Annotated in this window: 102 protein-coding genes, 1 tRNA gene and 1 riboswitch (2 of these 104 only partly in view); of the genes, 45 read left to right on the plus strand and 58 right to left on the minus strand. The window is 64.3% G+C overall.

What is annotated here, in order from left to right:
• Window positions 1-91: the 3' end of a 5-methyltetrahydropteroyltriglutamate--homocysteine S-methyltransferase gene (locus tag PSV26_RS13475; protein ID WP_300571415.1), read on the plus strand. The gene continues 1,022 nt to the left of window position 1, outside the view; the window shows 91 of its 1,113 coding nt (coding positions 1,023-1,113); its start codon lies off the left edge, out of view; it ends in the stop codon at window positions 89-91.
• 408 nt (window positions 92-499) lie between these two features.
• Here the strand turns inward: PSV26_RS13475 and PSV26_RS13480 are convergent, their stop codons facing one another.
• Both PSV26_RS13480 and PSV26_RS13485 read right to left on the minus strand, forming a co-directional pair.
• On the minus strand, window positions 500-976 hold the full coding sequence (locus PSV26_RS13480) for a hypothetical protein (protein ID WP_300571417.1): 477 nt from the start codon (window positions 974-976) through the stop codon (window positions 500-502).
• On the minus strand, window positions 969-1,622 hold the full coding sequence (locus PSV26_RS13485) for a hypothetical protein (protein WP_300518816.1): 654 nt from the start codon (window positions 1,620-1,622) through the stop codon (window positions 969-971). The genes PSV26_RS13480 and PSV26_RS13485 overlap by 8 nt, the downstream gene beginning before the upstream one ends.
• Window positions 1,623-1,860: 238 nt before the next feature.
• Between PSV26_RS13485 and PSV26_RS13490 the strand changes: the two genes are divergently transcribed.
• Window positions 1,861-2,415 (plus strand): redoxin domain-containing protein, encoded by a 555-nt coding sequence (locus tag PSV26_RS13490; protein WP_300571419.1) that lies wholly within the window; start codon window positions 1,861-1,863, stop codon window positions 2,413-2,415.
• Here the strand turns inward: PSV26_RS13490 and PSV26_RS13495 are convergent.
• The 4 genes from PSV26_RS13495 to PSV26_RS13510 form a co-directional block, all read right to left on the minus strand.
• The gene (locus PSV26_RS13495; protein ID WP_300518812.1) at window positions 2,402-2,860 is read right to left on the minus strand and encodes a PPC domain-containing DNA-binding protein; all 459 of its coding nucleotides are present in this window, start codon (window positions 2,858-2,860) and stop codon (window positions 2,402-2,404) included. The genes PSV26_RS13490 and PSV26_RS13495 overlap by 14 nt on opposite strands.
• Before the next feature lie 80 nt (window positions 2,861-2,940).
• Window positions 2,941-3,312 carry a nucleotide pyrophosphohydrolase gene (locus PSV26_RS13500; RefSeq protein ID WP_300571421.1) on the minus strand — a complete coding sequence of 124 codons (372 nt, stop codon included), beginning with the start codon at window positions 3,310-3,312 and terminating at the stop codon, window positions 2,941-2,943.
• A gap of 25 nt (window positions 3,313-3,337) precedes the next feature.
• Window positions 3,338-3,667 (minus strand): CcdB family protein, encoded by a 330-nt coding sequence (locus PSV26_RS13505; protein ID WP_300571423.1) that lies wholly within the window; start codon window positions 3,665-3,667, stop codon window positions 3,338-3,340.
• Window positions 3,667-3,927 (minus strand): type II toxin-antitoxin system CcdA family antitoxin, encoded by a 261-nt coding sequence (locus PSV26_RS13510; RefSeq protein ID WP_300571425.1) that lies wholly within the window; start codon window positions 3,925-3,927, stop codon window positions 3,667-3,669. Before PSV26_RS13510 ends, PSV26_RS13505 begins: the two co-directional genes overlap by 1 nt.
• A 371-nt stretch (window positions 3,928-4,298) precedes the next feature.
• On the opposite strand from PSV26_RS13510, the gene PSV26_RS13515 reads away from it, so the two are divergent.
• Complete coding sequence (locus tag PSV26_RS13515; RefSeq protein WP_300518804.1) at window positions 4,299-5,327, plus strand: prolyl oligopeptidase family serine peptidase; 1,029 nt, start codon at window positions 4,299-4,301, stop codon at window positions 5,325-5,327.
• Between the two features lie 141 nt (window positions 5,328-5,468).
• Here the strand turns inward: PSV26_RS13515 and PSV26_RS13520 are convergent, their stop codons facing one another.
• The 8 genes from PSV26_RS13520 to PSV26_RS13555 all read right to left on the minus strand — a co-directional run bounded on the left by PSV26_RS13520 (window position 5,469) and on the right by PSV26_RS13555 (window position 11,006).
• Complete coding sequence (locus PSV26_RS13520) at window positions 5,469-5,885, minus strand: DUF1801 domain-containing protein (protein ID WP_300571427.1); 417 nt, start codon at window positions 5,883-5,885, stop codon at window positions 5,469-5,471.
• Between the two features lie 87 nt (window positions 5,886-5,972).
• Window positions 5,973-6,422, minus strand: a complete 450-nt coding sequence (locus tag PSV26_RS13525) for a DNA-binding protein (protein WP_300571429.1) — start codon at window positions 6,420-6,422, stop codon at window positions 5,973-5,975.
• 2 nt (window positions 6,423-6,424) lie between these two features.
• Window positions 6,425-7,015, minus strand: a complete 591-nt coding sequence (locus tag PSV26_RS13530) for a MarR family transcriptional regulator (RefSeq protein WP_300518797.1) — start codon at window positions 7,013-7,015, stop codon at window positions 6,425-6,427.
• A gap of 56 nt (window positions 7,016-7,071) precedes the next feature.
• The gene (locus PSV26_RS13535; RefSeq protein ID WP_300518795.1) at window positions 7,072-7,740 is read right to left on the minus strand and encodes a hypothetical protein; all 669 of its coding nucleotides are present in this window, start codon (window positions 7,738-7,740) and stop codon (window positions 7,072-7,074) included.
• A complete protein-coding gene (locus tag PSV26_RS13540) occupies window positions 7,737-8,624 on the minus strand; it encodes a GIY-YIG nuclease family protein (protein WP_300571430.1) in 888 nt (295 codons plus the stop codon). Before PSV26_RS13540 ends, PSV26_RS13535 begins: the two co-directional genes overlap by 4 nt.
• A gap of 2 nt (window positions 8,625-8,626) precedes the next feature.
• Window positions 8,627-9,661 (minus strand): HNH endonuclease, encoded by a 1,035-nt coding sequence (locus tag PSV26_RS13545; protein WP_300571432.1) that lies wholly within the window; start codon window positions 9,659-9,661, stop codon window positions 8,627-8,629.
• Between the two features lie 290 nt (window positions 9,662-9,951).
• A complete protein-coding gene (locus tag PSV26_RS13550; RefSeq protein WP_300571434.1) occupies window positions 9,952-10,233 on the minus strand; it encodes a hypothetical protein in 282 nt (93 codons plus the stop codon).
• Window positions 10,234-10,367: 134 nt separating this feature from the next.
• A complete protein-coding gene (locus tag PSV26_RS13555; RefSeq protein ID WP_300571436.1) occupies window positions 10,368-11,006 on the minus strand; it encodes a glutathione binding-like protein in 639 nt (212 codons plus the stop codon).
• Between the two features lie 130 nt (window positions 11,007-11,136).
• Here PSV26_RS13555 and PSV26_RS13560 point away from each other — a divergent pair, with 130 nt between their 5' ends.
• Complete coding sequence (locus PSV26_RS13560; protein ID WP_300571438.1) at window positions 11,137-12,696, plus strand: glycine betaine ABC transporter substrate-binding protein; 1,560 nt, start codon at window positions 11,137-11,139, stop codon at window positions 12,694-12,696.
• Between the two features lie 209 nt (window positions 12,697-12,905).
• On the opposite strand, the gene PSV26_RS13565 is transcribed toward PSV26_RS13560, so the two are convergent.
• From PSV26_RS13565 to PSV26_RS13605, 9 genes are all read right to left on the minus strand, one after another.
• Window positions 12,906-13,883, minus strand: coding sequence for a tripartite tricarboxylate transporter substrate binding protein (locus PSV26_RS13565; protein ID WP_300571440.1), 978 nt, complete (start codon window positions 13,881-13,883; stop codon window positions 12,906-12,908).
• A gap of 39 nt (window positions 13,884-13,922) precedes the next feature.
• Window positions 13,923-14,819 carry a 2-hydroxy-3-oxopropionate reductase gene (gene glxR / locus PSV26_RS13570; protein ID WP_300571442.1) on the minus strand — a complete coding sequence of 299 codons (897 nt, stop codon included), beginning with the start codon at window positions 14,817-14,819 and terminating at the stop codon, window positions 13,923-13,925.
• Window positions 14,820-14,933: 114 nt separating this feature from the next.
• Window positions 14,934-15,716 (minus strand): 2-dehydro-3-deoxyglucarate aldolase, encoded by a 783-nt coding sequence (garL, locus tag PSV26_RS13575; protein ID WP_300571444.1) that lies wholly within the window; start codon window positions 15,714-15,716, stop codon window positions 14,934-14,936.
• Between the two features lie 52 nt (window positions 15,717-15,768).
• Window positions 15,769-17,367: a galactarate dehydratase gene (garD, locus tag PSV26_RS13580; RefSeq protein ID WP_300571446.1), complete on the minus strand. Its 1,599-nt coding sequence runs from the start codon at window positions 17,365-17,367 to the stop codon at window positions 15,769-15,771.
• The gene (locus tag PSV26_RS13585) at window positions 17,367-18,458 is read right to left on the minus strand and encodes a beta-propeller fold lactonase family protein (protein WP_300571448.1); all 1,092 of its coding nucleotides are present in this window, start codon (window positions 18,456-18,458) and stop codon (window positions 17,367-17,369) included. Before PSV26_RS13585 ends, garD begins: the two co-directional genes overlap by 1 nt.
• A gap of 105 nt (window positions 18,459-18,563) precedes the next feature.
• Complete coding sequence (locus PSV26_RS13590) at window positions 18,564-19,847, minus strand: TRAP transporter large permease (protein ID WP_300563831.1); 1,284 nt, start codon at window positions 19,845-19,847, stop codon at window positions 18,564-18,566.
• 2 nt (window positions 19,848-19,849) lie between these two features.
• Window positions 19,850-20,380, minus strand: a complete 531-nt coding sequence (locus PSV26_RS13595) for a TRAP transporter small permease (RefSeq protein WP_300571450.1) — start codon at window positions 20,378-20,380, stop codon at window positions 19,850-19,852.
• Between the two features lie 154 nt (window positions 20,381-20,534).
• Window positions 20,535-21,518 carry a TRAP transporter substrate-binding protein gene (locus PSV26_RS13600; protein ID WP_300571452.1) on the minus strand — a complete coding sequence of 328 codons (984 nt, stop codon included), beginning with the start codon at window positions 21,516-21,518 and terminating at the stop codon, window positions 20,535-20,537.
• A 125-nt stretch (window positions 21,519-21,643) separates the two neighbouring features.
• On the minus strand, window positions 21,644-22,453 hold the full coding sequence (locus PSV26_RS13605) for an NAD(P)-dependent oxidoreductase (protein ID WP_300571454.1): 810 nt from the start codon (window positions 22,451-22,453) through the stop codon (window positions 21,644-21,646).
• A gap of 209 nt (window positions 22,454-22,662) precedes the next feature.
• Here PSV26_RS13605 and PSV26_RS13610 point away from each other — a divergent pair, with 209 nt between their 5' ends.
• From PSV26_RS13610 to PSV26_RS13630, 5 genes are all read left to right on the plus strand, one after another.
• Window positions 22,663-23,436 (plus strand): FadR/GntR family transcriptional regulator, encoded by a 774-nt coding sequence (locus PSV26_RS13610; protein ID WP_300571456.1) that lies wholly within the window; start codon window positions 22,663-22,665, stop codon window positions 23,434-23,436.
• A gap of 119 nt (window positions 23,437-23,555) precedes the next feature.
• Window positions 23,556-24,914 carry an enolase C-terminal domain-like protein gene (locus PSV26_RS13615; protein ID WP_300571458.1) on the plus strand — a complete coding sequence of 453 codons (1,359 nt, stop codon included), beginning with the start codon at window positions 23,556-23,558 and terminating at the stop codon, window positions 24,912-24,914.
• A gap of 53 nt (window positions 24,915-24,967) precedes the next feature.
• The gene (locus PSV26_RS13620; RefSeq protein WP_300571459.1) at window positions 24,968-25,954 is read left to right on the plus strand and encodes a tripartite tricarboxylate transporter substrate binding protein; all 987 of its coding nucleotides are present in this window, start codon (window positions 24,968-24,970) and stop codon (window positions 25,952-25,954) included.
• Window positions 25,947-26,987, plus strand: coding sequence for a Gfo/Idh/MocA family oxidoreductase (locus PSV26_RS13625; protein WP_300571461.1), 1,041 nt, complete (start codon window positions 25,947-25,949; stop codon window positions 26,985-26,987). Before PSV26_RS13620 ends, PSV26_RS13625 begins: the two co-directional genes overlap by 8 nt.
• Window positions 26,988-27,016: 29 nt before the next feature.
• Window positions 27,017-27,652, plus strand: a complete 636-nt coding sequence (locus PSV26_RS13630) for a 2-hydroxychromene-2-carboxylate isomerase (RefSeq protein WP_300571463.1) — start codon at window positions 27,017-27,019, stop codon at window positions 27,650-27,652.
• Here PSV26_RS13630 and PSV26_RS13635 read toward each other — a convergent pair whose 3' ends face one another.
• Entirely contained in the window at window positions 27,653-29,494 is a 1,842-nt protein-coding gene (locus PSV26_RS13635) for an AMP-binding protein (RefSeq protein ID WP_300571465.1), read from the minus strand.
• Window positions 29,491-30,369: an amidohydrolase family protein gene (locus PSV26_RS13640; protein ID WP_300518777.1), complete on the minus strand. Its 879-nt coding sequence runs from the start codon at window positions 30,367-30,369 to the stop codon at window positions 29,491-29,493. Before PSV26_RS13640 ends, PSV26_RS13635 begins: the two co-directional genes overlap by 4 nt.
• A gap of 124 nt (window positions 30,370-30,493) precedes the next feature.
• Here PSV26_RS13640 and PSV26_RS13645 point away from each other — a divergent pair, with 124 nt between their 5' ends.
• From PSV26_RS13645 to PSV26_RS13745, 21 genes are all read left to right on the plus strand, one after another.
• Window positions 30,494-31,288, plus strand: coding sequence for a crotonase/enoyl-CoA hydratase family protein (locus PSV26_RS13645; protein ID WP_300571467.1), 795 nt, complete (start codon window positions 30,494-30,496; stop codon window positions 31,286-31,288).
• Between the two features lie 29 nt (window positions 31,289-31,317).
• Window positions 31,318-33,201: a feruloyl-CoA synthase gene (locus PSV26_RS13650; protein WP_300571469.1), complete on the plus strand. Its 1,884-nt coding sequence runs from the start codon at window positions 31,318-31,320 to the stop codon at window positions 33,199-33,201.
• Entirely contained in the window at window positions 33,198-33,962 is a 765-nt protein-coding gene (locus PSV26_RS13655) for an SDR family NAD(P)-dependent oxidoreductase (protein ID WP_300571471.1), read from the plus strand. The genes PSV26_RS13650 and PSV26_RS13655 overlap by 4 nt, the downstream gene beginning before the upstream one ends.
• Window positions 33,963-34,054: 92 nt before the next feature.
• On the plus strand, window positions 34,055-35,194 hold the full coding sequence (locus tag PSV26_RS13660; protein WP_300518767.1) for an ABC transporter substrate-binding protein: 1,140 nt from the start codon (window positions 34,055-34,057) through the stop codon (window positions 35,192-35,194).
• A gap of 90 nt (window positions 35,195-35,284) precedes the next feature.
• The gene (locus PSV26_RS13665; RefSeq protein WP_300571473.1) at window positions 35,285-36,325 is read left to right on the plus strand and encodes a branched-chain amino acid ABC transporter permease; all 1,041 of its coding nucleotides are present in this window, start codon (window positions 35,285-35,287) and stop codon (window positions 36,323-36,325) included.
• Window position 36,326: 1 nt separating this feature from the next.
• Window positions 36,327-38,093 carry a branched-chain amino acid ABC transporter ATP-binding protein/permease gene (locus PSV26_RS13670; RefSeq protein ID WP_300571475.1) on the plus strand — a complete coding sequence of 589 codons (1,767 nt, stop codon included), beginning with the start codon at window positions 36,327-36,329 and terminating at the stop codon, window positions 38,091-38,093.
• A gap of 5 nt (window positions 38,094-38,098) precedes the next feature.
• On the plus strand, window positions 38,099-38,842 hold the full coding sequence (locus PSV26_RS13675) for an ABC transporter ATP-binding protein (RefSeq protein WP_300571477.1): 744 nt from the start codon (window positions 38,099-38,101) through the stop codon (window positions 38,840-38,842).
• 4 nt (window positions 38,843-38,846) lie between these two features.
• Window positions 38,847-40,556, plus strand: coding sequence for an acyl-CoA dehydrogenase family protein (locus PSV26_RS13680; protein WP_300571479.1), 1,710 nt, complete (start codon window positions 38,847-38,849; stop codon window positions 40,554-40,556).
• 5 nt (window positions 40,557-40,561) lie between these two features.
• A complete protein-coding gene (locus PSV26_RS13685) occupies window positions 40,562-41,041 on the plus strand; it encodes a MarR family transcriptional regulator (RefSeq protein WP_300518754.1) in 480 nt (159 codons plus the stop codon).
• Between the two features lie 186 nt (window positions 41,042-41,227).
• The gene (locus tag PSV26_RS13690; RefSeq protein ID WP_300518751.1) at window positions 41,228-41,551 is read left to right on the plus strand and encodes a transcriptional regulator; all 324 of its coding nucleotides are present in this window, start codon (window positions 41,228-41,230) and stop codon (window positions 41,549-41,551) included.
• A 255-nt stretch (window positions 41,552-41,806) separates the two neighbouring features.
• A complete protein-coding gene (gene grpE / locus PSV26_RS13695; RefSeq protein WP_300518748.1) occupies window positions 41,807-42,367 on the plus strand; it encodes a nucleotide exchange factor GrpE in 561 nt (186 codons plus the stop codon).
• A gap of 143 nt (window positions 42,368-42,510) precedes the next feature.
• Entirely contained in the window at window positions 42,511-44,448 is a 1,938-nt protein-coding gene (dnaK, locus tag PSV26_RS13700) for a molecular chaperone DnaK (RefSeq protein ID WP_300518746.1), read from the plus strand.
• Between the two features lie 114 nt (window positions 44,449-44,562).
• On the plus strand, window positions 44,563-45,708 hold the full coding sequence (gene dnaJ, locus PSV26_RS13705; RefSeq protein ID WP_300518743.1) for a molecular chaperone DnaJ: 1,146 nt from the start codon (window positions 44,563-44,565) through the stop codon (window positions 45,706-45,708).
• Window positions 45,709-45,971: 263 nt separating this feature from the next.
• On the plus strand, window positions 45,972-47,078 hold the full coding sequence (locus tag PSV26_RS13710) for an S-(hydroxymethyl)glutathione dehydrogenase/class III alcohol dehydrogenase (protein ID WP_300518740.1): 1,107 nt from the start codon (window positions 45,972-45,974) through the stop codon (window positions 47,076-47,078).
• 19 nt (window positions 47,079-47,097) lie between these two features.
• The gene (locus PSV26_RS13715) at window positions 47,098-48,012 is read left to right on the plus strand and encodes an alpha/beta hydrolase (RefSeq protein WP_300571762.1); all 915 of its coding nucleotides are present in this window, start codon (window positions 47,098-47,100) and stop codon (window positions 48,010-48,012) included.
• On the plus strand, window positions 48,009-48,878 hold the full coding sequence (gene fghA, locus PSV26_RS13720; RefSeq protein WP_300571480.1) for an S-formylglutathione hydrolase: 870 nt from the start codon (window positions 48,009-48,011) through the stop codon (window positions 48,876-48,878). The genes PSV26_RS13715 and fghA overlap by 4 nt, the downstream gene beginning before the upstream one ends.
• Window positions 48,879-49,076: 198 nt before the next feature.
• Entirely contained in the window at window positions 49,077-49,589 is a 513-nt protein-coding gene (locus tag PSV26_RS13725; protein WP_300571481.1) for a spore coat protein U domain-containing protein, read from the plus strand.
• A gap of 10 nt (window positions 49,590-49,599) precedes the next feature.
• A complete protein-coding gene (locus tag PSV26_RS13730; protein WP_300571483.1) occupies window positions 49,600-50,355 on the plus strand; it encodes a fimbria/pilus periplasmic chaperone in 756 nt (251 codons plus the stop codon).
• Window positions 50,356-50,443: 88 nt separating this feature from the next.
• On the plus strand, window positions 50,444-50,881 hold the full coding sequence (locus PSV26_RS13735; RefSeq protein WP_300571485.1) for a spore coat U domain-containing protein: 438 nt from the start codon (window positions 50,444-50,446) through the stop codon (window positions 50,879-50,881).
• Between the two features lie 129 nt (window positions 50,882-51,010).
• Complete coding sequence (locus tag PSV26_RS13740; RefSeq protein ID WP_300571487.1) at window positions 51,011-53,335, plus strand: fimbria/pilus outer membrane usher protein; 2,325 nt, start codon at window positions 51,011-51,013, stop codon at window positions 53,333-53,335.
• Complete coding sequence (locus PSV26_RS13745) at window positions 53,332-54,174, plus strand: spore coat U domain-containing protein (RefSeq protein ID WP_300571489.1); 843 nt, start codon at window positions 53,332-53,334, stop codon at window positions 54,172-54,174. The genes PSV26_RS13740 and PSV26_RS13745 overlap by 4 nt, the downstream gene beginning before the upstream one ends.
• Window positions 54,175-54,232: 58 nt before the next feature.
• Here the strand turns inward: PSV26_RS13745 and PSV26_RS13750 are convergent, their stop codons facing one another.
• The 6 genes from PSV26_RS13750 to PSV26_RS13775 all read right to left on the minus strand — a co-directional run bounded on the left by PSV26_RS13750 (window position 54,233) and on the right by PSV26_RS13775 (window position 61,245).
• Window positions 54,233-55,321, minus strand: a complete 1,089-nt coding sequence (locus PSV26_RS13750; protein ID WP_300571491.1) for a PA0069 family radical SAM protein — start codon at window positions 55,319-55,321, stop codon at window positions 54,233-54,235.
• 158 nt (window positions 55,322-55,479) lie between these two features.
• Complete coding sequence (locus tag PSV26_RS13755; protein WP_300518732.1) at window positions 55,480-56,577, minus strand: acyltransferase family protein; 1,098 nt, start codon at window positions 56,575-56,577, stop codon at window positions 55,480-55,482.
• Between the two features lie 12 nt (window positions 56,578-56,589).
• A complete protein-coding gene (locus PSV26_RS13760) occupies window positions 56,590-57,543 on the minus strand; it encodes a nitronate monooxygenase family protein (protein ID WP_300571493.1) in 954 nt (317 codons plus the stop codon).
• Between the two features lie 114 nt (window positions 57,544-57,657).
• The gene (locus PSV26_RS13765; protein WP_300571495.1) at window positions 57,658-59,448 is read right to left on the minus strand and encodes an acyl-CoA dehydrogenase; all 1,791 of its coding nucleotides are present in this window, start codon (window positions 59,446-59,448) and stop codon (window positions 57,658-57,660) included.
• Window positions 59,449-59,542: 94 nt separating this feature from the next.
• Window positions 59,543-60,484: an FAD-binding protein gene (locus tag PSV26_RS13770; protein ID WP_300571497.1), complete on the minus strand. Its 942-nt coding sequence runs from the start codon at window positions 60,482-60,484 to the stop codon at window positions 59,543-59,545.
• Between the two features lie 11 nt (window positions 60,485-60,495).
• The gene (locus PSV26_RS13775) at window positions 60,496-61,245 is read right to left on the minus strand and encodes an electron transfer flavoprotein subunit beta/FixA family protein (RefSeq protein WP_293592422.1); all 750 of its coding nucleotides are present in this window, start codon (window positions 61,243-61,245) and stop codon (window positions 60,496-60,498) included.
• Between the two features lie 377 nt (window positions 61,246-61,622).
• On the opposite strand from PSV26_RS13775, the gene PSV26_RS13780 reads away from it, so the two are divergent.
• The 3 genes from PSV26_RS13780 (at window position 61,623) to PSV26_RS13790 (ending at window position 64,492) form a co-directional block, all read left to right on the plus strand.
• Window positions 61,623-62,633 carry a TRAP transporter substrate-binding protein gene (locus tag PSV26_RS13780; protein WP_300571499.1) on the plus strand — a complete coding sequence of 337 codons (1,011 nt, stop codon included), beginning with the start codon at window positions 61,623-61,625 and terminating at the stop codon, window positions 62,631-62,633.
• 84 nt (window positions 62,634-62,717) lie between these two features.
• Entirely contained in the window at window positions 62,718-63,203 is a 486-nt protein-coding gene (locus PSV26_RS13785) for a TRAP transporter small permease (protein WP_300518721.1), read from the plus strand.
• Window positions 63,200-64,492 carry a TRAP transporter large permease gene (locus tag PSV26_RS13790; RefSeq protein ID WP_300518720.1) on the plus strand — a complete coding sequence of 431 codons (1,293 nt, stop codon included), beginning with the start codon at window positions 63,200-63,202 and terminating at the stop codon, window positions 64,490-64,492. The genes PSV26_RS13785 and PSV26_RS13790 overlap by 4 nt, the downstream gene beginning before the upstream one ends.
• A 47-nt stretch (window positions 64,493-64,539) precedes the next feature.
• Here PSV26_RS13790 and PSV26_RS13795 read toward each other — a convergent pair whose 3' ends face one another.
• Genes PSV26_RS13795 through PSV26_RS13805 form a run of 3 tightly spaced genes read right to left on the minus strand, consistent with a single transcriptional unit; the run spans window position 64,540 to window position 67,597 of the window.
• Window positions 64,540-65,853: a mechanosensitive ion channel domain-containing protein gene (locus tag PSV26_RS13795; RefSeq protein ID WP_300518717.1), complete on the minus strand. Its 1,314-nt coding sequence runs from the start codon at window positions 65,851-65,853 to the stop codon at window positions 64,540-64,542.
• The gene (locus PSV26_RS13800) at window positions 65,838-66,626 is read right to left on the minus strand and encodes an enoyl-CoA hydratase (protein ID WP_300571501.1); all 789 of its coding nucleotides are present in this window, start codon (window positions 66,624-66,626) and stop codon (window positions 65,838-65,840) included. Before PSV26_RS13800 ends, PSV26_RS13795 begins: the two co-directional genes overlap by 16 nt.
• 17 nt (window positions 66,627-66,643) lie before the next feature.
• Window positions 66,644-67,597 (minus strand): histone deacetylase family protein, encoded by a 954-nt coding sequence (locus PSV26_RS13805; protein WP_300518711.1) that lies wholly within the window; start codon window positions 67,595-67,597, stop codon window positions 66,644-66,646.
• A gap of 29 nt (window positions 67,598-67,626) precedes the next feature.
• Here PSV26_RS13805 and PSV26_RS13810 point away from each other — a divergent pair, with 29 nt between their 5' ends.
• From PSV26_RS13810 to mltB, 4 genes are all read left to right on the plus strand, one after another.
• Window positions 67,627-68,547, plus strand: coding sequence for a MoxR family ATPase (locus tag PSV26_RS13810; protein WP_300571503.1), 921 nt, complete (start codon window positions 67,627-67,629; stop codon window positions 68,545-68,547).
• A 78-nt stretch (window positions 68,548-68,625) separates the two neighbouring features.
• Window positions 68,626-69,624, plus strand: coding sequence for a DUF58 domain-containing protein (locus PSV26_RS13815; protein WP_300571764.1), 999 nt, complete (start codon window positions 68,626-68,628; stop codon window positions 69,622-69,624).
• Window positions 69,625-70,300: 676 nt separating this feature from the next.
• The gene (locus tag PSV26_RS13820; protein WP_300571505.1) at window positions 70,301-72,343 is read left to right on the plus strand and encodes a DUF3488 and transglutaminase-like domain-containing protein; all 2,043 of its coding nucleotides are present in this window, start codon (window positions 70,301-70,303) and stop codon (window positions 72,341-72,343) included.
• 46 nt (window positions 72,344-72,389) lie between these two features.
• The gene (mltB, locus tag PSV26_RS13825) at window positions 72,390-73,508 is read left to right on the plus strand and encodes a lytic murein transglycosylase B (RefSeq protein WP_300571507.1); all 1,119 of its coding nucleotides are present in this window, start codon (window positions 72,390-72,392) and stop codon (window positions 73,506-73,508) included.
• Between the two features lie 211 nt (window positions 73,509-73,719).
• On the opposite strand, the gene PSV26_RS13830 is transcribed toward mltB, so the two are convergent.
• The 7 genes from PSV26_RS13830 to PSV26_RS13855 form a co-directional block, all read right to left on the minus strand.
• A complete protein-coding gene (locus tag PSV26_RS13830; RefSeq protein ID WP_300571509.1) occupies window positions 73,720-74,148 on the minus strand; it encodes a type II toxin-antitoxin system VapC family toxin in 429 nt (142 codons plus the stop codon).
• Window positions 74,145-74,450, minus strand: a complete 306-nt coding sequence (locus PSV26_RS13835; protein ID WP_300571511.1) for a type II toxin-antitoxin system prevent-host-death family antitoxin — start codon at window positions 74,448-74,450, stop codon at window positions 74,145-74,147. The genes PSV26_RS13830 and PSV26_RS13835 overlap by 4 nt, the downstream gene beginning before the upstream one ends.
• Window positions 74,451-74,541: 91 nt before the next feature.
• Window positions 74,542-75,363, minus strand: coding sequence for a transglutaminase family protein (locus PSV26_RS13840; protein ID WP_300571513.1), 822 nt, complete (start codon window positions 75,361-75,363; stop codon window positions 74,542-74,544).
• Between the two features lie 192 nt (window positions 75,364-75,555).
• Window positions 75,556-76,515: an alpha-E domain-containing protein gene (locus PSV26_RS13845; RefSeq protein ID WP_300518691.1), complete on the minus strand. Its 960-nt coding sequence runs from the start codon at window positions 76,513-76,515 to the stop codon at window positions 75,556-75,558.
• 3 nt (window positions 76,516-76,518) lie between these two features.
• The gene (locus PSV26_RS22685) at window positions 76,519-76,692 is read right to left on the minus strand and encodes an alpha-E domain-containing protein (protein WP_366946008.1); all 174 of its coding nucleotides are present in this window, start codon (window positions 76,690-76,692) and stop codon (window positions 76,519-76,521) included.
• Window positions 76,692-78,215 (minus strand): circularly permuted type 2 ATP-grasp protein, encoded by a 1,524-nt coding sequence (locus tag PSV26_RS13850; protein WP_300518688.1) that lies wholly within the window; start codon window positions 78,213-78,215, stop codon window positions 76,692-76,694. Before PSV26_RS13850 ends, PSV26_RS22685 begins: the two co-directional genes overlap by 1 nt.
• 104 nt (window positions 78,216-78,319) lie before the next feature.
• Complete coding sequence (locus PSV26_RS13855; RefSeq protein ID WP_300571515.1) at window positions 78,320-80,941, minus strand: DNA internalization-related competence protein ComEC/Rec2; 2,622 nt, start codon at window positions 80,939-80,941, stop codon at window positions 78,320-78,322.
• Window positions 80,942-81,165: 224 nt separating this feature from the next.
• On the opposite strand from PSV26_RS13855, the gene PSV26_RS13860 reads away from it, so the two are divergent.
• From PSV26_RS13860 to PSV26_RS13880, 5 genes are all read left to right on the plus strand, one after another.
• Window positions 81,166-84,768, plus strand: coding sequence for a DUF2126 domain-containing protein (locus PSV26_RS13860; RefSeq protein ID WP_300571517.1), 3,603 nt, complete (start codon window positions 81,166-81,168; stop codon window positions 84,766-84,768).
• Window positions 84,769-85,078: 310 nt separating this feature from the next.
• Complete coding sequence (locus PSV26_RS13865; protein ID WP_300571766.1) at window positions 85,079-87,703, plus strand: circularly permuted type 2 ATP-grasp protein; 2,625 nt, start codon at window positions 85,079-85,081, stop codon at window positions 87,701-87,703.
• A 39-nt stretch (window positions 87,704-87,742) separates the two neighbouring features.
• On the plus strand, window positions 87,743-88,687 hold the full coding sequence (locus PSV26_RS13870; protein WP_300518681.1) for a transglutaminase family protein: 945 nt from the start codon (window positions 87,743-87,745) through the stop codon (window positions 88,685-88,687).
• Window positions 88,688-88,862: 175 nt separating this feature from the next.
• Complete coding sequence (locus PSV26_RS13875; RefSeq protein ID WP_300571519.1) at window positions 88,863-89,333, plus strand: RidA family protein; 471 nt, start codon at window positions 88,863-88,865, stop codon at window positions 89,331-89,333.
• Window positions 89,334-89,578: 245 nt separating this feature from the next.
• Window positions 89,579-89,733: riboswitch (FMN riboswitch) on the plus strand.
• 101 nt (window positions 89,734-89,834) lie between these two features.
• The gene (locus PSV26_RS13880) at window positions 89,835-90,332 is read left to right on the plus strand and encodes a 6,7-dimethyl-8-ribityllumazine synthase (RefSeq protein WP_300571521.1); all 498 of its coding nucleotides are present in this window, start codon (window positions 89,835-89,837) and stop codon (window positions 90,330-90,332) included.
• 3 nt (window positions 90,333-90,335) lie between these two features.
• On the opposite strand, the gene PSV26_RS13885 is transcribed toward PSV26_RS13880, so the two are convergent.
• Both PSV26_RS13885 and alaS read right to left on the minus strand, forming a co-directional pair.
• On the minus strand, window positions 90,336-91,136 hold the full coding sequence (locus PSV26_RS13885; RefSeq protein ID WP_300571522.1) for a dienelactone hydrolase family protein: 801 nt from the start codon (window positions 91,134-91,136) through the stop codon (window positions 90,336-90,338).
• 86 nt (window positions 91,137-91,222) lie between these two features.
• On the minus strand, window positions 91,223-94,063 hold the full coding sequence (alaS, locus tag PSV26_RS13890) for an alanine--tRNA ligase (protein WP_300571524.1): 2,841 nt from the start codon (window positions 94,061-94,063) through the stop codon (window positions 91,223-91,225).
• A gap of 209 nt (window positions 94,064-94,272) precedes the next feature.
• Between alaS and PSV26_RS13895 the strand changes: the two genes are divergently transcribed.
• From PSV26_RS13895 to PSV26_RS13905, 3 genes are all read left to right on the plus strand, one after another.
• Window positions 94,273-95,745, plus strand: a complete 1,473-nt coding sequence (locus PSV26_RS13895) for an NAD-dependent succinate-semialdehyde dehydrogenase (RefSeq protein WP_300571526.1) — start codon at window positions 94,273-94,275, stop codon at window positions 95,743-95,745.
• A complete protein-coding gene (locus PSV26_RS13900) occupies window positions 95,742-96,182 on the plus strand; it encodes a DsrE family protein (protein WP_300571528.1) in 441 nt (146 codons plus the stop codon). Before PSV26_RS13895 ends, PSV26_RS13900 begins: the two co-directional genes overlap by 4 nt.
• A gap of 54 nt (window positions 96,183-96,236) precedes the next feature.
• A tRNA-Gly gene (locus tag PSV26_RS13905) sits at window positions 96,237-96,310 on the plus strand.
• Window positions 96,311-96,345: 35 nt separating this feature from the next.
• On the opposite strand, the gene PSV26_RS13910 is transcribed toward PSV26_RS13905, so the two are convergent.
• From PSV26_RS13910 to PSV26_RS13980, 15 genes are all read right to left on the minus strand, one after another.
• Complete coding sequence (locus PSV26_RS13910) at window positions 96,346-99,069, minus strand: ABC transporter substrate-binding protein (protein ID WP_300571530.1); 2,724 nt, start codon at window positions 99,067-99,069, stop codon at window positions 96,346-96,348.
• A 303-nt stretch (window positions 99,070-99,372) separates the two neighbouring features.
• Window positions 99,373-100,026: a type II secretion system protein gene (locus tag PSV26_RS13915; RefSeq protein WP_300571531.1), complete on the minus strand. Its 654-nt coding sequence runs from the start codon at window positions 100,024-100,026 to the stop codon at window positions 99,373-99,375.
• Window positions 100,027-100,102: 76 nt separating this feature from the next.
• The gene (locus tag PSV26_RS13920) at window positions 100,103-101,263 is read right to left on the minus strand and encodes an ATP-binding protein (protein ID WP_300571533.1); all 1,161 of its coding nucleotides are present in this window, start codon (window positions 101,261-101,263) and stop codon (window positions 100,103-100,105) included.
• The gene (locus PSV26_RS13925) at window positions 101,260-101,877 is read right to left on the minus strand and encodes a response regulator (RefSeq protein WP_300571535.1); all 618 of its coding nucleotides are present in this window, start codon (window positions 101,875-101,877) and stop codon (window positions 101,260-101,262) included. Before PSV26_RS13925 ends, PSV26_RS13920 begins: the two co-directional genes overlap by 4 nt.
• 4 nt (window positions 101,878-101,881) lie before the next feature.
• The gene (locus tag PSV26_RS13930) at window positions 101,882-102,817 is read right to left on the minus strand and encodes a type II secretion system protein (RefSeq protein WP_300571537.1); all 936 of its coding nucleotides are present in this window, start codon (window positions 102,815-102,817) and stop codon (window positions 101,882-101,884) included.
• The gene (locus PSV26_RS13935; protein WP_300571539.1) at window positions 102,814-103,398 is read right to left on the minus strand and encodes a hypothetical protein; all 585 of its coding nucleotides are present in this window, start codon (window positions 103,396-103,398) and stop codon (window positions 102,814-102,816) included. The genes PSV26_RS13930 and PSV26_RS13935 overlap by 4 nt, the downstream gene beginning before the upstream one ends.
• Window positions 103,395-104,027: a hypothetical protein gene (locus PSV26_RS13940; protein WP_300571541.1), complete on the minus strand. Its 633-nt coding sequence runs from the start codon at window positions 104,025-104,027 to the stop codon at window positions 103,395-103,397. Before PSV26_RS13940 ends, PSV26_RS13935 begins: the two co-directional genes overlap by 4 nt.
• Window positions 104,024-105,598, minus strand: a complete 1,575-nt coding sequence (locus PSV26_RS13945; protein WP_300571543.1) for a hypothetical protein — start codon at window positions 105,596-105,598, stop codon at window positions 104,024-104,026. Before PSV26_RS13945 ends, PSV26_RS13940 begins: the two co-directional genes overlap by 4 nt.
• Before the next feature lie 2 nt (window positions 105,599-105,600).
• Window positions 105,601-106,803, minus strand: coding sequence for a type II secretion system F family protein (locus PSV26_RS13950; RefSeq protein WP_300571544.1), 1,203 nt, complete (start codon window positions 106,801-106,803; stop codon window positions 105,601-105,603).
• The gene (locus PSV26_RS13955; protein WP_300571546.1) at window positions 106,803-108,518 is read right to left on the minus strand and encodes a GspE/PulE family protein; all 1,716 of its coding nucleotides are present in this window, start codon (window positions 108,516-108,518) and stop codon (window positions 106,803-106,805) included. Before PSV26_RS13955 ends, PSV26_RS13950 begins: the two co-directional genes overlap by 1 nt.
• Complete coding sequence (locus PSV26_RS13960) at window positions 108,515-110,230, minus strand: tetratricopeptide repeat protein (RefSeq protein ID WP_300571548.1); 1,716 nt, start codon at window positions 110,228-110,230, stop codon at window positions 108,515-108,517. The genes PSV26_RS13955 and PSV26_RS13960 overlap by 4 nt, the downstream gene beginning before the upstream one ends.
• Window positions 110,227-112,005 (minus strand): pilus (MSHA type) biogenesis protein MshL, encoded by a 1,779-nt coding sequence (mshL, locus tag PSV26_RS13965; protein ID WP_300571550.1) that lies wholly within the window; start codon window positions 112,003-112,005, stop codon window positions 110,227-110,229. Before mshL ends, PSV26_RS13960 begins: the two co-directional genes overlap by 4 nt.
• Window positions 112,002-113,579 carry an AAA family ATPase gene (locus tag PSV26_RS13970; protein ID WP_300571552.1) on the minus strand — a complete coding sequence of 526 codons (1,578 nt, stop codon included), beginning with the start codon at window positions 113,577-113,579 and terminating at the stop codon, window positions 112,002-112,004. The genes mshL and PSV26_RS13970 overlap by 4 nt, the downstream gene beginning before the upstream one ends.
• Window positions 113,580-114,004: 425 nt before the next feature.
• Window positions 114,005-114,643: a CoA transferase subunit B gene (locus PSV26_RS13975; RefSeq protein WP_300518625.1), complete on the minus strand. Its 639-nt coding sequence runs from the start codon at window positions 114,641-114,643 to the stop codon at window positions 114,005-114,007.
• Window positions 114,644-114,654: 11 nt separating this feature from the next.
• Window positions 114,655-115,343: the 3' portion of a CoA transferase subunit A gene (locus PSV26_RS13980; RefSeq protein ID WP_300518622.1), read on the minus strand. The gene runs 16 nt beyond the window's last position; the window shows 689 of its 705 coding nt (coding positions 17-705); the start codon falls outside the window, past its right edge; its stop codon occupies window positions 114,655-114,657.

The following is a 115,343-nucleotide window of genomic DNA, read 5'->3' on the forward strand; positions in this document are numbered from 1 at the left end:
CGTGCACGGCAACGACATCGCGGTGGAAGCACAGCGCGCCAAGCTGCGCCTGGTGATCGAGACGGCGCAGGAGGTGTGGGGTTCGGTCTGATCACCTCGCCGACTGCTCAATAAAGAAAGGCCGCCGGCGACTGCCGGCGGCTTTTTTTATGCCTAAATCTGGCGCAAGCCCTCAACAAAAAAGCGCAAGCAGCTATATTTTTAGTAGCGTTGAGGCTTGACCCTATGGTTTATTCCGAGCCCACGCTACGGCATCTGCCACATCTGAATCCTTAAGGCCAAGTCCAGCCAGCTTGGTTCGTCCCCCAAATTGTTCGAGCCTGGCACGCACCAACGGCTCCCTGTCGGGTTGACTGAGCAAGCCGGCCAACGCGTTGTTGAAATCGGGGTTGGCAAGCAGTTCGGCCACGCACTCCACCACATGCTGGCGTACATCCGTTGAGGCCTTGGACAGCTCTTGCACCAGCTCTGCACGCCCTTCAACCACGATGAGTATGTCTTACAGGTCGTGGCTGGTGTACACATCATTGCGGCCCCTGTCATAAAACGCCTCAAATTTGGTTGCCAGTAAGTAAGGCGCAGACAAATGACGCAGCACCAGCCCCGGAGCCACCTCGGTTTGCACTGCAGCGTCAAACCCTGCGCGGTACCAGCGGTTGGCAAAGCCAAGCCCCTTTTCATCCAGCGGCACCAGATCCAACTGCATGCGCTGCCAGAACCAGCGAAATGGCGGCGTGTTGTCTTCCATCGTCTGCTTGAAGCCCCGCTGCAACAGTTCGTCGGCCAATGCGTGGTAACCCGCCAGCGTGGCCACTTCCACAATGCCATCGACATGTTCTGTAGGCCGCACGTCCAGCAGATTGGGGCCAGGCAGTAAAAGACCGGTGGCACATCCACCCACAAAAACCACCCGATCGCACAGCGGCCCCAGTGCTTGGGCCATGCCTATCAACAAGGCAAGGTTGGGATTAGCCACGCACAGGCCTTTCCAACGGCTTGGGCGCAGACGGGTCAATCAGCGCCTGCAAACGCTCCATGGCCATGCCCCGCTCTCTCGCGCGCCCCACGCGCAGAGCGTCAAACAGAGCCAGCATTTCATACAGCCTGGCGTCTTGCATGGCCGCAAACGGCACGCTGGGGTGCAAGGGCTCTATGCCAATGCCACGCATGGTGCCATTGGGGTGCGGCCACACGTAATCCTCAGACCCCGGCGCGAACACACCCGCAAATGCCGGGGCGCTGTGGCTTGTGGGCACACCGATGGTGGAAGGCGTCTTGTCGGCTGCAAAAGCGTATTTGGCCCCATGCAGCGCAAACTCAGCCAGCTGGCGCGCGTGGGGGCGCACCGGGTTGTCGGCAGGAGCATCTTCGCCGCTGACCCGCTTGCGCCGGGCCACGCGGTAAATAGCGGCAGGCTCGTGCACCGCCAGCGCGGCCACTTCTGGCGCAAGAGCTTCGTGGTTCTGCGCCAGCAGCCCCGCCTGCAAGCCACGCTTGATGCAGGCGTGCGCCTCAGAGGCACTCAACCCCAGCTCCTGGGCCAGCCGCGCATATGTCCAGCGCTGATCGCCCCAGGCCACCAGCTTCAGGGCCACCACAAAGTCTTGAGGTTTGAGTTGCATTAAATTCTATATTCCTGAATCCAGAATGCAGAATTTAATGGATTTACTTACCCTTGGCAAGCTCGCATCGAAAAAGAGCTCCAGACCAATAACCACGGGCACAAGCAGCTATGTCTTTAATAGCAAATCACGCACCGCGCGCGTGCCCGCCGCCCTGCGGCCCCCCCCACCTTGCACCTACCGGGGCTTCCGGCAGTGGCGGCACGGCCCAACAAGGCCTAGACGATACTCATCCCCCATGCCCACCACCCTGCTCCCCCGCTTCGCCGCGCACCTGCGCAACAACTGGAAAAACCATCTGCTGCAACTGGCCATGCTGGTGGCGATCGTGGCGGCGGTGCAGGCCTGGCAGACGCGGCATGTGCCGGCCGGGCCGGCACCCGATCTGGCCATCAGCGTCCTGCAGCCCGATGGCACAACGATCCCCACCACGCTGGCCCAGTGGCGCCAGGCCCACCCCGGCCAGCCGGTCGCCCTGCACTTCTGGGCGGAATGGTGCCCCATCTGCCGCGCCGAAGAGAGCAGCATCACCCGGCTGGCGCAGGACTGGCCGGTATTGACGGTGGCCATGCAATCCGGCCCGGCGGCCAAAGTGATGCAGGTGCAGCAACAGCGCCAGCTGCCCTGGCAAACCGCCGTCGATACGCGCGGCGAGCTGACGCGTGCTTTCGGCTTCCAGTCGGTGCCCTCGTTTGTGGTGATTGACGGCCAAGGCCGGTTGCGCAGCGCCAGCGCCGGCTACACCACCGAGCTGGGCATGCGTTTTCGCCTGTGGTGGGTCAGGCTGTTCTGAGCCCGTCCTCGTCGCCGGCCTGGCGCCCAGCCTGTGTGATCTGAAGCTCAAGGTAGCCCGTCGCCGCATCCGGCTCGCGCGAGAACTCCCACCCTGGCAACAGCGCCAGCAACACCTCCGCCGTGGTGCGCACCGTGCAGCCCGGCGCCACATGGCCGCCCAACACTTCGCCACTCGCGGTGGACAGCGCCATGTGCAGGTGCGAGCTGCTGCGCGCGCCCTGCCCTGCGCCGTTGAACGCCACCGTGCCCGACAGGCTCAGGATTTCCATGTCGCCCGTCAGGCGGCGCGGCTGCTCCGCGCCCGCCAAACGCAGGCCCGCACTCGACAGGCTGCCGATGCCCGACAGCACAAACGCCGCGCGGCAGTTGGCGCCGCGCACGGCCGCCTCGATGGCGCTGCGCAAGTCCTGGCCGGGGTTCAGTCGGATGGGAAGGGTTTGCATGGTTTTCTCACAAGAAATTGGCCTCCAGCCCTGGCTGCCCTTGCGCAGACAGCTATCAAATCAAGAGCAAATCGCTGACGTCACCCGCCCTGCTCCGGGTCGGTGCGGTCCGTGTATTTCTGGCTGGAGCCGCGGGCCCGGTCCACCGGGTACTTCTCGGCATTGACGGCCAACTTCAGCCGCGCCGCTTCCAGCAGGTCAATCTGCAGCTTGTCGCACAGCTGCAGCAGGTAGAGCAACACATCGGCCGCCTCGGCGGCCACCTCGGCTTTTTTGGGCGCGGCCAGGTGGCGGCTTTGTTCTTCCGTCAGCCACTGGAAGTGCTCCAGCAGCTCCGCCGCTTCCACCGACAGGGCCGACGCCAGGTTCTTGGGCGAGTGAAACTGTTCCCAGTCGCGCGCCTGGGCGAAGTCGCGCAGGGACTGGGTCAGGGAAGGAAGGTCGTGGTTCATGTCTTGGTATTTCCGGGCCGCGGTATCAGCCCCAGGAGCGGGTCAGCAGTTCGTCGAGGGCATCGGCAATGGCCTGGCCGTGACCGGACAACGAGCCGGCCTGTTCACCGAGCTGATCGACCGGAACCGACACCATGTCGAGCGGATGCAACACCACCTCGACACCTTCCACCTCAAACACCGGGTTCATGCGCGAACCCACGGTGGCCGCCTGGCCGGGCAGCGCCGTGCGGCGAACCAGCGGCACCACCATGCGCCGGCGATAGCGGTCGAACAAGGAGGACTGAACCACCACCACGAAGGGGATGGCATCCTTGAGCGGGCCCTTGTTGCGGTGGACGTCGAACTGGGCCATTACAGCGTGGAGTGTTCGTCGGCAAACGAACCGACGGTGGCATGCACCGCGTTCCAGTCGGCGACGCAGGCATCGGCGTGCTGCTGGTGTGCCAGGCGGGCCTGCTGCTGTCGGGTCACATAGTCGGTGAGCAACTCTTCCATGGTGGCGGAAAGATTGCTGGTGTACGTCTTGGCCTGCGCGACCAGGCCTTCGGTCAAGGTCAGGTTGACCGCGCGTTTGCGGGAGCTCGCAAGGGTGGCGGGAGCTGTGATGGGCATGATGAAATCCTCTCAGCGGTGTTCATGCGCATATTATGCGCATAAAACCTTGCAGGACTATTCAATGCCTGGAAATGACCGCGCACGTAGAAACCATTTACACAAAAAAGTGGTTGCAGCTCAATAAATGCGGGCGCAAGAAGCTATCAAAACAATAGCAATCAACCGACTCTCCAACAAGTCGGCAGTCAAACCAATCGGCCGCCGGGCTGGTTGACTGGTCGGCGTTCGCCGGACGCATCCTTTCATCCGCCCGAAACAGCATCTCGCGCCGCGGCCCGGCCGTTCCGTCGCAAGCCACTCCCGCGCCGGCCCTGGCGCTCCTAACATCGCGTCCAGTTTCAACCCCATCAACACCCACGGAGCTCACCATGCACTTCTCACCGCACCGAATCACCCTCGCTTTCTGCGGCCTGCTGCTGACCACGGCCCAGGCCATGGCGGCGCAAGCCGGCTGGCGCCAGATCACCTTTCCAGCCACCACAGCCGACGCCGCGCCCATCGTAGCGGCCCTGTATTACCCCACGCAGGCGCCCGCCCGCACCATCGCCATGGGGCCGTTTTCGGTGAACGTGGCCATGCAGGCCGCGCCCGAGGCCAAAGTCAAGGGCCTGATCGTGCTGAGCCACGGCACCGGTGGCAGTGAACTCGCGCACAGCAGCCTGGCCGAGGCGCTGGCGCAGCAGGGCTACCTGGTGGCCGCCTTGCGCCACCCCGGCGACAACTGGCAGGACCGCTCCTTGCGCCAGGGCAGCCTGGAGCGTTATGCCACCGAGCGGCCGCGGCAGGTTTCGCGCGTGATCGACGCCTTGCTGAACGACCCGTTATGGAAGGACCGCATCGCCAGCGACGCCAAGGGGCCACGCGTGGGCGCCATGGGGCATTCGGCCGGTGGTTACACCGTGCTGGCCCTGGCGGGCGGGCGGGCCGAGCCGGCACGCTTTGACGCGCATTGCAACACCGAGCGCGCCGAGGACCCGATTTTCTGCAACACCGGCAAAGAGCGCGCACCGGGAACGAGCAATGGCGCCGCAGCGCCGGCCATTCCGACCTTGACCGACACCCGCGTGCGCGCCGTGGTGGCCCTGGCGCCGATGGGGGCCTTGTTCACTGCCGCTTCGCTGGCGCAAGTCCGCATCCCGGTGGCGGTGTATGAGGCGCAGCAGGACCGTTTTCTGGTGCCGCGCTTCCATGCCGAATGGGTGGCCGCGAACGTGCCCGGTGTTGCCATGCACCGCGTGCCCAATGCCTGGCACTTCGCGTTTCAGGACATGCCAACCATGCCCATCCCTTCTGAAGACGGCGACATCGGCGCCAACCCGCCCGGCTTTGACCGCGCTGCGTTTCTGGGCCAGTTGCAGCGTGAGCTTCCTGCGTTTTTTGACAAGGCCTTGAACTGACAGGTACCCTGCGGCGCCGCGTCCGCCTGTTTGATCTTTTCCAGAGACAGGGCAGTGAATGGGACTGTTCTCACCCTCGCCCTTCGGGAGAGGGCCGGGGTGAGGGCTTGAGCGTTCCGACTGTCATGATTTTTGAAACGCTCAATCGCGTGCGGGCTTGGAGTTCAGCGCCGCGGCGGCGCGTATCAGCGCCTTGAAGGCAGCTTCGTCGATGGCATCGCCCTCCCCCAGATCAATCGCGCGCCGGGTGTTGCCTTCCAGGCTGGCATTGAACAGCCTGGCAGGGTCCTGCAGCGAAGCGCCCTTGGGGAAAGTCAGCTTCACCTTGGCCTTGTAGGTCTCGCCGGTGCAGAGGATGCCGTCACGTGACCAGACCGGCAGGCTCCACTTCCACTCCTCGACCACCGCCGGGTCGGCCTGGTGGATGAGCGAGCGGACTTTAGCCAGCGTCTTGCCGCGCCAGTCGTCCAGGCTTTTGATTTTTGCGTCGATCAGTTGGGAAGGGGAATCGGCTGACGCGCCTTCCTTCGGTTTGCCTTGACTGCGTTGACTATTCATGTTGGTGCCGCTTTACTCACGGTTGCAAGGTGCTGGCGGTGTGCGCCTTCCAGAGTTTCCGGACGAGCCCTTTAGTCGTTGTGGTCACTACTTTTCAGCCAAAAATTCGGGGCGATGCGCTTGCAACCATGAAGTTGTTGTTGCAAGCAAATTACTTGCCTGCTGAATGCATTCCGCCACCGACGCCGGCTCAATCAGGTTTCCACCGTAGTCGTTGAGGTTGCGCTTTCGACGCAGGGCATCCAGAACCCTCCACACTTCAGGCGGCACGCCCATGGTGAGCTCCAATGACTGGATCATGGTCTGATGATGACCAGGGGTTGTCGTTGAAGGGCGATAGCCGTTTGCGCACAACCCCACCATGGCACATTGCATGATGGCCTTGTAGGCTGCGTCAAACTGCGTTTCCGCGCTGATAGCTTTCACACCACTATCCGCCACATTTCTGCGGGCGGCAGCCAGCAAACGGCCAATTTCTGCGGCGCTGGAAACATGCGTGTTGAGCTGATTGACCTTCACCAAGTTGTCGAGACTCATATTCAACTTACCTCAGACATCGTTAAGTCGTCGCCTATCAACCATAATTTCGGGCCCCTCCAAACCTGCGCGACGAAGCCACCCGGGTCTTTCAGCTTGAGCTTGAACTCCGATAAAGAAAACACAGCCGGATTTACTTCCCGGCGCAATTGCTCTTGTACCGGAACCAGCGCTTGTACAGCCCGACCAAAACCTACCGCCCCCACAATCATGACGTCTACGTCGCTGTATGCGTGCTCTTCTCCGCTGGCCATCGATCCGTAGACGAACGCAAATTCAACTTCGTCGCGAATCGGACTAAGCGCAGCACGCAAAACGTCGACCAAGCCAGCTGTTTTGCGCAACAAACCCGCAAGTTCAGTGAATACTGGCGACTCTTTGTTAGCTTGGTAGTGCACTTGTCGCCCAACCTCTTTTCGATGAAGCAGGCCCAACTCGGCCAGCGCCCGCAAATCCCGGTGCAGCGAACCCGGCGATGTGCCAGTAAGCCGCGCCAGTTCGCGAACATGCAGGGACGCCTCCGGGTGCAGCAATAAGGCACTCAGTACTGCGGACCGGTTTTGCCCGAGGAGAAACGTTGCAATCGACGTCATGCCCAAATTCTAAGTCAATCGAAGCAAAAATGAGAACATTTGAAGCAATTTTTGCTTCAAATGTCTTCGACAAACAACTGAGCAATCAGGTCCGTCACGATTTCAAAGGTCCCCAACACCGTGTTGTGCAGCGTGGCACTGCCATGGGCATAGTCGTTACGGATGCGAGGCAGGCTATCTTCAAAGATCTTTAGAAGATCGTGCGCATAGTCTTCTGGAACAGGCACTGGAGGCGCAGCGTCGCAAACCAGCTCGGTCAAACCATTGCTCTGCAAATAACGAATACGCTCAAGGGAGACGCGGTGTTCGGCCCGAAGGCGAGCCAGGCGCTCCGTGACTCTGAGGCCAATATTGGTCAACAGCTTCTCCTCGCGGGCTTTGGCAATCAAGGTACGCAATGTGGGGTGCCGCTTGGCCTGCGGACCAAACTGTTCGGGGAACATGGGCGCAAGGCGCTCGCGCAAGGCAAACTCAAGTGTCGCAAGCACATGCTTTTCGGCCACCGGGTGAAACCGGTAAACAAACCAGGCATACAGGTAGAGGTTTTTCGCGGTTTCGAAATGCACTCGAACCGGATAGGGAACAGAGTCCGACAGCAGGTACTCGCCTACGCGCTGCTGCCGTTGAGCGAGAGAATCGAACCGGTTCGTTCTTGGGTCCGGACCGAGCACCGCTTGCAGATCGCGAAGGCTGTCTGCAGAAACCACCGCCTCGAACGGTTTCACAACCCGGCTTCCATGGCCTGTAGTTCTTTGAGTGTGCGGCCGAAAGCGTCTTTCCACTCAATGCGCCCATTGGCGCTGCGGCCCAGCAACACCGCCGCAGCCGTGCTGGGGGAGCTGAATACGTAGTCTTGTGTGAGTCTGTACGCGCTGCCGGGAGCCGCCGACTCCGGCACCAGCACGCCATTGGCAATCAATTCTTTTTGTCGCGTGTCGTACATGCCGCGCACATGTAGCTGCATGGACGGCACTGCTTCAGCAACGGCCTGCGACCCGGCTTTAACCACAAAACCTTGAGTGCCTTCGTAACCCGTGGCCACAATGCCTTTACCTTTGCACGTGAGTTGCGCCGTGGGCGTGGCCGCTTGCTTGGCAGGCAACTCAAACGCATGCACGCCCAGTACCGGCAACATCCCCAGCATGTTGTCCAGAAACACCAGCATGTCGGCGCGATCGGCTTCGCTCAGCGTGGGTTCGGCAGGATGGTTGCCATTGTCCAGCGGCAGGCGCTTGGCTGTTTTGGCCAGGCGCACCAGATTGCTTTCCAGAAACTGCACATGCGCCTTGTTCAGTTGCCCCGGAGTAGCAACAAAGCAAACTGCCCGTGTCCAGAAGTCTTTCTGGGCGTAGTGGTTCTCAAGCCGTGGTTTGATGGGGTCGCCTTCGCCGATATAAAGCATGTCGCCTTCGCCATCTTCACGCGGACCAAGGAGCAAATAAACGCCGGTCTGGTTCAACTCCGGGCGCTGCTTCACCTGCGGCAACAAAGCGCGCGGAAACATCAATGCTTTGCCTACCCAATTGGATCGCTCGACGAGGCGCAAGCCATCGGGGTCACCGTCAGCAACGAATATGCGAAGTGAAAACGGATTTCGACTTTCTGCCATAGCTAGCTCAACTCGCTGGTGGGAATTGAAACTTGTTCTATCAACTTGTCATTAGCTTCCTGAACCTTGACTTGAAGTATTGTTCTGAGTGATGCACGGCGACTGCTGTAATGCGCTTCTCTATGGTGATTGGGGCAGAGGGAAATTACGTTAGTGATGTTGTCTCTCCCCTTTTCGGACAAAGGCACTACATGATGCGTTTCCAGAAAAACTCGTCCGTCGTACTTCAAAAATCCGGGCACACCACAAAATTCACAAAATCCATCGGCACGCAGGAGTGCCGACTTCCGGACTTCAGCGCTGCGAACAAAAACTTTCCCGTTGGCGTCTCGTTGGTCGGGATAGCCTTCTCCAACGGACTCATCAAACTGATCGGTGAAGCGATCCGGCTCGGCGCCCCGCGTCACGACGCAGTCACCCGTAGTCTGGTCGTATGACGTTATGGCCCATGGCTCCGGGTCCAACGCTCTTCTGTAAACATGGGAAGGTTCCGAATCTGGATCTTCCGCAGTCCTCATGTCACCTTGGCAGACAATCACCCGAATTGGGATCTTGGTCCGAGCAGCTTGCTGGATGCATAGGTCCATTCTTGAGGCACGACGCTCCCAGGTCTTTCGCCCCGCTCTACCCATGCTAATACCGAACTGACGCGGATTGATTACCTGACGGACAGTCCCGCTCTGTTCCTCCATCGAGTCGAACCAAAGATTCAGCACAACCACCTTTGCCGGTTCGACAAACGCCCATTCATAGCAATATTTTGGGTTACTGGCAGCGCGTAAAGGATTCGGGCCCTTGCGAAAATTCACCCAGTCATTGACGCTAACACCCGCGTTACGAACAAGATCCATCACACGGGAGTGAGTCTTGGGATCAATTTCATCCAGAACGTTCTTTGATACAGAATCTTGAGTCACTTTCCAGTCTCCAGATAAGAGTCCACGCGCTGAGGTCCTCAGCCAGCCGACGATGGCGAAGTCGGCTATTGAGATTTCTTGGGCTGCGGAGAAAGCGTGGCCGACCAGGCGGCGGTCCATCACGCCGTAGGCGTTTGGTCGCGACCATGAAGCGCTCCAGGCCGTAGCGGCGATCGGCTTCGTTTTTTGGGCGGTTCGCTGTCAGTCCCTCCAACTCGCGCACTTCCCATTTGACTTTCGGTAGCCCGGTCCGCCCTTGGAACCGCAACCTCCTCCGCCACTGCCACCACTACGGCCACCGCTTCGGCCGCCGCCCCTTGACCCGCCTCGGGAGCCCCCCGAGCGGCCTTTTGCTTCCGCCTCCGCTCCCGCCAGAGCCGCAATCACCCACACAGCGAATATCCGCCGTTTCATGGCTTCGTACCGTCTTTTCCCGTGTAAGGGTTCACATTGCCCTTCTGGTTGTAGTTGTCATGCGAACTGCCGTTCGGATTGGTAGCATGACTTGGCGCAACATAGGTGCCGTCCTTTTTGACATAGCCGTTTACCTGGTGATTTTGGCTATTCACATGGCCTGAGCCACTTTGATGAGAACTGCTGTTATGCCCGCCCCCGTGGGCGCCTCCACCACCTTTGGCGACGGCACTTAGGCTTATGCCGCACATAGCAACAAGAATAAAAATCTTCTTCATATGTCTCCTCGACGCCCGAAATGGACAGCGACAGTGTGTGCTCTAAACCGCGCTCTGGCATCCCCTGATTAGAGGAGAGTCCTTGAGTTTCGCAACTGGGACTGTTGCTGCACATCCAAGCGACTGGTTCGGGCTCATGCTGAGCGCTTCAACGCCACCCCAAACCCTCGGGCCACTGCCGGCCGCGCCATCATCCCCCGGTACCACCGCAACACATTTGGGAAATCCGCCAGATCGATCTTGTGCCGGTCATGCCGCCAGACCCAGCCGACGATGGCGAAGTCGGCGATTGAAATTTCCTCACCTGCAAAGAAGGCGTGGTCGGCCAGGCGGCGGTCCATCACGCCGTAGAGGCGTTTTGTCTCGGCCATGAAGCGCTCCAGGCCGTAGCGGCGGTCGGCTTCGTCTTTGAGTGCGATGAAGTGGTGCACCTGGCCGGGCATGGGGCCAAAGCCGGCCATCTGGAACATCAGCCACTCCATCACCGCCACGCGGGCGCGCGGGTCCTTGGGCAAAAAGGTGCCGGTCTTTTCGGCCAGGTAGATCAGGATGGCGCCGGACTCGAAGACGCTGATGGGCTCACCGCCCGGGCCGTCGGGGTCGATGATGGCAGGGATCTTGTTGTTGGGACTGATCTTCAGGAACTCGGGCGCGGTCTGCTCGCCCTGGGTGATGTCCACCACATGCACCTCGTAGGGCAGGCCCATTTCCTCGAGGGCGACGGTGATCTTGCGGCCGTTGGGGGTGTCGAAGGCGTAGAGCTGGATGGGCATGGCGATTCCTTGTTGTGATGTATGCAGCCGGCAAGCCCGGGCCCACCGGCGAAAAACGCGAGTCTGACACAGGCGCGGCGGGCTTGCTGAGCGGCTGGCAACCACCGACGAGGACGGCGATACTAGGCCCATGTCGCGCCGCCTCCCCGCTCTTTCCGCCTTCGCCGCTTGCTGTATCGCCCTGCTGCTGGCCACCGTCAGCAGCCTGGCCCTCGCCGCGCCGCCCGCCAACGACACGCTGCGCATAGGCTCCAAACGCTTCACCGAGTCCTACATCCTCGCGCAGGTGCTGGCGCAGACGGCTGCGCCACACACGCCCACGCCGCCTTCGGTGCTGCAGGGCCTGGGCAACACGGCGATTGTTTATGAGGCGCTGCGCTCGGGCAGCATTGACCTGTACCCGGAGTACGTGGGCACCATCAGCCAGGAGATTCTCAAGGGTGAGGCGACCATGAGCACGCAGGCCATGAACACCGCGCTGGCGCCGCTGGGCCTGGGGGTGGCGGTGCCGCTGGGCTTCAACGACGGCTATGCGCTGGCCATGCGCGAAGACATGGCGCAGCGCCTGGGGATAACCTCGCTGAGCGACCTGGTGAAACACCCTGAACTCAAGCTGGGCCTGTCGAACGAGTTCATCGGCCGGGCCGACGGCTGGCGCGGGCTGGCGCAGCTTTACGGTGCGCCGCAAACACCGGTGGCGCTGGACCACGGGCTGGCCTATGACGCGATTTCGCAGAAGCAGGTGGATGTGATCGACATCTACACCACCGACGCCAAGATTGGCCACCTGGGCCTGCGCGTGCTGAAGGACGACAAGGCCTATTTTCCGCGGTATGACGCGGTGCTGCTGTACCGGCTGGATGTGCCCACGCGTTTTCCGCAAGCCTGGGCGGCGCTGCAGAAGTTGGAGGGCAGCATCAATGAGACCGCGATGATTGCCATGAACGCGCGGGCCGAACTCAAGGGTGTGGCGTTTGACGTCATTGCGCGGGACCATCTCACGGCCAAAGCGGGCGGCACGCCAGCCGCGGCGGCGGGCACAGGTACCGATGCCGGCCAGCGCGGCTTCTGGGCCAAACTTTTCGGCCCCGACCTGGCGCGGCTGACGCGCCAGCACCTGGCGCTGACATTCATCTCGGTCGGGCTGGCGGCGCTGATGGGTATTCCGCTGGCGGTGTGGGTGTTTCCGCACCCGCGCCTGCGCGCCGTGGTGCTGGGCGCCACCGGGCTGATGCAGACCGTGCCTTCGCTGGCGCTGCTGGCGATGCTGATCTCGCTGCTGGGCGTGATCGGCACCGCGCCGGCGCTGATTGCGCTGGCGCTGTATGCGCTGCTGCCCATCATGCGCAACACGGTGGCGGGCCTGGGCGAGGTGTCGGGCGGGCTGCGGCTGGCCGGGCAGGCGCTGGGCATGACGGCCGGCCAGCGCATGCGCCACATCGAGCTGCCGCTGGCGCTGCCGACGATTGTGGCCGGCGTGCGCACAGCCACCGCCATTGCGATTGGCACGGCGACGATTGCGGCCTTTATCGGCGCGGGCGGGTATGGCGAGCGCATCGTCACCGGCCTGGCGCTCAACGACGGCCAGTTGCTGCTGGCCGGCGCCCTGCCCGCCACCTTGCTGGCGCTGCTGAGTGAGGCGCTGTTCGAGGCGGTGGACTGGCTGATGCGGCGGCGCCGGGCCGGCTGAGCGCCCGAAAGGCTGCTGTTTGTGGCCCCCTCGCCCTCCGGGAGAGGGTTGGGGTGAGGGCCGCCGACCCTCACCCCTGCCCTCTCCCGGGGGGAGAGGGAGTAAATCAGCCCGGGCTGCCTGAGCGCTTGTTTTTACTTTTCACAAGCCAAATCGACCTCCAGCCCTTACCTGACGTGCGCCAGCAGCTACTAAATAAATAGCACTTTTCAGTCCAGTTTGATGCCGGCAGCCGCCACCACGGCGGCCCAGCGCTTGCGTTCCTGGTTGAAGAAGGCGTCCTGCTCGGTGGGCGACATGGTGGCCACTTCGGCGCCCTGCCCGCTCAGGCGCGCGCGGATGTCGGGGCTGCGGATGATCTTGATGAGCTCGGTGTTCAGGCGGTTCACGATGGGCTGCGGCGTGCCGGCGGCCACCAGCACCCCTTGCCAGGTGCCGGACTCGAAGCCGGTGATGCCCTGCTCCTGCAAGGTTGGCACGTTGCCGATCAGCGGCATACGGGTAGCCTTGGACACGCCGAGGATCTTGAGCTGGCCGCTTTGCACAAACGGCAAGGTGGCCAGCATGCCGTTCATCAGCACCTGGGTCTGGCCGGCAACGGTGTCGTTGACGGCCTGCGAGCCGCCCTTGTAGGGGATGTACTGCCACTTGGCGTTGCTGGCGCGCTCGACAGCCACGCCGGCCAGGTGCGGCGCGCTGCCCATGGCGGTGACGGCGAAGTTGAGCTGGGACTTTTGCGACAGCGCCACCAGCTCCTTGAGGTTGTTGGCCGGCACCGAAGGGTGCACCACCAGCAGGTGCGGCGAATAAGCCAGCATGGTCACGCCGCGCAAATCCTTGCTCGGGTCGAAGGGCAGCTTGGTGTACACCGAGGGGCTGATGGCCAGCGCGCCGGTGTCGCACAGCAGCAGCGTGTAGCCGTCGGGCGCCGACTTGGCAACCAGGTCGGCACCCAGGTTGCCATTGGCGCCGGCGCGGTTTTCCACAATCACGGGCTGCTTGAGGGCTTCCGACAGCGCCTGGCTGATGGAGCGGCCGATGATGTCCGACGAGCCGCCCGGCGGGTAAGGCACGATCAGGCGGATGGGTTTGGACGGCCAGGCGGGGGCTTGCGCCTGCACGCCCGAAGCAGCGGCCAGGCCCAGGGCCACGGATGATGCGAGAACCTTGCGGCGATTGATGCTCATGTCTGTCTCCTGTGTGATGAAAAGAGGGGTGCCGCCGGCTCAGGCCTTGGCGACTTCGTGCTTGGCCATCAGCTCCAGTGCGCGCACCAGGGCCGAGTGGTCCAGGTCCTGCATGCCGTTGGCGCTGCACACCTGCATCAATTGCGCGGCACCGGCGGTCTGCGGCAGCGCCAGGCCCAGCGTGCGGGCACCGCTGAGTGCCAGGCCCAGGTCTTTCTGGTGCAGGCCGATGCGGAAACCCGGGTTGAAGGTGCGCTTGATCATGCGTTCGCCGTGCACTTCCAGAATGCGCGACGACGCAAAGCCGCCCATCAGCGCCTGGCGCACCTTGGCCGGGTCGGCGCCGGCCTTGCTGGCAAACAGCAGGGCTTCGCCGACGGCGGCAATGTTGAGCGCCACGATGATCTGGTTGGCCACCTTGCAAGTCTGGCCGTCGCCGTTGCCGCCGACCAGCGTGATGTTTTTGCCCATCAGTTCGAACAGCGGCTTGACGCGCTCGAAGGCCGCATCGGGCCCGCCGACCATGATGGTCAGGCTGGCGGCCTTGGCGCCGACTTCACCACCGGACACCGGCGCGTCGACGTAGTCGGCGCCGAGTTCGTTTATTTTTGCCGCGAAGTCCTTGGTGTCCATGGGCGAGATCGAGCTCATGTCGACGACGGTTTTGCCCTTCTCCTTGCTCTTCAGGCCAGCGGCCACGCCCTTGTCGCCGAACAGCACCTTCTGCACGTCGGGCGTGTCGGGCAGCATCATGAAAATGATGTCGGCCTTTTCGGCCACTTCCTGCGCCGAGGCACAGGCCACGGCCTGGCCGGTCAGCAGCTCGGCGGGCACCTTGCTGCGCGTGGCCAGGAAAACCTCGTGACCGGCCTTGATGAGGTGGGCGGCCATGGGTGCGCCCATGATGCCCAGACCGATAAAACCCAGCTTGCTCATTTCAATCTCCAGTGATCGTTAAAAATAATCTGCGTGCCATGACCAGCGATGTCGGAACGCGGGCCATGGATCCCGGCTCAAGGCCGGGATGACACAGGGGAAAACGGAAAAAACCTAGGCGGCGTACTTGTCGCGCAACGCCTGCGTGGCCGAGCGGAACACGCCCAGGTCGCTGCCGACGGCCACAAAGGTGGCGCCCATGGCCATGTAGCGCCGCGCGTCGGCCTCCACCGGCGCGAGGATGCCCGTGGGTTTGCCGCAGGCTTTCGCATCGGCAAACACCGCGGCAATGGCGGCCTGCACCTCGGGGTGGCCGGCGTTGCCCAGGTGGCCCAGGCCGGCGGCCAGGTCGGACGGGCCGACAAAAATGCAGTCCACGCCGTCGAGCGCCGCAATGTCGCGCGCCGCGGCCACGCCAGCGCGGCTTTCGATTTGCACCATTACGCAGATGTGTTCGTTGATCGACTTGAAGTAGTCGGGCACGGTGCCGTAGCGGTTGCTGCGCTGGGACACCGACACGCCGCGTATGCCCTGGGGCGGGTAACGGGTGGCCGACACCGCGCGTTTCGCTTCGTCCACACTTTCGACAAAGGGCACGAGGAAGTTGTAGAAGCCGGCATCGAGCAGGCGCTTGATCTCGACCTCGTTGTTGGACGATGGCCGCACCACCGGCGCGCTGGGGCTGTCTTTCAGCGCCATCAGCTGCGGGATGAAGGTGGCCACATCGTTGGGCGAGTGTTCGCCGTCGAGCAGGATCCAGTCGAAACCGGCCACGCCCAGCACCTCGGTGGTGATGGCGTTGGACAGCGAGGACCAGCAGCCGATCAGCGTCTTGCCGGCCCGCAGGTCGCGCTTGAAGCTGTTGGGAAAGGGTTGGTAGGCAGTGGCTTGGGTCATGTTTTTCTCGGGTGGATTCTTTTGCAGGGTTGTCTTGAGGGGTGTTCTGGGTTCAGGTCACCGGTGCAGGGTTGAACAGCACCAGCGCGTTGTGCAGCTTCCAGTGTTCGGCCCAGGTTTTCTTGCGGCCGCTGGCGACGTCGAGCATCAGGTGAAACAGCTCCCAGCCCACGTCGGCGATGCTGGCGTCACCATCAGCGATGCGGCCGGCGTTGATGTCCATCAGGTCGTGCCAGCGCCGGGCCAGGTCGCTGCGGGTGGCGACCTTGATCACCGGGCATTCGGCCAGGCCGTAAGGAGTGCCGCGGCCAGTCGTGAAGACGTGCAGGTTCATGCCGGCGGCCAGCTGCAGCGTGCCGCAGATGAAGTCGCTGGCCGGCGTGGCGGCGTAGATCAGGCCCTTTGTCAGGCCTTGCTGCCTGAGCTTTTCGCCGGGCGCGAGCACGCCGCTGATGGGCGCGCTCCCCGACTTGACGATGGAGCCCATGGCTTTTTCGACAATGTTGGACAGCCCGCCCTTCTTGTTGCCGGGTGTGGTGTTGGCACTGCGGTCCACCTGGCCTTTTTGCAGGTAGGCGTCGTACCAGGCCATCTCGCGGATCATCGCTTCGGCGACTTCGGGCGTGCTGGCGCGCGCGGTCAGCTGGGCGATGCCGTCGCGCACCTCGGTGGTTTCGGAAAACATCACCGTGGCGCCGGCGCGCACCAGCAGGTCGGTGCAAAAACCCACGGCGGGGTTGGCCGTCACACCCGAGAAGGCATCGCTGCCGCCGCACTGCACACCCACCACCAGCTCGCTGGCCGGCACGGTTTCACGGCGGCGCGCATTGAGCTTTTCCAGGTGCAGCACCGCCGCCTGCATGATGGAGTCGATCATGGACATGAAGCCCACGTGGTTCTCGGCCTGCAGGCAGACCACGTCCAGCGGCGCATCGGCAGAAATACCGACATCGGCCACGCTGCGTTCGTCGACGATCTGTATCGTGCCCGGCGGCAGCAGGCGCTCGGGCTGCAGCTTCTCGCAGCCCAGGCTGACCACCATCACCTCGCCGCCGAAGTTGGGGTTCAGGCTGATGTTGCGCAGCGTGCGGATGGGAATGATGGCGTCGGGCGCGTCGATGGCGACGCCGCAGCCGTAGGTGTGCTCCAGCCCCACCACGTCATCGACGTGGGGAAATTTCGGCAGCAGCTCGGCCTTGATGCGCTGGACGGCAAAGTCCACCACGCCGGCGACACACTGCACGGTGGTGGTGATGGCCAGGATGTTGCGGGTGCCGACCGAACCGTCGGCATTGCGGTAACCCTCGAAGGTGTAGCCTTCCAGCGGCGCGGCTGCCGGCGGCTTCACCGTGGCGATGGGCAGGCTTTCGAGCCCGCGCGCGGCGGGCATCTCGAGCAGGCGCTCGTGCACCCAGCTGCCGGCCGGGATGTCTTTCAGCGCGTAACCGATGGGCACGTTGTAACGCAGCACCGCACTGCCCTGCGGCAGATCCACCAGGGCCACCTTGTGACCCTGCGGCACTTTGTCCCGCAGCACCAGGCCGTCGGGCAGCACGGCGCCCGGCGGCAGGCCACCGTCGTTGGCCACGATGGCGACATTGTCCGCATCGTGCATGCGGATGCAGAGGGGTTGGAGCGGGTCAGCGCGCATCAGAAGTCAACAATTTCCACCCAGTTCGGGTTCTTGCCGACCGGCTGGCTCTTGCCCGCGCCGGGCAGGCCGGTGGCGCTGTCGATGGCATGCAGCGAAACGCTGTGCGAGTCCTGGCCGGCGGCAACCAGAAAGCGCCCTGTCGAATCGACGGCAAAGCCGCGCGGGGTTTTTTCGGTCGGCGTCTGGCCCACGACCTGCAGCAGTCCGGTGGCGGCATCGACCTTGAAGGTGGTCAGCGTGCTGGAGGTGCGCTCCGAGCCATAGAGGTAGTTGCCGCCAGGCGCGATCTGCAGGTCGGCCGCCCAGACCTTGCCGGCAAAGCCCGGCGGAACCACCGTGCTGCGCTGCAGGTGGCTCATGGCGCCTTTTGCCGCGTCGTAGGCGAACACGTCCACCCCGCCGTCGAGCTCGTTGATCAGGTAGGCGTGTTTTTGCGCCTTGTCCCACAGGAAATGGCGCGGCCCGGTTTTGGCCGGAGACACATTGACCAGGGGCGGATCATTGGCGCTCAGCGTGCCGCTGGCCGCATCAAAACGCCAGCTCGACAGGTTGTCGCCGCCCAGGCTGGTGGCAAACACATAACGGCCCGACGCGTCGGCGTGGATGGCATGCGCATTGGGCGCGGTGCGGACCAGCTGCTGCACCGCACCGACCAGGCCGTCATTGCCGACACTGTTGACGGTAATCTTGTGGCCGCCGTAAGACGCCGCGAACAGCCACTTGCCGGTAGGGTCCAGGTCGATGTTGGCCATGCTGTCGGCCAGCGCCGCCTCACCCAGCTTTTTGAGCGCGCCCGTCGCCCCGTCGATCGCGAAGGTGATCACGCGAAACGGCTGCGAGCGGCTCGCCACGTAAAGGAATTTTCTGTCTTTGCTCACCACCATCGGCATGGCGACGCCGCCCACCGGCACCGTGGCCACCGGCTTGAGCTGGCCGGCCGCGTGGTCCAGCTGCAGCACCGAGATGTCCTGGCTGTCGGCGTTGGAGACGTACACCCAGGTGGCCGCGCTGCTGGCGCCCGTTGCCGCCGTGGCTGCCGCCAAGGCCGCGAGCGTCACGCCATGGCGAATCGATGTTCCCTTGGTCATGGAAGTCTCCTTGTTATTGCGGAAAACGCCTGCTTTGCCGACGGGCCAGGGCCGCCGGCAGCGCGGATGCTCTGGGGTACGCAGGCGGCAGCCATCTTGCCCACCTCAGACGCCCACCAGGCGCGGCAGCCACAGCGACAGTGCGGGCACGTAGGTCACGATGCCCAGCACCACCACCAGCAGCGCAAAAAACGGCATCAGCGCGCGCACGACTTTTTCGATGGGCAGCTTGCCCACGGCACTGCCGACAAACAGCACGGTGCCTACCGGCGGCGTGATCAGGCCGATGCCGAGGTTGACGATCATGATCATGCCAAAATGCACCGGGTCCACGCCGACAGCCGTCACCACCGGTAGCAGGATGGGCGTGAGGATCAGGATCAGCGCCGCCATGTCCATCAGCGTGCCCAGCACCAGCAGCATGAAGTTGATGGCCAGCAGGATCAGGTAGCGGTTGTCGGTCATCGAGGTCAGCAAGGCGGTGACCTTCAGCGGGATCTGCATCAACGTCATGATGTAGCCGAAGGCCGCCGCAAAGCCGATCAGGATCATCACGATGGACACCGTTTTCACGGTGCGGTGCATCAGCCTGGGCAGGTCGTTCCACTTGTAGTCGCGGTAGATGAACATGGTCACGAAAAATGCCCAGAGCACGGCGATCGAGGCCGACTCGGTGGCCGTGAACACGCCCGACAGAATGCCGCCCAGAATGATGACCATGGTCATCAGGCCCCAGAGGGCGTCGGCGCAGATGCGCAGCGCCTGCTTCAGCGGAATCGCATGCCCCTTGGGAAAGTTGCGCTTGCGCGCGATGTAAAGGCAATAGGTCGCCAGCGTCAGGCCCAGCAGCAGGCCCGGCAATACGCCAGCCATGAACAGCGCGGCCACCGAGATGGAGCCACCGGCGGCCATGGAGTAAATGACCGCGTTGTGGCTGGGCGGAATCAGCGTCGCCTGGATGGAGCCGCTGACCGTCAACGCGGTCGAGAAGTCGCGCGGATAGCCCTTTCGGACCATCTCGGGAATCATCACCGAGCCGATGGACGCCGTGTCGGCGACCGACGAGCCGGAGATGGCACCAAAAAAGGTGGACGCCAGGATGTTGACCAGCGACAGCCCGCCGCGCACAAACCCCACCAGCACGCTGGCAAAGGCCACCAGGCGGCGCGACATGCCGCCTTCGGCCATGATGGCGCCGGCCAGCACGAAGAAGGGGATGGCCAGCAGCGAGAACTTGTTGACGCCGCTGGCGATCTGGATCATGACCGCGTCCAGCGGCAGCTCTATCCACACCGCGCCGATCAGGGCGGCCAGGCCCAGGGAATAGGCGACCGGCATGCCGATCAGGATCAGCACGATGAAACTTCCGAGTAAAACGAGTGCGTCCATGGTCAGGCCTCCGCCGCAGAGTCATCCACCTGGTGGTCGAAACGCACCACGGCGCGCCCATGCTGGGCGCCGAGAAAGAGCTTCTCGAGCACAAACACCAGCGTGCACAGGCCACCCAGCGGCAGCGGCGCGTAGGTCAGGCCCACCGGAATCGACGGAATCGCCGCCAGCGACTGGCTCATGGTTTCCATCGAGAGCTTGAAGCCCCAGATGATCATGAAGAGGCTGGCGAGGATCATCAGCAGATCGACCACCACCGAAAAAACCTTCTGCAGTTCCGGCGGCAGCCGGTCGGTGACCATGCCGACGGCAATGTGGGCGCCGGCACGGTAACCGGCGGCCGCACCGATGAAAGTGAACACCACCATCAGCAAAATGGCAATCGGCTCGGGCCACTGCGCGCCGTAACCGAGCACATAGCGGGCAAACACGCCCACCGGAATGATGAGGCTCATGGCCACGATGGACAGGCCGGCGACCCAGATGCAGGCCAGGTACAGCCCGTCGATGGCTCGTTGAAGGGTGTGGATCATGTTGGTTTTCTCATGCCCGCCGGCCGGCCCTCGGGTGGACCGGCTTGCGCGCCTTGTTCATGACGCTGCCGCGGCAGCGCCGGGGGACGCAGAGAGCCGGCCCGCGCCGCTTCCTGCCTCCAGCTTCGTTCTTCTGCTTTTTACTCGCTGCTTCTTACTTGACGTCGGCGATACGCTTCATCAGGTCGGCGTACGGCGCGCCGTACTTGGCACGCACCGGTGCGGTGGCGTCAAAAAACAGCTTCTGGTCGACCTCGGTGAACTGCACGCCGGCGGCCTTGAGCTTGACCGTGTAGTCGGCCACGCTCTTGTCCCACAGCACGCGCTGCTCGAACTGCGCTTCGCGGCCAAACTTCTTGACCAGCGCCTGCTCGTCCTTGCTCAGCTTGTCCCAGGTCACCCTGGACATCACCAGCATTTCGGGAATGATCAGGTGGTTGGTCTGGGCGTAGTACTTGGTGCCGGTGGTGTAGTGGTTGGAGGTGAACAGGCTGGGCGGGTTGTTCTCGGCACCGTCGATGACGCCGGTCTGCAGCGCGCTGAAGACCTCGCCGTAACCCATGGAGATGCCATTGCCGCCCATGGCGTTCATGGTGTCGACAAACAGCGGGTTGCCCATCATGCGGACTTTCACGCCCTTGAGGTCGGCCGGGGTCTTGACCGGCTTCTTGGTGTACAGGTGGCGCGAGCCGCCGTCCATCCAGGCCAGCGCCACCATGCGGGTCGGGCCATTGGACACCTTGTCGAGGATTTCCTGGCCGATGGGGCCGTCGATCACGGCGCGCATGTGGGCTTCGTTGCGGAACACGAAGGGCATGTTGAAGACATTGACGTCGGGCACCACGGCACCGACAGGGCCCAGCGAGGTGCGCAGGATGTTGATGGCGCCGATCTGGGTCTGCTCGATCATGGTTTTTTCGTCACCCAGCACGCTGCCGGGGTACATCTGCATCCTGAACTTGCCCTTGGTGGCCGCCTCAAGCTTTTTGCCCAGGTTTTCGGTGGCCACCACGGTCGGGTAGCCGGCCGGGTGCACGTCCGCGGCCTTGAGGACGGTTTGCGCCTGCGCGGCCAGCGGCAAGGCGAAAGTGGCAGCGGCCAATGCCGCCGAGGCGATGATTTGTCTGCGGAAAGTCATGGTTGTCTCCTTGTAGGAATGGTTATGAATGACGGAAGGGAACAGGAAAAAACGTCGGCCTGGCCGGGCGCTCGCTGCTTGCGTTGCGGCAGTCCACCGGGAGTACGGCGCCGGTGCTCATGGCATCAATCGGCAAACGGGCCGGCTTTGACAAAACCGCCGCCTTGGAACTGCACCGCCGGGTCGCCGAGGTCGGGGGCCGGGGTGCGGGCGTACACCGCCTCCCGGAAGATGTCCGAGCTGTCCCGCGGCGCGTAACCAATGTGACGCGCGCGGCTGTTGTCCCACCAGGTGACGGCGTTGTCGGACATGCCGAACACAATGCTGTGCCCGAGCACCGGGGTGGTCAGGCAGGCGGTGATCAGGCGGTGCAGGTCGTCGAAACTCAGCCAGGTCGCCAGCATGCGCCGGTCTTTCGGCTCGGGAAAGGAGGAGCCGATGCGTACACAGGCCGTTTCGATGCCGTAGCGGTCAAAGTAGAAACGCGACAGGTCTTCGCCAAAAGCCTTGCTGACGCCATACAGGCCGTCCGGTCTGGCCGGCGCATCGGCATCGATGGTTTCGCTCTGGCGATAAAAGCCAGTGACATGGTTGGAGCTGGCAAACACCACGCGCTTGACGCCGTGTTTGCGCGCCGCTTCATACAGGTTGTACAGGCCCAGGATGTTGGCCTGCAGGATGGGCCCGAACGGACCTTCGACCGACACGCCGCCCAGATGCACGATGGCCTGCACGCCCTGGACCATGGCGTCGACGGCCGCGGCATCGGCCAGATCGGCCAGCACCACCTCTTCCTCCGCGCCGGCAGCGCCGAAGTCCAAACGGTCCGACAGGCGCAACACACTGCAGTTGGCTTTCAGGCGGCCCCGCAAGGCCTGGCCCAGCCCGCCGGCGGCGCCGGTGAGCAGCAGTTTTTCGTGAGCCCGGATGGTCATGCTTGTCTCTGGTTGAAAATGGAGGGTGACAAACGCTGGTCAAACGCTGATCAAACGCTGGACTTTTGCATCAGGTTTGCTAAAGTGGCTTCAATTCAATAAGATATCAGTTATACGTTGTCTGATGACTAAGAATTTTTAATGAGACAACATCCCCTGTCAAGTGTTTTCTGGTCCGATCAAGGCAAACCCCTACCCGAGCAAACCCGATGGAATCGAACGTAACGGCCACCCCTCTTGACGACGCACCGCGTGTGCGCCGCCCGCGCGGCCTGGTCACCGAAATTGTTGAAAGCCTGGCGGCCAGCATCCGTGCGGGGCAGCTCCTGCCCGGCGACAAACTGCCCACCGAGGCCGAAATCATGGCCCGTTTCGATGTGAGCCGGACGGTGGTGCGTGAGTCGATTTCCAAACTGCAGGCCTCCGGCCTGGTGGAAACGCGCCACGGCATTGGTACCTTTGTGATCGAAAACCGCGACGCCGGCAACTTCAAAATTGCCGCGGCCGACTTCGCCACGGTGGCCGATGTCATTTCTGTGCTGGAGTTGCGCATCAGCCTGGAAACCGAGGCGGCCGGCCTCGCTGCCCAGAGGAGAAGCACCGAAAACCTCGAGGCCATGGCCACGGCGCTGCGGGCCTTCCAGGACTCGATCCACGCGGATTCCGACGCCGTTCCGCCGGACTTCCAGTTCCACATGGAGGTGGCGCGCGCCACCGGCAACCGCCACTTTGCCGACCTCATGACCTACCTGGGCACCATGATCATTCCGCGCACCCGCGTGAACACGCCGCAAAGCGCGCCCGAAGGCCGCTTGAGTTATTTGCAGCGCGTCAACGGCGAGCACGAAAGCATTTACAACGCCATTCGCAGCCAGGATGCCGACGCCGCCCGCGCCGCCATGCGCACCCACCTCTCGAACAGCCGGGAGCGGCTGCGCAAAGGCCAGGCCGCCGAGCCGGCCAGCCCTCCGGCGACGAGCTGAGCTGCGCTGAACGGGCGGGCTGGCGGCGGCCGAATCAGGGAATTCCCCGAGAGGAAGAAGTTTTCCGTGTTGTACGATGACTGATCTTTAAATTGACTCATCGACCCATTTCTGCCTCTATGCCTGACGCCCGCTCCTTCTCCCCGGCAGCTTCGCAAACGCCGCGCATCACCCGCCTGCAAGTCATTCCGGTCGCCGGCCATGACAGCATGCTGCTCAACCTGAGTGGCGCACACGGACCGTTTTTCACGCGCAACCTGCTGCTGCTGACCGACAGCGAAGGCCGCATGGGTGTCGGCGAGGTGCCGGGCGGCGAGAAAATCCGCAGCACGCTGGAGGATGCGCGTGCACTGGTCGAAGGCCAGTCCCTGGGCCACTGGAACCAGGTCCTGGACAGCCTGCGCACGCAATTTTCCGGGCGCGACAGCGGTGGCCGCGGCAACCAGACCTTTGACCTTCGCGTGGCCATCCACGCGGTGACCGCCGTGGAAAGCGCCCTGCTCGACCTGCTGGGCCAGTTTCTCGGCGTGCCGGTGGCAGCCCTGCTGGGCGAAGGCCAGCAACGCGATTCCGTCGCCATGCTGGGCTACCTGTTTTACATTGCCGACCGCCGGCAAACCAGGCTGGCCTACCGCAGCGAGCCGGACGCGGGCGACGACTGGCTACGGCTGCGCCATGAGCCCGCGATGGACGCCCGGGCCGTGGTGCGGCTGGCCGAAGCGGCGCACCAGCGTTACGGCTTCAAGGACTTCAAACTCAAGGGCGGCGTGCTGCGCGGCGAGGAAGAAATCGAGGCCATCATTGCGCTGTCGGAGCGCTTCCCCGACGCGCGTATCACGCTGGACCCGAATGGCGGCTGGCTGCTGGAAGACGCGGTGCGTCTGTGCCGCGACCGGCAGCGGGAACTGGCCTACGCCGAAGACCCCTGCGGCGCCGAAGGTGTTTTCTCCGGCCGTGAAGTGATGGCGGAGTTTCGCCGCGCCACCGGCCTGAAAACAGCGACCAACATGATCGCAACGGACTGGCGCGAACTTGCGCACGCGGTCACCCTGCAGGCCGTCGACATTCCGCTGGCCGACCCGCACTTCTGGACCATGCAGGGCTCGGTGCGGGTGGCACAGATGTGCCAGACCTGGGCCCTGACCTGGGGCTCCCACTCCAACAACCATTTCGATGTGTCGCTGGCCATGTTCACCCACGTCGCGGCGGCTGCACCGGGCAAGGTCACCGCGATCGACACCCACTGGATCTGGCAGGACGGCCAGCGCCTGACAAAAAAATCTCTGCAGATCGTGGACGGCAGCGTGGCCGTACCCAAAACGCCCGGCCTGGGCGTGGAACTCGACATGGCGGAGGTTGAAAAGGCCCACCAGCTTTACCTGCAGCACGGCCTGGGCGCGCGCGACGATGCCATCGCCATGCAGTACCTGCTGCCCAACTGGACCTTCAACCCCAAGATGCCCTGCATGGTCCGGTAATTTTCCGCTCTGAATTCCGCACTGATTTTCATCACCATAAAAAGGAGACAAACATGAAACGCCGCTCATTGATTCAAACCGCCCTGGCCACGGCCGCACTTCTCCCCCTTTTTGGCTCCGCCGTCGGGTGGGCCCAGGACAAATGGCCGTCCAAGCCCATCAGCTACATCGTGCCCTTCCCGGCCGGTGGCACGACCGACATCCTCGGGCGGCTGATCGGCCAGAAGCTGGGCGCGGCGCTGGGGACGACCATCGTGATCGAGAACAAGGGCGGTGCCGGCGGCAGCGTCGGTTCGGAAATTGCCGCGCGCGCACCGGCCGACGGCTACACCATGCTGGGCGGCACCATCAGCTCGCATGCCATCAATGTGAGCCTGTACCCCAAGCTCGGCTACGACCCGATCAAGTCCTTTTCACCGGTGGTGCTGATCGGCTCGAACCCGGTGGTGCTGATCGTCAAGGCGGACAGTCCCTACAAGACCTTGCAGGACGTGTTGGCTGCGGCGAAAGCCAAACCGAAAACCATTTCGTCGGCATCGGCCGGCAACGGCACCTCGCAGCACATGACGCTGGAGCTGCTGGGCTTCAAGTCGGGCACGCAGTTCGTCCATGTACCGTACAAGGGCAGCGGCCCGGCCATCCAGGACGTGATTGGCGGCCAGGTCGACATGATGTTTGACACCACGGTGGTTGCCGGCCCGCACATCCAGAGCGGCAAGGTACGCGCCATCGCCGTGAGTTCGGCCAAACGCCTGGAGTCGCTGCCCAACGTGCCAACCATTGCCGAGTCGGGCGTGCCCGGCTTCGAGGTGGTGTCCTGGCAAGGCATTTTTGTGCCGGCCGGCACCCCCAAACCCATCATCGAACGGTTGCACGCGGAGATCATGAAGATCCTGCAGATCCCTGAAATGCAGGACCGGCTCAAAAGCCTGGGCATGCAGCCTTCCAGCATGACACCCGATCAGGTGGCCGCCTTCCAGAAGGCCGAAGTCGAGAAGTGGGCGCAAGTCATCAAGGCCGCCGGCATCAAGCTTGAGTAACAGCGGCGCGTCCAGAATGCGTGTGGGTGTCGTGGGCGCAGGCCAGGCCTGCGCTCCCCACTTGCAAAGCCTGCAGGACCTGCAGGCCGAGCTGGAGCTGGCCTGGGTCATAGGCCGCGATGCGGAGCGCTTGGCTGCGCTGGAGCTGCCCGTCGGCACGCGCACCAGCACGCGGCTGGAAGACCTGCTGGAAGACAAAACCGTGCGGGCGGTGCTGGTGTTGACACCACCGAACACCCACCTGGACATCGTGCGGCGAGTGGCCGGGGCCGGCAAACATGTGCTAGTGGAAAAACCGCTGGAAGTCAGCCTGGACAAGGCGCAGCAACTGGTGGAAAGCTGCGAGCGCGAGGGCGTGAAGCTGGCCGTGATGCTGCAGCACAGGATGCGCGAGGCCGCCCGTGCGCTGGCGCAACTGGTTGCCGGCGGCACGCTGGGAGAGCTGGTCAGCGCATCAGCCAGCGTGCGCTGGTGGCGCCCGCAGGCTTATTACGACGAACCCGGCCGCGGCACGCTGGCGCGCGACGGCGGCGGCGTGCTGATGACCCAGGCTATCCACACGCTGGACCTGCTGCTGTGCCTGACCGGCATGCCCGACACGGTGAACGCCATGGCCAGCACCAGCGCCATGCACCGCATGGAATGTGAAGACACGGTTGCCGCCGTGCTGCACTACCCGAACGGCGCCATAGGCAGCATGGACGCGACCACCGCGGCTTACCCGGGGTTCCCCGAGCGGATCTCACTGAACTTCACCAAGGGCTCGGCCACGCTCGAAGCCGGGGAGTTTCACGCCGAATTGCTGGACGGCCGGACATTCCATGCCGGCACGCGGCAGGCGTCGGGTTCCGGCGCGAACATGATGGCCTTCGACCACCAGGCTCACCGCGCGGTGCTGCAGGATTTTGTGGCAGCGATCCGCAACCACACCGAGCCCGCCGTCACCGGTCGCTCGGCCCTGCAGGTGCACCGGCTGATTGCGGCCATGATGGCGTCGTCTGGCAGCGGCGCCACCGTATCGCCGACGGCCTGAAGCCGGCTCTTTCGGCTACGCTTGGGGCCATGACCCCCACCCCCACGCCCTCCCCCCCGCCGGCACCGCTGCACTTCTACTTCGACTTCATCTCGCCCTTCGGCTACTTCGCATCACTGCGCATCGAGCCGCTGGCGGCGCGGCACGGCCGCAGCGTCGAATGGCGCGCCATGCTGCTGGGCGTGTCGGTGCTGAAGGTCATGGGATTGAAGTCGCTGCTCGACACGCCGCTCAAGGGCGACTACATCCGCCGCGACGCGAAACGCTACATGCGCCGCCACGGCCTGGAGGTGAAACGCGATCTGGACGATGCGGTGATGGACCCGCGCGCTGCGGGCCGCGCTTTCTACTGGGTCAAGCACCACCACCCGGCCCTGGCCGCGCCGCTGGCCCACGCGATTTACCACGCCTACTGGGCCGAAGGCCGGGACCTGTCCACCGCGGAGGCGGTGGCGGCCATAGCCCTGCCTGAGGGCCTGGACGCGCAGCGCCTGCGCGAAGGCATAGCGAGCGAGGAGGCCAGGCAGTGGCTGCGCAGTGCCGTCGAAGCCTCGCTGCAAGCCGGCATTTTCGGCTCGCCCACCGTGGTGGTGGATGGCGAGCCCTTCTGGGGTGTGGAAACCCTGGGGCTGGTGGAAGAGTGGCTGGACAGCGGCGGCTGGTAATCAGGCTTCAGAAAAAACAAACGCCACCGGCACCGCAATCGCGGCCAGGCGTTCGCGCAGCCGGCGCTCCAGCGCATCATCACGCGCCGACGCAATCGTCACGACGGCAGACAGGGCGCCCCCGCGTTCTTCGCCCCGCACGCTGGCGCCCTGGACGTCTGCCAGCATCTCGGCCAGCTTGACCTCGATGGCGCGCAGGCGCAGCGCCGGCTTGTAGATCTTGCCGATGGCCGTGACCGGCATCACGTCGATGATGGTCACGCGTTTGGGCGCCGCCGGCCGCTCGTACACATGGGGCACCACCTCGGCCAGCAGCGTGGCCGGGTCGCAGCTCGCACCCGGTTTGAGCGTGACAAAGGCCACGGGCAACTCGCCGGCATAGGCGTCGGGCTCGCTGACCACGGCGCACAGGGCCACCGCCGGGTGTGCCAGGAAAGCGTCTTCGACGAGACCGGGGTCGATGTTGTGCGAGCCGCGGATGATCACGTCCTTGGCGCGGCCGGTCAGGTGGATGTAACCCTGCGCATCGATGTGGCCAAGATCACCGGAGACCAGCCACGGGCCCTCGAACATGCCGGTGTTGCGCGCAGCCTCGATGTAGCCCGGGCTCACATGCGGGCCGCGCAGCACGATGACGCCGGTGTCACCCACCGCACAGGTTTCGTCCAGCTGCGCCACGCCGCCCTGCCAGGGCACGGCACGCACCTCGGTGTAGGGCAGGCGCAGGCCGGTGGAGCCGGGCACACGCGGCGCCGCAAGCGGCTCGATGGACACCAGGCCGGCGCACTCGGTCATGCCCAGGATGTTGCGCACCGCGATGCCCGGCTTGCGCTCGAACTGCGCGGCCAGCTCCGTGGGCAGCGGCGAGCCGCCGGTGTAGGCGACCTTGATGGACGAGATGTCCGCATCCACCGGCAGGTTGGCCAGCGTCGCGAGAATGGTGGGAACGCAGGCCAGCGCGGTCACGCGCTCGCGTTCGCAGAACTTCCAGTAGTTTCTGGTGAAGGCAGCGTTGCGCATGCCGCTCAGCGTGGGCAGGACCTGGGTCGCGCCTATGGCCAGCATGGACAGGCCGTACACAAAGGCGCCGGCCACATGAAACAGCGGAAAGCCGTTGAGCTCTACCGTGTGTTCGTCGAAGCCGTAAAACTGATGGGCAAACCAGCCGGTGTGCGCCTCGTTGCCGTGGGTGTGCTGCGCCAGTTTGGGCGAGCCGGTGGTGCCGCCTGTATGAAAGCAGGCGGCGATGCACTGCGGCGTGAGTTGGGGATCAAACGCCAGCACGTCGCCGTGTTGCGCCAGTCGGTCCTGGAACACCGGCACGCCCGGCGCCGCGCTGTTTCCGACGCGAATCTGCAGCACCGGCAGGCGCCGGATCGCCAGCACTTTCTCGACCATGGGCCAGAGCGAAAGCTCGTCATTGGGGCCGAGCGCAACCATCACTTTGGCGCCAGAGGCTTCCAGCAGGGCCGCAATGTGCTCGGGCTGCAGCAGGTAGTTGATCGGGCAGGCCTTGCCCGCCAGTTGCGCGCCCCAGAGTGCGAATTGCGTCTCGGGTATGTTCGGCGCCAGAATGGCCACCGTATCGCCAGGCCCGACGCCCATGGCGCGGAACAGGTTGGCCGCCCGGTGGATCTGCGCCAGCAGTTCGGCGTAACTCACGACGGTGGGCGGTTGCAGCAGGTCCCCGCTGGGCAGGTAGCGAAATGCATCACGGTGCGCAAAACGCTGCGCCGCCTGGGCGATCAGGCCGTAGGTGGTGCGCGCCGGGATCGCCTGTTCGTAGGGCGTGCGCTCCAGCGCCTCAATGTCGGCCAGCCCCAGGAAGGCGGTCGTGGTCATGCGGCAGCAGCTTGCCCCAGGCCCAGCAGCCGCATCGCATTGCCTTTGAGGATGCCGGGCATCACTTCCGGCTTGAAGCCGGCGTCTTCAAAATCCTTCATCCAGCGGTCAGGTGTGATCAAGGGGTAGTCGCTGCCGAACAGGATGCGGTCCTTGAGCAGTGTGTTGGCGTACTGCACCAGCTGCTTCGGGAAATATTTCGGACTCCAGCCCGACAGGTCGATCCAGACGTTGGGTTTGTGGGTCGCCACGCTGAGCGCCTCGTCCTGCCAGGGAAAGCTGGGGTGCGCCATGACGATCTGCATGTCGGGGAAATCAATCGCCACGTCGTCGAGGTGCATCGGGTTGGAGTATTCGAGCCGCAGGCCGCCGCCGCAGCGCATGCCGCTGCCGATGCCGCTGTGCCCGGTGTGGAAGATGGCAGGCATCTTGTACTCGTTGATGACTTCGTAAATCGGCCAGGCCATCTTGTCGTAAGGGTGGTAACCCTGCACCGTAGGGTGGAACTTGAAACCCTTGATGCCGTGGCCCTCGATCAGCCGGCGTGCCTCGCGTGCGCCCATTTTTCCCTTGTGCGGGTCGATGCTGGCAAAGGCCATCATCATGTCGCTGTTTTTCTGCGCGGCTTCGGCGATTTCCTCGTTGGGAATGCGGCGCCGGCCCATCTGCGTCTCGGCATCGACCGTGAACATGATCAACCCGATCTTGCGTTCGCGGTAGTAGGCCACTGTTTCCTCAATCGTCGGCCGGCGGCTGTTCTTGAAGTACTTGTCGGCGGCGCGGTCGTATTCCTCGCCATAGTTGTCGAACGGGTTCCAGCAGCTGACCTCGGCGTGGGTGTGGATGTCAATGGCAATGAGGTTTTCGTAGTCCATGCTGTCTCCTGGTGGTTCGACTTGTTGCACACCGCATGCGGGTTAACACCGAGAAATGAGGCGGCAAAGTCAATTGAATTGGTTATTGTTTATAACAATAATCGATGCAACTTGCAAACCTCCCATGAGCACCCAAAAAACCTCCTCCGACCTCCAGCTTGAACTTCGCGGCGACCACCAGGAGATCGCCGTGATCCGCCTGAGCCGTCCCGCCAAACGCAACGCCCTCAACGACGGGCTGATTCTGGCGATGCGCGACATGTTTGACAACCTGCCGGCCACCGTGCGCGCGGCCGTGATCCACGGTGAAGGCGCCCATTTCTGCGCCGGCCTGGACCTGGGCGAGCTGCAGGAACGCGACGCCGGCCAGGGCCTGCACCACTCCCGCATGTGGCACGCAGCGCTGGAGCGGGTCCAGTACGGCCCGGTGCCGGTGATTGCCGCGCTGCACGGCGCGGTGGTCGGCGGCGGGCTGGAACTGGCCAGCGCCTGCCACATCCGTGTGGCCGACGCATCCGCTTTTTTCGCCTTGCCGGAAGGTTCGCGCGGCATTTTTGTCGGTGGCGGCGGATCGGTGCGCATCCCCAAGCTGGTGGGCGTCGCCCGCATGACCGACATGATGCTGACCGGCCGTGTCTACAACGCCGAAGAAGGCGAACGCGCCGGGTTCGCGCAGTACCTGGTGCCCGAGGGTCAGGCCTTCGACAAGGCGCTGGCGCTGGCGCAGCGGGTGGCCACCAATGCACCGCTGACCAACTACGCACTGATGCACGCCCTGCCCCGCATCGCCGAGCAGTCCGCCGACCAGGGCTTCTTCACCGAGTCCCTGATGGCCGCCATCGCGCAGAGTGCGCCCGAGGCCAAGGCCCGGGTCAAGGCCTTCCTCGATGGCAAGGCCAGCAAGGTCAGCAAAGACTGATCCCCTCCCCAGCCCCGACAAGAAAAGACATGAGCGAGACAACACCCCCTTCCGCCCCCCGCTACCGGCCCCTGACCTTCGGCGTGACACGTATCGCCGCTCGCGAGGGCGATAGCGGAACCCGTTACATCAAGGCCGACCAGCCCCTGGGCGCCTATGCGGCGCGCATCACGGACCGCTTTCTTCACTGGGCACAAACCGTGCCGGAGCGCAGCTTTCTGGCGCGCCGGACTCGCCAGGCCGACGGCAGCACCGGCGACTGGGAGCACCTGAGCTACGGCCAGGCGCTGGCCAGCGCGCGCGCCCTCGGGCAGGCCTTGCTGGACCGGGGCCTGAGCGCTGAACGCCCCGTGGTGATCCTCAGCGAAAACGGGCTGGAGCATGCGCAGCTGGCGCTGGGCTGCCTGTACGCCGGGATTCCCTACTGCCCGGCCTCGCCGGCGTATTGCCTGGTCAGCCAGGACTATGACAAGCTGCGCCACATTCTTGACACGCTGACCCCGGGACTGGTGTTTGCCACCGATGCGGCGCGTTACGGCAAGGCGATCCAGGCGGCCATCGGTGCCGACGTGGAAGTGGTGCTGCACGAGGGTTCGCTCGAGGGCCGGCCGACGACGCCCCTGGCATCGCTGCTGGCCACCGCGCCGACCGCGCAGGTGGACGCCGCGATGCAGGCCACCGGGCCGGACACGATCAGCAAGTTCCTGTTCACCTCGGGCTCGACCAAGATGCCCAAGGCGGTGGTGAACACGCACCGCATGTGGTGCGCCAACCAGCAGCAGATGCGCCAGTCGATGCCGGTGCTGGCCGAAGAGCCGCCCGTGCTGGTCGACTGGCTGCCCTGGAACCACACTTTCGGCGGCAACCACAACGTCGGGCTGACCCTGTACAACGGCGGCACGCTTTACATCGACGACGGCAAACCCACGCCGGCGCTGATGGGCGAAACCCTGCGCAACCTGCGCGAAATTGCCCCCACGCTGTACTTCAACGTGCCGACCGGCTTCGAGGCGATTGCCAACGCCATGAAGACCGATGACGTTCTGCGCAAGAACCTGCTCTCGCGCGTAAGGATGTTTTTCTACTCCGGCGCGGCACTGGCCCAGCCGGTGTGGGATGCGCTGCACGAGACGCAGGAACGCGAGATCGGCGAACGCATCGTCATGGGCACCGGCCTGGGCATGACCGAGTCCTCGCCTTTCGCAGTGTTCGTCACCAACCCCAACGTCAAGGCCGGCCACCTGGGCGTTCCCACACCCGGGCTGGAGCTCAAGCTGGTGCCTGTCGACGGGAAGACCGAGGTGCGTTACAAGGGCCCGAACATCACCCCGGGCTACTGGCGCAATGAAGCGGCCACGCGGGAGAGCTTCGACGAGGAAGGCTTTTTCTCGACGGGGGACGCCGTGTTGTGGATCGACGAGAGCGACCCGCACCTGGGCCTGCGTTTTGATGGCCGCATTGCCGAAGACTTCAAGCTCGCGACAGGCACTTTTGTCAGCGTGGGGCCGCTGCGGGCGAAGATCATTGCCGCCGGCGCGCCTTTTGTGCAGGACGCCGTCATCACCGGTATCAACCTCAACGAAGTCGGGGCGCTCATTTTCCCGACCCCGGCGGTGCGCAAGCTCGCCGGCCTTCCGGACCATGCGCCCCTGCAGCAGGTGCTGGAAAGCGCACCGGTGCAGGCGCATTTCCAGCAAGTGGCCAACACGCTGGCCGCCGCCGCCACCGGCAGCTCCAGCCGCGTGGCCCGGTTGCACCTGATGGCCGAGCCGCCCTCCATCGACAAGGGCGAGGTCACCGACAAGGGTTCCATCAACCAGCGCGCCGTGCTCAAACACCGCGCAGCGCTCGCCGACGCGATGCACGGCGGCACGCTGCCTTTCACCATCCAGCCGCAACAGGACAAACCATGAAGATCGACGGACAAGCCGCCCTCGTCACCGGTGGAGCTTCGGGCCTGGGCGAGGCCACCGCGCGCGAACTCGCGCGGCTGGGCGCCAAGGTCGCAGTGCTCGACGTCAACCTCGCGCTGGCTGAAAAAGTGGCGGCCGACATCGGCGGCGTGGCCTGCCAATGTGACATCACCAGCAGCGACAGCGTGGCCGCGGCACTGGCCAAAGCCACGGCGGCGCATGGCCCGGCGCGCATCCTGATGAACATCGCGGGCATCGGCTCGGCCAAGCGGGTGGTCGGCAAGGACGGCCAGGCCGCGCCGCTGGAGGATTTTGTGAAAGTCATCAACGTCAACCTGATTGGCAGCTACAACATGAGCCGGCTGTTTGCGGCCGACTGTGTGAAGCTGGCGCCGCTGGAAGACGGCGAGCGCGGCGTCATGATGTTCACCGCCTCGGTGGCCGCTTTCGACGGCCAGGTGGGCCAGCAGGCCTACAGCGCGTCCAAGGGCGGCCTGGTCGGCATGACCCTGCCGATGGCGCGCGACCTGGCGCAACACGGCATCCGCGTCTGCACCATCGCGCCCGGCCTGTTTGCCACGCCGCTGATGAAGCAGTTGCCCGAGCCGGTGCAGCAGTCGCTCGCCGCATCGATCCCGTTTCCGCCGCGCCTGGGAAAACCCGAAGAGTTCGCGCAGCTGGCATGCCATATCGTCACCAACACCCACCTCAACGGCGAAGTGATCCGGCTCGACGGCGCCCTGCGTATGGCGCCGCGCTGAAACCGGCATGGCAGGAACACGCCCTGCCCGACCCTGCTGACCTTGTTCTCACCTTGATTTTTGTGTCCATTTTTTACAACAGGAGACCTAGCATGACTTTCACCAAATCCGTACTCGCCCTCGCCCTGGCTGGTTCGGCGGCAGGCGCCGCCCTGGCAGACATCAACATCGGCGTCAGCCTGCCGCTGACCGGGCCAACCTCGGCACTGGGCATTCCGATCAAGAACTCCATTGCCCTGTGGCCTACCAGCATTGGCGGGGAAAAACTCAACGTCATCATTCTGGACGATGCCACCGACCCCACCAACGCCACCAAAAATGCCCGCCGCTTCGTGACGGACGACAAGGTCGACATCCTGATGGGATCGGCCGCCACGCCGCCGGCCAACGCGGTTGCCGCTGTCGCTGCCGAGACCGGCACCATGCACATGACCTTTGCCCCCATCGACGTGTCCACCGGCAAGGCCCCGTGGTCCTACAACACGCCGCAGTCCACGCTGGTGATGTCGCACGCCATCGCAGCCCACATGAAAAAAACCGGCGTCAAGACAGTCGGCTTCCTCGGCTACGCCGATGCCTACGGTGAACTCTTTCTGCGCGACATGAAGGTCAAGATGGCCGGCACCGACATGAAATTCGTGTCCGAAGAGCGTTTTGCCCGCACCGACACCAGCGTCACCGGCCAGGCCCTCAAAGTCACGGCCGGCAACCCCGACGCCATCCTGATCGTCGCCTCGGGCAGCGGTGCCGCCATGCCACACAAGGCGCTGATCGAGCGCGGCTACAAGGGCAAGATCTACCAGACCCACGGCGCGGCCTCGCGCGACCTGATGCGTGTCGGCGGCAAGGACGTGGAAGGTGCGTTTGTCGTGGCTGGCCCGGGGGTGGTTGCTGAGCAGCTGCCGGCCAACCACCCGAGCAAGCAGGTGGCCATGACCCACGTGACGGCCTGGGAAAAGATCTACGGCCCGAACAGCCGCAACCCGTTTGCCGGCCACGCCTATGACGCGTCGGTGATCCTGCAGAAGATCATTCCCATCGCCCTGAAGACCGCCAAGCCCGGCACCAAGGAGTTCCGCGGTGCGCTCAAGGCCGCACTTGAAAACGCCGGCCCGATCGCGCTGTTCCACGGCACCGTGAACTACACCGCGACCAACCATGCGGGTTACACCGACGACACCGGCGTGATCATGCAGATCGTCAACGGCGACTGGAAGCTGCAGCCCAAATAAGCAGGCGACATTGCGGATGCCAGCGGGCGGGTCGGCCTCCAGCCACCCCCCTCTGCGCCTATCGTTTTCACGGGTTTCCTGAAGGTAGTTATGGATTTTTCAATTGCCAGCATCCTGCTGGTCGATGGCCTGACCAATGGCGCGATCTACGCGCTGCTGGGACTGGCCACCGTGCTGGTGTTTGCGGTGACCCGCGTCATCTTCATTCCGCAGGGCGAGTTCGTCACCTATGGTGCGTTGACGCTGGCGATTTTGCAGACCGGCAAGGTGCCGGGCACGATCTGGCTGCTGCTGCTGCTGGCCGGCCTGGCCGCGCTGGCCGAGGCCTGGCAGACCTGGAAGCGTTACCAGCTGGCCGGCACCGCGCTGCTGGCCGGCCTCAAGGTGCTGGTCGCTCCCGTCGTGGTGTCGCTGGTCACGCTGTGGGCCGCGCCGCAGCAGTTTTCGCTGCTGGTGCAGGCGCTGCTGTCGGTCTGTATCGTCACCTGTTTCGGGCCGCTGGTCTACCGCCTGGCCTACCAGTCGCTGGCCGATGCGAGCTCGCTGGTACTGCTGATTGTGTCGGTGGGCGTACATTTCGCACTGACCGGCCTGGGCCTGCTGTTCTTTGGTGCCGAGGGCTTTCGCAACCCGCCCTTCTGGGACGCACGCTTCAGCCTGGGGGCGGTCAACCTGTCCGGCCAGGCGATCATCATTGCGCTGGCGTCCATGGCGCTGATCGTGATGTTGTGGCTGTTTTTTGAACGCACCCTCTATGGCAAGGCCCTGCGTGCGACCGCGGTGAACCGCCTGGGCGCGCGCCTGATGGGCATCTCCTCGCAAACCGCGGGCCAGCTGACCCTGGCCATGGCGGCGTTGATAGGCGCGCTGTCGGGCCTGCTGATCGGCCCCACCACCACGGTTTTCTACGACTCTGGTTTTCTCATCGGCCTCAAGGGTTTTGTGGCGGCCGTCATTGGCGGCCTGGCCAGCTACCCGGGCGCGGCCATCGGTGCACTGGCCGTCGGCATCATCGAAGCCTTCGGCTCCTTCTGGGCCAGCGCCTTCAAGGAGGTCATCGTCTTCACGCTGATCCTGCCGGTGCTGCTCTGGCGCTCGCTCAAGGGCGGGCACTCGGATGAGGAGCACTGACATGACCCTCCGTAAATGGGGCCCGTGGCTCCTGGTCGCCGCTTTGCTGCTGGTCTGTGTGCTGCCCGTGCCGGAGTTCTGGATCACCCAGCTCAACTACATCGGCATCTCCAGCCTGACGGTGCTGGGCCTGATCCTGCTGACCGGTGTCGGCGGCCTGACCTCCTTCGGGCAGGCGGCCTTTGTCGGCATCGGCGCCTACACCAGCGCCTACCTGACGGTGAACGCGGGGCTGTCGCCCTGGGTCACGCTGCTGGTCGGCCTGGGTCTGACCGCGGCCTGCGCCGTGGTGCTGGGCTGGATCACGCTGCGCATGTCGGGCCACTACCTGCCGCTGGCCACGCTGGCCTGGGGCCTGTCGCTGTACTACACCATGGGCAACCTGGACGCGCTGGGCAAATACGACGGCATTCTCGGTGTCACCGGCCTGTCGCTGTTCGGCTGGGAGCTCGGCCAGGGGCGGGTCTACCTGCTGCTGACCTGGTCGCTGGTGCTGCTGGGCACGCTGGCGCTGATCCATCTGCTCGATTCACGCGTCGGCCGCGCCATCCGTTCGCTCAAGACCGGCTCGCAGATGGCCGAATCCATGGGCATCGACACCCTGCGCTTCAAGATCGGCATCTTCCTGATTGCCGCGCTGTTTGCCTCGGTGTCCGGCTGGCTGTTTGCGCACTTCCAGCGTTCGGTCAACCCCTCGCCCTTCGGCGTGCATGTGGGCATCGAGTACCTGTTCATGGCGGTGCTCGGTGGCGCCGGCCATGTCTGGGGCGCGATCACCGGTGTGGCGATCACCAAACTCATGGCCGACCAGCTGCAGGTGCTGCTGCCCATGCTCATAGGCACCAGCGGCAGCTACGAAACCATCGTGTTCGGCGTGCTGCTGGTCCTCACGCTCAAATACGCGCCGGACGGCATCTGGGCCTTCGTGGACCGCAAGCTGCCCAAGGCCCCGCGCAAGGTGGACTGGCAGGCTGCCGCGCCGCTGGCGCACCGTGCCAAGCCGGCCGCTGGCGAGATCGTGCTGCAGGCCAGCAACATCCGCAAGGAGTTCGGCGGCCTGGTGGCAGTCAACGACATCAACTTCTCGGTGGCCTCGGGCCAGATCGTTGGCCTGATCGGACCCAACGGTGCGGGCAAGTCCACCACCTTCAACCTGCTCACCGGTGTGCTGAGCCTGACGCGCGGCAGCGTGACCTTTCGCGGCGAAATCATCAGCAGCCTGCCTTCGCGCGAAATTGCCAAGCGTGGCATTTCCCGCACCTTCCAGCACGTCAAGATGATTGCCGACATGACGGTGCTCGAAAACGTGGCGCTGGGCGCGCACCTGCGCGGCAACAAAGGCGCCACCGCGGCCATGCTGCGGCTGGACCGCACGGAAGAGCAGCGCCTGCTGCGCGAGGCCGAGCAGCAGCTGCGCCGCGTCGGCATGGGCAGCCACCTGCATGAGCTGGCGGGCAACCTGGCCATGGGCCAGCAGCGGCTGCTGGAGATTGCGCGCGCGCTGTGCAACGACCCGGCCCTGCTGCTGCTCGACGAACCCGCGGCCGGCCTGCGTTACCTGGAAAAGCAGGCGCTGATCGAGGTGCTGCGCCAGCTCAAGGCCGAAGGCATGAGCATCCTGCTGGTCGAGCACGACATGGACCTGGTGATGCAGGTCACCGACCGCATCGTGGTCATGGAGTTCGGCACCCGCCTGATTGAAGGCACGCCCGAAGAAATCCAGGCCAGCCCCGCGGTACGCGCCGCCTACCTCGGCACGGAACATTGAGCCCCATGAGCACCCCTCTTCTCACCGTCAGCAAGCTCCACGCCGGCTATGGCAAGGCCGAAGTCCTGCGCGGCATCGACCTGCAGGCCGAAGCCGGCAGCATCATCACCGTCATCGGCCCCAACGGCGCCGGCAAGTCCACCCTGCTCAACGCGCTCATGGGCGTGTTGCCGGCCACCGGCAGCATCGACTACGCCGGCCGCTCCATCATCGGCCTGCCGCTGGAAGAACGCGTCATGCTCGGCATCGCTCTGGTGCCGGAAAAACGCGAGCTGTTCGGCAGCATGTCGGTCGAAGACAACCTCGTGCTCGGCGCCTTTCGCCAGGTGCGCCTGCGCAACAAGGCCTGGCGCGACCAGATGGAGGTGGTGTTCGAGCTGTTTCCGCGCCTGAAGGAACGCCGCGCTCAGGAGGCCGGCACCCTCTCCGGTGGCGAGCGGCAGATGCTGGCCCTGGGCCGGGCCCTGATGTCGCGCCCGACCTTGCTGATGCTCGACGAACCCAGCCTGGGCCTGGCGCCGCTGATCGTGCGGGAAATCTTCCGCACCATCGAGGCCTTGCGCCAGACCGGCGTGACCACCCTGCTGGTGGAACAGAACGCGCGCGCAGCTCTGGAGGCGGCCGACCATGCTTATGTGCTGGAAATGGGCGAGATCGGCCTGAGCGGCCCGGCCGCCGACCTCGCGAAGGACCCGCGCGTGGTGGACACCTACCTGGGCGCGTCGCGCAAACCGGCAGCCACCGCCTGAGGCCATGGACTACCAGCCTCGCCTCGACGACATCCGCTTCATCCTGCATGAAGTGCTGGACGCCCCGGCGCAATTGCAGGCGCTCGCGCCTTTTGCCGGCACCGATACCGAGCTCATGGAGCAGGTTATCAGCGAGGCCGGCAAATTCGTGGCCGGGCAGATCGCACCGCTGCAACGCACCGGCGACGAGATCGGCTGCACGTGGGACCAGGGACAGGTCACCACCCCGCCCGGCTTCAAGGCCGCGTATGCCGCTTTCTGGCAAGGTGGCTGGCCGGCGCTGGCTTGCGCGACGGAGGACGGCGGCCAGGGCCTGCCCGCGGTGCTGGAGGCGGTTCTGTACGAGATGCTCAGTGCCGCCAACCACGGCTGGACCATGGCGCCCGGCCTGCTGCACGGCGCTTATGAATGCATACGCCACCATGCCAGCGATGCCCTGAAGGCGACCTACCTTGAAAAAGTGGCGACCGGCGAGTGGCTGGCCACCATGTGCCTTACCGAACCGCAGGCCGGCAGCGACCTGGGCCTGGCACGAACCCGGGCCGTAGGCCAGGCCGACGGCAGCTACCGCCTCAGCGGCACCAAAATTTTCATCTCGGGCGGCGAACACGATCTGACGGACAACATCGTTCACCTGGTGCTCGCGCGGCTACCCGATGCGCCGCCAGGCCCCAAGGGCTTGTCGCTGTTCCTGGCACCCAAGGTCCTGCCGGACGGGCGGCGCAATACCGTGCATTGCGATCGCATCGAGGAAAAAATGGGCCTGCACGGCAGCCCGACCTGCGTGATGCGTTTTGACGAAGCCACTTGCTGGATTGTTGGCGAGCCGGGCCGCGGCCTGGCAGCGATGTTCGTGATGATGAATGCGGCGCGCCTGCATGTGGCCCTGCAGGGGATTGGCCTGCTCGAGGCCGCGTGGCAAAAGGCCGATGCTTATGCCACCGAACGCCGGCAGATGCGCGTGCCCGGCCCGCGCGACAACAAGGAGCCGGCCGATGCCATCAGCGGCCACCCCGCCATGCGCCGCCTGCTGGACACGCAGCGCGCGTGGATAGACGGCGGCCGCGTGCTCGCCTACCGCACGGCGATGGAACTGGACATCGCAAAACACCATCCCGACACCACCCGACGGGACAGCGCGCAACGCTGGTGCAGCCTGGTCACGCCGGTGCTCAAGGCCGCCTTCACCCACCAGGCCTTTTATGGCGCCAGCGAATGCCTGCAGGTTTTCGGCGGCCACGGCTACGTGCGCGAATGGGGCATCGAGCAAATCGTGCGCGACGCCCGTGTACCCATGATTTACGAAGGCACCAACGAGATCCAGGCCATCGACCTGCTGGTGCGCAAGGTGCTGGCCGACGGCGGCGCCGGCATGACCGCGCTGCTACAGGACCTGCAGACCGGCCTGGACGCCGGCCAGCCGCGCGACGCCGACGTGTTGCGCCGCCTGGCCGACCTGCGCGACCTCACAGCCCTGCTCGCAGCGGCCAGCCAGACCGACCCGGTGCTGCCCTACGAAGCCGCCGACGACTACCTGCGCGCGGTCGCCCTCGCCCTGCTGGCCTGGGCCTGGAGCCGCATCGACCAGGTCGCGGCGGATACCCCGCGCTGGCGCCAGGCCAGCGCCGCGCTGCACCTGCGCGTGCTGCCCGAATTCGACATGCGTGTCAAAACAATTGAAGGACAATGCAAACCTGTCCCCGTGCTGAACTGAACCCCATGAGCGCCCGCGATCTTCCCAAACCTCCCGTCCGGGCCGCCACGGCCATGGTGGAGCAGGTCGACACCAGCTACCTGGAAAGCCTGATCGGCTACAACGCCAGGCGCGCGGCGCTGTCGGTCATTGAGGTGTTCATGGAACGCATGGCCCCTTATGACCTGCGGGTGGTGGATTTTTCAGTGCTGTCGCTGGTCACGCACAACCCCGGCATCACCTCGCGCCAGCTCTGCACCGCGCTGGGCATCCTGCCGCCCAACCTGGTGGCCATGGTCAACAGCCTGGAAAAACGCGAGCTGATCGAGCGCAGGCCGCACCCTCGCGACGGGCGGGCGATGGGTCTACACCTCACCGCCAGCGGCAGCAAGCTCATGCGCGACGCCGAACGCACCGCGGCGGCGCTGGAAGCCGAAGTCGCCTCCCGGCTCTCGGCCGGCGAGACCAAAACCCTGCTGCGGCTGCTGCAGAAGATTTACCTGTAGGGCCCGGCCAGGCACGCCCCTAACGCATTCGTTCCGGATTTTCAAGCCCTTTTGGCCGTGAAGCTACACCCTGCGGGCGCAGGCAGCTATAAAACTAGTAGCAGTCCGGAATTTGCGCTATATTCGCCTTCCAAGCCCGCGCTTGCCTATCCATTCTGACAAAAACGTGACCAGGAGATGCCCCCCATGAGTGCCAAAGAAAATGCCGCCGTCGGACAGCTGTTTGAAATGCTTGAATCGCGTTACGCCCTGCGGGTGTTGTGGGCGCTCAAAGACGGCCATCCGCAAACTTTCCGGCTGCTGCAGGACAGCGTGGGCAGCATCACCCCGAACACCCTGAACACCCGCATCAAGGAACTGCGCGCCGCCGGCCTGATGGGTCACGGCAACGACGGCTACATCGTCACAGCCCTAGGTGCCGACCTGCTCAAACGCCTGAACGACGTGCAGGCCTTTGCCGCCAAGTGGTCGGCCAGCCAGACCAAGGTCGCTGCCGTCAAGAAGAAATAAGGCGCTACCGCTCCCCCCAAAGACAGGCCCTGCGCCTGTCTTTTTGTTTGGGGCGGGCCCTTTCAGCGCCCCACTTCAGGCATAAAATCGGGCCACAGCCCTTTTACAGCTTGCGCAGCCAGCTATCTATTTGGTAGCACCGGCGAACCGGCAGCCCGCGCCAACCGTGCAGCGCCCAACTGCAATTCCTTGTCTTGAAAAGGGCTTTACTGCCCCAAGCTGCCCTCTTGTCCTTCTGAACAACCGCATTCGACCATGTCCGACAACAAACAACCCGAACAAAACCAAGACCTCAGCGGTGCGCCCAGCCCGGAAGAACTGGAAGCCGCGCAGGCCGCCAACGAGGCCGATGAACTGGGCGCGGCCCAGGCCGAACTGGCCGTCCTTCAAGCCAAAAACAGCGAACTGGCGGACAACTTCCTGCGCGCCAAGGCCGAGGCTGAAAACGCCCGCCGCCGCGCCGACGACGAAATCGCCAAGGCGCGCAAGTTCGCCGTCGAGAGTTTTGCCGAAAGCCTGCTGCCGGTCACCGACAGCCTGGAAGCCGGCCTGCTTCAGCCCGATGCCACCGCCGCCCAGATCCGCGAAGGCACCGAAGCCACGCTCAAGCAGCTCAAAAGCGCGCTCGAGCGCAACAAGGTGATCGAGATCAACCCGGTGGCCGGGACCCGCTTCGATCCACACCAACACCAGGCCATCAGCATGGTGCCGGCCGAGCAGGAAGCCAACACCGTGGTGGGCGTGCTGCAAAAAGGTTACCTGATTGCCGACCGCGTGTTGCGGCCCGCGCTGGTCACCGTGGCGGCACCCAAATAAATGTGCTGATTTGCACTGCTGCACTTGAAACGCCGAAAGTTATCCACAAGTCATCAACATGGTCCTGTGACCAGCGGCTGAAATCCCCGGCCACCTGCTTTCAACCAACTTAAAACTTAACCAAGAAAATCTAGGAGTAAATCATGGGCAGAATCATCGGTATCGATCTGGGCACCACCAACAGCTGCGTGGCTGTGATGGAGGGCAATGTGCCCCGCGTCATCGAAAACTCGGAAGGCGCGCGCACCACGCCGTCGGTCGTGGCTTATCTCGAAAACGGCGAAGTGCTGGTTGGTGCCTCGGCCAAACGCCAGGCCGTGACCAACCCCAAGAACACGCTCTACGCGGTCAAGCGCCTGATCGGCCGCAAGTTCTCCGAAAAAGAAGTGCAGAAGGACATTGACCTGATGCCCTACAAGATCGTGGCCGCCGACAACGGAGACGCCTGGGTCGAGGTGCACGGCAAGAAGATGTCGCCGCAGCAAGTGTCCGCCGACATCCTGCGCAAGATGAAAAAAACCGCCGAAGACTACCTCGGCGAGCCGGTCACCGAAGCCGTGATCACCGTGCCTGCCTACTTCAACGACGCACAGCGCCAGGCGACGAAAGACGCCGGCCGCATTGCGGGCCTGGACGTCAAGCGCATCATCAACGAGCCCACCGCCGCGGCGCTGGCCTTCGGCATGGACAAGCAGGAAAAAGGCGACCGGAAGATCTCGGTCTATGACCTGGGCGGCGGCACCTTCGACATCTCCATCATCGAGATTGCCGATGTCGACGGCGAAAAGCAGTTCGAGGTGCTGTCCACCAACGGCGACACCTTCCTGGGTGGCGAGGACTTCGACCAGCGCATCATCGACTTCATCATCGACGAGTTCAAGAAGGAATCCGGCGTCAATCTCAAGAACGACGTGCTGGCCCTGCAGCGCCTGAAGGAAGCCGCCGAGAAGGCCAAGATCGAGCTGTCCTCGAGCGCGCAGACCGACATCAACCTGCCCTACATCACGGCCGATGCCTCGGGTCCGAAACACCTGAACATCAAGATGACCCGCTCCAAGCTGGAGCAGCTGGTCGAAGAGCTGGTCGAGCGCACCATCGCCCCGAGCCGCGTGGCGGTCAAGGACGCCGGCGTCGCCAGCGGTGACATCCATGACGTGATCCTGGTCGGCGGCCAGACCCGCATGCCCAAGGTGCAGGAAAAGGTCAAGGAATTCTTCGGCAAGGAGCCACGCAAGGACGTGAACCCCGACGAGGCCGTGGCCGTCGGTGCCGCGATCCAGGGCCAGGTGCTGTCGGGCGACCGCTCCGACGTGCTGCTGCTCGACGTCACCCCGCTGTCCCTGGGCATCGAAACCATGGGCGGCGTGATGACCAAGATGATCAAGAAGAACACGACCATCCCGACCAAGTTTGCGCAGACCTTCTCGACCGCCGAGGACAACCAGCCGGCCGTGACGATCAAGGTGTTCCAGGGCGAGCGTGAAATCGCTTCCGGCAACAAGGCGCTGGGCGAGTTCAACCTCGAGGGCATTCCGCCTGCCGCACGCGGCACGCCGCAGATCGAGGTGTCTTTCGACATCGACGCCAACGGCATCCTGCATGTGGGCGCCAAGGACAAGGGCACCGGCAAGGAAAACAAGATCACCATCAAGGCCAACTCGGGCCTGTCGGAATCCGAGATCCAGCAGATGGTCAAGGACGCCGAACTCCACGCCGCCGAAGACAAGGAGCGGGTCGAGTTCGTGCAGGCCAAGAACAATGCCGAAGCCATGGTGCACAGCGTGAAAAAATCGCTGACCGAGTACGGCGACAAGCTCGACGCCGGCGAGAAGGAAAAAATCGAGGCCGCCATCAAGGACATGGAAGAAGCGCTCAAGGGCGAGAGCAAGGACGCCATCGACGCGAAAAACGCCGCCCTGATGGAAGCCAGCCAGAAGCTCGGTGAAAAGATGTACGCCGACATGCAGGCATCGCAGGCCGCCCAGGCCGGCGGCGCAGCAGGTGGCGAAGAAGCAGCCGCCAAACCGGCCGCCGACGACAATGTGGTGGACGCCGAAGTCAAGGAAGTCAAGAAGGGCTGATCCCCTTTTTGATGCATCGCCTCCGGGCAGCGAAGCGGAATCGGGGGTTTTCCCCGCATTCCGCTTTGCCGCATCCGGGGCACAGGAATCCTTTCCACTGAACACGCAATTCCCATGGCCATCAAAAAAGACTACTACGACACGCTGGGCGTTCCGAAAAACGCCAGCGATGAAGACATCAAGAAAGCCTATCGCAAGCTGGCGATGAAGCACCACCCTGACCGCAACCAGGGCAGCACCAGCAAGGCCTCCGAGGAGAAATTCAAGGAGGCCAAAGAGGCTTATGAGATGCTTTCCGACGCGCAAAAACGCGCCGCCTACGACCAGTACGGCCACGCCGGTGTTGATCCCAACCGCGGCGGCGGTCCCGGTGCGGAAGGGTTTGGCGGCTTTGCCGAAGCCTTTGGCGATATTTTTGGTGATGTCTTCGGCGGCCAGCAAGGCCGCGGCGGTCAGCGCGGCGGCCGCCAGGTCTACCGCGGCGGCGACCTCAGCTACGCGATGGAAGTCACGCTGGAGGAAGCGTCCACCGGCAAGGACGCGCAGATCCGCATCCCGAGCTGGGACGACTGCAGCACCTGTCACGGCACCGGCGCCAAACCCGGCACCAAGGTGGTCACCTGCACCACCTGCCATGGCCACGGCGTGGTGCAGATGCGCCAGGGCTTCTTCAGCGTGCAGCAGACCTGCCCGCAGTGCAAGGGCACGGGCAAACTGATCCCCGAGCCCTGCGTCGCCTGCCATGGCGTGGGCAAGACCAAGACGACCAAGACGCTGGAAGTCAAGATTCCGGCCGGCATCGACGACGGCATGCGCATCCGCTCCACCGGCAACGGCGAGCCCGGCACCAACGGCGGCCCGCCGGGCGACCTCTACATCGAGATCCGCCTGAAGAAACACGACATCTTCGAGCGCGACGGCGACGACCTGCATTGCGTGGTGCCCATCGGAATGGCAACGGCTGCGCTGGGCGGCGAGATCGAGGTGCCGACGCTGGCCGGCAAGGCCGCCATCGACATTCCCGAAGGTACGCAGACCGGCAAGCAGTTCCGCCTGCGTGGCAAGGGCATCAAGGGTGTGCGCTCCAGCTACCCCGGCGACCTGTATTGCCACATCACGGTGGAAACGCCGGTCAAGCTGACCGAGCACCAGCGCAAGCTGTTCAAGGAACTCGACGAGTCCCTTAAAAAAGGCGGCGCCAAACACTCGCCGACCGAAGAAAGCTGGACCGACAAGCTCAAGGGCTTCTTCGGCGCCTGAAGCCGCGGCGCAGGCAGCTATCAAAACGATAGCTGCCTGCGCCCGAAGGGCAAGGGCTGGAGGCACTATTTGCCATAAAACCGGCGGAAGAAGGCTGCTTCTCGGCCGCTGCCCCCCCCCTGCCTCACCACGATTGTCAAGATGAAACGGCCCCGGCGGCGGGTCTTACGCCGCCCGGGCTGCGAGCGTGCGGGCGCTGGCATATAGTGCCTTGTTCCGCTCTGTTCCTCCCTTCTTTCCCCTCCCCCTTACCCACACGCCCCATGAAAACCAAAGCCGCCGTCGCCTGGAAAGCAGGCCAGCCCCTGACCATCGAAACCGTCGACCTTGAGGGCCCGAAGTTCGGCGAGGTGCTGGTCGAGATCAAGGCCACCGGCATCTGCCACACCGACTACTACACGCTGTCGGGCGCCGACCCGGAAGGCATTTTCCCGGCCATCCTCGGCCATGAGGGCGCGGGCATCGTGGTCGATGTCGGCCCCGGCGTGACCACGCTCAAAAAGGGCGACCACGTCATTCCGCTGTACACACCCGAATGCCGTCAGTGCAAGTTCTGCCTGTCGCGCAAGACCAATCTGTGCCAGCTGATACGCGGCACCCAGGGCAAGGGCCTGATGCCCGACGCGACCAGCCGCTTCAGCCTGGACGGCCAGCCGATCTTTCACTACATGGGCACCAGCACTTTCAGCAATTACACGGTGGCGCCCGAGATCTCGCTGGCAAAGATCCGCGAGGACGCACCGTTTGACAAGGTCTGCTACATCGGCTGCGGCGTGACCACCGGCATTGGCGCAGTGCTGTTCACCGCCAAGGTGGAAGCCGGTGCCAACGTGGTCGTGTTTGGCCTGGGCGGCATCGGACTGAACGTGATCCAGGGCGCGAAGATGGTAGGCGCCGACAAGATCATCGGCGTGGACATCAATCCCGCGCGCCAGGCCATGGCGCGCAAGTTCGGCATGACGCACTTCATCAACCCCAAGGAAGTGGACAACGTGGTGGACGCCATCGTGCAGCTCACCGACGGCGGCGCCGACTACAGCTTCGAATGCATAGGCAACACCACCGTGATGCGCCAGGCGCTCGAATGCACCCACAAGGGCTGGGGACGCAGCATCATCATCGGCGTGGCCGAGGCCGGCGCCGAGATCAGCACGCGGCCTTTCCAGCTGGTCACCGGCCGCAAGTGGGAAGGCTCGGCCTTCGGCGGCGCGCGCGGGCGCACCGACGTGCCGAAAATTGTCGACTGGTACATGGAAGGCAAGATCAACATCGACGACCTGATCACACACACCATGCCGCTCGAAGACATCAACAAGGGCTTCGAGCTGATGAAAAGCGGCGAGTCGATCCGCGGCGTGGTCCTCTACTAAGACGGACGCCACCGCCATGATGAAGACACTCCAGCCCCAGCGCCAGGTCACAGCCGGTGTGCTGGACGTGGCCCTGTACGAGACCGGGCCGGCGGACGGCCCACCGGTGTTCCTGATGCACGGTTTCCCCTACGACATGCATGCCTACGCCGAGGTGGCGCCCCTGCTGGCGGCACACGGCTGCCGGGTGTATGTGCCTTCCCTGCGCGGCTACGGTGCCACACGCTTCCTCAACGAGGCCACGCCGCGATCGGGCGAGCAGGCAGCGCTGGGCACCGACCTGCTGGCCCTGATGGATGCACTGGCCGTGCCGCGCGCCGTGCTTGCGGGTTACGACTGGGGCGGGCGCGCCGCCTGCGTGGTCGCCGCCCTCTGGCCCGAACGATGCGCCGGCCTGGTCTCGCTCAACAGCTACAACATCCAGAACATCGCGAAAGCCATGGTGCCGGACACGCCGGACAACGAACACAGTCTCTGGTACCAGTATTACTTCCACAGCGAGCGCGGCCGTGCGGGCCTGGCGGCCGACCGGCGCGCCTTCTGCCGGCTGCTCTGGAAACTGTGGTCGCCGACCTGGGCCTTTGATGAGGCCACCTTCGAGCGCAGCGCCGCCGCTTTCGACAACCCGGACTTTGTCGAGGTGGTGATCCACTCCTACCGCCACCGCTTCGGCCTGGTGGCCGGTGACCCGGCGCTGGCCGACATCGAGCGGCGCCTGGCCGCGCAGCCGCCCATCAGCGTGCCCAGCATCACCTTCGACGGCAGCGACGACGGCGTGCGCCCGCCGGCCACTGCAGCCCAACATGCGCACCGCTTCACCGGGCCACGGTCGCACCGCATCGTCCCCGGCGCCGGCCACAACCTGCCGCAGGAAAAGCCGCAGCTGTTTGCCGACGCCGTGCTCGAACTCGTGCAGCAACGACCCCAACCATGAACACAAACCCCGAACTCCTCAGTGAACACGCCTGCTTCGGCGGTGTGCAGCGGTTTTACCAGCACGCCTCGACCACCATCGGTCTGCCGATGAAATTTTCGGTGTTCCTGCCGCCGCAGGCCGCGATAGACGCCGCCGGCGGCAGCGTGCCCGCGCTGATCTACCTGGCGGGACTGACCTGCAACGAGGAAACCTTCATGGTCAAGGCCGGCGCGCAGCGACTGGCCGCGAGCCTCGGCCTGGCGCTGATCGCGCCCGACACCAGCCCGCGCGGCGCCCACCTTCCCGGCGAGGCCGAAAGCTGGGACTTTGGCGTCGGTGCCGGCTTTTACCTGGATGCCACGCAGGCCCCGTGGTCGCAGCACTACCGCATGGAAAGCTACATCACCGGCGAACTGTTGCCGCTGCTGACCGGCGCCCTGCCCCTCAACGCAGACCGCATCGGGATCTTCGGCCATTCGATGGGCGGGCACGGCGCACTGACCCTGGCGCTGCGCCACCCCGGCCTGTTCAAGTCGGTGTCGGCCTTTGCGCCCATCTGCGCGCCCAGCCAGTGCCCCTGGGGCCGCAAGGCCTTCACCGGCTACCTGGGCACCGACACCGCCGCCTGGTCTGCCCATGACGCCACCGCGCTGATGGCCCGGCTGGATGCAGTACCCTACCCCGGCGGCATCCTGATCGACCAGGGCCAGGCCGACAAATTCTTGTTCGAGCAACTGCACCCGCATCTCTTTGAAGCCGCTTGTGCCCAGACCGGCCAGGCCTTGGAACTGCGCCGTCATGCGGGCTACGACCACGGTTATTACTTTGTTGCCACCTTCATGGCCGACCACCTGAGCCACCACGCGCGCCAATTGTCGGAGTAGTGGGCAGAAGGGACCGGAACCTCTACCGGCCTGCGACGTCTCTGCCGGCGGTATAACACTTTTCATGATGACGGGCTGTGCGCCAGCACACCGACAAGTTGTTAATAGTGGTGCAAGATTGCTATCTCTTGTCCGCTTGTCTCTCCACTCGCGTATACCGCGGCATCGCATCGACGGCCACTCATCAGAACAGAAATCATGCACAACAAAACCACCCGGATCCACCGGCTGGGTCTGGCAGCGCTTTGCGTTTTTGCCAGCCTGGCACCAGGCCTGCCCACCCTGGCCGCCACTGCACCCAGCAACATAGCGGTCAGCGCAACGGTTCAGGCCACCTGCACAACTACCGCCACCAGCCTGGCCTTCGGCACCTACACGGGCGCGCAGGCGGATGCCACCGCCACCATCACCGTCACCTGCACCAACACCACGGCTTACTCTGTGGGCCTGGACGCCGGCTTGGGAACGACCCCCGCAGCAACCGTCACCACCCGGCATATGAACGGCCCTGCCGCAGCCGGGTTGGCCTACACCCTGAAATCGGTCTCCCAGACGGGCAGCAACTGGGGCAATACACCGCCCACCGACACCGTGGCAGGTACCGGCTCAGGCAGCGGTCAGCCGATCACGGTTTATGGGCGGGTGGCGGCGGGCCAGTTGGTCACACCGGGCGCCTACGCCGACACCATCACCGCCACCGTCACTTACTGAGGGCCCCATCATGCACACGCAAATCGTCCCCACCAACCGCCGCAAACTGGCCAGGTTCGGCGCACTGGCCACTGGGGCCTTGGCTCTTTTGCTCGGCACTGCGGCCAGCGCCCAGTCGCTGACGGTACTGCCCGTCAATATCGAAATGGCGCCCCAACAGATGGCCACTACGCTGACGGTCGTGAACCAGGGCGACACCGAGACCAGCGTACAGATTCGCGCTTTCAAGTGGATGCAGCCTGACGGCAATGAAGAACTCACACCGTCCGACGAGGTGCTGGTAAGTCCGCCAATTGCCACCATCGCGCCGGGCGCAACGCAAATCGTGCGCTTGGTGCTGCGTCGGGCACCGCAGGACCGCGAGGCCACTTACCGCATCCTGCTTGACCAGATCCCGCCAGCGGCGGCGCCCGGCACCGTGCGTATTGCCCTGCGCCTGTCCATTCCGGTCTTCGCCGCGCCAGCGACCCGGGTGGCCGCCAATGTACAGTTTCGCGCGGAGAGCAAGGCCGGGCAGACCTATCTGGTGGCAGTCAATGACGGCAACCGCCGCGAAACCATCAGGGAGATAACGTTGAAAAGCAATGACGGTGGCGGACTGACAACTGCGGCCAGCAGTTCGCCCTACATTCTTGCCGGTGCCACCCGGCGCTGGCCAATTGGCGCGCCCGGCCGCCTGCCAACAGCGGGCGAAACCGTGCACCTGACGGGGCGCATGGACGCCGGTGTAATTGACCAGCATGTTCCCGTTGCTGCAGCGCCATGATCTCCTGCCTGCTGCAAGGCGCGGACTTTTAAAAGTTTCAAGAGCCATCGCGCCTGGCGTTCTGGCGGTAATTCCGGTTTGTTTGCCCGTGCCGGCGCTGGCGGCCACCAGCACCTCCTCGCTCACCGTCTCTGTGACGGTTCCGGCCACCTGCCACATCACGGCCACAGCCCTGGCATTTGGCATCTACACCGGCACGGTAGATCTTGACCCTGCCACGCTGACGATCACCTGTAGCAACACCACGGCCTATACCGTCGCCCTCAATGCCGGTCTGGGCGCGAACCCGGCGGCGACCGTGAGCACCCGCCACATGAACGGACCAGCCGCCAGCGGCCTGCCTTACGCGCTGTTCCGCGATGCGTCGCGCACCCTCAATTGGGGCCAGACCATCGGCGTCGATACCGTGGCCGGCAGGGGCAACGGCAGCCCCCAGACCTTGACGGTTTATGGAAGGATCGCCGCCGGCCAGCTTGTCACGCCCGGCAGCTACAGCGATACGATCATTGCCACCATCACCTATTGATGATGCGCGCGAAACACCCCGACCTTATGGCGCATGGCGACGCTGGCACACCTGCGCGCCATAGGTTGGTTCACAGTGCCTCGCGCCACTGATCGCCGCCGCGCGGCCATCCTTCGGTTCGGCTTGCCCATGACCCTTGCGCTGGCCCTCTTGCCGCTGTCGGCCCGGGGCGCCGATCAGGACTTGCTGCTCGATCTCCTGGTCAATGGTTACCCGACCAACAGGATCGGCGAATTCGTGCTGCGGGGCGGCGCCCTGCTGTCGCTGCGAGCAGAGTTGACCGAGCTGGGTTTTCGAATTCCTGACTCGGTCGTCGCGGGGCCAGACGGTCTGATTGATTTGTCTGAGCTGCCGAGCCTGAGCTGGCAACTCGATCAGCCCAGCCAGACGCTGCGGGTGACCGCCGACAACGAGCGGCTGCTGCCAGCGCTGCTGGAAATCGGGGGAAGGCCCGCAGGCAAAGTGGCTTTTGAGAGCGGCTCGGGTGCCACGCTCAACTACGACTTCAGCGCCAGTTCCGCCAGTGGCCGCCGTAGCGCCAGCAGCCTCCTCGACCTGCGGGTCTTCTCGCCCCTGGGAGTTTTCAGCTCTGGTTTGTTGACCCACACAGAAGCTGGCCAGCGCGCGTCGGACGCGCCATCAGCGATACGCCTGGACTCGACCTACACGTTTTCCGATCCTGGTACCTTGCGCCGTTATCGACTGGGCGACTTCATCAGCGGTGGCACGGCCTGGACGCGACCCATCCGGTTGGGGGGTGCACAGATCACCTCAGACTTCAGTCTGCGGCCTGATCTGGTGACTTTTCCGCTGCCCTCGGTTCGCGGTTCTGCCGCCGTCCCCTCCACACTCGATGTACTGGTCAACGGTAACCGGCTTTTGTCGCGTCCGGTTGGCGCCGGGCCTTTCGAGATTGCGCAATTGCCAGTGGTCACGGGGGCCGGCTCGGTATCCCTGACGCTGACCAATGCACTGGGCCAGCAGGTGCTCACCACCCTGCCTTTTTATGCCAGCTCTGCGCTGCTTGCACCCGGCCTGCAGACTTTTTCAGCGCAGGCGGGCGCGGTGCGGCGCAACTGGGGTCTGATCAGCAATGACTACGGCGGCATGGCGGCCAGCGGGTCTTATCGCCGTGGTTTGACGCCCGCGATCACGCTGGAGGCCAGCGCCGAAGGCACTGCGGGCACGGTCATGGCGGGCGCTGGCGCGGTACTCAATCTGGCCAGTCTCGCCATACTCAATGTGGCAGCAGCGGGCAGCAGCGGCTCGCTCGGCAGGGGCGCCATGCTGTCGGCGGGTCTGCAGCGCGTCGGCACGGTCTTCAGCTTTGGCACTGCGGTGACCGCAGCCAGCCAGAATTTCCGGGATATCGCGGCAGTGAACGGCGATCCGTTTCCACGGTTGCAGCTCACCGCCAGCGCCGGGCTGTCACTGGGGCGGTTCGGCTCGGTCGGCGTGGCCTATGCAGAGGTGCGCCGCGACGCTGCCGTGACTTCGACGGGGCTTGCAGGCGGCGTCGTAGATCTCCAGCCGATGCAGAACGCGCGCATCGTGTCGGCCAGTTATTCGGTACAGATTAGTCGCCTGTCGCTGTATGCCACGGCGTTTAGGGATCTGACCCGCGCTGGCGGCAGCGGTATTCAGTTCGGCGTGGCATTGCCGCTGGGGGCCAGAAGCTCGCTCGGGGCCAGCGCCGGCTCGGGCCCGGGCGGCAGATACGGGCAGGTGCAGGCGCAGCAGTCGGCGTTGACCACAGGCGACTGGGGCTACCAGGCTCACAGCACAGTCGGCCCCGCCGCGCAACAGTTCGCCCGGGTCGAATACAAAGCACCGTGGGCGCGGCTCAACGCGGGGGTTGACCGGTTCGGCGCGGAGACATCGCTGAGCCTGCAGGTGGCGGGTTCGCTTTCGATGCTGGACGGTGCATTGTTCCCGGCCAACACCATCACCGACAGCTTCGCGGTCGTGGACACCAACGGCCTGGCGGGCGTGCGGGTTCTGCATGAAAACCGCGATGCCGGCAGAACCAACGCAGTCGGGCGCCTGCTGGTGCCGGATCTGCGCGCCTTCGACGTCAATCGCCTGGCCATTGACGCGACCGACGTGCCGCCAGACGCCACCCTCCACGATGCCACGCAAGAAGTCAGGCCGCAAGACAGATCCGGCGTCATCGTCAGGTTCCCCATCAAGCTCAGCCACGGTGCCTTGTTGCGGCTGGTCGATGCGGGTGGCGCACCAGTGCCCGTCGGAAGCGCCGCCCGGCTGCAGGCCAGCGGGGTCGCCTTCCCGGTTGGCTACGGCGGCGAGGTGTATCTGGAAGGGTTGCGAGCCCGCAATGTAGTGGTCGTCGAGCGACCCAAAGCGCGACGCTGCAGCGTCGTTTTCGATTACAAGGCGGTGCCGGGCGATATCCCGACAATTGGCCCCTTGACTTGCCGGGAGCAGGCTCCGTGAGGCGATGGCTTGCGCTGGTCGCGCTGCTGCTTCTCGCCTCTGCATCGGCACATGCAGCCTGCACGAAAGTGAAGCTCAACGATCTGAATTTCGGTGATTATTCCGGTGTGGTGAATGACACAACGGCCCAGCTGACCGTCCGCTGTGACAGCGGTTTCGCCTACTCGGTCATCCTCAGCGGTGGGGGCAGCGCCAACGTCAACGCCCGGACGATGACGGAAAGCGCTAGCGGCAACAAGTTGAATTATTCTGTATACAGGGACGCCGCGCGTAGCGCCGTCTGGACCGACGTGCCGGGAACCACGACTATCGATGGCGTCGGTACCGACAAAGATCAGTCCTACAACGTCTATGGCCGCATTCCGGCTGGACAGGTGGTCATGAAAGCCTCGTATCAGGATTCCCCGACCGTCTCCGCAGGCGGCTCAGTCGATCAGGTTCGGGTCAGCACGAAAGTAGTGGCCAGTTGCACGATTTCGGCAGGTACGCTTAACTTCGGCAGCTACACCGGCGCGGTTTTGAACGCTGTTGGTACGCTGTCGGTCACCTGTAACACACCGACTGGCTACCACGTGGGTCTGGGTGTCGGCACTGCACCGGGCGCGACCGAGAGCACCCGGAAGATGACCGGCCCCTCCGCCAGCACGCTGGCTTACGCGCTGTTCTCAAACGCCGGTCGCACTACCAACTGGGGCAATATCGGCGGCACCGGTACCGTCGCCGGGAGCGGCACGGGCAGGGCTCAGACCTTGACGGTTTACGGCCGGATGGTCGCGGGGCAGTCCATCGCCACACCGGGCCTGTACACCGATACGGTTATCGCGACTGTGAGTTATTGACTACCGTCTTCCTGCGCCCACAGCACCCGCGCGGCAATTGTCGCAGTAGCAAGGTTGTTCAAAAAAGACTGGCCTGCGGGGAGTGCGGTACCGGCGGCCTGAACTGGCTGAAGTCCAGCTCGGTACGCTGGCGGTTCAGGCCCAGCCGGTGGCAGGCTTTTTCAAAACGCTGTTTGATCAGGTCGGCCCACAGGCCGCTGCCTTTCATGCGTGAGGCAAAGTCGCTGTCGTAGTCCTTGCCGCCGCGCATTTCCTGGATACGCGCCATGATGCGCGCCGCGCGTTGCGGGTAGTGCAGTTCCAGCCACTGTTTGAACAGCGGCGCCACTTCCCAGGGCAGGCGCACCACGGTGTAAAACGCGGTGCGCGCCCCGGCCTCGAAGGCGGCCTGCAGCACCTGTTCCATGTCGTCGTTCACAAACGGAATCTGCGGGGCCACACTCACCCCCACAGGCACGCCGGCCTCGGCCAGCGCCCGGATGGTGCGCAGGCGCCGGTGCGGCGCGGCCGCGCGCGGCTCCAGCTTGCGGGCAAGTTCGCCGTCCAGCGTGGTGATGGTCACGTAGACCGCTGCCAGATGTCGGGCCGCCATCGGCGCCAGCAGGTCCAGGTCGCGCTCGACGCCGCTGGACTTGGTGACCAGCGCCAGCGGATGCCCCAGCTCCTGCATCAGCTCGATCAGGCCGCGGGTCAGGCGCAGCTCGCGCTCGACCGGCTGGTAACAATCAGTGGCCGAGCCGATGTTGATCAGCTTGGGCACATAGCTGCGTTTGGCCAGGTCGGCGCGCAGCATGGCGGCGATGTTGCGCTTGGCGATGATTTTTGTCTCGAAGTCCAGGCCTGGCGAGAGGTTCAGGTAGCTGTGCGTCGGCCGGGCGTAGCAGTAGATGCAACCGTGTTCGCAGCCGCGGTAGGGGTTGACCGAATAGTCGAAGTAGATGTCGGGCGAATCATTGCGGCTGATGGCGCTGCGTGCGTCCTCGAACACCACCTCGGTCTGTACGGGCGCCCGGTCTGCGGCGGCCTCTTCCAGCGTGCCCCAGCCGTCGTCGTACGCGGCCCGCGCGTCTTTCTCAAACCGGTGGGCCAGGCGCGTGGCGGTGCCGCGGCCCTTGATGGCATGCACGGGAATGGTGACTTCGGTCATGAGGTACGCCTGCAAAATACTGTACAAAATAACAGTATAGTCACTCTTCTGCCGACCTGCCGCTCCCACCCGCTGACTCCTGCAACGCTATTTATTCAATAGCGCCTTGCGCACGTCCCTATTGGGCGAGAGCACTTTTCATCGGACAAACACGGGGTTCAGGGAGTGCGGAGACCCACTCCGGGCGGCACGCGCGCCGGCCGGCGCCGCAACTCCACGCCCAGGTACAGCGCCTTGCCCGCCAGCAGCGACAAGGCAAAGGCCGCCAGCATCCCCAGCGCATTGGCCGCCAGCTGCGTGGGCCAGAAATGGCTGACCACGGCATTGACGCCCAGGAGCACGGCAAAGTGAATCAGGAACACCGAGTAGGACATCTGACCGAGCTGCAGCAGCCACGGCGCCTCCAGCCAGCGCCCAGCCGCCCGGCGGCGCTCCAGGGCCACCAGGATCACGGCCACCACCAGCGCCACCAGCAGCCGGCCCCTGAAGTCGAGCAGCAGCGCCGCGACACCCAGCAGCCCCAGGGCCAGCAGCCAGCGCATCGGCCGGGAGCTGCGCGATGCCCACCAGGCCAGCATGCCCAGGGCGTAAGCGCCAAAGAAGTACAGCCCCGACATGTCCAGCGCCGCGTGCCGGTTGAACATCCCCAGCGACGCGGCCGCAAGCAGCACCACCAACAGCACCCCGGCCTGCGCCGGTACGCCGGGCCAGCGCCTGTGGCCGTGGTCCACCAGCGCGAACAGCAACACGCTGATCGCGAACAGCTGGAAATCAATCGCCGCGTACCAGATACCTGCCGACAGCGCTTCCTGCCCCACGATGTCCTGCAAAAGGAACACATGGGCGAGCACCTGCCACGCGGTGGGGCTGTCGGGCACCGAGGGATGCGCCAGCCACGGCCGCACGGCCGCCGCAACCAGCGTGGTGATGGCCAGGGCCACAAGAAGGGGGAGCGCCAGCCGCTGGTAGCGGCGCAGGATCAGGCGACCTGGTTGACGGAACACGGCAAGCCCCTGGGGCGCCAGCACGCTGGCGGCCAGAAAACCGCCCACCACCAGAAACACCTGCACGGCCATGCGCGCGTCGTCGTAAAGCCAGTCCATCAGCGCCGGCGCCGTCGTGTAGACCACATCGCTCATGGGCCCGTAGAAAGCCAGGTGGTGCCAGACGATCAGCACGCAGCCCAGCGCCTTCAGGGCATCAATGCCGGGCAGGCGCTGCGCGGACGGCGTCAGGGCAGCGACCGGTGGTTTCATGCGGCAGAAAGCTTAAGCGCAGACCTTCTGACGCGCTTCCTGGTACTCGCGCTTGAGCTGCGCGACAAAGTCGGCCGTGCTCTGCACCTTGCTGATCGCGCCAATGCCCTGGCCACAGCCCCAGATGTCTTTCCAGGCCTTGGACTTGTCACCGCCGAAGTTCATCTTGCTCGGGTCGCTTTCGGGCAGGTTGTCCGGGTCCATGCCGGCCGCGCGTATCGACGGGGCCAGGTAGTTGCCGTGCACGCCGGTGAACAGGTTGCTGTAGACGATGTCATCGGAATTGCTGTCGACGATGGCTTGCTTGTAGGCGTCCGAGGCACGCGCCTCTTCGGTGGCAATGAAGGCCGAGCCGATGTAGGCGAAGTCGGCGCCCATGGCCTGCGCTGCCAGCACCGCACCGCCGGTGGAGATGGCACCCGAGAGCGCCACCGGGCCGTCGAACCACTGGCGAATTTCCTGGATCAGCGCAAACGGGCTTTTCACGCCGGCATGGCCGCCGGCGCCAGCAGCCACTGCCACCAGGCCGTCGGCGCCCTTTTCAATCGCCTTGCGCGCGAACTTGTTGTTGATGATGTCGTGCAACACCACGCCGCCGTAGCTGTGCGCCGCGGCGTTGATGTCCTCGCGTGCGCCCAGCGAAGTGATGTAGATGGGCACCTTGTATTTCACGCACATTTCCATGTCGTGTTCGAGCCGGTCGTTGGACTTGTGCACGATCTGGTTGATCGCAAAGGGCGCGGCCGGCTTGTCGGGATGGGCCTGGTTGTAGGCGGCCAGCGTCTCGGTGATCTCGGCCAGCCACTCGTCGAGCTGCGACGCCGGACGCGCATTGAGCGAGGGCATGGCGCCGACCACGCCGGCAATACACTGTGCAATCACCAGCTTGGGATTGCTGATGATGAACAGCGGCGAGCCGATGATGGGCAGGGGCAACGCGTTCAGCGGGGCGGGAAGTCTGGACATGGTGTCTCCGGTGGGGTTCTTGTGAGATTCTGAGCGAAAAGTGAATCCAGCCCTTGTCAATCGGGCGACAACAGCTATCAAATCAATAGCAAATCAAGGGCCGATCAGGGCAATTTAAAAAGCCTCCAGCGCCAGCGCGGTGACGCTGTCGGCCCCTTCGACAATGCTGTCGCGCATGCCGGGCGCCTTGCTCAGCAGGTGGTCGGCGTAGAACACCGCCGTGGTGATCTTGGCCTGCATGAAGGCGGTGTCTTCGCCGCGGTCCAGGTGCTCCTGGGCCACCAGCAGCGAACGCGCCATCTGCCAGCCCGCCACCACGTTGCCGGCCAGCATCAGGTAAGGCACGCTGCCGGCGAAAACCGCATTCGGCGAGGCCTTGGTGTTGCCGGCGACAAATTCCACGACATCGACAAAGGCTTCGCGCGCGGCTTTCAGGCGTTTGGCCACGGTCTTCGCCGCAGCACTGCCCTGCTTTGCCAGCGCGGCTTCGGTTTTTTCAATCTGGGCGGCGATGCCCTTGGCAGTCTGGCCGCCGTCGCGCGCGGTCTTCCGGCCCACCAGGTCGTTGGCCTGGATGGCGGTGGTGCCTTCGTAAATCGTCAAAATCTTGGCGTCGCGGTAATACTGCGCCGCGCCGGTTTCCTCGATGAAACCCATGCCGCCGTGCACCTGCACACCCAGCGAGGTCACCTCCAGGCTCATCTCGGTGCTGTAACCCTTGACCAGCGGCACCATGTATTCGTAGAAGGCCTGGTTCTGCTTGCGCACCTCCGCATCCGGGTGGTGATGCGACGCGTCATAGGCCGCAGCGGCCACCGAGGCCATGGCACGGCAGCCTTCGATGTAGGCGCGCATGGTCATCAGCATGCGCTTGACGTCGGGGTGGTGGATGATGGGCGCGCTGGCGTTGATCGAACCATCGACGGGACGGCTCTGCACACGGTCTTTCGCAAAGGCCACGGCCTTCTGGTAAGAGCGCTCGGCGATCGCAATGCCCTGCATGCCCACCGCATAACGCGCCGAGTTCATCATGATGAACATGTACTCGAGGCCACGGTTTTCCTGGCCGACGATGTAACCGACGGCGCCGCCATGGTCGCCGTACTGCAGCACGGCGGTCGGGCTGGCCTTGATGCCGAGTTTGTGCTCGATGCTCACGCAGTGCACGTCGTTGCGCGCACCGAGTGCGCCGTCTTTACCGACCAAAAACTTGGGCACCACAAACAGGCTGATGCCCTTGACGCCTTCGGGCGCGCCGGTTACACGTGCCAGCACCAGGTGCACGATGTTCTCGGCCATGTCGTGTTCACCATAGGTGATGTAGATCTTGGTGCCGAACACCTTGTAGGTGCCGTCGGGTTGCGGCTCGGCACGGCTGCGCACCATGGCGAGGTCCGAGCCGGCCTGGGGCTCGGTCAGGTTCATGGTGCCGGTCCACTTCCCGCTGACCAGCTTTTCGAGGTAGATGGCCTTCAGCTCGTCCGAGCCGGCCGTCAGCAGGGCTTCGATCGCGCCGTCGCTGAGCAGCGGGCACAGCGCAAAACTCATGTTGGCAGAGTTGAGCATCTCGCCGCAGGCGGCGCCAATCGTTTTGGGCAGGCCCTGTCCGCCAAAATCGACCGGGTGCTGCAGGCCCTGCCAGCCACCTTCGGCATATTGTTTGTAGGCTTCCTTGAAGCCGGGCGTCGTGGTGACCACGCCGTCTTTCCAGCTCGACGGGTTCCTGTCGCCCTCCCAGTTCAGCGGAGACAACACGCCCTCATTGAACTTGGCGCATTCTTCGAGCACGGCCTGCGCGGTGTCGAAGCCGGCTTCCTCAAAGCCCGGGATCTGCGCCACCGCATCGATGTCGGCCAGGTGTTTGATGTCAAACAGCATGTCCTTGAGGGGGGCCTTGTAGCTCATGTCGTGTCTCCAGTGTCCAGGTGTCAATCCATAGGCCGGTTATCCGGCGCAAAAAAAGGGCACCGCCAGCGATGCCCTGTTCGTCCAGCCCTGATTAAAGGGCGGCGACCAGTTCGGGGACCGCCGTGAACAGGTCGGCCTCCAGGCCGTAGTCGGCCACGCTGAAAATCGGCGCCTCGGCGTCCTTGTTGATCGCCACGATGACCTTGCTGTCCTTCATGCCGGCCAGATGCTGGATCGCGCCGCTGATGCCGGCGGCGATGTAGAGCTGGGGCGCGACGATCTTGCCGGTCTGGCCGACCTGCCAGTCGTTGGGGGCATAACCGGCATCGACCGCAGCGCGCGAAGCACCGAGGGCTGCACCGAGCTTGTCCGCCAGCGGTGTCATGACTTCGTTGAATTTTTCGGCACTGCCCAGCGCGCGGCCGCCGCTGACGATGATCTTGGCGGCGGTCAGTTCAGGGCGGTCGCTCTTGGCGATTTCGCTGCCGACAAAAGTCGACTTGCCGCTGTCGGCCACACCGGTCACGGTTTCCACAGCAGCAGAACCGCCGCTGGCTGCTGCCGCGTCAAAACCCGTGGTGCGCACGGTGATGACTTTGGTGGCGTCCAGGCTTTGCACGATGGCAATCGCGTTGCCGGCATAGATCGGGCGCTCGAAGGTATCGACCGCATCCACCTTGGTGATATCGGAGATCTGGCCGACGTCCAGCAGGGCCGCGACACGCGGTGCGATGTTCTTGCCCGAAGCCGTGGCGGGGAACAGGATGTGCGAATAGCTGCCGGCCAGCGCGATGACCTGGGCGGCCATGTTTTCGGCCAGGCCGTGTTCGAAGTGGGCGCCGTCCACGTGGATGACCTTGGTGACACCGGCGATCTGGGCGGCCGCCTGGGCCGCGGCACCGGCATTCAGGCCGGCCACCAGCACATGCACCTCGCCGCCGCACTGGGCGGCTGCGGTGACGGTGTTGAGGGTGGCGGGTCGGATGCTGGCGTTGTCGTGTTCTGCTACGACGAGTGAAGCGAGTACGGTCATGTCATCAGTCCTTAAATAACTTTGGCTTCGTTGCGGAGCTTGTCCACCAGCGTGGCGACATCTGGCACCTTGATGCCGGCGCTGCGCTTGGGCGGCTCGCTGACCTTGAGGGTCTTGATGCGCGGCTTGACATCGACACCGAGGTCTTCGGGCTTGACGTTGTCGAGCTGCTTTTTCTTGGCCTTCATGATGTTGGGCAGGGTCACGTAACGCGGCTCGTTCAGGCGCAGGTCGGTCGTGATGATGGCCGGCAGGCTCAGGCTCAGGGTTTCCATGCCGCCGTCGACTTCGCGCATGACCACGGCCTTGCCGTCGGCCACGTCGACCTTGGAGGCAAACGTCGCCTGCGGCCAGCCCAGCAGGGCGGCGAGCATCTGGCCGGTCTGGTTGCAGTCATCGTCAATCGCCTGCTTGCCCAGGATCACGAGCTGGGGTTGCTCCTTGTCCACCAGGGCCTTGAGCAGCTTGGCCACCGCCAGCGGCTGCAATTCTTCGGCGGTTTCCACCAGAATGGCGCGGTCGGCACCAATGGCCATGGCCGTGCGCAGGGTTTCCTGGCACTGCGCCACGCCGCAGCTCACCGCAATCACCTCGGTCACCACACCCTTTTCCTTGAGCCGCGTGGCCTCTTCGACGGCGATCTCGTCAAACGGGTTCATGCTCATCTTGACGTTGGCGATATCGACACCGGTGCCATCGGATTTGACGCGGACTTTGACGTTGTAATCCACAACGCGTTTGACGGGTACCAAGACCTTCATGCAGGACTCCAGAGTTGATTGAATTGACGTGTACGTAAAGCACTTGATTCTATGCTGCGGCTGCCGCCTTGCCTGAAGCACAGGCTTTGGCGGGTCAGGCGTACCGACCGGAAAGAATAAAAAAGAACGATCGTTCTATTTCATTATAAAGACCGCTGGCGCCCGAATTAGAGCCGCCGACCCAAAGCAGTGTTGCCCGGGCGACAATTGCGCGCCAAATTAGCAGACCGTTTGGTCGGTTAATTGGGGTAAGCATGGACAGACTGGCGCCCGTCACTGACTTAAAGTGAGCGTTCCGAATGAATCAGGGCAACCCCGCCACTGAGTCAGCCCTCAACAAAGTCATCCGGTCAGCCCCCTGACCGCCCGGAGTGTTTATGAACATCAAACCGATTGCCGCCGCCCTGCTCACCGTCTGCAGTGGCCTTGCCTCTGCCCAGACCGTGCTGACCGTTTCCAGCTGGCTACCGCCCACCCACACCCTGAGCATGGCCCAGAAGGAATGGTGCGACCTGCTGGAGAAAAACACCGCCGGAAAGATGAAGTGCAACATTCTGCCGCGCGGCGTCACTGCAGCGCCTGGCACCATGGACGCTGTCAAGAATGGCCTGGCCGACGTGTCCTACACCGTGCACGGCTACACCCCGGGACGTTTTCTCTACACCCAGATGGCCGAGTTCCCCTTCCTGGGCAACACCTCCGAGCCGATTTCCGTGGCCTTCAACAAGGTCGCCATGAAACACCCCGAGTTCCAGGCTGAACACCAGGGCGTGAAGGTCCTGTCCTTCTTCACCCACGGCCCCGGGATTGTGTTCAACACCAAACGTCCCGTGACCAACGTGGCCGAGCTCGGCGGCCTGAAATGGCGCGTCGGCGGCGGCATGGTCAACGAGATCGCCAAGACGCTGGGCATGAATGTCACGCTCAAGCCGGCGCCCGACTCGTACGAGCTGCTCTCCGGCGGCGTCATGGACGGGACCTTGTTCCCGGCCGAGTCCACCGAGTCGTTCAAGATCGACAAGCTCATCAAACATGCCACCACCTTTCCCGGTGGCCTGTACAACACCAGCTTTGTCTTCATGATGAACCAGGCCAAATACGACAAGCTCCCCGCCGACGAGAAGAAGGCGGTGGACGCCATCTCCGGTGAAGTGGCTGCGCGCATTTACGGCCGCGGCTGGGACCGCGTGGATCGCCGCGCCATGGGCCTGATGCAGGCCAACAATGTGCAGGTCGTCAAGGCCGATGCCGCCTTTGTTGCCGACGTCAAGGCCAGGACGGCCCCACTGGAACAGAAGTGGGTCAAGGACGCCAATGCCAAGGGCCTGAAGGACGCGGCCAAGGTGCTGGCGGAGTTCCGCGCGGAAATCGCCCGCCAGGAAAAATAATCCGCTGACGCCCAGACGCCAGCCCCGGCGCGGCCTCATGGACAATGAGGGCCGCGCTTTTTTTCATGGATCGAGGCACATAGATTGAACAAGCTGATCGAGAGGGTCTGCGGCCTGCTGGCTGCCATTGCCCTGTTCGCCATCATGGCGCTGACTTTTTTTGACGTGGGGGGCCGCAAGCTGCTCTCCAACTCCATCACGGGCTCCCTGGAGCTCACCGAGCTGCTAATGGTGGTGGTGATTTTTGCAGCGCTGCCGCTGGTTTCGCTGCGCGGCGAACATGTGGTGTTCGACTCCCTGGACCACTACCTGCCCGAGGCCGTCCGCAAGGTGCAGCGCGCCCTGATGCAGCTGATCTGCGGCGTGGTCCTGCTGGCGCTGGGCTGGCTGATGTGGCAAACCGGCGGCCAGTACCTGGAAACCGGCGAGACCACGGCACAGCTGCTGATCCTGAAAGCGCCCTTCATTTACGGCATGGCCGTGCTGTGCGCTCTGGCCGGGTTGATTCACCTGGGCATGGCCTTGCGCCCTGCTTCCGATACCGACACCGGCGAAGGAGTCACGCTGTGACCGAAGCCCTGCTTGGTTTTGGCGCCATTTTCGTGCTGGCGCTGCTGCGCCTGCCCCTGGCTTTTGCCATGGGCCTGGTCGGCATTGTCGGCATGGGCCTGACACGCGGCTGGCACCCGGCTCTGGCCAGTACGGCGCAAGTCGTCCATGAAACCGGTTTTGCCTACACGCTGTCGGTGATCCCGCTGTTCATCCTGATGGGAAATTTTGTCGCGCGCGCCGGGCTGGCCCATGAGCTGTTTCATGCCGCCTACGCCTTCATCGGCCACCTGCGCGGCGGCCTGGCGCATGCCACCATCGCGGCATGCGCCGGCTTTGGCGCCATTTGCGGTTCGTCGATAGCCACCGCCGCCACCATGAGCAAGGTCGCCTACCCGTCGATGAAGCGGCTGGGCTACAGCGACTCGCTTTCGACCGGCGTGATTGCTGCAGGTGGCACGCTGGGCATCATGATTCCACCCTCGACCATCATGGTCATCTACGGCATCGTGACCGAAACCAACATCGGCAAGCTGTTTGCAGCCGGGGTGATCCCGGGCATCCTGATCGCCCTGCTGCTGATGGTGGCCGTGGTTTTTATGACCTTCATGGATCCGGAACATGCGCCGGCCGCTGAAAAATCGAGCTGGTCCGAGCGCTGGAAGGCCTTGCGCGGCATCTGGGGCGTGCTGCTGCTGGTGGTGCTGGTGCTGGGCGGCATTTACGGCGGCGTGTTCACCGCCACCGAAGGCGCGGGCATAGGTGCGGCGGGTTCCTTCCTGTTTGCACTGGCACGGCGGCGGTTGACGGTCAAGGCCACGCTCGAGGTATTGGTGGAGTCGGCGCGCACCACGGCCATGCTGTTCACCCTGCTGATCGCCGCGACCATTTTTGCCAACTTCGTGAACTTCACCTCCATGCCCAATGACCTCAAGGAGTGGATCACCCACCTGGGCCTGTCGCCGGTGATGATCGTCGCGGCGATGATGATGATCTACGTTCTGCTGGGCACCGTGATGGAAGAGCTCACCATGGTGCTGCTGACCATTCCGCTGTTTTTCCCGATTGTGGTGTCACTCGGTTTCGATCCGGTCTGGTTCGGTGTGCTGATCGTGATGGTGATCCAGATCGGCCTGATCTCGCCGCCCGTGGGCATGAACCTGTTTGTGCTCAACACCCTGTTGCCCAAGGTCGGGCTGGGCGCCATCTTCCGCGGCGTCTGGCCTTTTGTGGTCATGCAGGTGGTGGCGCTGGGCATCCTGCTGGCTTTCCCCGGGCTCAGCCTCTGGCTGCCCTCCTTCATGAAATAAAAGGAAAAGGCAAGCGCCGCGCCGGAGCAGGCGCGGCGCGGGAGGCCTCAGGAAGCCCTGACGTCTTGCTCCGGCTGGGGCCGGGTGTGAATCACCCGCTGCGGGTAAGGAATCTCGATGCGGTTCTCGCGCAGGGATTGCAGGATGGCGAGGTTGATGCGCGAGCGCAGGTTCTGCTGGCCGTTTTCCGGGTCCGTCATCCAGTAGTTCAGCGTGAATTCCAGTCCGTCGGCCCCGAAATTGGTCAGGTTGACACCCGGGCCGGGGTCGCGCAGGACCCGATCCTGCGCGAGCGCCGCCTCGGTCAGCAAACGCATCACCAGCTCGACGTCGCTGTCGTAGCCCACCGACACCACGGTGGACTGCAACACGCGCGAATCGGCCAGGGAGAGGTTTTCAATGCGGTTGCTGATGAACATTTCGTTGGGCACGATGGACTCGCGCCCGCCCAGCGACCGCACCACCGTGTAACGCGCGTTGATGTCGGTGATGCGGCCCTCGAAGTTATCGACCCGCACGTTGTCGCCGATGCGCACGCTGCGTTCGGCCAGCATCACAAAGCCGCTGACGTAGTTGGCAGCCAGTTTCTGCAGGCCGAAACCTATGCCCACGCCGATCGCCCCGCCCAGCACCGACAGGGCCGTCAGGTCGATGCCCACCGCCGACAGCGCCATCAGCAGGCCGACAAACATCAGTACCGCGCGGGTGGCGTTGCTGACGGCCTTGCGCAGTGACAGCTCGTTGCCGGTGGCCGAACGCAGCAAGCGCGTCTCAATCGCCGCGGAAATCCACAGCGTGATCAGCAGCACCACCCCGGCGGTCACCGCACCCTCGAGCATGGTACGCACCGACAGGGTCGAGTTGCCAACCTTCCACTTGATGTCGTCCAGCTCTTCAAGAATCACCGGCAGCAGGCCGCTGACCCAGAGCACCATCGCGAGCCAGGCCAGCCACGAGATGGTGCGTTCCAGGGCCCGCACAAAAGGCGCTTCCTTGAAGGCCACCTGCAGCACCTTGACGCCCAGGCGAATCACCGCCAGCGCCAGAAGCACCGGAACCGCCACCTTGAACACGGCCACGGGAAACAGCCGCGCCAGCAAAGTCTGGGCTGCGTAGGCAAAAAACAGCAGCAGCAAGGGAAACAACACGCCGTCGATCACGCGCTGGCCAAACAGGATGGAGGTGCGGCCGGCCACGGCCTGCGCGCGGCTGGCCACCCGCACCAGCAGCCAGGCCAGCAGCACGCAGGCGATGAGCGCCGCCAGTTCGGTCAGCGCACTGGGCTGGGCCAGCGCGGCAAACCATTCGTCGAGCGTATCGATTCGGGCTGACCCCGCACGGGAGCTCACAGGACCGGCCATTGGGGCTTCCTTTTGTCGATGAAGGCCTGCACGCCCTCCTGCGCCACCGGGTGAACCATGTTGCAGGCCATGGTCTGGCCGGCGAGCTGGTAAGCGGCCGCGATGCCGGTTTCGCGCTGCTGGTAGAACAGGGCCTTGCCCATGGCAATGGCCTCGCGCGGTTTCGCCAGGATGGCCTGCAGCATCTGCTCTATTTCAGCGTCCAGCGCTTCCGGTGCCACCACGCGGTTGACCAGGCCGCGCAAGCGTGCCTCTTCGGCACTGATGAAGGCGCCGGTCAGCAGCATTTCCATGGCCTGCTTGGCGGGAATGTTGCGCACCAGCGGCACGCTGGGTGTGGCGCAGAACAGGCCCACGTCGATGCCGTTGACACCAAAGGTCGCCTCGCTGCTGGCCACCGCCAGATCGCATTGCGCCACCAGCTGGCAGCCGGCGGCCGTGGCCACGCCCTGCACCCGGGCCAGCACCGGTACCGGCAGGGCCTGGATGGTGAGCATCATGCGGGTGCATTGCGCAAACAACTTCTGGTAGTAGGCCAGTTCGGGCTGCGCGCGCATCTCCTTGAGGTTGTGCCCGGCGCAAAAAGCCTTGCCTTCGGCGGCCAGCACCACCAGTCGCGCGCCCGGGTCGGCGGCCACCGCATCAAGCGCGGCCTGCAGGGCCGCCAGCATCTCTTCGCTCAGGGTATTGAAAGCGGCCGGACGGTTCAGCGTCAGCCAGTTCACACCGCGCTCGTCGCGGGTATGCAACACGGGGGCCGAAGAATCATTCATGGCAGGAATCCAGAGGTCTATAGATCGGCAAGGACGCGGATGTGCGCCTCCACGCTGCGCGCCAGGGCACCCAGGTTGTAGCCGCCTTCGAGTGAAGAGACGATGCGGCCCCTGGCGTGACGCTTGGCCAGGTCCTTCAGGCGCATGGTGATCCAGGCGTAGTCCTGCTCGGTCAGCCCCAGCTGGCCCAGGTCGTCCTCGCGGTGGGCATCAAAACCGGCGCTGATGAAAATCATCTCCGGCTTGAACTCCTCCAGCCGCGGGATCCACATCATCTCGATCAGCTCGCGGATGTCCATGCCCTTGGTGTAGGCCGGCACCGGCAGGTTCACCATGTTGGCGGCCTGCGTTTCGGCGCCGGTATACGGGTAATACGGGTGCTGGAAAAAGCTCACCATCAGGATGCGGTCGTCGCCGCGGATGATGTCTTCCGTGCCGTTGCCGTGGTGAACGTCGAAATCGACAATCGCCACGCGTTTGAGGCCGTGCCGCTCCAGCGCGTATTTGGCCGCCACCGCAATGTTGTTGAAATAACAGAAGCCCATGGCCTTGTCGCGGCATGCATGGTGGCCGGGCGGCCGCACCGCGCAAAAGGCGTTTTCAACTTCGCCCGCCAGCACCGCATCGGTGGCGGCCAGGGTGGCACCGGCGGCGCGCAGGGCCGCCGTCCAGGTGTGCACGTTCATCGAGGTGTCGGGATCGATCTGCGCATGGGTCGGGCCGCCCGCGAGAATTTCGTCGGCGAGCTGGTCGCTCAGGCCGCGCAGCGAGGCGATCAGCATGCGGCCATGCGCCAGCTCCAGGTCGCTGATGGACGCCAAGGGCGCCTCACGCCGGTCCAGCGCATCGCCGACGCCGGTGATCAAGAGGCGGTCTTCAATCGCATCGAGCCGCTCCGGACATTCCGGGTGCCCCGCACCCATCTCGTGTTTCCAGCAGTCTTTATGGGTGAAGTACGCGGTGCCGTTCATAGGAGAAATTTTGCGGTAAGGTTGATGGCATGAACGCGAAACAAAAAATTCAAACGCTTTTGAATCAGCTTAACACGGTCATTGTGGGCAAGCCGGCCCAGGTGCAGGACTGTGTCGCCTGCCTGCTGGCCGGCGGGCACCTGCTGATCGAAGACGTGCCGGGCGTCGGCAAAACCACGCTGGCGCATGCCCTGTCGCGTTCCTTCGGACTGCAGTTTTCGCGGGTGCAGTTCACCGCCGACCTGATGCCCAGCGACCTGACGGGGGTGTCGATTTACGAGCGCCAGAAGGAAAGTTTCGTGTTCCACCCCGGACCGATTTTTGCCCAGGTGCTGCTGGCCGATGAGATCAACCGCGCCAGCCCGCGCACGCAAAGTGCGTTGCTCGAAGCCATGGAAGAAAAGCAGGTGACGGTGGAGGGCGAAACCCGGCCCCTGCCCGTGCCCTTTTTTGTGATTGCCACCCAGAACCCGCACGACCAGCTGGGCACCTACGCCCTGCCCGAGTCGCAGCTGGACCGTTTTCACATGCGCATCTCGCTGGGTTACCCGGACCGCGACGCCGAGCGCGAACTGCTGGGCGGCAGCGACCGCCGCGACATGGTCGACAAGCTGGCCACCGTGCTCATGCCGCATGACCTGCTGGACCTGCAGCAGCAGGTGCAGCAGGTGCATGCGTCGGAACCCCTGCTCAACTACCTGCAGGACCTGATTGCCGCCACCCGGTCGGGCCGCTGGTTTTTGCAGGGCCTGAGCCCGCGCGCCGGCATCGCCCTGGTGCGCGCCGCACGCGCCCAGGCCTTCCTGAGCGGGCGAGACTACGTGGCGCCGGACGACATCGTGGCCGTGCTGCCGCAAACCGTGGCGCACCGGCTGATCCCGGTCAGCGACGCCGGGCGCGGATCGGTGGAGCAGGTGCGCGCCATGATCGAGGCCGTGCCCTTGCCCTAAATGACTCCCCCCCGAAGCGCCTCCGGCGCCTCCCCCCAAGGGGGGCGCCACCAGCGGCCCGGCAGAGCCGGTTCCGCGGTGACCCGCGAGTGGAATCCGTTTGCCCTCGTGAGAAACGGGTTTCAGCGATGGTGGCAAAGCCGCTTGCCGCTGACCGACAGCGTGCTGCTGACCCAGCGCAATGTCTACATCCTGCCGACGCGGCCCGGGCTGATGCTGGCGCTGACGCTGCTGGTGCTGCTGGTCGCCTCCATCAACTACCAGCTCAACCTGGGCTACCTGCTGACCTTTCTGCTGGCCGGCAGCGCCCTCACCGGCATGCATGTGTGCCACGGCACCCTGCGCGGTCTTGCCATGAATTTGATAGCACCTCCCGCCCATTTTACGGGGACTGCAGCCATTTTTGACGTCAAACTCACGAACAGCCGGCGCTCCGTGCGGCACGGCATCGGCATCAGTGTGCTGGCCGCACCCGGCGGGACTGGCCAGCCGCACTGGGCCTGGACCGATGTACCGGCGCAGAACAGCGCCACGGTGCAGGTCGCTTTCACCCCGCAGCACCGCGGCCTGCACCGCCTGCCCACGCTGACCGCCGAAACCCGCTTCCCGCTTGGCACCTTCCGCGTCTGGACCGTCTGGCGCCCCGCCGCACAGATGCTGGTCTACCCGGCGCCGGAGTTGCACCCGCCGCCCCTGCCACCGGGCGAACCACGCTCCGGCGGCGCCGACGCTTCGGCCCGCTGGCAAAGCGCCGGCGAGTTCGACGGCGTACGCGGCTACCGCCGCGGCGACCCGCTCAAACTCGTCATGTGGAAAAAAGCCGCCAAGGCCGACGACCAGGGCAACGGCCTGGTGGTACGCGACACCCAGCAGGCCCAGCGCCACGAGCTCTGGCTGGATTTCCTGCAGGCCGGCTCGCTCGGCACCGAAGCACGGCTGTCGCGGCTGTGCGCCTGGGTGCTGCAGGCCGACAAGCTGGGCCTGCGCTACGGCCTGCGCCTGCCGGGGCTGGAGATCAAGCCGGCCAGTGGGGAAGCGCACAAACGGCAGTGTCTGGAGGCGCTGGCTTTATGTTGAGCGCTCCTGCCTTGTCAGACAATCCAGGCTGGGGGCTATCTCCACTTGTCTGGGCTGGGCTTGTTGAAGCTCTCTTTGCGTCCACGGGTTGTGGTGTGCCACCAAGCCGGGTCTCGCCCCGGCGGGCGACTTACTTTTCTTTGCTTCGCCAAAGAAACCTAAGGAAAAGAAAGGCGACCCGACTGTCTGGGTCCCTCCGCTTCGCTCCGGGCAACCTGCGCTGCTCGATTCCGGCGGGGGTCGGCAGAACTCGCCTACGGCTCAAACAACTGCCGCCCTTGACACCGCCTCCATCTGCGCTGCTCGGCCCAGCCAAACGGGCTTTGGGAAACGAAGTCGGATGCGGGGAGACTAAGACGCGCAAAGTGCGTCTTAGTCGGCGCCCGGTCCCGGTTTTCGTTTTGGTTTCCGGTCCCCCACCCGTCGGGCCGGGCCGAGGAGCACAGCCGAAAGCGGATCAGGGCGAGCGATTGTCTGAGCCGAAGGCGAGTTCGAGCTCGACCCCGCTTTTGGCGAGCACCGCAGGTTGCCCCGAAGCGCAGCGCAGGGGACCCGGACCATCGGGTCGCCTTTTCTTTGGTGACTTTCTTTTGGCGAGACAAAAGAAAGTTACTTGCCGCCGGGCAACCCCCGGCCAACGGGCGCAGACACACCCACAGACCGGCGGGCAAGCCACATGCTAGCCCGCCTCCAAACCCTGCCCCGCGACAGCCGCGACACCCTCTTCCTGCTGGTGGTCATCGCCTGGGTGCTGCTGCCGCAAGTCAGCGAGTTGCCCTGGTGGTGCAGCGCGCTGGCGGCCGGCATGCTGCTGTGGCGCGGCCGGCTGGCCTTTGGCAACAAACCGCTGCCGAACAAATGGTGGCTGCTGGGCCTGCTGGCCGTTTCCATCGCTGCCACGCTGGCGACCCACCGCACCCTGCTGGGCCGGGATGCCGGCGTCACGCTGATCGTGATCTTGCTGGCGCTCAAGACGCTGGAGCTGCGTGCCAAACGCGACGCCTTCGTCGTTTTCTTTCTGAGCTTCTTCACGATGCTCACCAACTTCTTCTACTCCCAGTCGCTGCTGACGGCCTTCAGCATGCTGCTGGGCCTGCTGGGCCTGCTGACGGCCCTGGTCAATGCCCACATGCCGGTCGGCAAACCGCCGCTGCTGCAGGCTGCCAGAACGGCCGGCTGGATGGCGCTGCTCGGTGCGCCCGTGATGGTGCTGCTGTTTGTGCTGTTCCCGCGCCTGGCGCCGCTGTGGGGCGTGCCCTCGGACGCCATGACGGGCCGCAGCGGCCTGAGCGCCACCATGCAGGTCGGCACCATTGCCAGCTTGGCGCTCGACAGCAGCATCGCCATGCGGATTGCGTTTGAAGGCCAGCCGCCACCGCAGCGCGAACTGTACTTTCGCGGGCCGGTGCTCTCTGCCTTTGACGGGCGCGAGTGGCGGCCCTCGTCCCGCTCGGGGTTTCCGCTCCGCTACAAGCTGGCCGACAACCTGAGCGTGCAGGGTGCGCCCATCACCTACCAGGTCACGCTCGAGCCCACCAGCCGGCCCTGGCTGTTTGTCATGGAAGCGGCAGCCGAAAGCCCCAGCCTGCCGGGCTACCAGACGCGAATGAGCAACGACCTGCAATGGCTGACCGACCGCCCCATCACTGACCTGGTCCGCTACCAGGTGAAAAGCCACCCGGTGTTCAGGCACGGACCCGAGCGGCAGGAAGTCGGCCTGCAGGAGTTTGTCGAGCTGCCCCCCGGCTTCAACCCGCGCACGCTGGCGCTGGCCGCCGAGATCCGGCGTGACCCGCGGTACGCCCAGGCCGGTGCCGCGGCGCTGGTGCAGGTCGTGATGGATCGCCTGCGCACCGGCGGCTACACCTACACGCTGGAGCCCGGCGTGTACGGCACCAACACCGCTGACGAATTCTGGTTTGACCGCAAGGAAGGGTTTTGCGAACACATCGCTTCCAGCTTTGTGGTGCTGATGCGCGCGATGGACGTGCCGGCCCGCATCGTCACCGGCTACCAGGGCGGAGAGCTCAATACGGTCGATGGCTTCTGGGTGCTGCGCCAGAGCGATGCCCACGCCTGGGCCGAGGTCTGGCAGGCGGGCCAGGGCTGGGTGCGTGTGGATCCGACCTCGGCCGTGGCGCCCGGGCGCATCGGGGCCTTCCAGCGGCTGGCGGCGCCGCAAGGGCTGGTCGGGCAGGCCCTGGGCACCTTCAGCCCGACGCTGTCGGCGCAGCTGCGCGCCACCTGGGAAGCCGTCAACAACCGCTGGAACCAGTGGATCCTCACCTACACGCAGGGCAAGCAGCTGCAGCTGCTCAAGGACATTGGTTTTGAGTCGCCGAGCTGGGAAGACCTGGCGTATGTGCTGATCGGCATCGTCGTAGGGGTCAGCCTGGCCGGTGCGGCCTGGACCCTGTGGGACCGCAGCCAGCACGACCCCTGGCTGCGCCTGCTGGGCCGCGCCCGCAGACAGCTGGCCAGGGCCGGGCTGGACAGCCATGCCGCGACCTCCCCGCGCCAGCTGGCGCAGCAGGTCCTGCATCGGTACGGCGACGAGGGCCGGGCGCTGCACGACTGGCTGCTGCAACTGGAAGCGCAGCGTTATGCTGGCACGCCTGCCGTCGGCACGGCCACTTCCCTGACCCGGCTCAAGAAACAGTATGCCGGCCTGAGGTTCCCGGCTGCCACAGCGGGACAAGCGCCTGGCGCCATACTGTGAGCCTGATCAGCTTTCATCCCTGTTTTTCCGGACTCACCCTTTTCGCATGATTTTTCGCCCGCTCCCATCCCTTGCCTCGCCCCGCCTCCTGGGCGCTCTTCTTTTGATAGCTGTCGGCGCAGGAGCAGCAGGCGCCAGCGCCGCAAAAGACCTCAAACCCCGAAAAATCAAGGTGCAGCAGGCGTCCGGTCAGGAAACCGCCTACGCCAGCCGTCCCGAAGCCATGCGTTTTGCCGAAGACCTGGCCGGCCGGCGCGACCTCGACGTGTCATGGGTGCGCAACGCCATCGGCCAGGCGCGCTTCAGCCCGACCATCGTGCGGCTGATGCAACCGCCGGCCAAGACCTTCACCAAGAACTGGCGCGTCTACCGCAGCCGTTTCATCGACCCCGTCCGCATCGCCGCCGGCGCAGCTTTCTGGCAAGACAACCAGGCCAGCCTGGCACGTGCTGAAGCGGAATACGGCGTGCCCGCCGAAATCATCGTCGGCATCATCGGTGTGGAGACCATTTACGGCCGCGACACCGGCAAGTTCCGCGTGCTGGACGCACTGACCACGCTGGCTTTCGACTTTCCACCCGCCCATCCGCGGGCTAGCGAGCGCAGCGCGTTTTTCAAAGGCGAACTCGAACAGTTCCTGAGCCACCAGAGCCGCCTGGGCAGCGACCCCTTGGGGCCGCGCGGCAGTTATGCCGGCGCCATGGGCATGCCGCAGTTCATGCCCTCGAGCTGGGTCAAGTACGCGGTGGACTTCGACGGCGACGGCAAGGTGGATTTGTGGAACAGCCCGGCCGATGTGATCGGCTCGGTCGCCAGTTATTTCAAGGCCTTCAACTGGCAGCCCGGCATGCCCACACATTACCCGGTCCGGTTCGACAGCGCCAGGCTGGACATGGACGCGCTGATGGCGCCCGACATTTTGCCGACCTTCAGCGTGGCCAGCTTCACCGCCAGGGGGGCCGTGCTGGAAGGCCAGGCGCTGAACCACACCGGCCCGCTGGCGCTGATCGAGCTGCTCAACGGCGATCCCAACAACGGCGGCAGCGCGCCGAGTTACGTCGCCGGCACGGAAAATTTTTATGCCATCACGCGCTACAACTGGAGCAGTTATTACGCGATGGCGGTGATAGAGCTGGGGCGGGAAGTGGCGGCGCGGGTGAGGTGAAGATGCTGGATTCAAGCAACCCGTCGAACGGAGCCGCCTTGATCCATTGTCAGGGCCCTCGGCCTTCGCCGCGAAGACAAAGACGGATTTGGCCAAGGCCAGTTCCGACGAAGAACGCGCCAAGAAGGTACCAGAATGCGACCGTTACCCAATACGGATTAGCGGCACAGGTTGACCGATAAGCCGAGGCCGCCCCCTCTGGCAAAGCCTGTCAACGTGGCCTTGCCGCTGGCACCAGGCCAAACGGATCCAACACCCGTACCCCCGTCGGCTCGAAATCCGTCACATTGCGAGTCACCACCGTCAGGTTATGACACAAGGCAGTGGCGGCAATCAGGTTGTCAATTCCCTTGTTGCCCGTCTGCACGCACAGCCGTCCCCAAAGTTTGGCAATCGCCGGGGTCACCGGCAGGATGTTGTGGGCAAATTGCAGTTCCATCAGCGCCAGCCACTGGGCGAGTTCCGCGGCAAAGTCGGGTGCCGTGCTGCGTTGCTTTTCAATGCCCGCTTCAATCTCGCCCATGGTCAGGGCGCTCACAAAAACAGCGTCAGGTGCCTGGCTTTTCAGATAGGCCACCACGCCTGCATTCGGCCTGGCCTTGCGCAACTCGGACAGCACCATGGTGTCCAGCAGAATCATGAAAAATCCACGTCGCGGGGCTGTATGTCGAGGCGGTGCGAATCAGTCTGCGCGCCGGGGGGCGCTTTGGGCATGGCCAGCAAATGCTCGATCAGGCTCACAGGCGCATGGGCCCGGCTGGCGGCGCTGCGCTGCAGGGCTTCAAAGTCTTCCTCCGACAGCACCACCACGGCCCGCTTGCCGCTGCGTGTGACGTGCTGCGGCACCCCACGCATGGCGTTATCGACCACTGCGCTGAATTGCGCCTTGGCATCTTGCAGCCGCCAGGCGGATGCGGGTGATTGAGGGACATCGGTTCGCATGATTAACTGACTAGTTTGATGAACTAGTCAGATTTTACCGAAAAAATCAAGCACCGTCCAACTCAAGGAAAGGGATTTTTTAGCGCCCCAGTCACACCGGCTCAATCGTGATATCCACCAACATTTCTTCCTCCCCGCCGCCGTGGCGTATGCCCTTGATGGGCGGGCAGGCGTTGTAGTCGGTGCCGACGGCCAGACGCACGTGGCGCTGGTCGATCAGGCAGCTGTGGGTCACGTCGATGCTGACCCAGCGCCGGGCCGCCACGTCAAGGCAGATGTCGGCCCAGGCGTGGCTGGCCAGGTCGGGTTCGTTGGCGGCGTAGAAATAACCGCTGACATAACGCGCCGGAATGCCCAGGCTGCGGCACATGGCCACCATCACATGGGCCTGGTCCTGACACACACCGGCGCCGGCTTCAAAGGCCTGCAACGCCGTGGTGGTCACGCTGGTGCTATTTTTTTGGTAGCTGACGGCGCCCGCCACACCATGGCTCAGGGCCAAAAGCATGCCCAGGTCGGTGACACCGGGCAGGCTGGACGGCGGCACGAAGTGGCGGCCGAATTCGGCCAGCGAAGGATGCGGCGCAGCAAGCGCCGTCGGCCTGAGAAAAAAGGCCGGGTGCGGCATCGCCGCGTCGTCATTGAACTCGGCCACGCCGAGGGTGTCCACCTGCCCCGCCGCGTTGACCAGGCTGCCGGTCACGTGGGCGGACGCTTCGGCGACAAAGGTGTAGGAGTGGATGCTGTTGCCGCAGCCGTCGTGCTGCTCATGCAACGCGCCGGGCGCACCCAGCGTCCAGAAAAGCACGGTTTGCGAGGGGCCGGACTTCGGCGTCAGCCACAGCGTCTGCAGCGCATAACGCAGGGGCTCGGTGTAGCGGTAACGCGTGGTGTGGCGGACGTGTAACTTCATGGGGCCCCCACGTTCGCTCGCTTCGAGCCTGCGGCGGCTCCCTGCCCCTTGCACAGGAAAAGGGGCCGCTGCGCCTGCGGCCCGGCGAAGCCGGTTCCGCGGCCCCTGCTTGATTGAAAAGTCCCACGTTCGTTCACTGCGCGCTCCAGGAAGGAGGGTCTTGCCTGGCGCGATCAGGCGCGCGGTGGTGCTTCACGCGGTCGCCGGAACCAGGAAGTCGCGGCTGATGTGGGCGCCGAGTTCGTTCACGCGGTCGAGGAATTGCGTCAGGTAGGCGTGCAGGCCGGTGGCCAGGATCTCGTCGATGCGCGCGTACTGCAGGTCGGCGTTGAGCTTGCCGGCGCGGCGCACGGTCTCACAGCTCTGGTCATCCGTGACCTTTGCCAGGTTGCTAACCACCTCCTGCAGGCTGGCAGCGAGCGAACGCGGCATGTCGGCACGCAGGATCAGCAGTTCGGCCACGCGTTCGGGCTTGATCACATTGCGGTAGACACGGCGGTAGATCTCGAAGGCGCTGACGCTGCGCAGGATCGCGCTCCAGTGGTAGAAGTCGTACTCCTGGTCTTTCACGCTGGCTGCGCCGTAAAAGTCGCTTTGCACCGCGTGAAACTTCACATCGACCAGGCGTGCGGTGTTGTCGGCGCGCTCGAGGAAGGTCCCCAGCCGCATGAAGTACAGCGCCTCGTCCTGCAGCATGGTGCCGACGGTCACGCCGCGCGACAGGTGCGAGCGGAACTTGACCCATTCGAAGAACTGCCCCGGGTCGCGTTCGAAGTCGCCATTGCGCAGCATGCGGAAGATTTCAAGATAGGTCTGGTTCTGCGTTTCCCAGACCTCGGTGGTCAGCGTGCCGCGCACGGCGCGTGCATTTTCCCGTGCATTCTTCAGGCAGGAAATGATGCTGGACGAATTTTTCTCGTCACGCACCATGAAGTCCATCACGTCGCGCGCATTGACGTCGCCATATTTGCTTTCATAGGCGGCCGACAGCTCGCTGATGCTGAGCAGGCCCTTCCAGCCTACCTGCGCCACGGCGGTGGATTGCGGCAGCAGGGAGGTCTGGTAGTTCACATCCAGCATGCGCGCGGTGTTTTCGGCGCGCTCTGTGTAGCGGGACATCCAGAACAAATGATCAGCAGTTCGTGACAGCATGGTTTAACTCCTCGCCTCAAACACCGAAAGCGCTGGCGCGCTTTGCGTATTTTGGTGATGCCATGACAAGCGCTGCGCGCATTTGTCAGTCATCCCCGCGAATGCCTGCGGCCTCTCGCCTGCACGCTCTGTGTAGCGGGACATCCAGAACAGGTGATCGGCGGTGCGTGACAACATTATTTGCTTCCTCCCTGTGACTGGCTTTGTGATTGTCCGGATTGCGACTGGGATTGGGACTGCAAGGGGATGTCACCGTCTTCCAGCACCCAGGTGTCCTTGGTGCCGCCACCCTGCGACGAGTTGACCACCAGCGAGCCGTCTTTCAGCGCCACACGTGTCAGACCACCCGGCACCATCTGCACGGTTTTCCCGCTCAGCACAAATGGCCGCAGATCGATATGGCGCGGCGCGATGCCGCTTTCGACATAGGTCGGGCAAGTCGACAGGCTCAGCGTCGGCTGGGCGATGTAGCCGGCCGGGTTGGCCAGCACGGCCTTGCGGAAATCCTCGATCTCGGCCTGGGTGGCGGCCGGGCCGACCAGCATGCCGTAGCCGCCCGCGCCGTGCACTTCCTTGATGACCAGGTCTTTCATGTTGGCCAGCGTGTAGCTGAGGTCGTCCGCGTTGCGACACATCCAGGTCGGCACGTTTTTCAGGATGGGTTTTTCGCCGAGGTAAAACTCGATCATCTTGGGCACGTAAGGGTAAATCGACTTGTCGTCGGCAACGCCGGTGCCGATGGCATTGCACAGCGCGACGTTGCCGCTGCGGTAGACATTGAGCAGGCCGGCGCACCCGAGTGTGGAGGTCGGCCGGAAAGCCAGCGGGTCGAGGAAGTCGTCGTCAACGCGGCGGTAGATCACGTCGACGCGTTTCGGGCCGCGTGTGGTGCGCATGTAGACAAAGTTGTCCTTGACGAACAGGTCCTGCCCCTCGACCAGTTCCACACCCATCTGCTGGGCGAGAAAAGCGTGTTCGAAATAGGCCGAGTTGTACATGCCGGGCGTCAGCACCACCACCGTCGGCTCGGCGCGGTGCGCCGGTGAGTTGTCGCGCAAGGTCTCGAGCAGCAAGTCGGGGTAATGCGCGACAGGTGCCACGCGGTTCTCGCTGAACAGGTCGGGGAAAAGCCGCATCATCATCTTGCGGTCTTCCAGCATGTAGCTCACGCCGCTGGGCACGCGCAGGTTGTCCTCGAGCACGTAGTACTCGCCCTCGCCCTGGGCGTTGGGCGCGCGCACGATGTCGATGCCGCTGATGTGCGAGTAGATGTTGCCGGGCACCTCGACGCCCATCATCTCGGGGCGGAACTGCGCGTTCTGGAAAATCTGCTCCGACGGAATCACGCCGGCCTTGATGATTTCCTGATCGTGATAGACATCGTGGATGAAACGGTTCAGCGCCGTGACACGCTGGACCAGCCCTTTTTCCATGCTGGCCCACTCGTGCGCGGGGATGATGCGCGGGATCAGGTCAAACGGAATCAGCCGTTCGGTGCCGCCGTTGTCGGGGTTGCCGTCGTCCTTGTCGCCATACACGGCAAAGGTGATGCCCACGCGGCGGAAAATCATCTCGGCCTCGGCACGCCGGGCCTGCATGACCGGACCAGGCTGCCTGGCCAGCCAGCGCTGGTACGCCTGGTAGTGCTCGCGGACGCTGGACGCCGTTACATTCATCTCATCAAACATGGGGCGGCTCATCGGCAGGGTCTCCAGCAGGTTTACGAATGGATCGTTATGCAGCTAGCTTAGCAAGTAATGCGCCAGCCATTCGTAGGCCAATCACTATTTGTGCAGATTTCCATTCATGGCGACGCGTCCATCCGGTGCTGCCAGTAACGCAGCGCCGCCTGCCGCTGGCAGCGGATCTCGGCCGGTTGCTGGCTGGCCCAGCTGGCGGCGCCGCAGGCCGGCGAGCTGACCACCACAATCCCGCGCTCGCGGTAACGTGCCAGCACCGGCGGCGCCGGGTGGCCGAAACGGTTGCGGTAACCGGCCTGTGCGAGCGCCAGCGTGGGCTGCACCGCATCCAGAAACGCAGCGCTGGACGAGGTCTTGCTGCCGTGATGCGGCACCAGCAACACGTCGGCGCGCAGCGTGGTGCCCGCCGCCACCAGACGCTGCTCCTGGGCCAGCTCGATGTCGCCGGCCAGCAAGGCGCTGCGACTACCGTTGGACAGGCGCAGCACGCAGCTCATGGCATTGGAACGGGCCGGCGCTGCATAGTCGCCGGCGGCGGGGTGCAGGACCTCGAAATCGACCCCGTCCCACTGCCAGCGCTGGCCCGCCACGCAGCGGGTGGCCGGGCGCAGCGCCTGCAGCTCGTGGCCGTCTTCGATGGAACTGAGCAGGGCCGCCTGCGGCTGCATCGCCAGCACGGCCGGCGCACCGCCAATGTGGTCGCTGTCGCGGTGGCTCAGCATCAGCATGTCCACGCGTTCACCCAGGGCGCGCAGCAAAGGGACCAGCACCCGGTGCCCGGCATCGCTCTCGCGCGAAAAGCGCGGGCCGCTGTCGTACACCAGCGTGTGGGCGGCGGTGCGAACCACCAGCGCATTGCCCTGCCCCACATCGGCGGCGATCAGCTCGAACTCGCCGGCCGGTGGCCGCAGCGGCTGCCAGAGCAACACCGGCAGCAGCAGCGGCAGGCCCAGCGCCCGCCAGTGCCAGGGCAGGCGCATGGCCAGCAGCGAACCGCCCGCCACACCGGCAACCGCAGCCCACAGCGGCGCAGCCGCCACGCTGATGCTGGCCAGCGGCCAGCGTGCCAGCCATTGCAGAAACACCATCAGGGCGGCCACCGCGGCGCCCGCAAGCTCCCAGAACGGCGCCCAGAGCACGCCCAGCATGGTCAGCGGCGTGACCAGCAGGGTCACCCACGGAATCGCCAGCCCATTGGCCAGCAGGCCGACCAGCGAGACCTGGTTGAACAGCAGCAGCGACAGGGGCGTGAGCGCCAGGGTCACGGTCCATTGCTCTCGAATGGAACGATGCACGGACTTTGCTGCAGCGCCCAGCCAGACGGGCAACAAGGCCGTCCAGGGCGCGGATTCAAGGTCATTTTGGCCTCCAGCCCTTACTGCATAAGCGCGACCAGCTCCTGAATCCGTAGCAAAATCCTCGCCCCCACGCTCGGCCAATGCGTGTGGCTCCCTGCCCTCCGAGGGGGATTCCTTGCCTTGGGACGACCCGGCCGCAAAGAGGACGCCCACCGCCACAAACGACAGCCAGAACCCGGCCTGCAGCAAGGCCCAGGGATCCAGCGCGACCACGACCGCCATGGCCAGCAGCCACACCTGCGGCCAGGGCCAGCGTTTGCCGCTCTGGCGCAGCAGCACCACGGCCGCCAGCATCCAGACCGTGCGCTGCGCCGGCACGCCCCAGCCGGAAAACAGCGCATACGCCGCTGCCAGCAACAGCCCGCCCCAGGCCGCGGCACTCGCCGCCGGGACCACCAGACACAGGGCCGGGCTCCAGCGCGCCGAACGCCGCCACAACCAGCCGAGAGCCTGCGCGGCCAGCCAGGCAAACATCGTGATGTGCAATCCCGAGATGGACATGAGGTGCGCCACCCCCGTGGCACGAAACACATCCCAGTCGGCGCGTTCGATGGCGTTCTGGTCACCCACCAGCAGGGCCGCCACCACGCCGGCGAGCTGACGGTCGGTCACCCGCGTGTACACCGCATCGCGCAGCGACTGGCGTGCGCGCTCGACCGGGTGGCGCCAGCTGTCGGCGAGCCGTTGAGGCGGCGCATCACGCGGTCCGGCGCGCACATAACCGGTGGCCTGCAGGCCCTGCTCCCAAAGCCAGAGTTCATAGTCGAAGCCGTGCGGGTTGCTGTTGCCGTGCGGGGCCTTCAGTCGAACCATCATGCGCCAGGATTCACCGGCGCGCAGGTTCTGCGGCTGGCGCTGCAGCGCAAGCAGCGCCGCGGGGGCATCCAGATTTTCAGCGTCGGCGGGCTCCCTGCTGCCAAAACCCGCATACCAGCCAAGGTAGACCTGCGCCGGCAACACCACCGGCTGCCCGTCCAGCAGGGCGCTTTCCACCGCGAACCGGAAACGCAGGCCGTCGTCGCTGCGCTGGGGCATGGCCAGCACCCGCCCCGTCACCTCGATGTCCTTGCCTTCCAGCGCAGGGGCCAGCGCGCCGCTCTGGAAGGCTGCCGCGCGCAGGCCGGTCAAGGCAAAACCCGCCATCAGGGCCAGCACCAATGCCGCCAGATGACGCCCGGACCATGGCGCTTTCGCGGGGCGCATTGCCAAGGCCACCAGCACGGTCAGCGCGGCGGCACCGGTGGCGATGCCGGCATACAGCCCGGCATCCCACAGCCCGCGCTGCTGCAACTGCAGGGCGGCGCCCGCCACAAAACCGAGCAGGACCGGGCCCAGCAGCCTGGCCCCGGGAGGCGTCGCGGCTGACATCACTCTGACCAAGCGCCCTCCCCCTTTTGCTGCCCTGCGGTTGTCGACTCCCTGCTTAACGGAGAACTCAGGCCTTGCGCTGACAGGCATCTCGGCCTTTGGCGCAGCTCTTGCTTGCAGGGGTGGCATTAAAACCGTTATTCAGGCGCCGGCCGCGGGCGGCATGCTGTTTCTGCGGCATAGTGCCAGCATACCGCCTGAAATATTCGAAAAGCGAGATTCCCTTGTCCATTCATGTAGCCCTCAGTCACATCACCCACTACCAGTACGACCGGCTGGTTCACCTCGGCCCGCAGGTGGTCCGGCTGCGGCCGGCGCCGCACAGCCGCACCAAGGTGCTGTCGTATTCGCTGACGGTCGAGCCCAAGGATCATTTCATCAACTGGCAACAGGACCCGTTTGCCAACTACCAGGCGCGGCTGGTGTTTCCGGGGCCCACGCGCGAGTTCAAGGTCACGGTGGACCTGGTGGTCGAAATGGCGGTGTTCAACCCGTTTGACTTCTTCCTCGAACCCGAAGCCGAGGAGTTCCCGTTCAAGTACAGCAAGGAACAAGCGCATGAACTGGCACCCTACCTCGCCACCGAGCCGGCCACGCCGCTGCTCCAAAGTTATCTCGCCGCGATCGACCGCACGCCCAAACGCACCATCGACTTCCTGGTCGGGCTGAACCAGAAGCTGCAGGGCGACATCAAGTACGCGATCCGCATGGAGCCCGGCGTGCAGACGCCGGAAGAAACCCTGAAACTCGCCGTCGGCTCCTGCCGCGACACCGGCTGGCTCATGGTGCAGCTGTTTCGCCACCTCGGGCTGGCCGCGCGTTTTGTCTCGGGCTACCTGATCCAGCTCAAGGCCGACGTCAAGTCGCTCGACGGCCCCAGCGGCGCCGAGACTGACTTCACCGACCTGCACGCCTGGTGCGAGGTGTTTCTGCCAGGCGCCGGCTGGGTCGGCCTGGACCCGACCTCGGGCCTGATGGCCGGCGAAGGCCACATCCCCCTGGCCTGTACGCCCGAGCCCTCGAGCGCGGCGCCGATTGAAGGCGGTGTGGACGAAAGTGAGGTCGAATTTTCCCACCACATGGGTGTGCAGCGCATCTTCGAATCACCACGCGTGACCCAGCCTTACACCGACGCGCTGTGGGCCGATGTGCTCAAACTCGGACACCAGGTGGACCAGGACCTGGTCGCGGGCGACGTGCGCCTGACCATGGGCGGCGAGCCGACTTTTGTGGCCACGCAGGACCGCGACGCAGCCGAATGGAACATCGACGCGCTGGGCCCGACCAAACGCGGCTACGCAACCGAACTCGTGCAGAAGCTGCGCGCCGAATACGGCGAAGGCGGCTTTCTGCACTTCGGCCAGGGCAAGTGGTACCCGGGCGAGCAGCTGCCGCGCTGGGCGCTGAGCATTTTCTGGCGCAAGGACGGCCAGCCGGTCTGGCAGAACCCCGCGCTCTTCACCGACGAACGCCAGCCCTGCCACTACAACAGTGACGACGCGCGCCGTTTCACCGACACGCTGGCCGGCAAGCTGGGCCTGTCCGCCCAACACATCACGCCGGGCTACGAAGACACCTGGTACTACCTCTGGCGCGAGCGCCGCCTGCCGGTCAATGTGGACCCCTTCGACACCAAGCTCGACGACGCGATGGAACGCGCCCGCCTGCGCCGCGTGTTCTCGCAGGGTCTGGATGCGGTGGTGGGTTATGTGCTGCCGCTCAAGGTCAGAGAAGAAAAAGCACAAGGCAAGGGCCCGCAATGGTCCACCGGCCCCTGGTTCTTCCGTGACGAACGCATGTACCTGATGCCGGGCGATTCGCCCATGGGGTACCGCCTGCCGCTGGACTCGGTGCCCTGGGTGTCGAAAACCGATTTCCCCTACATGACCGAGGCCGACCCGTTTGCGCCACGGGAAGAGTTGCCCTCTACCGCCGCTTTGGCGGCACGTTACAACGTCGCCACCGGGCAGGCCGCGCCGGTTCCCGCACCTGCAGCCGTGGCGCCTGCCACCGGCCACAACAGCGCCAGCATGCTGGCCCAGTACATGGCGCGTTACATGACGGCCAGCGGCCCGCGCAACGAAGCCGGCCGGCTGCTGCAGTTCAGGCCGGCCGCGCCCGTCACCGACACGCGTTTCGACCAAAGCGCCAAAGCGCCCGCCGTGACGGCCAGGCCGGCACCGGCGGTGGCAGATGAAAATGCCCGCATGCCCAAGCCCGGCGAATCCGCCGCCTGGCTGACACGCACCGCGCTATGTGTGGAAGTGCGCGACCCGACACGCGCCAACGGCCCCCAGGACAAACCCAAGGCCAAGGCCGCGCCGAAAGAAAAAGGCGCGAAGGCGGAGACCGGCGCGCTCTACATTTTCATGCCGCCGCTGGAACGTCTCGAGGACTACCTGGACCTGCTGGCCGCTGTCGAGGCCAGCGCGCAGGCCCTTGGCCTGCAGATCGTGCTGGAAGGCTACCCGCCGCCACGCGACCCGCGCCTGAAGATGCTGCAGGTCACCCCCGATCCCGGCGTGATCGAGGTCAACATCCATCCGGCCTACAACTGGAACGAGCTGGTCGAACACACCGAGTTTCTCTACAAGATTGCGCACGAGACGCGCCTGTCCGCCGAAAAGTTCATGACCGACGGCCGCCATACCGGCACCGGCGGCGGCAACCACTTTGTGCTCGGCGGCGCCACGCCGCCAGACAGCCCCTTCCTGCGCAGGCCGGAAATGCTGGGCAGCCTGATCGCCTACTGGCACAACCACCCCTCGCTGAGTTATCTGTTCTCGGGCATGTTCATCGGACCGACCAGCCAGGCGCCGCGGGTGGACGAGGCGCGCAACGACCAGCTCTACGAGCTGGAAATCGCGCTGCGCGAAATCGCCGCCAACCGCGAAAAATACGGCCAGGACATGCCGCCCTGGATCGTGGACCGCACCTTGCGCAACATCCTGGTCGACGTGACCGGCAACACGCACCGCAGCGAGTTCTGCATCGACAAGATGTATTCGCCCGACTCGGCCACCGGCCGCCTCGGCCTGCTGGAACTGCGCGCGTTCGAGATGCCGCCGCACGCCCGCATGAGCATCGTGCAGCAGTTGCTGCTGCGCGCGCTGGTGGCACGTTTCTGGAACAAGCCTTACCACGGCCGCATGACGCGCTGGGGCACCGAACTGCACGACCGCTTTCTGCTGCCGGGTTTTGTGCGCATGGATTTTGCCGACGTGCTGACCGAACTCAATGAAGCCGGCTACGCCTTCGACATGGCCTGGTTCGAGCCGCATTTCGAGTTCCGCTTCCCGATGATCGGCCAGGTCAAGGCCAACAGCATCGAGCTGACCCTGCGCAGCGCGCTGGAGCCCTGGCATGTGATGGGCGAGGAAGGCTCGTCCGGCGGCACCGTGCGTTATGTGGACTCCTCGCTGGAACGCGTCGAGGTCCATGTCACCGGCCTCAACGACAACCGCTACGTCATCACCGCCAACGGTCGCGCGCTGCCGCTGCAGAGCACCGGCACCGTCGGCGAATACGTGGCTGGCGTGCGTTACAAGGCCTGGAACCCACCCTCGGCCCTGCACCCGTCGATCGGCGTGCATGCGCCGCTGACCTTCGACATCGTCGACACCTGGATGGAACGCTCGCTGGGTGGTTGCCAGTACCACGTGGCGCATCCGGGCGGCCTGAGCTACGACACCCTGCCCGTCAATTCGTACGAAGCCGAAAGCCGGCGCCTGAACCGCTTTTTCCAGATGGGCCACACAGCGGGCAAGATGCGCGTACAGCCGGCGCAGCCGAGCCGGGAGTTTCCGTTCACGCTGGACCTCCGCTAACGCGTACAGCCCGCGTCTGTCTTGCGGCAACAACACCCGTGACCCCTGACCGTGTGATCGTGCGCTGAACCGCGTCCCGATGCCGCCTGCATGGCCTGCAAGGTAAGCATAAAGGCATACTTGGACCACCGTGGATTACAACAACTCCCTTTTTGCAGCGGCTGCGCTGGATGCACCTGGCGATCTGGCGCTGGCCCTGGCGTTGCCGGCTTCCGCCGGCCATTTTGATGAGTTGCACGGCCGGACCCTGGACAAGGCCCCGCCCGTGCCCAGCCAGATGCAGGGCCAGAGTCAAAGCCACACCCCACAAATGCTGCAGTTGGCGGGCGGCGCCGTTTCGCCCGCGCCAGCACGCGACCCCGGCCCAACGGCTGCCACGGCGGCAAGCCTGGCGCCCGACTGGAGCCGATTTTTCAACTTTCTCGGCGGCGACGGTTTTGACGACCTCAACCACCGCACGGCCAACCTGCAACGCCAGATCCGCGACAACGGCGTGACCTACAACGTCTATGCCGACGCCAACGGCCCGCAGCGGCCCTGGTCGCTGGACCTGTTTCCGCTGATCCTGTCGGCACAGGACTGGGCGCAGATCGCCACCGGTGTGCAGCAGCGCGCCCGTCTGCTGGAGCGCATCCTGGCCGACGTGTACGGCCCCCAGCAGCTGCTGGCGCTGGGCCTGCTGCCGGCTGCGCTGGTGCAGGGCCACCCCGGCTACCTGCGCGCCATGCACGGCGTGCGGCCGGCCGGCGGCACTTTTCTGCACATCGCCGCCTTCGATCTGGCGCGCGGGCCCGACGGGCGCTGGTGGGTGGTCTCGCAACGCACGCAGGCGCCCTCGGGCCTGGGTTACCTGCTGGAAAACCGCCTGGCGATCTCGCGGCTGTTCCCCGAGGCCTTTCGCGAACTGAAGGTGCAACGCCTGGCCGCTTCCTACAAGGCACTGGTCGACGGCATGAAGGCGGCCAGCCCGGCGCCTGCGCGCGGTGAGGAAAGCCGCATCGTGCTGCTCACTCCCGGCCCCTACAACGAGACCTATTTCGAACATGCCTACCTCGCGCGTTACCTCGGCCTGACCCTGGTGGAAGGCAGCGACCTGCTGGTGCGCGACGACAAGCTTTACCTCAAGACCCTGCAGGGCCTGGAGCCGGTGCACGGCCTGCTCAAGCGCCTGGACGACGAGTTTCTGGACCCGCTGGAGCTGCGTTCGGACTCCACGCTCGGCGTGCCCGGCCTGCTGCAGGCGATACGCGCTGGCAACGTGCTGGTGGCCAACGCGCCGGGCTCGGCCTTTCTCGAATCCAGCGCGCTGCTGGGCTTTCTGCCGGCCCTGTCGCGCCACCTGCTCGACGAGCCGCTGGCCCTGCCTTCGCTGGCCACCTGGTGGTGCGGCGAGCAGGCGGCACTGCAGGCCGTGCTGCCGCGCCTGAAGGAATGTGTCATCAAGGGCACCTACCCCGAGACGGGCATTGAATCGGTTATTGGGCAGACACTGTCGCGCCGCGAACTCGATGAATGGGCCGGCCGTCTGGTCCGGCGCAACGAAGACTACACGGTGCAGGCCTATCTGCCACTGTCGCAGACGCCGACCTGGCAGGGCCAGAGAATCGCCCCGCGCTCCACCATGCTGCGGGTGTTCGCGGTGGCCGACGGCGCAGGTTCCTGGCAGGTTCTCCCCGGCGGGCTTGCGCGGCTGGCCGGCCCCAATGACAAGATTGCCTCGATGCAGCAAGGCGGCAGCAGCGCCGATGTGTGGGCGCTGGCCGCGGCCGCAGCACCAGCCTCGGCGACACCGGGCCGAACCGCCGACCCGGCGGCAGCCTGCACCAACGCAGCGCCGCTGTCACCGGCGGGGGCGGAGCCCGGTGCTGTGCCGCGTGCCATCACGCGCACCGTGCACAAGCCCCCGGTCACCAGCCGCGCCGCCGAAAACCTGTTCTGGCTCGGCCGTTACACCGAGCGCACCGAAAACGCCATCCGCATGGCCCAGCTGACCCTGCAGTCGCTCAACGGTGAAGACCAGTCTTCCCAGCCGCTGCTGGGCTGGCTGTCCGAGCTGGCCGTGAAAAACGGCCTGGTGATGGACTCGGTGCCGCCGGCCACACAGTCGCGCCGCGTGTTCGAACGCTCGCTGATGGCCAGCCTGGCCGATACCGGTCAGGCCACCAGCGTCGGCTACAGCCTGCGGGCGCTCAAGGGTGCGGCGTCAGCGGTGCGCGAGCGGCTGTCTCAGGAACAGTGGCATGTGATCATGCGCGCCGAGGCCGATTTCTTCTCGCGCTGCAAAGCCTTCAGCGGACCCGACCACCCGGCGTCTCAGGCGCTCGAATACTCATCGGTCGAAGCCCTCGCGGCGCTCGAATCGGCCAGCGGCTTCCTGGCCGCCATGACCGGCGCGCAAACCGACCGCATGAGCCGCGACGACGGCTGGCGCCTGCTCAGCACGGGCCGCCATATCGAGCGGCTGAACACGCTGGCGTCCTCGCTGATCCTGGGTTTTGAAACCGGCGCCGTGTTCGACGAAGGCGGCTTCGGGGCCATCCTCGCGCTGTTCGACAGCACCATCACCTTCCACGCCCAGTACCAGCAGCAACGCGATGTGCCGGCGCTGCTGGACCTGCTGGTGCTGGACCGCGACAACCCGCGCTCACTCGGCTGGGTCACCCAGACGCTGCGCGGGCGCCTCGCGCGCCTGGCCGAAAACACCGTGGGCGCACCGCAACCGGCGCCCGATTTGACGCCGGCCCTGCCCGACCCCGGCAACTGGCTGCTCAGCGAGCTGTGTACCCCTGCTCCCGGCGCGCCGGACAGCGAACCGTATGCGGGCCTGCTGGCGCAGCTCGAGCTTTGCTGCAGCGCCGCCTTCGAGCTGTCGGACACGCTGAGCCGGCGCTACTTCAGCCACGTGGCTCCAGACGAACACAGTCTGGGCGCCTGAACCCTGCCACCGGCTGCAACCCTTCCCATTTTTCCCGCCATGCTGCTTCACCTTGTTCACGAGACGCGTTATGCGTACAGCCCCACCGTGGAAAGTGCCCACCATATGCTGCACCTCAAGCCTGCCAGCCATGCCGGTCAGCAACTGCTGCGCCACCAGGTGACGATCAACCCGCAACCGGCTCGGTTGCAGGAACGGACCGACGTGTATGGCAACACCCGCAGCTATTTCTCGCTGCACACGCCGCATGACAGGCTGACCGTGGTGGCCGACAGCATTGTCTCCACCCTGGCGCTTGCCGCAGCGCCGGAAGACGCCCCGGCAGGCCTGCCCTGGGAACAGGTGCGTGAGCAGTTTCGCTACCACGCCGGCGCCGCCTATGACAGTGCCTGCGAATTCATCTTCGCCTCACCCTATATCCCGCGCGACGAGGCGTTTGCCGAATTTGCCCGGCCCAGCTTCACGCCCGGGCGACCCCTGCCCGAAGCGGCGCAGGACCTGATGGAGCGCATCCACTCGGGCATGGTGTACGACAGCGAGAGCACCGAGGTCGGCACGCAGGCGCTGGAGGCGCTGCAACTGGGCAAGGGCGTGTGCCAGGACTTTGCCCACATCATGGTCGCCTGCTGCCGCGCCATGGGTGTGCCCGCGCGTTACGTCAGCGGCTACCTGCTGACCACGCCGGCACCCGGCCAGCCGCGCCTGATCGGCAGCGATGCCTCCCATGCCTGGGCCTCGGTGTACTGCCCGGTGGAAAGCGAAGCCGGCGGCCTGGCGCTGGCCGAAGACCAGAGCCCAGGCGTCTGGCTGGACTTCGACCCCACCAACAACCGCGCGCCGGGCGAGGACTATGTCACGCTGGCCACGGGCCGCGATTTCCTCGACGTCTCGCCGATGCGCGGTGTGATCCGTGGCGGCGCACGCCACGTGCTGGACGTGGCCGTGACGATGACGCCCATTGACAAACTGCCGGAACTGAACTGAACTGAACTGAACCGAGTGTTCCATGCCCGGCGGCGGGCAGGCATGCCGGCGCTAGAATCTTTCGAACGGCCCACCCCAGGCGCTACTTTTTTTGTAGCTGCTGGCGCCCGTCCGGTATGGGCTGAAGCCATATTTCACTATCAGCCCCCGATTTATCCACCTGCAGGAGCATTTCATGACCACCCCCACCGGCCCGATCTACGACAAGCTGAAAAACCTGGGCATCACCCTGCCACCGGTCTCCACGCCTGCCGCCGCCTATGTGCCTTTTGTGCGAACCGGCTCGCTGGTGTTCCTGTCTGGCCACATCGCCAAAAAGGATGGCAAGCCCTGGGTGGGCCAGCTTGGCAAAAACATGGGCACGGACGAAGGCAAGCTGGCGGCGCGCGCGATCGCCATTGACCTGATGGGCACATTACATGCCGCAGTCGGCGATCTGGGCAAGGTCAAGCGCATCGTCAAGCTGATGAGCCTGGTCAACTCGACCGGCGACTTCACCGAGCAACACCTGGTGACCAACGGCGCCAGCGAACTGTTCGGCGAGGTGTTCGGCACGGCCGGCGCCCACGCCCGCAGCGCATTCGGCGTGGCGCAGATTCCGATGGGTGCCTGCGTCGAGATCGAGCTGATTGCCGAACTGGAATAAGCACACCCCGTGGAGGCTTCGCCTCCTCCCCCTTGCAGGGGCGGGCGCCACACGCCCGGCAAAGCCGGATCGCGGCCCCCGCTTGCAATGCGGTGCGGCAGCCTCTTCACCGTTCGGGCTGAGCCTGTCGAAGCCTGCCCGCGTGGTGAAGACCCTTCGACAGGCTCAGGGCGAACGGTCAAGCCAGCGACACCCGCTGCCTCCTCGCAGCCTTAAAATCAATCGTCCCCGAAGCGATTCGAGGCAAGCGTTCTCAGGGCGGGGCGAAATTCCCCACCGGCGGTGTTTGCGTTCACGCGCATCAGCCCGCGAGCGCCCGGCCTCTTCACGGAAGCCGGGGTCAGCAGATTCGGTTCAACTCCGAAGCCGACGGTCACAGTCCGGATGAAAGAGAGCGCGAAGTCCATGGCTCCGCCGTGGGCTGGCGCCTGCGCGCCTGCCTGCCTGCGGGCCACAGACTCGTGCGCCCTGAATTTCGGTAACCGTTTTCAGGAGAAGTTCATGAGCCAGCGACATCCCCCCATCCACACTCTGGCGACGGTGCCGGGCAGGTTCTGTTTCATCCAGGCTGCCTGGCACGCTGATATCGTCAACCAGGCGCGCGATGCGTTTCTGGCAGAAATGGCCGGGCACGGCGTGCCGGCGCAAAACATCGACTTGCTGGAGGTGCCGGGCGCTTTCGAGATTCCGCTGCACGCGCAACAGCTGGCGCGTTCAGGGCGCTACGTTGCCATCGTCGCCTGCGGCCTGGTGGTGGACGGCGGCATCTACCGCCACGAGTTTGTCGCCGATGCCGTGATCAGCGGCCTGATGCGGGTGCAACTGGACACCGGCGTGCCCGTGTTTTCAGCCGTACTCACGCCGCAGCACTTTCATGCGCACGAAGAGCATCAGCGCTTTTTCCGTGATCACTTTGTCATCAAGGGCCAGGAGGTCGCGCAGGCCTGCCTGCGGACCGTGGCCAGCCTGCAGCAAGTGCAGGCCTTGCAAACCGCGTGAGTCTTACCTGAACGCCTGCTGCAGCAAAACCAGCAAGCGCGCAAAGGCCTGCTCGCGGGCGGCGGGGTTGGAGCCAACGTGTACGCCCTGCCCCGGGTGAACACCGTTCGGCACGTCCTTGCGCAGCCGCACCTCGCCCACCGGGTTGTCAAAGTCGTGATAACTGCCGGCGTAAACATTGACTTCAGCGCCTGCCGCCATGCCCAGCTCGACACAAGGGCCGGGCGGGGTCCAGTCGTCTTTTTCGCCAAGCATCAACACCAGTGGCACGGCGCGGCGGTAGCCCGCCTTGAGCGCAGCGGCGCAGCCCGGGTAAAACGCCACCGCCAGCGCCGGCGGGGCCACCTGGCTGCGCACCTCGGCCCGCGACAGGTCGGTGGCCGCCAGCACGGCGCTGCCGCCATGCGACCAGCCGAGCAAGGCCAGTTTGCCGTCCACAGCCCAAGGCTGCGCTGCCACCCAGGCCAGCGTCGCCAGAGCATCGGCGCGGCGCTGGGTCTGGTCGATGCGGCGCGTGCCGATTTTCTGGGTACACAGTTCAGCCTCACCGCGCGGGCTCAAGCTGTCGGGAAAAACGGCGGCATAACTCTGCCCAACCAGCCAATCGGCCATGGCCTGGTGCCGCGCATTGAACAGGCCCTTGCGCGCGCCCTGGCTGGCGTACAGCCCGCCACAACCGTGCAGGGCCACCACACTGCCGCGCGGCAGGGCGCCCGGGGGCAAATACACCCAGGCCTTGATGAGGGTGCCGTCGTGGCTGAGGTAGCTGGCGACCTGCGGCGCGGCGGCAGAGGAGCCTCCCACCGCCGTAACACATACCAAAAGTGCCGCCAGCCCTTTAAACATATGCACGGACAGCTACTGATTCGATAGCAATCCGGCGTACCGGCTTAGGCCCGATCAGCCACCCAGGGCTGCACCGAGGCCAGCGCCGCCGGCAGTTTGGACGCATCGGTGCCGCCGGCCATGGCCATGTCGGCCTTGCCGCCGCCCTTGCCGCCGACCTGCTGGGCGACAAAGTTGACCAGTTCGCCGGCCTTGACCCTGCCCACGCTGTCGGCGGTCACGCCGGCTGCGATCTGGACCTTGTCGCCATCCACAGCGGCGAGCACGATCACCGCGGTCTTGAGCTTGTCCTTGAGCTTGTCCATGGTGTCGCGCAAGGTCTTGGCGTCGGCGCCTTCGAGCCTGGCGGCCAGCACCTTCAGCCCCTTGACATCCACCGCTTGCGAGATCAGCTCGTCGCCCTGCGCTGAAGCCAGCTTGCCCTTGATAGCCGTCAGTTCTTTCTCCAGATCGCGCATCTGCTCGAGCAGGCCGCTGACGCGGGCCGGCACTTCATGCGGGGTCACCTTGAGCGTTCCAGCCACGCCGCCCAGGGTGGCTTCCATGGCCTGCACGTAGTTGAGCGCCGCCAGGCCGGTGACGGCCTCGATACGGCGCACGCCCGCCGCCACGCCGCCTTCGGCCGTGATGGTGAAAAAGCCGATGTCACCCGTGCGCGCCACATGCGTGCCGCCGCACAGCTCCTTGCTCGAGCCAATGCTCAGCACACGCACCTTGTCGCCGTATTTCTCGCCAAACAGCATCATGGCGCCGGTTTTCTGGGCGGCTTCCATGTCCATCACGCTGGCGTCGGTGGCGGCGTTCGCGAGGATCTCGGCGTTGACGCGCGCTTCAATCTCGCGAATCTGTTCATCGGTCACCGGTGCGTTGTGGGCGAAGTCGAAGCGGGTTTTTTCGGCATCGACCAGCGAGCCCTTTTGCTGCACGTGGTCGCCCAGCACTTCACGCAAGGCCTTGTGCATCAGGTGGGTGGCGCTGTGGTTGCGCACGGTGGCGGCGCGCAAGGCCAGGTTGACCCGAGCCGAGACATGGTCGCCAACGTTCAGCGTGCCCTGCGCCACGCTGCCGTGGTGGCCGTAGACATCGGCCTTGATCTTGAGCGTGTCGCCAACCTCGAAGTGGGCCGAGCCGCTGACAAGCTCGCCCTGGTCGCCGACCTGGCCGCCGCTTTCGGCATAAAACGGGGTGTTGTCCAGCACCACCACGCCTTGCTGGCCGGTCTTGAGCGCTGCCACCGAGACGCCGTCGGCGTACAGGGCCACAATTTTCCCGCTGGACTCCAGGGCTTCGTAGCCGGTGAATACATTGCCTTCGCCGGCGTATTCGAGCGCGCGGTCCATCTTGAATTTTCCTGCGGCGCGCGCCTGGTTTTTCTGCTTGTCCATGGCCGCGGTGAAGCCGGCCTCGTCCACCTCGACGCCGCGCTCGCGGCAGACGTCGGCCGACAGGTCCAGCGGAAAACCGTAGGTGTCGTGCAGCTTGAAGGCGACATCGCCAGGTAACTTAAGCCCGGACCAATTTCGAGCCAAAGGATACAAGTTGGGCTGCCCAGGTAATACCTTGTCAAACTGCCGCTTTGCCTCCGGTAGCTGATCCTCGTCTACCACAACGAAAATTGCAGGGTCTTTGCTATCTTGAACATAGCCCGTATAAAACGGGTAGTCACAGTCACCGTATCTCGTAAGACTTTCGCTAAGGGTGTATTTAGGAAAACTGCTTCTTACTTGTTGGATATCCAGTGCCCGATCCAGGATGTCCATGCCAGTAGCTAGAGTCTCGAAAAAGCGCTCTTCCTCCGCCTTGAGCACGGCCGTGATGCGCTTCTCGTCGGTCTTGAGCTTGGGATAGGCATCACCCATGAGTCCGGCCAGGTCGTGCACCAGCTTGTGGAAAAACGGCGTCTTCTTGCCCAGTTTGTAGCCATGGCGGATCGCGCGGCGGATGATGCGGCGCTGCACATAACCCCGACCTTCGTTGGACGGGTTGACACCGTCGCTCACCAGGAAGGCGGTGGCGCGGATGTGGTCGGCGATGACGCGCAGGGATTTGTTGCCCAGGTCCTTCTCGCCGGTTTCGCGGGAAGCGGCCTTGATCAGCGCATCAAAGATGTCAATTTCATAATTGCTGTGCACATGCTGCAGGATGGCGGCCAGGCGCTCCAGCCCCATGCCGGTGTCCACGCAGGGTGCGGGCAGCGGCGTCACCGAGCCGTCTTCGGCCATGTTGAACTGCATGAACACGTTGTTCCAGATCTCGATGAAGCGGTCGCCGTCTTCATCGGGGCTGCCGGGTGGTCCGCCGGGAATATGGTCGCCGTGGTCGTAGAAAATTTCGGAGCACGGCCCGCAGGGGCCGGTGTCGGCCATCATCCAGAAGTTGTCGGACTTGTAGCGCCCGCCCTTGTTGTCGCCGATGCGGATCACGCGCTCGGGCGGCAGGCCGATCTCTTTGGTCCAGATGTCGTAGGCCTCGTCGTCCTCTTCATAAACCGTGGCCAGCAGCCGCTCGGGTGGCAACTTGTAGACCTCGGTCAGCAGCTCCCAGGCCCACTTGAGCGATTCACGCTTGAAGTAGTCGCCAAAGCTCCAGTTGCCCAGCATCTCGAAGAAGGTGTGGTGGCGGGCGGTGTAACCGACGTTTTCCAGGTCGTTGTGTTTGCCGCCCGCCCGCAGGCAGGCCTGCACCGAGGCCGCGCGCACATAGGAACGCTTGTCGGTGCCGAGGAACACGTCCTTGAACTGCACCATGCCCGAGTTGGTGAACATCAGCGTCGGGTCGTTGCCGGGCACCAGCGAGCTGGACGGCACCACGGTGTGGCCCTTGGACGCGAAAAAGTCCAGAAAGGTCTTGCGGATGTCGGCGACAGTGAAAGTGGGTGTGCTCATGTTTTGTTGGTTGCTGATGACGCCGGCCCCTGCCAGGCCCGGGCCCGGAGCGGCCGACCGCACCTGGATGCTTGATTTGCCTGAACCCTTGATTATAAGTTTTGCCCGCTGCCCCTGCCGCCTGCCCTGCGCCAAAGTGCCTGACGCGCTATGCTTGCAGCTTGTTGCCAATGCGCCGCTTCCGGCGGCCGCTTTCGAAAGAGACACCCATGGACATGAAAACCTCCCCCCTCTCGCTGCTCAAAGACCCCAGCCTGCTCAAGACCGACGCCCTGATCAATGGCCAGTGGGTCAAGGGCAGCTCGCGTTTTGACGTGAACGACCCCGCCACCGGCCTCAAGCTGGCCGACGTGGCCAATCTGGGCGCCAAGGACGCCGAAGCAGCCATCGCCGCCGCCAACGCCGCCTGGCCGGCGTGGCGCAGCAAGACCGGCAAGGAGCGCCACGCGATTTTGCTCAAGTGGTACCAGCTCCTGATGGCCAACGTTGAGGACCTGGGCCGCATCATGACCGCCGAACAGGGCAAACCGTTTGCCGAAGCCAAGGGTGAAGTCACTTATGGCGCCAGCTTTGTCGAGTGGTATGCCGAAGAAGCCAAACGCGTCAACGGTGAAACCCTGCCCCAGTTCGACAACAACCGCCGCCTGATGGTGCTGAAGCAGCCGATCGGCGTCTGCGCCGCCATCACGCCCTGGAACTTCCCGCTGGCCATGATCACGCGCAAGGTGGCGCCGGCATTGGCCGCCGGCTGCCCGGTGGTCATCAAGCCCGCCGAACTGACACCGCTGACGGCGCTGGCCGCTGCCGAACTGGCCATGCGCGCCGGTATCCCGGCCGGTGTGCTCAATGTGCTGACGACCGACGAAAGCGCGGCGGTCGGCAAGGTCTTCTGCGCCAGCGACATCGTGCGCCACATCAGCTTCACCGGCTCCACCGAGGTCGGCCGCATCCTGATGGCGCAAAGCGCGCCCTCGATCAAGAAACTCGCGCTGGAGCTCGGCGGCAACGCGCCCTTCATCGTGTTTGACGATGCCGACGTGGACTCGGCCGTCGAAGGCGCGATGGCCAGCAAATACCGCAATGCCGGACAGACCTGCGTCTGCGCCAACCGCATCTATGTGCAGGACGGCGTGTACGACCAGTTCGTCGAAAAATTCGCCGCCAAGGTCAAGGGGCTCAAGGTCGGCAACGGCTTCGAGGACGGCGTGGTGCAGGGCCCGCTGATCGAGGACTCGGCGGTCGAGAAAGTGCAGCGCCATGTGGACGATGCGATTGCCAAGGGCGGCAAGCTGCTCGCCGGCGGCAAAAAACTCAATGGCCAGTTTTTCGAGCCCACCGTGATCTCCGAGGCCACCGGCGACATGCTGTGCGCCAAAGAGGAAACCTTTGGCCCGTTTGCACCGGTGTTCCGCTTCAAACATGAGCAGGAAGCGATTGACGCGGCCAACAACACCGAGTTCGGCCTGGCCAGCTACTTCTACAGCCGCGACATCGGCCGCATTTACCGCGTCGCCGAGGCGCTGGAATACGGCATGGTCGGCATCAATGCCGGCGTGATCGCCACCGAGCATGTGCCCTTTGGTGGCGTCAAGCAGTCGGGTCTGGGCCGCGAAGGCTCCAGCCACGGCATGGACGAGTACCTGGAAATGAAATACCTGTGCCTGGGAGACATCCTCAAATGAACCGCCGCCTTTTTATCCATGCCGGTGTCGCGGTCGCAGGCGCTACGTTTTTAATAGCTGCTGGCGCCCAGGGGGTGGGGGCTGCAGGCCAAAAACGCCACAAACTCGTGATCCAGGTCAGTGACAACGACCCAGCCAAATGGAACCTCGCCCTGAACAATGCCAAAAACGTGCAGGACGACGTTGGGGCCGCCAACGTGGACATTGCCATCGTGGCCTACGGTCCGGGCATAGGCATGCTCAAGCTGGAGTCGCCCGTGGGCCCGCGTATTGCCGAGGCACTGAAAGCCAATGTGCGCGTGGTGGCATGTGAAAACACCATGCGCGGTGCGAAGCTGACGAGGGACGACATGCAGTCCGGCATCAGCTACGTTCCTGCCGGGGTGACCGAGATCATGAAGAAACAGGGCGAAGGCTGGGCTTATTTGCGGCCCTGAGCGTTTTTGCCTGGCAGTTCACTTTTATAATCGGGTCGTGCTTCCAGCCTGAATGCGGGTGTAGTTCAATGGTAGAACTTTTGCTTCCCAAGCAAATAGCGTGGGTTCGATTCCCATCACCCGCTCCACATTTTCCCCACCCCGGCAGCCGGCCGGCGTGACTTCAAGCGGCGACAGCCGGGCTGTCAACCACCACCGCGCCCAAGGTAAAGTAAAAGGTCGCGCCCAGCCCTTCGGCCGCCTCGGCCCACACCCGCCCCCCATGCCGCTCAATGACGCGCTTGACGGTGGCCAGCCCGATGCCGGTGCCTGCGTAGTCGGTGGAGGAGTGCAAGCGCTGGAAGGTGCCAAACAACTTGTCGGCGTAAGCCATATCGAAGCCGGCGCCATTGTCCCTGACGAAATAGACAGCCTCGCCATCCGTGCCCGTTTTGCACCCCACGTCGATGCGCGCCAGCGGCTGCATGGATGTGAACTTCCAGGCGTTGCCCAGCAGGTTCTGGATCACCACGGAGAGCAGGAGCGGGTCGCCCAGCACCAGCAGGTTCTCCTGAATGTGGATCTCCACCACGCGCTCCGGCTCCCGCTCGCGGCACGCCTGAACCACCTGCCGGGCAATTTTTGCCAGATCCACGGGTCCCGCACGCAGCGGATCCCGCGACAGCTTGGCCAGCGACAACAGGCCTTCGATCAGTTCCCCCATCTGGCGCGTGCCGGCACGGATGCGGCTGAGGTAATGTTTTCCCTGAGCCCCGACTTTTTCCGACGCCATGCGTTCTATCAGCTGGCTGAAACCGTCAATGGTGTTGAGCGGTGAACGCAGGTCGTGCGACACGGAATACGAAAACGCTTCCAGCTCGCGATTCAGGGCTTCGAGTTGCGAGGTGCGCTGCCGTACCCGCTCCTCCAGTTCGGCATTGAGGCGCAGGATGCTTTCCTGGGCCTGCTTGCGCTCGGTGATGTCCTGGGTCGAGCCGTGCAGGCGGATGACCTTGCCGCTGTCATCACGCACCACTTCGCCAATGACCCTGACCCAGACCCGGCGTCCGCCAGCAGAGGTGATCTCCAGCTCTTCATCGAAGGGCGCCCCAGTGTCAATACACGCCTGGACCACTGCTTCTATTCTCCCGCGCCACTCCGGCGATCCATAAAACTCCAGCGCCTGCTCCAGGGAGGGACGGGTGCCGGGCGGCACCTCGTGAATGTTGCAGACTTCGTCGGACCAGACCACATGATTCCCCGGCAGATCCAGCATCCAGCCGCCAATCCGCGCGGTGCGCCCGGCAATCCTGAGCAGCGCCTCGCTCTGGCGCAGCTTGTCCTGGATCGCCCGGCGCTCCGTGATGTCTTCAGTCACCGAAATGATGTGCGTGGCCTCGCCCGACAACGACCGCACCATGGACACCGTCGAATGAACCCATACGGCCGAGCCATCCTTTTTTACATACCGTTTTTCGTCCGAAAAGCTCTCCAGCTCGCCGGCCAGCATCCGGTCCCTCTGCGCGGCATAACGCGCCCGGTCATCGGGGTGGGTCAACTCGCGCGTATCCATCGCCTGCAACTCGGCCTCGGAGTAGCCCACGATGGCGTAGTAGGCGGGGTTGGCCATCAGGAAGCGTCCGTCCGGCGTGTTCATCACGATGCCTGAGGCCGCGGTGCCAAACATCAGCTGAACCATGTCCTGGCTGACCTTGAGCTGCTGCTGCGCCTCGGTGCGCCGCAAGACTTCGGTTTGAAGCTGTCGGGTGCGCTCGCGAACACTGCGGCGCATCTGCAGATTCCACAGAAGCGCCAGGGTCAGCAGGGTACCAACACCAAACACCGCGCCGGCCAGCCATCGCACGAGGTCAGGATGCAGGCCCGTCTGCGGCTCGAACATCAGCCCTGCCAGGGAGTAGTCCACCTTGACCATGCCCAGACTCGCCAGCGTCCGGGCGATGGAGTCCAGCCGGCCGGGGTTCAGGTGCCCGATCTCCACCACATCGGGCAACACCAATGGCCGCATCTGCATCGCTTCGTCCAGCAGGGTCTCGCGGGTCAGGCCCCGCTGCCGGACACCTTTCATGCCCGTGATCAGATCGGCGATTTCCTGTTCGTGGGTGAAGGCATATTCCCAACCCTTGCGGGTGGCGCGCAGGAAGGCGGCGGTACGTTCGGGCGCGTTTCCTGCCTGAGCCTCCGTCGTGAAGAGAATGTCGCCATAAAAATCGACGCCGTAGTCCAGGCTGCGCATGGTCGCAGGCGCCACACCGCGAGCGCGAAGCAAGGCGGGCTCCACCGTCGAATAGGCGGACATGGCGTCTACCCTGCCCTCGATCAGGTCCTCAAGCGACCAGGACTGCGGGACGATGTTGACGCGCTGGGGGTCGATGCCCTCGCGCTTGAGCACGGCGCGCAGCTGAGTGCTGCCCTGGCCGTCCGAGAGCATCACCTTGGCGCCGACCAGGTCACTGGGGGAGCGAATCCGGCGGTCCGCCCGGCTCATGATGACGTAGGGCGAGTGCTGGAATATCGCAGCCAGCGCTACCAGCGGCTGCCCGTTGATACGGTTGATCAGCAGATCGGAGTCGCCAATGCCGTATTGCGCGTCGCCCTTGAGAACCGTGGCAATCACCGGCCGCCCTGCACCACCCTCGCGAATGGTGACGTCCAGCCCTTCATCACGGTAAAAGCCCTTTGCCAGGGCTGCGTAATAGCCGGCAAACTGGAACTGGTGCAGCCATTTGAGCTGCAGGGTGACGCGTTCGGGTGCTTTGGCGTCGGGGGCTGCATGCACCGGGGCGGTGCAGAAAATGGAAAGGGCGATGACCGAAATAAAGGCCGTGGCCGCTGTCAGCCGCCTCGCCGGATTCAGCAAGAGCTTGGGCGAGGGGCTCGGGGGAAACATCGTGGATTCAGTCTAGCATGCGTGTGTCTTGTTCCGAGGGGAGAAGCTTCTTTCAGTGACTCGGTACACGCTCTGCTCTATATAGCTACAGGCCACCAGCTGGAGCGGAATGTGGCCATGAATACCGCATAGCAGGGATTCGGGCAGTACCGGCGGACCGGGTAAGCGAACTTGGTGTCTCACGGCAGATGGTTCCAGTACTTTGGACTCAAGTTCAGCGGCATACACTGGAATACCCCATCTTGACGCTCGGCTGAAATAAAAAAACCGGGCAGCGTGCCCGGTTTTTCACTCGCCCAGCCTTTACAGAGGTTTGCAGAGAACGAAGCCAGGCGTAGCTTCAACGTAGTTAGTAGCAGCGCCAGGTGCCGCGGCGGGAGGCGCTGCGGCAATCACTGCACGAATATCACCGGTGTTGCTCACACCGTCATCCAGCAGGCGGTCCAAGGCACCAGCTTGCTTGCCGTTCAAATTGTTCAGGCAAACGACATTTCGGGCGCCAAAACCGAATACCGTATTTGTCAGGCCAACCAAACCACCAGCAGCGCTCGAGGGCAGAGTCACATCTGCCGCATTGCCCTCAATGAAACCAGCGAAGCGCAGAGCCCGAATCGCCTGGGTATTTTCGGTGCCAGCCGCCGCTGCGAAGGGGTTGACGCCAGCAGCACCAATCAAGTTGTTAGATGCTGCAACAGCGACAAGTGCCGGACCGGCAGCCCAACCCCGACTGGCGATGGCCGCAGCCGTCAGGTCATCACCCGGGACGCCGCGATAACGATCCTGATAGCTGGCGACAACAGCAGTCATGCTGTTCAGATCTTTTGCCATACTTTTGGTCCGGGAACTTTCAATCAGTTCCTGTCCCTTGAGCACACCTGCCAGAAGCAGACCAACAATCACCAGCACGATCGCAATCTCAACCAGTGTGAAACCGCCCTGTTTTTTCAATGTTTTCATTGATGACTCCAAAATAATTACGCGACGCGGGATGCATCGGTAATGAAATGTATCTTTTGTTTTCGAATTGAAGGAGTCAGGAACTTTTACATGGGAGCCGCAGCGTCACCCGCAGGCCTTCGCCCAGTCGTTCTGCGGAAAGTTCACCCCCTGCTAACTGGGCCTGCTTGCGCGCCTGGTACATCCCCAGACCCCGGTTGACAGCGCCGGAACTGGCCCAGGGCTCAAACAGCTTGTCGAGCGCAATTTCCAGCGGCAGATGGGGCGTTTCAAAATGCACCGCGATGTGGGACCCTTCGTCCACAACCACAACCCGGCAATGTGCCGCTACCTGACGCGCGCGAGAGAGGTTGGAGACATTGCCCAGCACATTGTCGAGAACCGTGGCGAGCGCCGCGCCGTCCCATTGCAGCCACGCGCCCCCCTCCAGTTCAATGGCGACCTGATGCAGCAGACCGGCCTGGCGAACGTGTTCGTCCAGGTCCAGCATGTCAGGCTCGTGTTCTTCCAGGGGAGCCAAGGGCGCCGAAAGCGAAGCCTGCCAGGTGGGATTGAGCAGGGCCTGCGCCATGCGTTCGGCCCGGTTGGCCGCCATGGGTGCATTGCTGCGAAGGCGTCGCGCACGCGCCATCAGGGTCTGGTCGTCTTCTGCCCCCGCAAAGTCTTCCGCCACCAGTTGCACCCATTGGGCCAGGTTGCGCATGTCGTGCTGGAGAAAAACGCCTACCCGCGCACGCTGGCTGACCGCGGCCACCAGCGCCAGTTGGCGGGCCGCCAGGGCACCTTGCAGCATGGCAAACAGCACCTCGGCGGCCTGTACGGCAAACAGGTAGCGTTCACCGCGCAAGCCCTTCAGGCCAATGCGAAAGTCCAATGAGATATCGTCAAACTGAAAACTCTGACAAAGGACGCGGTCATCAAAACGCCGCTCGCTCCGCGCACCGGGCACTGCCGCACCGTGCACAATCGCCGGAATGGGCGGGCCCATGCGGGTGAAGACCGGCGAGCCATACCAGCTCCCCCGCCAGTCCATGCTGACCAGGCCCAGCTGCGCAAGCGTGTGCTGATGCCGCACCAGCGTGCCCAGCAAGTCATCATGCAAGGCCTCGCGCAAGGCCAGCAGCTGGTCCATGCGCTGGCGATGCAGACGGCTCAGGTGGCGCAGCCAGATCATCGTGAACCCCACGCTCAAGCCAGCCACCACCAGGGCCACGGCCGCGTCGTACAAGTCGTTCACGACGCCGCTCTTTCAATGCCGAACTTCTTCATGAAGTAATAAAGATGCTCCCGCGTCAGCCCCAGCTTGCGGGACGCCTGGGCCACATTGAACTGGGTATCAGCTAAAACGGACCGCACCAGCTTTTCCTGCGCAGCCTCGCCGAACTCCCTGACGCCTTCCCCAATCGGTGCGGTCAGCGTCATGCGCGCCTGCCCGTCAGTGCTCAACTGTTTTTCAGCCTGCAGAAACAGCACGGCACGGGCCAAAGCCTCGCGCACGCGCTGGCTGCTGGCGGGTTTGTTCAAGAAATCAAAAGCCCCCAGTCCGATCGCCGTGAGCGCGACCGCGGGTTCATCCTGGCCCGTCAGCACGATCGCCTTGAGCGAAGGCCGCTCCAGAATGAGCAGGCGCAGCAACTCCAGGCCCTCCGTCGGGTCGTTCGGGTGAGGTGGAAGGCCCAGGTCGAGCACGGCAAGGTCAAACGGCGCTTGCGCCTGTCGGGCGATTGCCAGTGCCTCAGCCGGCGACCCGGCCGACAAAACGCTGTAACCCATGTCTTCCAGCGAACCGCACCACCAGTCACGCAGGGACGCGTCGTCTTCGACGACCAAAACAACGCGGTCAAATGCCATTTGTTTAAGGCAAAACACCAGCTCTAATCATGCTGCCGGTGAGCGTGATCGCAGGCGTCCAGAGAAAAATGTCGTCAAATGCCCCGCCCGCGCCGCCTACGTCTCGTCGCTCGTGAGAAACGTAAGTGACATCATTTGCCAAAAGGACCAAATTTGCATCCTCGTCAGCACCCCGCGTGCCGGTAGTTCCGCCGACAGCTGCGCCGTTGTCTGACCCGTTTCGCCCTGTTGACCAGACAATAAATACAGCTTGCGCCAAAGTGGTTGCGGGTCCACTGCAAGCTGCGGGCGCGATTCCCAATGAGGTGTTGCATATCTGCAGTTGCCCGGCAGCGGGGATAGGCGTCACAACTGCGGCGACAGCAGGTGGGCCAACAACGGCAGGCGTGTAATAGGCATTCCTGATTCCGTTGGCCTGAGTCAAGGGAAAGCAACTATTTGCAGGGGGGCCAGAGCAATCGACGGGAGCAGGCTGATTCCCCGCCCCTGTGTAAACGACTCTGGCCACCCTGTAACGAAGCCCAAATCCCCATGCGTCCTGGATCAACCCCTCCGAAGCACCTCCGACACCTTGCTCACCCAAACCAAGGGTACGGGCGGGAACAAAGCCTTCAAAAGTTACGCAAAGCCCACGTCCAGGATTAGCGGGATCTGACGTCCCCCTGTTGGCGGCGGCGACGCCAGCAGGAGGAGCTGCGGGACATGGTAGCCTGCCGTTAACCATTGCAAACGCCATGATTGCGTCGGAAGCTTCTTTGATTCGATTTTGTGTATCGCTGATCTTCTTATTTTCAAGCTGAGGGCCAAGCGCAGCAGCAATGCCACCCAATGCCAGTCCTACTATCACGAGCACCAGCGCTATTTCGATCAGGCTAAATCCGCGTTGATGTGCGCCAACAGCGGTTCGGGAAAACGACGCATGACATGTGTATGTTTTCATTTTTTGTTCCTATCTGTTAGAGCCGCGCCTGCTTTCGGCCGAATGATCCGGATAGCCCCAAGAGGCAACAAATCCACCGCCTGCCCCGAAGGCACATCAATCACCTGCCCCGGCCTGACCTTGAGTTGCATGTCCTGGCCCCGAGACTGCAGCACACCCGCCTGCCCCGCCAAAGTGCGCAAAGGAGTGGCTGCGGCCCGTCCATAAAGCGGTTGGTCATTAACCCACACCGTGCTGCGGTTGCCCGAACGGACCACCACGCCGCTGACGACCAGGGCGTCCGGCAAGCTGGAGGCAGGCTCACCCGACGGTTCTTTTGGAAGCACCTGCACACCCTCGTCGGGACTACCGACAGCGTTGCGTGCAGATTCAAGATTTCGGCGCTGCGCCGGCGAAAGAATCAGCGTCCCAAGCTCGCGGGACAACGGGGCAACGCCAGGAACGGTCAACGCCGGCGCTGCCGTCTGCGCCATGACTGCACAGGCAGTCATCCCTGTCAGGCCGAGTGCGATAACCCGGCCCCTGAACCCTGCAGCCTTGACAGACATTGAGGAGAGTTTCGTCACAGTCTCCACCTTCATGGTGCTTTAGGCGCTGCGCCTTCGGCCACCACATACAACCAGGACAACTCACAACGCACATCCACCGCTGGGGCCGACAGGCCCGCATTGGTGAAAATTTTCTGATCGTAAATACAGCTGTCGGACGTGAAGTAACCCGCGTTGCCGCCTTGCAGGCGTGCCAGCAGGCTGATCCACTCTTGCTCATGGACACCGCTCACCCCAAGCTTCATGGGCACACGCACCAGGTGGGCCACGGTTTCACCGGTCTTGTCGTCGTTCAGGGGCCTGATTTTTTCCTGGGCGCCCAGCTCCCACACAAGGGTGCTTTTCTTCAGGTCGCTCGCAGCAGCTTCCAGCGCCTCCAGCATCGCCAGCCGGTCGGGCGCGTGGGCAAAGTGGGACTGCTTGAGCTTGCCGAACATCTGCAGATTCTCCTCCAGCCTCGCCCGGTCCGACTGCGTGTTTTCGAGCGACAGGTTGGCGGCGTCCAGCACTGCCTGGGCCTTGCCTTGCTCCACCGCGATGCTCTGGGCCAGCCAGCTTGCGCCGCCAACCAGCGCAGCAGCAACGGTGCACATGATCGCCCCCAGCACCAGCGGCCGGGCCGCCATGCGCCAGACGCTGCGCGTTTGTTGCAGGTCCGTCATGGCGCGACTTTCTCCAGACACAGGTCCAGCGTGCGTGCACTCACCTCGCCCAGCGTGCCGGCCTGGACCTGCACCGGGTCCAGCGTCACTGTGGATTTGAGCAGAAAGGCCGACCAGCCCCCGGTGCTCAAACCGGCCAGCAAAGCATCCTGAAACTGCAGCGCCTGGCGCTGTGTCAATGTCAGCGGAAGTGCTGCGGTGAAGCTGAGTATCGCAAGAGCAGGTTTGACCGGTTCCACTGCGGGAGGGGTGGCTGCCGCTGCGGCATCGACCACTTTCGGGCATCCAAAGGACTGGTCGGCAGCCGGAGGCGAACCGGAAGTCTGCACCTGCAAACGCGGCAGTGCCCAGCTGATTTTTTGCACTTCCACCCCCGGTGCAGCCCTCAGTGCACCGGACAGATGCTGAAGGCCGGCAAACTGGTCGGGCTGCGACGCGAGGGTTTGCCGCCAGGCCTGCACCGACGCCACCGCGAGGCCGGCCTGGCTCAGGTCGCCCTTGGCGCGCAGGACTTCCTGGCTGGCCTGCTGATTGATGACTGCTGCGCGCGCCACTTGCTCCTGCGCCAGGTTGCGCTTCCCCCAGGACAGCCACAACAAGTCCGCCGACCACAAGACAGCCAGGGCCAAAGCGGTGATACCCCCGTACTTTGCAACGGCAGAGATCTGGGCCGCACGCCATTGCTTGCGTGATTCGTCGGGCAGAAACTGCAGCTGTGCAGAGGCCGACTTGAGCCGAGGCAGCAGCCGGGCATAGGCGTCAGTGACTCCCTCAATGAATTGCACGTCCAGCGCGGGGTCGGCGCCAACCTCTGCGAGTGCCTGCTCGTCGTCAAACGGCAACCACATCTGCGTGGCTACGGGTTGGTCAGCGCTGCCCAGCCACTCTTGCGAAATCAGGTACTGAACCGTTCTGCGCGCCTCGGCCAACACAAAGGCCGCCGACAGGCTGCCTTCGCCCACACTCAGGGCCAGGCGCGAAAACAGCGGGGTCTTGCCGCGCACGAGCACCTGCCGCAGCCCCGCAGGGGTGGCCACCAGCGCCAGCGTGGGCCGAAGGCTGGCGGGCTCCGGTGGCGCCGGTGGGCCTTGCAGCGGCTCGCTGCGCGCTCGCCGGGGCAATTTTTGCCGGACTTCCAGCGCAATCAAGGCTGAAAGCGGCCACAAGCCCTTGACGCGAATGTGATGCGCTGTGAGGGCAGCCAGCCATTGGGCGATGCGCTCGCTTTGCCCCATGCCGATCAGGCTGACACGGGTTGGCGGCCGCAAAGACCCGGAAGGAACCAACACCGCGGCGCGATAAGGGTTGTCGCGCAACTGTTGCAACAAGCGGCGTTGCATGAGTTGTTGCCGCGTTCCGGCCAACCATATCGGCGGCAAGACATTGCGGATGTAGGCCTCGTCCATGATGTCGCTGACCAGCGAGCAGTTTCCGCGCGCCGGCATGTGGGCGGCGACCCAGGCGACCGGGTCAACATCCACACCCGCTGCCGCCACTGGCTCGGCACGGGCGCCGCTCAGCCGGTACAGATGGACCGACTGCTGCGCAATGACGAGAGCGAAGTCCAGCATGGCTAGAACTTGACCTTGGAAATCAGGTCATAGATCGGCAGCATCACCGACGACATGATCCAGGCAATCATGCCGCCCAGCACCAGCGTCAGCACTGGCTGTATCAGCCCCTGTAACTTTTCGATGGCATCATTGACTTCACGGGTGTAGAAATAGCTGACGTTTTCAAGCGCCTTGTCCAGACCGCCGGTGCTCTCGCCGACCCGGATCATGCGCACCACCAGCGGCGGAAACAGGGTGGTTGCGGCAAAGGAGTCGGACACCTTTTGCCCCTGGGAAATACTCAGCGCTGCGCCGCTGATCGCCTTTCGATAGGCCGCGTTGCCGGAAAGGCTCAGGCAGAACCCGAGCGAGTCGAGCACCGAGACGCCGCTTTTGTACATCAGGCCGAAAGATTTGGCAAAACGCGCCATGATGATTTTCTTGAGAATGGGGCCGAAGATGGGCGCTCGCAACTTGGCGCTGTCTATCCAGAGTCGGGCCGCCGGCGAAAGGCGGACGGCGGTGATCCAGGTGGCCGCCACCAGAAAAATCACCAACGGGATGGTGTACCAGTAATTCACCAGAAAACCGGAAAAGGCCACCAGCGCACGCGTCTGGATAGGCACCGTTCCGCCCAGATTCTTGATGAAGCCCAGCAACTGCGGAACGAGGTAAATCATCAAAAAACCGACAGCGCCCAGCACCACGGTACCGGCAAATATCGGGTACATCAGCAGTTTTTTGGTCTGCGCGGCAATTTCGTCCGACCACTTCAGGCTTTCCACCAGCTCGGCCAGCACTTCCGGCAGCTTGCCCGTGGCTTCACCCGTGCGAATCAGGTTCACGTTGACCTTGTCGATGCCCGCAGGCGATTGCTCGAGCGCCTCCGACAGACTGGCACCGCCCTCGATACGATCCACCAGGTCCGAGATGAAACGCCGCACGGTGGGCGTGTCGGCAGAGTCGCGCAAATCGATCAGCGACTCAAACAAGGGGACGCCTGCCTGGCTCATCGTCTGCATGTGAATGAAGATGTTGATGAGCTCCTTGCTCTCCAGCCTCTTGCGGGCGAACAGCGTGGCGGCGCGCACCGGCGTGGCTTTCAGCAGTTCCAGCTGCATGCGGCCCAGGCGTGCTTCCAGGTCGGACTCGCTGGTGGCCGACTGGCGCCCCGAGATGGTCCGGCCTTCGGCTGTGATCGCGCGGTAGTTGAACTCCAGCATCAGTTGGCCAGCCGGGTCAGGTCCACCACGCGGGCCACCTCTTCGAGCGAGGTCGTGCCGGCCAGCACGCGGCCCAGCCCGTCCTCAGCCATGGTGGTAAAACCGTTGCTGCGGGCGTGGGCCAGCAGTTCGGGACTGCGGGCGTTTCGGGACAGCAGATCGTCCAGGCCCATGTCGAAGCGCAGCAACTCCATGATGCTGGTACGCCCCTTGTAACCCTGGTTTTTGCAATGGGTGCAACCCACAGCGCGGTACAGGCTCAACGGCAGATGGTGCGCAACGCCCAGCAGCGATTTTTCAACCTCACCCGCTTCGTAGGATTCCTTGCATTTGGGGCATAACAGGCGTATCAGGCGCTGCGCGACGATGCCGATCAGGTTCCCGGTCATCACGCTCACGGGAATGCCCAGGTCCAGCAGCCGGGCGATGGCCAGCACCGCCGAATTGGCGTGCAGGGTCGAAAACACCTGGTGGCCCGTCATGGCGGCGCGAAAAGCCATCTCTGCCGTCTCGTGGTCGCGGATCTCGCCGACCAGGATGATGTCCGGATCCTGCCGCATCATGGAGCGGATGCCGTTGGCAAAGTCCATCTTGGGGTTGTCCGCGGCAGAGGCCTGGCGGATACGCGCCATCGGGTATTCGACCGGGTCCTCCAGCGTCATGATGTTGACGCTCTCGGTGTTCATCTCATTGAGGATCGAGTACAGCGTGGTGGTCTTGCCGCTGCCGGTCGGTCCGGTCACCAGAATGATGCCGTAGGGCCGCGCGAGCATGAGCCGCAAGGTGTTCATGCGGTCGGCCGGCAGCCCCATCTTGTCCATCGGCACGATGGACTTGCGCCGGTCCAGCACACGCAGCACGAAGTTCTCGCCATGGATGGTCGGCTGCGCGGCTGCGCGAAAATCAACATCGTGACCGCGTATGACCATGGAAATACGCCCGTCCTGGGGTGCCCGCGTCTCGGCAATGTCCATGCCCGACAGCACCTTGAGCCTGACGGACAACGCCGGCCAGTACTGTTTGTGCAGCACCCTGACCTGCCGCATCACGCCGTCAATGCGGTAGCGGATGCGCAAAAAACCCTCTTCGGGTTCGAAGTGAATGTCGGAAGCACCTTCGAGCACAGCGTCGGCCAGCAAAGCGTCGATGAGCCGGACAATCGGGTGCGCAAAAGCTTCGGCGCCGCGCATGGACAGCGCGCTGTCGTCCATCTTTCCGGTGCGCAGTCCCTTGAGGATATCGTCGATGGACAGCACATAGCCGTAAAAACGGTCGATGGCAGCCTTGATGTCGGCCTTGGACGCCAGCCGCCAGCGCAGTGATATGTCGGCAGGCACGGCGGAGCGGCACTGGTCCATGGCCACCACGTCGTTGGTGTCGCTGATGGCCACTGTGAGCTGCCGGCTCTCGTCGTCAAACCCAACCGGGAAAACGTCGTAGTTCTGCGCCAGTGTCTTGGGGATGAGCTTGATCGCCCCGTCGTCGGGGACCATGTCGTCGAGCCGGATGGCCTCGGTGGCGCTGGCCGCTGCCATGATGGCCGTGAGGTCATCGAGCGACAACATGCCCAGGCTGACCAGAATGTCGCCGAAAGAGCCGCCGCGCTTTTCACGCTCGGTCCAGGCAATCTCGGCCTGGTCGTGTGTGATCAGGCCACTGCGCTCGAGCTCAAGGTAAAACGACGTCGGGTTGTAGACGTCGAGTTTTGCGCTCATCGGGAGGCCCCCGCAGCTGCGCTCGCCTTTAATGCCGCCAGCCGGGTGCGCGCGCTGGCTTCATCGAACCCCGACGCCCGGCCCTGGGCCAGCCCGAGCGCCGTTTCGTAATACTGCGCCGCGAGGCCCGACTTGCGCAGGTGATCCAGCGTGACCGCCAGGTTGTAGGCAAATTGCGGCTCCTGGGGCGCCGCCGAATGGGCCTTGAAAAACAGGGGTTGCGCCTCGGACCAACGCTTTTCGCCAGACAGGACCAACCCCAGGGCATTGTTCAGGTCGGCCTCCTGAGGGGAGCGGGCCAGCATTTCGCGAAGCCTGGATTCCTGCTGGGGCTCGCCAGCGTTGGTGATCAGGCTGCTGAGCCCGGCGAGCGCCGTGGCGTTTTGCGGCTCCAGCCGCAAGACCCGTTTGTAGGCATCCATGGCCGGTTCGCGCTGGTTGTCGGCATGGGCGATGACGGCCAGACCGAGCCATGCGTCACGCTGTGCCGGATCGGCCCTGAGAACCTCCTGATAAAGCCGGATGGCTTCGGAGGTCTTGCCCGCCTGGTAGGCCGCGTAGGCGGCGTCCATGAGCGAAGCAGGCTTTGCGGCATTGGGGCGCAAGGCTACCCCCGGCCCTGCGGAGGCAACGTCCGACCCGCGGCGACCGTCGCCGCTGGATGGCGGCTGCCGGGTCACGGCGTTGCGCGCAGGACTTTGCGCTGGCTCGCGCGGACGAGGCGCCGCAGCCACCGCACGAGAGGATGGGACGGTGGGGCCGCGAGCCGCCCCTTGGGCGGGCGCCGGGACCGTGCCGGCAACGGGCTGTGCAGCGGAAGGGAGGCTGTTGTCTGCCGCGGCAACACCTGTTGTTTGACCGGCCGCAACTGGCAGGTTGCCGGGTACAGAAACCTCGGCAGTGGGCGCCGCTGATGCCACGGTTGCTGCAGCCTGGGGGGCGACAACGACCACCGTGGTCTTGCCCCCAACCAGTGTGCCGGACGACCCGAAAAGCGCATCCCCAAACAGCAGGAAAGCTGCCACCGGCAATGCCACCACCAGCGCCACAGCGGCAAGCACCCACTGGCGCCGCTGCGGCTTGTTGGGCACCTTCCTGGCGCCTGCACCGGCCATCGCACCGGCGGCGGAGATCGCCTGGCGCTGCGTGGTTCCCGACAGGGGCGGGGCCCGTTCCAGGGACCCCGCCGCTACCGGCGCTGAATCGGGAGCCGGGGACACAGGGGCTCGCGTAGCAAAGGGCCCGGTGGAGGGCCGCACCGGTTCGCGTGCCACCTGAGCGGCGGCCCAGCCCCCGGAGACAGGCGCCGTATTTTGCCCGGCTTCTGTGCCAGTTGGCCGGGCATAACGTCCATACGGTTGAATAGGCGTGCGGGGATCGGCCACCGGGGCGGCGGGCGCGGCTTGCGGCGACGGCGCGGCGACTGCGGCTTCGTCCGACACCAGGCTCAGGTCCGGAAAATCAGTCTCAGGCGCTGGTACAAGTGTCGTCGTGCTTGCCTGCGCACCGGCCACGTCCGGCTCCGGCTCAGGGGGCGAGACCGGCGTCTGCGCCTGCAGGGTCAACTCGGGCCCGGATGCCTGCGCAGGGTCAGGCGGGGTGCTCCCCTCGGGCGCCATGGGCGCCGGGCCTGCGCTGGCTACTGACGCGTCCAGCTTGCGCTTGCGGGAGTCCTCCTCTGCCCGCCGGAGCGCGTCGAGCAGCAAGCTCATGGCCGGCGCCCCACAGGCACCGGGGTACCGATGGAAAGCTGGCTACGGATAAAGGAGGCGTCGCCATCAATGCTCGAATCACGCAGGATGGTGGGGCGCAGGAAGATGACCAGTTCGCTCTTGTTGGACTGGTTGCTGCGAACCTTGAACAGTTCACCGACCACCGGCACGTTGCCCACGCCGGGAATCTGGTCCGTGGCGTTGCTCTGGTCGTCCTGCATGAGGCCGCCCAGCACCGCCGTCTCGCCGTCCCGCACCTTCATGATGGATTCGAACTCACGCGTCTGTATTTCGGGTATCCGGTTGGTCACACCCGCTTGCGCCAGCGCGGGGCTGGGGTCATTGACATAGCTCATGATCCGGGACACCGACGGACGCAGGTTCAGCGTGATTTCATTGTCATCACCGACCTGGGCCGTCACATTCATGAGAAAGCCTACCGGCACGGTGTTGATGGTGGTGGTGTAAACCGCTGCGGTAGGGGCTACGCCGAGTGAACCTGGCGTACCGGGCGTCACCGAGATCGTGAAATACACCTTGTTGTCCACCACCTTGAGCAGCGCGGCCTGGTTGTTCATGACACTGACCTTGGGGCTGGAAAGCACGCGGGTTTTGCCGAATGATTCGAGCAGGCGCACGGTCGCAGAAATATCGGTTCTTCCCAAGGATTTCTGGGCGGTAAAGGTACCAAGAGAAGCTGGATTGACGCCCGTCAACAGGGCTGTTCCGCCGCCGGCGGCCATCACCAGGCTCAGCGGTGTGGAGACCGCGTTCCGGACAAACGACCAGTTAATTCCCTGCTGGTAGTCGTTGCTCAACGCCACTTCAACAATCGTGGCCTCGATCAGCACCTGGCGCCTGGCATTGCCGACCACCTGGTCGAGGAATTCACGCACACGCGCATGCTGCTTGCCGGTGGCGCGAACGCTGATCACGCCGGTCTCCGGATTGGCGATCACCGATGCGGCCTCACGGTACATCGGCTGCGGTGCGGCAGCAGCCGCTGGCGCAGCGGTGCCGGTGATGGTTCGCGCGGCAGCGCCCAACGCGCCGGCCACGGAAGCGGCAGGTGCAGGCGCAGCTGGAGCCACAGCAGGTGCGGCGGCAGCCGTCGTTTCAATGACCTTGTCGGTTTCCCGGAGCAGGTCACGGATGTTCTCCGTGAGCGTGACCCAGAACCGGTTGTTGGACGTATTGCGAATCGACGCGGACGAGGAGTTGCCGGTACCCGAAGCCGTGCCCTGCCCGGTGGTCGCGACTTGCGACTCCGAGCCCGTGCTGCTGACCGAATCGCGGGAGATGTTGGGGTAGTCCACCTTGTACAGACGCAAAAACGGCGCATCGGGCAGCACGAACAGGTTCTTCCCGTCAAGTTCGTAGCGCATGTCCACCTGGCGGGAAACGCGATCCAGAAGCTCGGAAATGGTTTGATCCAGCGCATTGAGCGTGACAGTGCCGGTGATGCCCGGATGAATATCGAGGTTCAGCTTGGCATCCCGGGCCAATGCGAAAAGCAGGGTCTGGACGTTGACATTGCTGACCACCACGCTGTAGGTTTCCTGCGGCTTGACCGCCCGGGGTGCGGGCAGACGCGGTGCGCCGGCCGAAAGCGGAGGAATGCTGATGGCGTCGGCGGGGGCCTGGGCGAGCGGCGGGACCGTGGAGGGCTCCTCGACCAGATGTCCTTTCGACATGGGCGGCGGGGGTGTTGCACAGCCTGCAAGCACCAGTGCGGCCAGCAGGGCCGGCTTCCAGACGGGGCAATAGGTTTTCAAGGGACAGGTTCCTTACGGATGGCGTCGAGGCTGCGTACAACGGGGTTGTAGCGCCTGATGGCGCCAGGAGCAGATTGTATGAACTCCAGGGCGTCCGCACGGGTTTCGAAGTGCCCGGCATAAAGGGCGTGAAAAAGCTGGCGCTGATAGAGCCGGTTGTGCACGAGCACCGGCACGGCAGGCTGCGCTGCGCCGTTCAGCGCTGCCTGGACTTCATTGGCCATCGCCAGCACTTCGGCATCGCGGGGGGCGCGCTGGGACAGCAACTGAACCGTGAAGCCCCTGGTGGAAGGCCTGGCGATGAACTCGTCCGTGACCTGCATGCGAACGGCCAGGGCGTTGTCCTTCAGCTTCGCCACTAGTGCGGGCTCAGCGATAGGCGCCCTTGTGGCTGCAGGCGACGGCGGCACCGGGGCCGGGACCGGAGATGCCGGACCGGCGGCAGGTGCGCCCGGCGGGGTTGGCGCAACAGCCAGAACAGGACCGGGAGCCGCCTGAGCGACCGGGGCAAGCGGCAACGGCGACGGCGACGATGGCGACGGGTTTGCTGCGGGCATCGAGGCAGGCTCCGGGACCACCGGCAACGTCACCGGCTGGGTCACGGCCACCCGTTCACGCCTGTCCATGCCGCCTCCGCTGCCGAGAAGATAACCGGCGCCCAGGGCCACCAGTACTCCGAGGCCTGCCGGTGCAAACCTGCGCCACAGACTTGCGGAAGGGTCACCCGCATTTGCGGGAAACAGCGCAGCGCGCCGGGAGGTCGGCAGGCTGTCCCCAACCGCGCGGCGAACCTGGTCAATACCGACTTGCGGCACACCCTCCGCATACGCCGCCAGCATGGACTTGTCGGCCAGCATGTTGAGTTTGCGGGTACGGCCCTCGGAGGCCTGCACCAGCAGGCGCAACGCGGCGGCGTCAAACAGTTCGCCTCCCTTCCACCCGGCCTTGTGCAGGCGAAACATCAGGTAAGCCGAGGCCTCCTGGGCATTGAGCGGCTGCAGTTCGAACCGGTGACTGATCCGGTCCTTGACCTGCCTGAGCTGGGGTGCGGCCAGTAACTCGTCAAGCTCGGGCTGGCCAAACAACACGATTTTGAGAAGCTTGTTCTGTGTCGTTTCCAGATTGGACAACAGGCGGATTTCCTCCAGCGTGGTCGCCGGCATGCTGTGCGCCTCGTCGATCACGACCACCACGCGCCGGCCCTGCGAGTAACGCTCGATAAGCACGGACTCCAGCGCCGCCAGCATGTGCGACCGGTTGCCCTGCGGCGGCTCGGGCATCAGATCACGGGCAATCGCGCCCAGAATCTCGTCGCGGTCAAAAACCGGGTTGGCCAGATAAACGGTGTCCGACGGCAAGGGCCGCAGCCGCTCCAGAAGCATCCTGCTGAGCATGGTTTTGCCCATGCCGATTTCACCCACCACGCTCACGATTCCCTCGTCATGCATGGATGCAACGATCAAACCTTCAAGAATGTCGCCGCGCTGCCCCCCGGTAAAAAAGAGTCCGGTGTCGGGTGTAATGCGAAAAGGATCCGTCGACAAGCCGAAGTGATCTAGGTAAAGAACACTCATGTTTTCAATTACTTGTTAAGGAATGCTCACGTGGTGCGCGGTCATGTTGGTGACGGCCAAAACAGGGATTATGCGTTTTAAACCGGAAATGCAAAATTTTGTTACACGTCGGACGGGCGCGACTGTTGCATTCCGGGAATACCGGCGCGGCGGCGGGCGGCCGCCACCGGGCCGGCCTTGCGCGCGAAGCAGCGGGACCCACCGCGGGGGACGGGCGTCCTGATCCAGGGTTTTGATGAAACGGCATGGGGCCGCCCCAAGAGCTGACCCCGGGACGCCAACCCCCAAAAGATGGAGGGCTCCGGCCCAAGGCCCGGTCGCAGCTGCCCCCTCGGCCGCTATCAGGCCGCCATCAGGGGTCGGCTTGGGAAAGTTCTGTCGTCGTCAGACGGCGCAAACGCAGGCTGACGACGGGGGGCGGCGGCTCAGAGCAGCTTGCAGCCCGTCTTGGCCTGCAGGGCTTCGAGGGTGACCCCGGGTGCCAGTTCAACCACTTTCAGGCCCTTCGGCGTGACGTCCATCACGGCCAGATCGGTGATGATGCGGTCCACCACACCAACCCCGGTCAGGGGCAAGGTGCATTTTTCGAGGATTTTCAGGTCTTCCGTGCCGTCTTTTTTCTTCGCGACATGCTCCATCAGGATGATGACCCGCTTGACGCCGGCCACCAGGTCCATGGCGCCGCCCATGCCCTTGATCATCTTGCCCGGAATCATCCAGTTGGCCAGGTCGCCGTGTTCGCTGACCTGCATGGCCCCGAGGATGCTGAGGTTGATCTTGCCGCCGCGGATCATGGCAAAGCTGTCGTGGCTGCCGAAAATCGACGATCCCTTGATGGTGGTCACGGTCTGCTTGCCGGCGTTGATCAGGTCGGCATCGACCTCGTCCTCATACGGGAAGGGGCCAATGCCCAGCATGCCGTTCTCGCTTTGCAGCCAGACCTCGATGTGGTCGGGCACGAAATTGGCCACCAGCGTCGGGATGCCGATGCCGAGGTTCACGTAAAAACCGTCTTCGAGTTCCTGCGCCGCTCGCGCGGCCATTTGATCCTGGGTCCATGCCATGTTCGTGCTCCTCAAACTTTACGGTCGCGGGTGGTGCGCTTTTCAATGCGCTTCTCGGGCGTGGGGTTGTGCACGATGCGGTGCACGTAGATGCCGGGCAGGTGGATGTCGTCGGGCGCCAGTTCGCCGGTGGCTACGACGCGCTCCACTTCCACGATGCAGATCCTGCCCGCCATGGCCGCGGCCGGGTTGAAATTGCGCGCCGTCAGGTTGAAGCGCAGGTTGCCCGAGCGGTCGGCAATGTCAGCCTTGATCAGCGCCACATCAGGCACCAGCGAGCGTTCCATCAGGTAGGTTTCGCCGTCGAAATCGCGCAGTTCCTTGCCCTCGGCCACGAGGGTGCCGACTCCGGTTTTCGTGAAAAATGCCGGAATGCCGGCGCCGCCCGCGCGCAGCTTTTCGGCCAGCGTACCTTGCGGCGTGAACTCCAGCTCCAGTTCGCCGGCCAGGTACTGGCGCTCGAACTCCTTGTTCTCGCCCACGTAGCTGGAAATCATTTTTTTGATCTGCCGGGTCTCCAGCAATTTACCCAGGCCAAAACCGTCCACACCGGCGTTGTTGGAGATCACGGTCAGATTTTTGACCTGACTGGCTTTGAGCGCTTCGATCAGGGCCTCGGGAATGCCGCACAGGCCGAAACCACCGACAGCCATCAGCTGACCGTCCTTGACGACACCTTTGAGGGCTTCGTCAGCGGAGG

The organism is Polaromonas sp. (assembly GCF_029945685.1).
Classification (GTDB): domain Bacteria; phylum Pseudomonadota; class Gammaproteobacteria; order Burkholderiales; family Burkholderiaceae_C; genus Polaromonas.

Coding starts and splice junctions, on each gene's coding strand:
- PSV26_RS13485 (WP_300518816.1), bottom strand. CDS start 1,622: ATGCAACTCAAACCTCAAGACTTTGTGGTGGCCCTGAAGCTGGTGGCC.
- PSV26_RS13490 (WP_300571419.1), top strand. CDS start 1,861: ATGCCCACCACCCTGCTCCCCCGCTTCGCCGCGCACCTGCGCAACAAC.
- PSV26_RS13495 (WP_300518812.1), bottom strand. CDS start 2,860: ATGCAAACCCTTCCCATCCGACTGAACCCCGGCCAGGACTTGCGCAGC.
- PSV26_RS13500 (WP_300571421.1), bottom strand. CDS start 3,312: ATGAACCACGACCTTCCTTCCCTGACCCAGTCCCTGCGCGACTTCGCC.
- PSV26_RS13505 (WP_300571423.1), bottom strand. CDS start 3,667: ATGGCCCAGTTCGACGTCCACCGCAACAAGGGCCCGCTCAAGGATGCC.
- PSV26_RS13510 (WP_300571425.1), bottom strand. CDS start 3,927: ATGCCCATCACAGCTCCCGCCACCCTTGCGAGCTCCCGCAAACGCGCG.
- PSV26_RS13515 (WP_300518804.1), top strand. CDS start 4,299: ATGCACTTCTCACCGCACCGAATCACCCTCGCTTTCTGCGGCCTGCTG.
- PSV26_RS13520 (WP_300571427.1), bottom strand. CDS start 5,885: ATGAATAGTCAACGCAGTCAAGGCAAACCGAAGGAAGGCGCGTCAGCC.
- PSV26_RS13525 (WP_300571429.1), bottom strand. CDS start 6,422: ATGAGTCTCGACAACTTGGTGAAGGTCAATCAGCTCAACACGCATGTT.
- PSV26_RS13530 (WP_300518797.1), bottom strand. CDS start 7,015: ATGACGTCGATTGCAACGTTTCTCCTCGGGCAAAACCGGTCCGCAGTA.
- PSV26_RS13540 (WP_300571430.1), bottom strand. CDS start 8,624: ATGGCAGAAAGTCGAAATCCGTTTTCACTTCGCATATTCGTTGCTGAC.
- PSV26_RS13545 (WP_300571432.1), bottom strand. CDS start 9,661: ATGGACCGCCGCCTGGTCGGCCACGCTTTCTCCGCAGCCCAAGAAATC.
- PSV26_RS13550 (WP_300571434.1), bottom strand. CDS start 10,233: ATGAAGAAGATTTTTATTCTTGTTGCTATGTGCGGCATAAGCCTAAGT.
- PSV26_RS13555 (WP_300571436.1), bottom strand. CDS start 11,006: ATGCCCATCCAGCTCTACGCCTTCGACACCCCCAACGGCCGCAAGATC.
- PSV26_RS13560 (WP_300571438.1), top strand. CDS start 11,137: ATGTCGCGCCGCCTCCCCGCTCTTTCCGCCTTCGCCGCTTGCTGTATC.
- PSV26_RS13565 (WP_300571440.1), bottom strand. CDS start 13,883: ATGAGCATCAATCGCCGCAAGGTTCTCGCATCATCCGTGGCCCTGGGC.
- glxR (WP_300571442.1), bottom strand. CDS start 14,819: ATGAGCAAGCTGGGTTTTATCGGTCTGGGCATCATGGGCGCACCCATG.
- garL (WP_300571444.1), bottom strand. CDS start 15,716: ATGACCCAAGCCACTGCCTACCAACCCTTTCCCAACAGCTTCAAGCGC.
- garD (WP_300571446.1), bottom strand. CDS start 17,367: ATGCGCGCTGACCCGCTCCAACCCCTCTGCATCCGCATGCACGATGCG.
- PSV26_RS13585 (WP_300571448.1), bottom strand. CDS start 18,458: ATGACCAAGGGAACATCGATTCGCCATGGCGTGACGCTCGCGGCCTTG.
- PSV26_RS13590 (WP_300563831.1), bottom strand. CDS start 19,847: ATGGACGCACTCGTTTTACTCGGAAGTTTCATCGTGCTGATCCTGATC.
- PSV26_RS13595 (WP_300571450.1), bottom strand. CDS start 20,380: ATGATCCACACCCTTCAACGAGCCATCGACGGGCTGTACCTGGCCTGC.
- PSV26_RS13600 (WP_300571452.1), bottom strand. CDS start 21,518: ATGACTTTCCGCAGACAAATCATCGCCTCGGCGGCATTGGCCGCTGCC.
- PSV26_RS13605 (WP_300571454.1), bottom strand. CDS start 22,453: ATGACCATCCGGGCTCACGAAAAACTGCTGCTCACCGGCGCCGCCGGC.
- PSV26_RS13610 (WP_300571456.1), top strand. CDS start 22,663: ATGGAATCGAACGTAACGGCCACCCCTCTTGACGACGCACCGCGTGTG.
- PSV26_RS13615 (WP_300571458.1), top strand. CDS start 23,556: ATGCCTGACGCCCGCTCCTTCTCCCCGGCAGCTTCGCAAACGCCGCGC.
- PSV26_RS13620 (WP_300571459.1), top strand. CDS start 24,968: ATGAAACGCCGCTCATTGATTCAAACCGCCCTGGCCACGGCCGCACTT.
- PSV26_RS13630 (WP_300571463.1), top strand. CDS start 27,017: ATGACCCCCACCCCCACGCCCTCCCCCCCGCCGGCACCGCTGCACTTC.
- PSV26_RS13635 (WP_300571465.1), bottom strand. CDS start 29,494: ATGACCACGACCGCCTTCCTGGGGCTGGCCGACATTGAGGCGCTGGAG.
- PSV26_RS13640 (WP_300518777.1), bottom strand. CDS start 30,369: ATGGACTACGAAAACCTCATTGCCATTGACATCCACACCCACGCCGAG.
- PSV26_RS13645 (WP_300571467.1), top strand. CDS start 30,494: ATGAGCACCCAAAAAACCTCCTCCGACCTCCAGCTTGAACTTCGCGGC.
- PSV26_RS13650 (WP_300571469.1), top strand. CDS start 31,318: ATGAGCGAGACAACACCCCCTTCCGCCCCCCGCTACCGGCCCCTGACC.
- PSV26_RS13655 (WP_300571471.1), top strand. CDS start 33,198: ATGAAGATCGACGGACAAGCCGCCCTCGTCACCGGTGGAGCTTCGGGC.
- PSV26_RS13660 (WP_300518767.1), top strand. CDS start 34,055: ATGACTTTCACCAAATCCGTACTCGCCCTCGCCCTGGCTGGTTCGGCG.
- PSV26_RS13665 (WP_300571473.1), top strand. CDS start 35,285: ATGGATTTTTCAATTGCCAGCATCCTGCTGGTCGATGGCCTGACCAAT.
- PSV26_RS13670 (WP_300571475.1), top strand. CDS start 36,327: ATGACCCTCCGTAAATGGGGCCCGTGGCTCCTGGTCGCCGCTTTGCTG.
- PSV26_RS13675 (WP_300571477.1), top strand. CDS start 38,099: ATGAGCACCCCTCTTCTCACCGTCAGCAAGCTCCACGCCGGCTATGGC.
- PSV26_RS13680 (WP_300571479.1), top strand. CDS start 38,847: ATGGACTACCAGCCTCGCCTCGACGACATCCGCTTCATCCTGCATGAA.
- PSV26_RS13685 (WP_300518754.1), top strand. CDS start 40,562: ATGAGCGCCCGCGATCTTCCCAAACCTCCCGTCCGGGCCGCCACGGCC.
- PSV26_RS13690 (WP_300518751.1), top strand. CDS start 41,228: ATGAGTGCCAAAGAAAATGCCGCCGTCGGACAGCTGTTTGAAATGCTT.
- grpE (WP_300518748.1), top strand. CDS start 41,807: ATGTCCGACAACAAACAACCCGAACAAAACCAAGACCTCAGCGGTGCG.
- dnaK (WP_300518746.1), top strand. CDS start 42,511: ATGGGCAGAATCATCGGTATCGATCTGGGCACCACCAACAGCTGCGTG.
- dnaJ (WP_300518743.1), top strand. CDS start 44,563: ATGGCCATCAAAAAAGACTACTACGACACGCTGGGCGTTCCGAAAAAC.
- PSV26_RS13710 (WP_300518740.1), top strand. CDS start 45,972: ATGAAAACCAAAGCCGCCGTCGCCTGGAAAGCAGGCCAGCCCCTGACC.
- PSV26_RS13715 (WP_300571762.1), top strand. CDS start 47,098: ATGAAGACACTCCAGCCCCAGCGCCAGGTCACAGCCGGTGTGCTGGAC.
- fghA (WP_300571480.1), top strand. CDS start 48,009: ATGAACACAAACCCCGAACTCCTCAGTGAACACGCCTGCTTCGGCGGT.
- PSV26_RS13725 (WP_300571481.1), top strand. CDS start 49,077: ATGCACAACAAAACCACCCGGATCCACCGGCTGGGTCTGGCAGCGCTT.
- PSV26_RS13730 (WP_300571483.1), top strand. CDS start 49,600: ATGCACACGCAAATCGTCCCCACCAACCGCCGCAAACTGGCCAGGTTC.
- PSV26_RS13740 (WP_300571487.1), top strand. CDS start 51,011: ATGACCCTTGCGCTGGCCCTCTTGCCGCTGTCGGCCCGGGGCGCCGAT.
- PSV26_RS13750 (WP_300571491.1), bottom strand. CDS start 55,321: ATGACCGAAGTCACCATTCCCGTGCATGCCATCAAGGGCCGCGGCACC.
- PSV26_RS13755 (WP_300518732.1), bottom strand. CDS start 56,577: ATGAAACCACCGGTCGCTGCCCTGACGCCGTCCGCGCAGCGCCTGCCC.
- PSV26_RS13760 (WP_300571493.1), bottom strand. CDS start 57,543: ATGTCCAGACTTCCCGCCCCGCTGAACGCGTTGCCCCTGCCCATCATC.
- PSV26_RS13765 (WP_300571495.1), bottom strand. CDS start 59,448: ATGAGCTACAAGGCCCCCCTCAAGGACATGCTGTTTGACATCAAACAC.
- PSV26_RS13770 (WP_300571497.1), bottom strand. CDS start 60,484: ATGACCGTACTCGCTTCACTCGTCGTAGCAGAACACGACAACGCCAGC.
- PSV26_RS13775 (WP_293592422.1), bottom strand. CDS start 61,245: ATGAAGGTCTTGGTACCCGTCAAACGCGTTGTGGATTACAACGTCAAA.
- PSV26_RS13780 (WP_300571499.1), top strand. CDS start 61,623: ATGAACATCAAACCGATTGCCGCCGCCCTGCTCACCGTCTGCAGTGGC.
- PSV26_RS13795 (WP_300518717.1), bottom strand. CDS start 65,853: ATGGCCGGTCCTGTGAGCTCCCGTGCGGGGTCAGCCCGAATCGATACG.
- PSV26_RS13800 (WP_300571501.1), bottom strand. CDS start 66,626: ATGAATGATTCTTCGGCCCCCGTGTTGCATACCCGCGACGAGCGCGGT.
- PSV26_RS13805 (WP_300518711.1), bottom strand. CDS start 67,597: ATGAACGGCACCGCGTACTTCACCCATAAAGACTGCTGGAAACACGAG.
- PSV26_RS13810 (WP_300571503.1), top strand. CDS start 67,627: ATGAACGCGAAACAAAAAATTCAAACGCTTTTGAATCAGCTTAACACG.
- PSV26_RS13820 (WP_300571505.1), top strand. CDS start 70,301: ATGCTAGCCCGCCTCCAAACCCTGCCCCGCGACAGCCGCGACACCCTC.
- mltB (WP_300571507.1), top strand. CDS start 72,390: ATGATTTTTCGCCCGCTCCCATCCCTTGCCTCGCCCCGCCTCCTGGGC.
- PSV26_RS13830 (WP_300571509.1), bottom strand. CDS start 74,148: ATGATTCTGCTGGACACCATGGTGCTGTCCGAGTTGCGCAAGGCCAGG.
- PSV26_RS13835 (WP_300571511.1), bottom strand. CDS start 74,450: ATGCGAACCGATGTCCCTCAATCACCCGCATCCGCCTGGCGGCTGCAA.
- PSV26_RS13840 (WP_300571513.1), bottom strand. CDS start 75,363: ATGAAGTTACACGTCCGCCACACCACGCGTTACCGCTACACCGAGCCC.
- PSV26_RS13845 (WP_300518691.1), bottom strand. CDS start 76,515: ATGCTGTCACGAACTGCTGATCATTTGTTCTGGATGTCCCGCTACACA.
- PSV26_RS22685 (WP_366946008.1), bottom strand. CDS start 76,692: ATGTTGTCACGCACCGCCGATCACCTGTTCTGGATGTCCCGCTACACA.
- PSV26_RS13850 (WP_300518688.1), bottom strand. CDS start 78,215: ATGAGCCGCCCCATGTTTGATGAGATGAATGTAACGGCGTCCAGCGTC.
- PSV26_RS13855 (WP_300571515.1), bottom strand. CDS start 80,941: ATGTCAGCCGCGACGCCTCCCGGGGCCAGGCTGCTGGGCCCGGTCCTG.
- PSV26_RS13865 (WP_300571766.1), top strand. CDS start 85,079: ATGCTGCAGTTGGCGGGCGGCGCCGTTTCGCCCGCGCCAGCACGCGAC.
- PSV26_RS13870 (WP_300518681.1), top strand. CDS start 87,743: ATGCTGCTTCACCTTGTTCACGAGACGCGTTATGCGTACAGCCCCACC.
- PSV26_RS13875 (WP_300571519.1), top strand. CDS start 88,863: ATGACCACCCCCACCGGCCCGATCTACGACAAGCTGAAAAACCTGGGC.
- PSV26_RS13880 (WP_300571521.1), top strand. CDS start 89,835: ATGAGCCAGCGACATCCCCCCATCCACACTCTGGCGACGGTGCCGGGC.
- alaS (WP_300571524.1), bottom strand. CDS start 94,063: ATGAGCACACCCACTTTCACTGTCGCCGACATCCGCAAGACCTTTCTG.
- PSV26_RS13895 (WP_300571526.1), top strand. CDS start 94,273: ATGGACATGAAAACCTCCCCCCTCTCGCTGCTCAAAGACCCCAGCCTG.
- PSV26_RS13900 (WP_300571528.1), top strand. CDS start 95,742: ATGAACCGCCGCCTTTTTATCCATGCCGGTGTCGCGGTCGCAGGCGCT.
- PSV26_RS13910 (WP_300571530.1), bottom strand. CDS start 99,069: ATGTTTCCCCCGAGCCCCTCGCCCAAGCTCTTGCTGAATCCGGCGAGG.
- PSV26_RS13915 (WP_300571531.1), bottom strand. CDS start 100,026: ATGAAAACATTGAAAAAACAGGGCGGTTTCACACTGGTTGAGATTGCG.
- PSV26_RS13925 (WP_300571535.1), bottom strand. CDS start 101,877: ATGGCATTTGACCGCGTTGTTTTGGTCGTCGAAGACGACGCGTCCCTG.
- PSV26_RS13930 (WP_300571537.1), bottom strand. CDS start 102,817: ATGAAAACATACACATGTCATGCGTCGTTTTCCCGAACCGCTGTTGGC.
- PSV26_RS13935 (WP_300571539.1), bottom strand. CDS start 103,398: ATGAAGGTGGAGACTGTGACGAAACTCTCCTCAATGTCTGTCAAGGCT.
- PSV26_RS13940 (WP_300571541.1), bottom strand. CDS start 104,027: ATGACGGACCTGCAACAAACGCGCAGCGTCTGGCGCATGGCGGCCCGG.
- PSV26_RS13945 (WP_300571543.1), bottom strand. CDS start 105,598: ATGCTGGACTTCGCTCTCGTCATTGCGCAGCAGTCGGTCCATCTGTAC.
- PSV26_RS13950 (WP_300571544.1), bottom strand. CDS start 106,803: ATGCTGGAGTTCAACTACCGCGCGATCACAGCCGAAGGCCGGACCATC.
- PSV26_RS13955 (WP_300571546.1), bottom strand. CDS start 108,518: ATGAGCGCAAAACTCGACGTCTACAACCCGACGTCGTTTTACCTTGAG.
- PSV26_RS13960 (WP_300571548.1), bottom strand. CDS start 110,230: ATGAGCTTGCTGCTCGACGCGCTCCGGCGGGCAGAGGAGGACTCCCGC.
- PSV26_RS13970 (WP_300571552.1), bottom strand. CDS start 113,579: ATGAGTGTTCTTTACCTAGATCACTTCGGCTTGTCGACGGATCCTTTT.
- PSV26_RS13975 (WP_300518625.1), bottom strand. CDS start 114,643: ATGGCATGGACCCAGGATCAAATGGCCGCGCGAGCGGCGCAGGAACTC.